Source organism: Streptomyces sp. NPDC005955 (genome assembly GCF_042871255.1).
Lineage (GTDB): Bacteria > Actinomycetota > Actinomycetes > Streptomycetales > Streptomycetaceae > Streptomyces.
Window position 1 is genome coordinate 56,498 of sequence record NZ_JBIAIF010000003.1, and the last position, 115,343, is coordinate 171,840.

The following is a 115,343-nucleotide window of genomic DNA, read 5'->3' on the forward strand; positions in this document are numbered from 1 at the left end:
GCGGGCGGCCTACTGGTTGTGGCCCTTCATCCCGTCGTTGTCGTCCAGGGAGTTGGTCACCTCGCTGGCCGCGGCGATGGTGGTCTGCGCGGCGACGGCGGCGGCCTGCACGGCCACGGTCGCCCCGGCGGTGGCGGCACCGCCAGCCGCACTGCCCGCTGCACCCGCCGCACCTGACGCGCCCGAGCCGCTGGCTCCGGCGGCACCCGAGCCACCTGCTCCGCCGGCCGAGGGGGCCGAGGCGCCGCCGCCGGACGGAGCCGATTCGCCGGCTCCGGCGGACGGCGAGCCCTTGGGGCCGGACTCACCCTTGGCGCCAGATCCGCTCCCGCCTCCTCCACCGCTGCTGCTCCCGCCTCCACCGCCGCCTCCGCCCATGCTGCCGGAGGCGATGCTGACCGCGCCGCTGGCCATGTTGCCGGCGGCGTTGAGCGCGACGGTGCCGCCGGAGGTGCCGCCCAGTGCGGCGGTGGCCGGGACGATCAGTTTCAACAGGGCGGGCAGCGCGAAGACCGCCAGGATGAGCATGCCCATACCGGCGATGGTCGTGTCCAACTTGTCTTTGTTGCCGGGGTTGTTCGTCATGGCGGTGGCCGAGTAGATGATCAGTGCCGCCGCGGGTTTGTACAGCAGCCAGGCCCCCAGCCAGCCGATGTGCTTCTTCCACCAGCCCTCGCCCCATCCGGTCATGGAGGAGACGGCGGCGAGCGGAAGGGTGCCTATCAGCATGATCAGTACGCCGATGCGGATGTACATCAGACAGATCTGGACGACGGACGACAGCATCACCAACAGGCCGAAGACGATGATGAGGCCGGGCTGCGTCAGGCCGATCACGCCGAGGATGTCATTCGCCGTTTCGCCGAGTTCGGACTTCTTGTAGATGTCCCTCGCGTAGGCGTCGGAGGCCGCGTTGAGCGCCGTCACCACCGGAACGGCCAGTCCGCCGACCAGAAGTACCTTCCACATGCCCAGGAACGCCTGCTTCATGGGCTCGCCCCGTCGGTCCAGGGCCATCTTGATCGCCGCTATGAGCAGGCTCGCCACGGCGACGTATCCGACGAGCCAACTGGTCGCGCCGTGGATGCTTTCGGCCGGGGTGCCCGGTTCCTCGACGTTGATGTTCAGCCAGACTCCGTTGAGGGCCTTCAACGTTGCCTCGGTCGCTGCGCCGATCGCGTCGGAGAACGCCTTCACGGCGCCCCCGGCCACCAACTCACCGCCCTTTTCGATGGGCGTCTTGATGATGTCCTTGATGGGATCGGTGATGCAGCCGAGGATGTCCTTCTTGCCGCAGGCCATGTCAGGTCCCCCAGGTGACGAAGCCGTCGGTGCCGTCTACGCGTGACCCGCCGCCGTAGACCTCACCATCCGGGTCGGGGACCAGCTTCCAGTCGCCGTCCTGCCAGCGCAGGTTGACCGACACGGACAGGTGCTGACTGCTCTGGGGGATGCGGGCCAAGACCATGACCGTTGCCTCCTCCTTGCTGTAGGAGAGGACGGAGAAGCCGGAGTAAACCGCCCCGGACGGTTGGTCCGAGACCGGTGTGTCCTTCTCCTTGGCTCGGTCGGCGACGAAAGCATCGCGCCCGGGCCCGGGCACCATCTGACGCTCCGCGACCTCGCGCCATCCTGCGAAGCCGAAGTGGTCCGTGATGGAGTGAGCGGCAAGCGCGGCGCCCATCTGGGTGCGCGCGAAGCAGTACCAGACGGGTCCGTCGAACTTCAGGGGGCCGGCGGTCTTGGAGACCGGCACGAGGTTGATGCCGTTGGCCTTCCAGTACAGATCCTTCGGCGGTGCCGTCGGCTTCTTCTGGTCGCTGTCGTCGGTCCGGCAACCCGCGGGCCGGTCGTCGCCGTCGCCACCGCCGGAGGGTACGGTGCGGCTGGGCGAGGGGCGGTCGGCGCCGGTGCTCGGCGCCGGTTCGTCCTCACCCGTCATCAGGGCGTAGCCGCCGAGGATGACCAGGACCAACAGGAAGCCGGCCGACAGGATCCAACCCCGCTGCTGCCAGAACGGCTGCTCCCACTCCCCGCTGCCCCCGCGTGAGCGGCCGGTCTTCACCATGTCGAGCCTTTCCTTGCGTCGAGGACCTGGACTGATCAGCCGAAGACGAAGGTGACGACGGGTCCGGCCGTGGCCACCAACACGCAGCCGCCGAGGACCATACCGAGCCGACCCATGTGCTCCGAGCCCTCGCCGCGGCGCATCGAGATCGCCATCATCGCGCCGGTGATCAACACGCCGGCGACGCCCGCCGCGGTACCGCCCCAGGCCAGGATGCCGAGCACCGTGTCGACCTTGTCGGTGAGGGCGTCGGGGGCGTTCCGGTTGGGGTCGGGCACCCCGCCGTCCGCCAGTACGGTGTGCGAGTGGGCCTTGGCTGCGAGCGCCTGGATCATGGATGTCTCCCCGATTTGATTCGGCCCGGGGGCCGAGGATGTGCCTGTGACGGAAGTCGGTTGTTGTCTAGCCGGCCCCAAGGGGCCTGACGAGCCAAGCGGATGACGGACGGTGTCCGGAAGTGATTTTCTCCTGTCGAACGACGTGCTCGCGACAAAGAGGTGCATCAGCACCGCAACGGTGTCGTGCCGTGGTCATTTGCTGGTGTTCCAGAAGTCCAGACCCACGAACTCCACGAGGGGCCCGGCGCAGGCCGCGATGACGCACGCACCCAGCACGATGAGGTACGCGCGCAGGTGTTCCTCGGCGTCACCCGTCTTCAGGGCGAGTGCCATGCGCGTCCCGACGATCATCAGCCCCGCCACGCCCGCCGCGGTGACCAACCAGGCCAGGTAGCCGAGGACCTGGTTCAGTGGGCCGGTGACGTTCGACGGGGGAGTGTAGGCCAGTTCGACCATCATCGGTCCCACGTTCATCGGTCGCTCCTCGTGCGTGCGTCGTCTTCCGGCGGGGCGGCGGCCAGGGCCGCCAGTGCGGACGTCTCCCGCGGCGGGGGAACGCTGAGGTCCCCGGTGCGCCAGGCGGGAACCCAGGGCACCCGGTGGATCCGCACCGCCGAGCCGATGACCTTGATCCGCTGTTGGAGCTGACGGGGCAGTCGCCCGGGGGCGTCCGCGACCAGGGCGACGGCGACCAACTCCACTCCCGGCGGCTGCTCGCCGCGGCGGAAGGCGTCGAGCGTACGGGACACCGCTTGGAGTCCGGCGGCATGGGTGCGGGCCACCAGGACGACGGTGTGCGGTTCGCCGCGGTCGGGCCGGGGCATGGCGCGGCCCGCGTCGATCCCGCCGAAGACCGTCGTCAGGGTGGAGGCGCCCGCGCCTCCGTGTGCGGCCACCCACACCAATTGCCCCTGCACAGGTGACGGTTCGGCGACCTCGGCCGGACGCGCCGGTGGCGATGGTGCGGTGACGGGCCCGCGGATCCAGATCTCCGGGCCGCTTGGCGGGCTCTTTTGCACCGGCAACTCATCTCCCTTCGAGGTGCGACAGGCGGTCGTACCGTGTGATCCTCGCTGACGAAACACTGAGGAATAGCACCGTGCGACGGTCTGGGACAAGTTCGTGACCGGGCGGTGACGCAGGTAGCGTCCGTCGCCGGCGAGACTCAACGTGCCGTACGGCAGGACCATCTGACGCTGAGGGAGCGGATGTCGAAGAACGGGGGAGGGCCCGCCGCCTGGATCGTCGGTGGCGTGGTCGCCATGGTCATGCTTCCCATGATCATGATGGTGTCCGTCAGCGGGAGCGACGACGACCAGGAGGACGGCGCGGGGGGCGGGGGCGGGGGCCTCAAGAACGGGACGGTGAAACCGGAGTACGTCCCGTGGATCCTGAAGGCCGGCGCCCTGTGCGACGCCGTCAAGCCGGCGGTCATCGCGGCCCAGATCGAGGCCGAGTCGGGGTGGAACCCCAACGCCCGGTCCCCGGTGGGCGCCCAGGGGCTGTCCCAGTTCATGCCCGGGACCTGGGCGACCTGGGGCAAGGACGCGGACGGCAACGGGCGGGCGTCGCCCTTCGACCCGGCCGACGCGATCATGGCGCAGGGGAACTACGACTGCGACCTCGCCAAGATAGTCGAGGGGTACAAGAAGCGGGGGAGGGCCACGGGCCCGACGCTCGACCTGATGCTGGCCTCCTACAACGCGGGGCCCGGCGCCGTCCAGAGGTACGGCGGCATACCCCCGTACACCGAGACCCGGAACTACGTCGTCCGGATCAAGGCGCTCATCCCCAAGTACGAGTCGGTCGACGATCCTCCGGGCCAGGTTCCGGCGGGGCAGCGGATGGCCATGCCGTTGCGCGGCAACGCCCCGATCACCTCGCCGTACGGGATGCGGCTGCACCCGATCCTGAAGGTCTACAAGCTGCACACCGGCATCGACTTCGGCGCCCCGGCCGGTACGCCGTTCCGCGCGGCCCGGGACGGCAAGGTGACGTTCGCCGGGTGGAACAACGGCTACGGAAACCGCGTGATCATCTCCCACGGCACCATCAACGGCAAGGAGGTCTCCTCGACGTACAACCACATGGGGGCCATCAACGTCGCGGTCGGACAGGAGGTCAAGGTGGGACAGCAGGTCGGACCGGTCGGCTCGACCGGATACTCCACCGGCCCGCACGCCCACTTCGAGGTCATGCAGGACGGTGCGTACGTGGACCCCGGGCCTTGGCTGGGGTTGAGATGATGGAACCCGACGGGACTGACAGGGGGGACGGGATGAGGACACGCTCCGTACGGGCCGGGCGCCGGTGCGCGACCGTGCTGCTCGCGGCGGTCACCGGCTCGGCCCTGCTCGCGGGGTGCGCACTGCCCGACCAGCGGGTGGACGGCGAGCAGCGGGACGGCAAGCAGGCGGACGGATCGGCGTCGGCGGAAGCCTCCTTCACGCCCAAGGTCCCCGTGCCGTCGGGCAAGCCGTTGGGGGCCGACGCGCGCGTTCCCCGCCCCACGAAGGTGGACGAGGGCGACGCCGGTGCGGTGTCCAAGGCCTGGGCGGAGACCGCCTACGGCTACGACACCGCGTACGACGCGAGTCCGTACGACGCGAAGCTGCGTGCCGCCCGCTGGCTCACGGACCGCAGGAGGGCCACCGAGCGGGAGTACCGGCCGGCCGGCGCACCCGGGCCCGAGTGGACCACCTGGGCCGGGCACCGGGCCTGGACCACGGTGGACGTCAGCAGCGAACTGGAGGACGACGCCCCGCGGGACAGCCGGTCGCTCGCCTACCGTTCCCTCGTCGTGAAGGGCACGGCGCACGGGAGGGACGGCTGGAAGGGCACCGGACCACGCCTCAACGCCTATGTCAAGCTGGTACGTTCGGCCAACGGCAAGCAGTGGCGGGTGGACGACGTGACGGTCGTCGAGGCCGCGACCGCGCCCCCACCGAGCAGCGACGCTCCGTAAGTGCCCGCTCCATTCTCCGCCGACACTTCCGCCCAGTGAGGGAACCGATGTCCAGATTCAGTCGCGGCGGACGCAAGCGACAGCAGAGCCCGCCGCCCGGCCGGGAGGGTTCCTCCGCGTCCGGGCTGCGGCCCATCGAGGTGCACGTCTTCGCCGACGGGACCGCCGTGGTGGGCGGGCTGCCGGTCGCCGCCGCTCCGGGGGAGAGTCCCCAGGACGCGGTGCTGAACTACCTGCACCGTCTGGTGCTCGCCACCGGTCACCCCGTCGCGGCCGTGGTCCACGACGAACGGATCGGCTACAGCACGCCCCTCCAGGTCGGCTCGGACGGAGCGAGCGCCTTCGCCGGACCGCCCGTCCCGCTGCCGGGGAACGCGGCGGGAGCGCCCGTCGCCCCCGCTGCGGCTCCGGGCGCCCTGCCGGCCGTGCCTCCGCCCGCCGCGGCGGCGCCCCCGCAGGACGGGGTGACGACGGTGCTGCGGGCGGTACCGGACCCGGCGCCCCGGCCGCCGGCCACGGCGCCCACCCCCGTACCGGAGCCCGCCCCGGCCGCCCCGGCCGTTCCGCCCGCGCACTCCGCGGCGCCGACGCCCGAGCCGGTGCCCGCGGGAGCCACCGTCCCCTCCCTGCTCGCGGAGCCGGTCCGGCGCATCAACGAGGCGATGAGCATGGGGCGGATCGAGTCCGCCGCGGCGATGGCGGAGCAGAGCATCGCCACGGCGTCCCAGGCCCTGGGCGCGGACCACCCGGAGGTGCTCCAGCTACGGGAGCTCGCCGCGTACATCGCGTACCTGGCGGGTGACCTGCCGCGCTCCTTCGCCCTGTCGATGGCGCTCGCCCGGGCCCGTCGGCGCCGCGACGACGACCGCGCCTTCGCGAGCGTGCAGAGCGCCGCGGCCGCCTGGCGGGCCCTGCGGGACCCCGCTCAGGGGCTGGCGCTGGGCCATGAACTGATCGCCCTCTGGTCGGACCTGGCGGCCGAGGGCGGTCCCGCCGCCGCCGACACCGCGCAACTCGACGCGGTCCGGGCCCGGATGGACCGGCTCTTCCAGCGTGCCGGCGCGTCCGCCGACCGACACGAGACCACGGGACGCTCCCATGCCCAAGGCCAGTGACCTGCCCGGTGACCGTGGTGCCGGTCCGACCCGCCGCCGCGCGGCGGCTGAGCTCCACCGTCGACGTGCGCCGCGTCCCCGGGTCGAGGTGACCGTCAACCCGCTGAACGGCACGGCGAGTTGGCGCACGGTGAGTCCGGGCGGGCCGGGCTCGGAGAGGGGCGGCCGAGGCCGGGACGACGGTCGGGAACGCCCGGCCGGGACGTCCGCCGGGCGCCCGACGGCCGCCGCGTTGCGTGCCGCGGGCCTCGACCCGAGCCGGGTGTCCGACCGGGGTGCCGCCCCGGTTCCCGCACCGCCCGCCGCTGTCCGTGCGGTCGTCGCCCGCAGCGTCGAGGGGCTCCCGCCCGAGCAGCGGCAGGCGGAACTGGCCCGGGTCGGACTGCTCCGCTCCCAACTCGTCGGCGACCTCTCCCGCGGCGCCCGCATGCCGTCGTCCGTGGCGGCCCGGCTGCGCTCCACCGCCTCACCCGCCGGTGTGCACCGACTGTCCGCGCACGCGACGGCCCTGCGGACCGTGCCGCGGACGGGCGGACCGGGTGCGTCGAACCCCGCGCTCCCGTCCAACGGACCGTCGGCCGCCGGTCCCCGGAGGTAGCCGGGGGCGACCGGGCGGCCACCCCGCCACCGATCGCCCCCGCGGCCCCCTCACCCACCCTTGAGCAATGGCGCGAAACCGCTTGCGCGCCGGGGTCGCTACGCCGTCGCGTCCGCCCGGCGCGTCCGTGCCGGACCGGGTGAAGTCCCAGGTCAGAGCCTTGCGTCGAAGTCACACCTGGGCAGCGAAGGACTGCCAGAACCGGCCGGCGTAGGGGTGGGCCACAGGGGGTGTGCAGGGGTTTCGGCTGCCAAACGCCGATGTTAATTTCGCGTGGTCTGCTGCATGCATATTCGGTATGCCGGATGTTCTGCTCCACACGCCGACGGGGGAGACGAGGACCTTGACATACACGCGAATCGAGAACCAGACGCTGGACGGGGGTCTGCCTTGCTAGGGACGGAAGCGGTGGAAGAGCACACCGGGGTGCTCATCAGGAGATGAACGCCTGACCACGAGTTCTTGAGGAGCTGGGGTGGCGCCCGAGATAGCGGGAATCGATCAACAGCCCGTCGTGCAGGTGGAGTTGGGGTCCCTGACCATATCCGACTCACCCAGGCTCGACGGCGAGAGACCGGAACACATCCACGCCTTGGCGGACGCCGAGGCCGAGCTTCCACCGATCACCGTGCACCGGACGACCATGCGGGTCATCGACGGGGCACACCGACTCCACGCGGCCAGACTCCGGGGCCGCCACACGATAGCGGTACGGTTCTTCGACGGCGACGAGGCAGAAGCGTTCGTACTCGCCGTCCAGTTGAACGTCGCCCACGGTCTGCCCCTGACCCTGGCCGACCGCAAGCGCGCCGCGGAGCGCATCATCGCCTGGCACGCCCAGTGGTCCGACCGCAGGGTCGCCATGGTCACCGGCATCTCGCCGGGCACCGTGGCCGACATCCGGCGCAGGGTCCTGCGGGAACCGGAGCGGGCGGGCAAGCGCATCGGGCAGGACGGCAGGTTCCGTCCGGTGGACGGCAGCGCGGGACGCATCATGGCGGGCCGTCTGCTCACCGAGAACCCGGGGTTGTCCCTGCGTCAGGTGGCCCGTGCGGCGGGGATCTCCCCGGAGACCGCCCGGGACGTGCGCAGCCGCCTCAACAAGGGGGAGGACCTGTTGCCCAGGCAACGGGGGCGCAGGCCCGGCGTCACCGCCCCGCGTGCCGTACCGGAACCGCGCGGGGAGTTCGTTCCCCTGGCGCCCGTGCAGTCGGCGGGCCGGCCCCGGGCGGCACCCGATCCCGATCGGGCCGGACTCGTCAAGCGGCTGAAGGCCGATCCGGCACTGCGCTTCAGCGACACCGGGCGGAACCTGTTGCGCCTGTTCACGCTGCACGCCCTCCAGAACGAGGAGTGGGACGCCCTCATCGACAACGTCCCGCCGCACTGCCGGGACCTGGTCGCCGACCTCGCCCGGCAGTTCGCCGACCTCTGGTCGGACTTCGCGGTCCGGGTCCAGGAGGACGTCGTGCAGACGGGGTGACCGGTCCCGGACCGCCCGACCTCCCCGCCGTCCGGTGGGGACGAGGTGTCCAAGCGTGAAATCCGCACACTCGGACGAAGGTCGGGCGAGGAGCGCTCCCCACCGAAAAGGCCCCGGCCCCCCGCCGTTCGGCGGGGGGCCGGGGCCTCGGTACGGGGACGAACGGTCACCGCTCCCGCAGGGGGCCGCACACGGTGCGCAGGTGCCGGGCCTCCGCCACGTCGTGGCACCCCGACAACCCCAGGGCGTCCCGGAGTTCCACGGCCAGCAGGTCGAGGACCCGGGCCGCGCCGGCCTCCCCCGCGACCGCCAGCCCCCAGAGCAACGGCCGGCCCACCAGCACCCCGCGGGCGCCGAGCGCCAGGGCCCTGAGCACGTCCGTCCCGCTGCGCACGCCGCTGTCGAACAGGACCTCGCAGTGGTCCGGCACGGCCCGGACGATCTCCGGTAGCGCGTCGACGCTGGGCAGGGCGCCGTCGAGTTGCCGGCCCCCGTGGTTCGACACCACGACCGCGTCGACCCCCGACTCGGCGGCGCGCAACGCGTCCTCGGGTGCCAGCACCCCCTTGAGCACCAGCGGCAGTCGGGTCCGGCGGCGCAGTTCGTCCAGGGTCGACCAGGTCACCGAGGCGGAGAACGTCCGACCGGTGTGGACGGCCACGGCGGACCCGTCGCGGGTCCGCTCGTGCGCGGTGGGGCCCGTGGTGAGGTGGGCCGCCCGCACCTCGTCCGGCAGGGCGAACCGGTTGCGGACGTCCCGCAGCCTGCGGCCCATCCACGGGACGTCGACGGTGAGCACGAGGGCTTCGCAGCCGGCGTCCTCCGCCCTGCGCACCAGGTCCCAGGAGCGCACCTCGTCCCGCTGCCAGTACAACTGGAACCAGACGCTGCCGCCGAGCGCGGTCAACTCCTCCACGGGCACGCTGCTGAGGGTGCTCGCGGTGAACGGCACCCCGGCCGACTTCGCGGCCCGTGCGGCGGCGGCTTCGCCCTCCGGGTGGACCAGCCGTTGGTACGCCACCGGGGCGACCGCCACCGGCATCCGCACCGGACGGCCCAACAGCGTGGCGTCCGTTTCGCACCCCGCCACGTCCCGGAGCACCCGGGGCACCAGGAAGATCCGGTCCAGGGCGCTCCGGTTGGCGTCCAGCGTGGTCTCGGCGCCGCTGCCCCCGGCCAGGAAGTCCCACACCTCCGGGGACAGCACGGAAGCGGCGGCGCGCGCGAAGTCGTCGAGGCGGTGCGCCTCGACGGCCTCAGGGTTGCTTCGGGAACCCACGCTGCCCGGTCCTCTCCAACTCCACGGCCTCGTAGAGCGCCTTGATGTTGGAGCTGCCGAAGGTCTGGGCGCCCTGGCGCTCGATGACCTCGAAGAAGAGGGTGCGCCGCGGGTGCGTCGAGGCGGTGAAGATCTGGAAGAGCTGGCCGCCGTGGTCCTCGTCGGCGAGGACGTTGGTGGCGCGCAGGTCGTCGAGCCGCCCTTCGTCGAGCTCGATCCGCCGGCCCAACAGGTCGTAGTAGGCCGGGGGCGTGGTGAGGAAGGTGACCCCGCGACCCCGCAGCGCCCGTACCGCGCGGACCGCGTCGGAGGAGGAGAACGCGAGGTGCTGGACGCCCGACCCCTGGTGGTCCTTGAGGAACTCGTCGATCTGTCCGGCCTCGGCGGTGAGGTCGGGCTGGATGAGGGTCAGCGTCACCGAACCGGAGCGGCTCTGGACGACCTTGGACTCCATCGCCTGGGCGCCGACGACGATGCGCTCCTCGAAGATGTGCCGGAAGCCCAACGCCTCGCGGTAGAAGTCGACGGTCGGCTGGAGCTCGCCGCTGTTCAGGCACACGGCGACGTGGTCGAGTTCGAGGAGTTCGACGAGGTCGTCGGCGGCGTCGGTGCCGGCGGACCGCTCGACGGGCTCCTCGGACGGCGCCACCGCGGTGAATCCGGCGGGCAGTCCCGGCCCCTCCTCGGTCGCGCGCTGGACCAGGGTGTGGGAGACGTCGCCGAACCCCTGGAGCGTCGCGGTGACCCGGGGCCCGCCGGCCGGGTGGTGGGTGGGCGGTCGGCGCACCTCGGCGCCCCCCGCGACCGCCGCCGCGAACGCGGCCTCCACGTCGGGCGTCCGCAGGGCGATGTCGGCGACCCCGTCACCGTGCGCCAGGACGTACAGCGACGCCGGGTGGCGCTCCGAGACGCCCTCGGTGAGGACCAGGACGATCCCGCCGTGGCGCAGGGCCACACTGCGCCGCTCGGCCGACTCGCTGGTGCCCACGACGGTGAAGGCGTACTTGTCGGTCCAGTCGTTGACTGACGCGTCGAGGTGCTCGACGTAGATCTCGACGTAGTCGAGGGAGAGTTCGCCGAGCGCGCTCGCCGTCTCCGGTGCGTCCCGCATACGTGCCCCCTTCCGGGATATGGAAAGAATTCTGTCGAACTTTAAGTTCCTTGCCGTGTGTCTGGCTATCGCGCAATTGTCTGGTGAATGGACGGTTGGACAGTTCGGGGGCGTGCGTCATCGAATGGGGAATCGTGGTGGGTGCGGGGCTCGCGCGATGATAGAGGTGACCTTTGAGTACAGCCACTGCGGCGACGCGTGGAGTTCCGGGTGTCCACGACCCTGGTAACTGATCGGACACATTGCTTAACTGGTCGGCGGTTTTCATTTCGGGTGGAGCGCTTTCATACTGGGAGATGCCTTGTGATCCGGACCATGGCTGTCGTCGGCACGGGACTGATCGGCACTTCGGTGGCGCTCGCCGCCAGTTGGCAGGGCGTGACGGTGTTCCTGTCCGACCGGAACCCGGTGGCCGCCCGGACGGCCGCCGCGCTGGGGGCCGGGGTGGCGGAGTCACCACCGGGGCCGGTCGACCTCGCGGTGCTGGCGATGCCGCCCAGTCAGGTGGGCGACTCCCTCGTGGAACTCCAGGACCGGAAGCTGGCCCACTGCTACACCGACGTGGCGAGCGTGAAGTCCGGCGCGGAGCGGGTGGTGCTGAGCGACGCGCCGGAGCCGTTCCGCTTCGTCGGCGGGCATCCGATGGCCGGACGGGAGTGGTCGGGGCCGCTGGCGGCCCGCGGTGACCTGCTGCGCGGTCGCACCTGGGCGTTGACGCCCTCCCCGCTCACCTCCGCCCCCGCCCTGGAACGGGCGCTGGAACTGGTGTCGCTGTGCGGGGCGGTTCCGGTGGTGACCCGGAGCGCGACCCATGACGGCGCGGTGGCGCTGACCTCCCACGTGCCGCACCTGGTGGCGAGCCTGATGGCGGCCCGGTTGCGGGACAGCACGGCGGGCATGCGGCGGTTCGCCGGGCCCGGGGTGCGCGACGTGACGCGGATCGCCCGGGGCGACTCGCGGTTGTGGGGGGACATCCTCCAGTCGAACGCGGGCTCGGTCGTGGGGGTGGTGCGGGAGTTGCAGGCGGACCTGGGCCGCTTGGTCACCGCCCTGGACGCGTTGGCCGAGGACGGAGCGGACCGGGCGGAGGGCATGCAGGTCCTCGTGGACGTACTGGACCGGGGCATCGCCGGGGTGGAGCAGATATCCGGCGGCCCCGCCGGCGCCGCTCCGCTCGGTGACGGCGCCCCCGGGGAGCGGGCCCGGGCGTGGGTGGCGGTCAAGGAGCGGCCGGGTGAACTGGCGCGACTGCTGGAAGCACTGGGGGACCAGGTGGTGGCGGAGACGATGGGGATCGACGCGGACGGTGCCAGTGGGCTCGTCGCGCGGTTCGACGTGGCGGCGGAGGCGGTCGACCCGCTGCTGCGCCAGCTCCGCGCCGGCGGCTGGGAGTCGGGGCGCGAGTGATCCGGTGGGCGGACGGAACCGAGGGGGTGGAGGGTGCCGGGTGAGCAGGTGGGGGAGGGAGGAGCCCCAAGGGCCGGCTGGTGCGGGAGGGGCGGGGAGCGGAAGTGCCGAGGATGACTTTTGTGTGACGTCCGGAGGGACCGTCCGCACGGTTCTGCCCCGGGTGAATATGCCAAGTGTTCCTGACGGCCCGGACGGTAATTGACCATTCAAACTGTGAGTTTTCTATGAATTTTTGGGGGAAGGGGTCGGCGGCGGCCGTGCTACTTCGGGCAGAATCCGAACGAACGGGCACGACTGGGTGCGTTGACTTGTGTGCGGGCAGCGGGAGCATTCCAGCCGCAGTGGCGAAATCTGAGGCTGGGTCAGTTCACCCGTGAGTCAGCGTGTGACGGCGCCGTGCGGACACCGGGATCATCTCGGAGTTCGGGACGAGGCGCTTTTTTCGGGCATGGTGGTTACCCTGTGAGTGAGCTGGGAAGGTTCCTGCGCACCACTGGGTCAGCCACCCCCACACAGGCCCATTGTTCTGGGCGGATGCGGATCTCTGGTTCTTGTTTCTGAGTCGATCACTCTGTAGGAATCACGGACGCCGAAGCCCACAGCATCGTAGGAGCGCACGGATACGGTACGGGGGGTACCTGTGAACCTCGCAGAACGGAATGCCGACCTTCAGTTACTCAACAGACTCTACTTGCGGTGTGCCGCTGACCGGGGATCCGTCGTCTTCGTCAACGGCCCCGTGGGATCGGGAAAGACCGCGATGTTGTCGGCATTCGCGGAAAGGGCCGTGGAAAACGGCGCGCTGTTCGTTTCCATCACCGCTTCGGCCAGCGAACAGCACCACCGGTTCGGACTCGCCGACCAGTTGGTGACCGCACTGCGGGCCGCCGGAATGAAGGCGGACCCCTTCGTCGCCGGTGACATCGGCGGCCCCGCCCCGGGAGACGGGGCGCTCGGCACCGGCCCCGTTCCCCTGGGGCTGCTCCAACGGATCTGCCGTTCCGTGTGCGAGTTCGCCGAACAGCACAGCCCCCTGGTCCTCGGCATCGACGACGTGCACTTCGCGGACGCCGCCTCCCTGGAGGTCCTCAGCTACCTCGTCCGCCGCATCGACTCCTCCGCCGTCATGATCGTGATGAACGAGTGCACCGGACACGACCGGGAACTCGTCACCCTCCACGCGGAGACCCTGCACCTCCCCTACTGCCACGGCATCCGACTGACCCGGCTCACCGTGATGGGCGTCGCCGCGCAACTGCGGGACCGCCTGGGCTCCGCACCCTCCTACCACGAGGTCGAACTGTGGACCCGGGTCAGCGGCGGCAACCCGCTGCTCCTGCACGCCCTCATCGACGACCGCACGACGGACGGCACCGAACCCGGCGAACCCGAACCGGGCGAGTCCTACCGCTACGCCGTCGTGCGGTGCCTCCACCGCTGCCCACCGGACATGCTGGTGGCCGCCCGTGCCCTCGCCGTCCTCGGCGACGCGGCCACCAAGTCGCTCATCGGGGAACTCGTCGGCGGTGACGGCATCCTCGTCAACGGCAGCCTCGGCGCCCTGCACGCCGCCGGACTGCTCACGGCCACCCGCTTCCGTCACGAACAGGCCCAACTGGCGGTGCTCGCCGACGTCCCGGCCGGCGAACTCTCCGAGATGCACGGACGGGCCGCCGAACTCCTCCACGAGGGCGGCGCCTCCGCGGTCGCGGTGGCCCGGCAACTGATGGCCGCCCACGACTCCGTACGGACCCCCTGGCGGGTGGAGATCCTCCGTGAGGCGGCGCACGAGGCCATGGTGTCCGGCGAGGTCGCCGCCGCCGTGGGATACCTCCGCCACGCCTCCGGCATCTGCACCGACCCCGCCCAGGAAGCACAGGTCACCGCCGAACTCGCCGACGCCCAGTGGCACATCGACCCCGCCAAGGCGACCCGACACCTCGACCAACTGATCCGCATGGTCCGGTTCGGCCTGCTCACCGGGCCGGAGGCGTTGGTCCCGGTGAAGCACCTCATCTGGTGGGGCGAGTTCACCCGCGCCGACGACCTCCTGAAGCGCATCGAGAACCAGCAGGACCACGAACCCGCCCCCGTGACCACCGGACCCGGGCGCGCGGGCGTGCGACTGGTGCGGCTGGCGCTCTCCTTCTGCGCCCCCGACCTGGCCCGGGACCCGCGGGACGTCACCGGTGACCCGCTCGACGCCATGGCCGCCGGCGCGGGCGCGGGACCACTGACCGCACTGACCTTCCTCAACCTCTCCACCGACGGGGGCGGCGACGGCGAGGAGGTCCAGGGAGCCGACCAGGTGCTGCGCGCCACCCGCGCCGGCAGCCCCCTCGCCGCAACGATCCTCGCGCTCATCCTGCTCATCCAGACGGACCGCCTCGACGACGCCGTCTCCTGGTCCGACCGACTGCTCGAACAGCGGTGGATCGAGCGGGTGCCCATGCGCCGGGCCATGCTGGAGACCGTCCGCTCGGCCGCGGCCCTGCGCCGGGGGGAGGCCCTGGAAGCGGGCGCGTCCGCGCGGACCGTACTGCAACTCGTCGCGCCCGCCTCCTGGGGGGTGGCGGTCGGGCTGCCGCTCGCCCTGGCCATCCGGTCCGGCACCGAACTGGGCGCCTTCGACTCCGTCCTGTCGGTGCTCAACGTCCCCGTACCGGCCGGCATGTTCGACACCCCCTTCGCCTTGCCGTACCTCCAGGCGCTCGGCCGTTACCACCTGGCCGTCGGACGCCCGCACACCGCCCTGACGCACTTCCGCTCCTGCGGGGACCTCATGCGCAAGTGGCGGATCGACGCCCCGCACCTGGTGGACTGGCGGGACGACGCCGCCGCCGCGCTGGTCGCCATGGGCCGGGTCCAGGAGGCCAGGAGCCTGATGGAGGAACAACTCCTGCGCCGCAACGGGAGCCGGGTCCCGGACCACTTCAGGGACCGGGCGGCCCGTTCCCACGGCACCCGCCCGCCTGCCGCCCACACCCGCCCCCACCGGTGGGAGGCCCCGGGGCTGGGCTCCGGTCCGGGGTCCTCCCTCGGCGGGGCCGGCGCGCAGACCACGGCCACCGTCGACCACGGCGGCGAGGAGTCGTTCCCCGTACTCGTCGAACTCACCGAAGCGGAACGCAGGGTGGCCGCCCTCGCGGCCTCTGGTTGCACCAATCGGGAGATCGCCGGCAGATTGTTCATCACCATGAGCACGGTGGAACAACACCTCACCAAAATCTATCGGAAGCTACGGGTGCGGGGCCGCAACGACCTCCCCTCGGCACTCCAGGTCCACGGCCGTCCCTCGTGCCTGCCCAATGGCCGTTGAGGGCGGAGAAGGACCGTACTCCTCCACGCACGAACTTCTCACCCCCTGACTTCCACCCCCTTCACTTCCCACCCCCTGATTTCCCCCTCCCGTGCGCCACGCACCCGGGTGTTCACCGCCCGGGTGTTCCGCATGCGTGCCACAATGCGTCCAACCGGCAGGTCCCTTTCGGTTGGACGAAGGTTGTCGCGACGCCGCAATTCATGTGAGCCTGACCGTCGAAATCGAAATCAGACGTTCTTCGAGTGATCCTGAGCGATCTCGAATGGTCCCAGTGATCTCGATTCATGGCGCATGGGAGAATTCATGACCGGACGGGACGTCGACGAGGAGCAGCGGGCCGTGACCACCCCGGATTCCGGAACACCGGACGGCGCACCGGCGGCCGCCGGACCCCCCGCGGACGCCGGCCGCCCCGCCCCGCACCAGCTGTCGAGGGCCGCCCTGCACGCGAGCCTCGCCGACCCGGTGCTGGACACGATGAACTTCCTGAACGAGGTGACCCACCGCTACCCCGGGGCGATCTCCTTCGGCCCCGGGCGGCCGTACGACGGGTTCTTCGACAACGAGCAGATCACCGACCACCTGCGCCGCTACCTCGACCACCTCACCGCCCACGGCGGCACCCCCGGCGACCTGCGGACCGCGCTCTTCCAGTACGGGCCCACCGCCGGCATGATCCGCGGCGTCATCGCGGACTCCCTGCGCACCGACGAGGACGTCGACGTGCCCCCGGAGTCCATCGTGGTGACCGTCGGAGCCCAGGAGGCCATGCTGCTGGTGCTGCGCGCCCTGATGCGCGACCCCGCGGACGTCCTCCTCGTCGCCACCCCCTGCTACGTGGGGATCAGCGGCGCGGCACGCCTCCTCGACGTACCCGTCGTCCCCGTCGACGAACGCGAGGAAGGACTCGTCTGCGCCGACCTCGACGCCGTGGTCCGACGCGAGAAGGCCCGCGGGCGCCGGCCGCGCGCCTTCTACGTGGTCCCCGACCACTCCAACCCGTCCGGCACCACCCTGGGCCCCGCCGCCCGCGCCGAACTGCTGGAGCTGGCGACCCGCCACGACTTCCTCGTCATCGAGGACAGCCCCTACCGCCGGGTGAGCCCCGGGACCCCGCAGCCGACCCTGAAGTCCCTCGACCGGGACCGGCGCGTCATCCACCTGGGGTCCTACTCCAAGACGCTCTTCCCCGGCGCGCGGGTCGGGTTCGCCGTCGCCGACCAAGAGGTCGTGGACGAGGCGGGCCGCACCGGGCTGCTCGCCGACGAACTCGCCAAGATCAAGAGCATGGTGACGGTCAACACCCCGTCGCTGAGCCAGGCCGTCGTCGCCGGAGCGCTGCTCGCCGCGGAGGGCCGGATCTCCCGGCACAGCGCGGACACGGCCGCCTACTACGGCGAGGCCATGGCCACCACCCTCCGCTGTCTCGACGAGAGCCTGCCCGCCGAACGCAGGGCCGCCCTCGGGGTGCGGTGGAACGAACCCACCGGAGGGTTCTTCCTCCGCGTCCAGGTGCCCTTCCCGGCGGACAACGCGGCACTCGGTCGCTCGGCACAGGACCACGGCGTCATCTGGACGCCCATGCGGTACTTCTATCCGCAGGGCGGCGGACAGTGCGCCCTGCGCCTGTCCACCAGCTATCTGACCCCCGCGGAAATCAAGGAGGGAACCGCACGGCTCGCCCGTTTCATCGAGGCGGAGAGCGCGGAATTCCCAGCGGGGGGCGCGGGGGCGGACCGTACCCGCGACTGACGGACGAACCGTCGGGCAGCACAATCCCTCCGCACATCGAAACCCGCGCGAAAGACCCCGCGGGGCGGTGATCCGTAGATCCGCAGAGACCCGCAGAGATCCGCAGACCCGTAGTACCGGAGAAGTGCGAAACCGAGAAGCATCGAAATTCGTGGGGCGTATCCAGAATCCGCCGGGCGTCACCGGACGCCCCCACCCGGAAAGGGACGGGAATGACCGGCACGACCACACAACGACCGCGCAGCAAACCGCGCATGTGGGGATGGACCTTCCGATGACCACAGACACCGCAGCACCGGAGCTCCTGACCGAGGAGCACGTGCCCGCCGCACGCCACGCCGGCGCCCCCGGCTTCCTGACGCCCTTCGCCCCGCGCATCGTGGGCGTGGGCACCGCCGCCGCCGGAACCGTGTACAGCCAGCCGGACGTGCTCGACGCCTTCGGGATCACCGACCCCAAGATCCGGTCCGTGTTCCTCAACAGCGCCATCGACACGCGCCACCTCACCGTGCCCGACCCCGACGAGGACGGCGTCCGGGTCCCCGAACCGCAGGGCGACCTCCTCGACAAGCACAAGAGGCTGACCATCGAGATGGGCACCGAGGCGCTGCGGGCCTGCCTCAAGCGGGCCGGCGCCGAACTCTCGGACCTGCGCCACCTCTGCTGCGTGACGACCACCGGGTTCCTCACCCCCGGACTCAGCGCACGCCTCATCCGCGAACTGGGCATCGACCGGCACTGCAGCCGCTCCGACATCGTCGGCATGGGCTGCAACGCCGGACTCAACGCCCTCAACGTGGTGTCCGGTTGGTCCGCCGCGCATCCCGGCGAACTCGCCGTGGTGCTGTGCGCGGAAGCCTGCTCCGCCGCGTACGCCTTCGACTCCACCATGCGCACCGCGGTCGTCAACAGCCTCTTCGGGGACGGCGCCGGCGCCGTCGCGCTGATGTCCGGACCGGACGCCGGCCCGCCCGGCGCCGTCGAAGGACCCCACGTCCTGAAGTTCGCGAGCTGCATCATCCCCGAAGCCCTCGACGCCATGCGCTACGACTGGGACCGGGACCTCGACCGGTTCAGCTTCTTCCTCGACCCCCAGGTCCCCTACGTGGTCGGCGCGCACGCGGAGATCGTCATCGACCGTCTGCTCACCGGCACGGGACTGCGCCGCAGCGACATCAAGCACTGGCTGGTCCACTCCGGCGGCAAGAAGGTCATCGACTCGGTGATCGTCAACCTCGGGCTGACCCGCCACGACCTCCGGCACACCGTCGGAGTGCTCCGCGACTACGGCAACGTGTCGAGCGGGTCCTTCCTCTTCTCCTACGAGCGACTGCTCGACGAACACGTCACCCGTCCCGGCGAGTACGGGGTCCTCATGACCATGGGGCCGGGTTCAACGATCGAGACGGCGCTGGTCCAGTGGTGACCGCCCGGGAAGCGAGCGACACCGTGACCACCGTGAAGATCGACGGCACCGCGCCCCTGACGCTCGCCTCGGTGAAGGCCCTGGCCGACGTCTGCGACCAGGCCGAGGACCGGTCGTCCGGCGACGTGGGCGGTCGCGTCATCACCGCCCGGGTCACCGGCCGCCCCGGCCCCGGCTGGACCGAGGGGCTGAACGTCGCGCTGGTCACCAAGTGGGAACGCGCACTGCGCCGGCTGGAGCGCCTGCCCGCCGCCACCGTCGCGGTGGCCACGGGGGAGACCGGGGGCCCGGCCCTCGACGTGTTCCTCGCCGCCGACATCCGGCTGGCCACCCCCGACGCCCGGCTGCTGGTCGCCACCGACGGCGAGGCCACCTGGCCGGGCATGGCCGCCTACCGACTCGTCCAACAGGCCGGGACCGCCCGGGTCCGGCGCGCCGTGCTGTTCGGCGTGCCGATACCCGCCGACGAGGCGCACGAACTGGGGATCGTCGACGAACTCACCGAGGACCCGGACGCCGCACTCACCTCGGTGGCCCGACTCGCCGGGGAACTGTCCGGCAAGGAACTCGCCATCCGCCGCCAACTGCTGTTCGACGCCACCTCCACCAGCTTCGAGGACGCCATCGGCTCCCACCTCGCGGCCTGTGACCGCGCCCTGCGCCGCACCGCTGCCGTGGTGGACGCCCGGTGACGGCGTCCCTCCCGCCCCGCGAGGCGGCCCCGACCGGCTGGACGGCGCTCGCCGAAGCCGCCCGGCGGGTCGAGGAGTTGCTCGCCGCGCTCCCCGAGCCCGGGGCGCGCACACCGCAGCAGCGGGCCGCGGTGGCGGCGGCCCAGGACACCGCGCGGTCCCACCGCGTCCGCTTCCTGGACGAGCACGTCGACACCGTGTACGACCGGCTCACCGAGGGCCGCACGGCGAACCTGCGGATCGGGGAACTGGTCGAGGCGGCGGCCAAGGAGTACCCCGGCCTGGTGCCCTCCGAGGACCAACTCGCCGTCGAACGCGGCCGACCGCAGGCCGCCAAGGAGGGCCACGAGATCGACCAGGGCGTGTTCCTGCGGGCCGTCCTGCGTTCGTCCACCGCAGGACCGCACCTCGTCGACGCCATGCTCCGGCCCACCGCCCGGGCCCGGGACCTGCTGCCCGAGTTCCTCCGCGACGGCGTCGTCCAACTGGAGGCCGTGCGCCTGGAACGCGTCGACGGCGTCGCCCACGTCACCCTGTGCCGGGGCGACCGGCTGAATGCCGAGGACGGCCGCCAGGTCGACGACATGGAGACCGCCGTCGACCTCGCCCTGCTGGACCCCGGGGTCCGGGTCGGCCTGCTGCGCGGCGGAGTGATGACCCACCCGCGCTACCAGGGCAGACGGGTCTTCAGCGCGGGCATCAACCTGAAGGAGCTCAGCTCCGGGGGGATCTCCCTGGTCGGCTTCCTCCTCCGCCGCGAACTGGGCTACATCAACAAGATGGTGCGCGGCGTCCACACCGGGACCGACCCGGACACCGGCTCCGACGCGCCCGGCCGTTGGCACACCCCGCTGGTCGAGAAGCCCTGGGTCGCCGCCGTGGACGGGTTCGCCATCGGCGGCGGCGCCCAACTGCTGCTGGTGTGCGACCACGTGCTCGCCGCGTCCGACGCGTACCTCAGCCTGCCCGCCGCCCAGGAGGGCATCATCCCGGGCGCCGCGAACTTCCGGCTGGGCCGCCAGGTCGGCCCGCGGCTGTCCCGGCAGGTCGTCCTCGGCGGACGCCGGCTCTGGGCGACCGAACCGGAGGCGCGGCTCCTCATCGACGAGGTCGCCGAACCGCGGGACATGGACGCGGCGATCGACCGGGCCGTGTCCCGGCTCGACGGCGACGCGGTCCTCGCCAACCGCAGGATGCTGAACCTCGCCGAGGAACCCCCGGACGCGTTCCGCGCCTACCTGGCCGAGTTCGCGCTCCAGCAGTCCCTACGGATCTACGGCGAGGACGTCATCCGCAAGGTCGGCCGGTTCGCCGCGGGCGCCGCACGAACAGCGGGGGCCCCGTGAGCGGGGACCGCGCCCGGGTGCGCTACGAGAAGAAGGACCACGTCGCGTACGTCACCCTGGACCGGCCCGAGGTCCTCAACGCGATGGACCTGCGCACCCACGAGGAACTCGCCGGGATCTGGGACGACGTCGAGGCCGACGACACGATCCGGGTCACGGTGCTGACCGGTGCGGGCGACCGCGCCTTCTCGGTGGGGCAGGACCTGGGGGAACGGGCCCGTCTCGACGCCGAGGGCGCCGCCCCGACCACGTTCGGCAGCCGGGGACAACCGGGCTGGCCCCGGCTCACCGACCGCTTCACCCGGTCGAAGCCGGTACTCGCCCGGGTCCACGGCTACGCCCTGGGCGGCGGTTTCGAACTGGCCCTCGCCTGCGACCTGGTCATCGCCTCCGAGGAAGCGGTCTTCGGGCTCCCCGAGGTGCGCCTGGGCCTGGTGCCGGGGGCCGGCGGCGTGTTCCGGCTGGCCCGGCAACTGCCCGAGCGGGTCGCCCTCGGGTACCTGCTCACCGGCCGTCGGATGGACGCCGCCACCGCCGCGGGCTTCGGGCTCGTCAACGAGGTCGCCCCGGTCGACCGGCTCGACGAGGCGGTCGACCGGTGGACGGACGACCTGGTGCGCGCCGCCCCCCTGTCGGTGCGCGCCATCCGGGAGGCGGCCCTCAGATCGGTGGACCTCCCGCTGGAGGAGGCGTTCACCACCTCCTACGTCTGGGAGGAGCGCCGCCGGCGGGGCGACGACGCCGCGGAGGGGGTCCGTGCCTTCCGCGAGAAGCGGGACCCCGTGTGGACCGACGGCTGACCCGCCGGGTGCCGCGGTGCCGCCCCGTGCGGCCCCGGCCCCGCACGGGTGTAGGGGCCGCACGGTACGGGTAGCCGCCGGCGGACGGGAGCCGCCAGACAGGAGAAGACGATGCCACGAGCGCGGATCAACGGGATCGACCTCAGCTTCGACGTCCACGGTGCGGGGGAACCCGTCGTGCTGGTGGCCGGCACCGGGAGCCCCGGCCGGATCTGGCGGACCCACCAGGTGCCCGCCCTGAAGGCCGCGGGCCACCAGGTGATCACCCTCGACAACCGGGGGCTCGCCCCCGACGGACCCGGCCACCGGGACTTCACCCTCGACGACATGGTGGCGGACGTCGCCGGGCTGATCGAGCACCTCGGCGCCGGCCCCTGCCGGGTGCTGGGCCACTCCCTGGGCGGGATCGTCGTCCAGGAACTCCTGGTGGCCCGACCCGAACTCGTCCGCCAGGCCGTGCTGGTCGCGTCGAGCGGGCGGACCGACGAGGTGATCCGCGCCATGGCCGCCGCCGATCTCGCGCTGGCCGACAGCGGCATCACCCTGCCCCCCGCCTACGCGGCCTTCGTGGCGGCCCTCCAGAACCTCTCCCCGCGCACCCTCAACGACCAGGAGCAAGTACGGGACTGGCTGGGCGTCTTCGAGCTGTCCTCCGTCGACCCGTCGGCCGCGCGGGGTCAGTTGGCGGTGGACCAGATCCCCGACCGGCTCTCCGCCTACCGGTCGATCCGCCGCCCCTGCCTGGTCGTCGCCTTCCAGGACGACCTGGTCATCCGCCCCCATCTGTCCCGGGAGGTCGCGGACGCCGTCCCCGGCGCCCTCTACCGGGAACTGCCCGGCTGCGGACACTACGGATACCTGGAACAGCCCGACGCCCTGAACTCCGTCGTGATCGACTTCTTCGCCGGACGCCTCCCGGCCGGCCCGCGGCCCTCGTGACCGCGCGGCGCGGACCGGGCGCCCCTGACCCTCACCGGCTGCCGGCGGTCGCCCTCCCGTGCCGGGGGACGGCGGCCTTCGGGCCGGCCGGCACCACGGGGACCACGGGGAACGAGACCGTGATGCTCAGCCCGCCCTCCGGCCGCGGCACGGTGGCGATGGTCGCGTCATGGGCGACGGCGATGGCCTGCACGATGGACAGCCCCAGACCGAGCCCGTCGCTGCGCCGCCCGGTGCGGGTGCCGCCGAGCCGCTGGAACGGCTGGAACAGCGTTTCGACCTTCTCCGGCGGAACCACCGGTCCGGTGTTGGCGACGGTGAGGACCGCCCGACCGTCCACGGTCCGCGCGCTCACCTCCACCTCGCCCCCGGGCGCGTTGTGCTTGAGCGCGTTGTCCACCAGATTGACCACCAGGCGCTCCGCGAGCGGCCGGTGGCCGGTCGCCACCGCTTCCGTCACCGACGAGCGCAGCGCCACCGCCCGCAGCTGGGCCCCCGAGGACTGGGCGTCCACCACCTCCTCGGTCAGCCGGGCGAGGTCGAACGGCTGCCGCGCCTCGATCCCCGCATGGCTGCGGGTGAGGGTGAGCAGCGCTTCGAGCAGCCGTTCCTGTTGGGCCCCCGCGGCGAGGATGCGTTCGTGGGCCTGGCGCAGGGACTCGACGCTCGCTTCCGGATCGGACAGGGCGACCTGACCGATGGTCCGTTGTCGGGCGAGGGGCGTGCGCAACTCGTGGGAGGCGTTGGCCACGAACTGGCGCTGGGCCTGGAAGGACCGCTCCAGCCGGACCAGCAACGCGTCGAAGGTGTCGCCCAGGTCCTTCAGTTCGTCGCCGGGCCCCTCCAGGGCGAGCCGACGGTGCAGACTGGTCGCCGAGATGTCCCGGGCGGCGGCCGTGATCGTCCGTAGCGGTCGCAGGATGCGCCCCGCCACGATCCAACCGAGCGCGATCGAGAGCAGCGACATCAGGGCCAGCGCGATGACGGAGTTGCTGAGCAACTGCTGCATCAGCCCGGAACGTTGGGTGGCGAGCAACTCCCGCGCCCTCTTCGACGCCTCTTCCCGGTTGATCGCCCGGGGGCCCTCGGGGCTGACGGAGCTCGGGGCTGCGTCCTGGGGCGGGAGCGGAGCGGTGATGTCGGGTTGCTCGGCGAAGGTGATGTTGGAGTCCCGGGGCGGGTCGAACAGGATCGAGTACCGCACCAGTACGTAGGTGATCGCCAGCAGGGTCGCACCGGAGATCAGGAACAGCCCCCCGTACAACAGCGTCAGTTTCGCCCGCACGGTACGACGGGAACCGCCGGAGAGCACGGCGCGACGGGTGATGGTGGCGACGACCGACATAGGCATCCTCACGTCCGGTGTTCCTCGCGTCCACGATGATCCGTCCCCGGTTTCCGCGGGGTTTCACCGGCCGCGCGTCGATTTCGGCCGGTACCCGTGGCGCGGCGACCGGCGGGCGGCGCCATGGTAGGCGCCGCGTCCCCTCGCCGTCCCCGGAACGATCAGCCGTCACCCGACCGGTAGCGGTGCCCCGACCGGTCGCGGTGGTACCGGGCGCGGGTGCGAACGGCGCGTGCACCAGGCGTGCACGAAGGCCGCGCGCCCCCATGAGAAGGGGGCGGGAACTCGGTTCCGTGGAGCGAAACCTTGGTGAAACCGGGGGTCTCGTAGAAAGGGTCCACGCAGAAAACTCAGCACGCGGTCGACAGCGGTACACGAAGTACCGGGAGGGTCGCGTCGGAGGTAGCGCGGGCGGTGAAAGTCGACCCGGACCACACCGGCGCGGACTTCGCCCCATCGACCGCCCCGAGGGCCCCTGCACCGTTCCGCCGCCTGGAATTCAGACGCACGGGACCGTGGCGGGGCATTCACCGGCCGCGTGCCGAATTCCCCTTACCCGACCCCGACAAGGACGGCGGCTTCAGCCTCATGCAGGACAGTCCCTTCGACCTCGCGTCGTCACACTCCCGCCGGGTCGCCCCCCGGCAGCTTGGGGGCGGATCGTGAGCACCACGCAGCTTCCCACCGACGACGGCACCGCGGACGCGGCCCCGCCGGACGACGGCAAGGGCCGTCGTGCCCGCCGCAAGGGCTCCGGGCGCCGCCGCTGGATCATCACGGCCGTCGTGGTGGTCCTGGCGGCGGCGGGCGCCGGGGTCGTCGTCCTCGACCCGTTCGCGAAGTCGTCGGACGACAGCTCCTCCGAAGGCACCACCCGCACCGGGGTGGCCGAGGTGACCAAGGGAACGCTCGCCGCGCGGACCCAGACGAACGGAACGCTCGGATACGCCGGCTCCTACAAGGTCGTCAACAAATCCAACGGAACCCTCACGAAGCTCCCCCGGGTGGGCGAGGTGATCCGCCAGGGGAAAGTGCTCTACCGGGTCGACGGAAAGCCGGTGGTGTTCCTCCAGGGCGCCTACGTCCCCGCATACCGGAAACTCGCCTGGAACATGGAGGGCGTCGACGTACAGCAGTTGAATTCCGCGCTGCTCGATATGGGTTACGCGGACAAGGGCGATATCGACCCCGACTCCGACTACTACGGCTGGCAGACCTATTACGCCGTCAAGGAACTCCAGGACGACCTCGGGTTGAAGGTGACCGGGGAACTGGAACTGGGGCAGGCGGTCTTCCTCTCGGCGAAGGAGATCCGGATCACCAAGGTCGGTGCGGTCAGCGGTTCCTCCGCCGCTCCGGGTTCCGTGGTGGTCGAGGGCTCCTCCACCCAGCGCCAGGTGTCGGTGGCGCTCCGCGCCAGCCAGCAGGCCGACGTGAAGAAGGGCGACAAGGTCACGATCTCCCTGCCGAGCGGGCAGTCCACACCCGGTGTGGTCTCGTCGGTCGGCAAGGTGGCCACCAAGTCCGGCGACGGCATGACGGTGGAGGTGCTGATCAAGCCGTCCAAGCCGAAGGACACCGGCCAGCTGGACCAGGCGCCCGTCCAGGTGTCCATCGTCAGCGGCTCCGTCAAGGACGTGCTGTCCGTGCCGGTGAACGCCCTGCTCGCGCAGGCCGGCGGCGGCTACGCCGTCGAGGTCGTGGACGCCGCGGGCGAACGCCGCCTGGTGAAGGTGGAGACGGGCCTCTTCGACGACAGCGCGGGCCGGGTCCAGGTCACCGGGGACGGGCTGAGCGCCGGCCAGAACGTCGTGGTGCCGGGATCATGAGCGAGACGGCGACGGACGTCGCGGCGGCCCCCCGGCAACGCCTGGGCGAACCGGTCCTCGAACTGGAGGACGTCAGCAAGGTCTACCCCGGGGTCTCCCCGGTGGTGGCCATGGACAAGGCCAGCTTCACCATCCGCCGGGGCGAACTCGTCGCGATCGTGGGCCCGTCCGGCTCCGGGAAGTCGACCCTGCTCCAGGTCATGGGAAGCCTGGACCGCCCCAGCTCCGGCAAGGTCAAGATCGTGGGCGACGACGTCGCGCGGATGTCGGACAAGGCCCTCGCGGGGCTGCGGGCCACCCGCATCGGCTTCATCTTCCAGCAGTTCTTCCTCGCCAACAATTCCACCGCCCTGGAGAACGTGGCGGACGGACTCCTCTACTCGGGCGTCCGGCACCGGGAGCGGCTGCAGGCCGGCGCCACCGCGCTGGCCCGGGTCGGCCTCGCCCACCGGGCGAACCACCGTCCGCCGGAGCTGTCCGGCGGTGAACGCCAGCGCGTCGCCATCGCCCGGGCGCTGGCGGGCAACCCGGCGATCGTGCTGGCCGACGAACCCACCGGCAACCTCGACAGCGTCACCAGCGCCTCGATCTTCGACCTGCTCAAGCAACTCAACTCCGAGGGCACCACGATCGTCGTCATCACCCATGACCGCGACCTCGCGTTCCGGATGCCCCGTCGGATCGAGGTGCTCGACGGTCGCATCGTCCACGACGTCATGGTGCCGGACGGCTCCGGACCCGCCGTGGACGGCCCGCCCGCCACCCCGGACGGCTCCGTCCCCTCCGAAAGGGTCCAGTCATGACCACCACGGCCCCGCCCTCCGGCCGGATGCACCCCGCCGACCTGGCCAGGACCGCCAGCGTCGGCCTGCGCACCCGGCGGATGCGGGCCGCGCTGTCCGCGCTGGGCATCGCGATCGGCGTGGCGGCGATGGTCGCGGTGATGGGGCTGTCCCGTTCGTCCCAGGCGGGCCTGTTGGCCGAGATCGACAAACTGGGCACCAACCTGCTCACCGTCACCCCCGGCCGGGTCGTCGCCGGTGGCACCGCCAAACTCCCCGTCGACGCCCCGGCGATGATCAACCGGATCGGCCAGGTCGAAGCGGTCCAGAGCACCGGCAAGACCGACGCCAACGCCTACCGCAGTCCGCACATCCCCAGCATCAACACCAACGGCCTCAGCGTCACCGCCACCAGCCTCGGCCTGCCCGCCACCGTGCGGACCTCCGTCGCCGAGGGCCGGTTCCTCAACGCGGCGACCGCCGAACAGCCCGTCGCGGTCCTCGGCTCGGACGCCGCCAGCCGGCTCGGCATCGACCGCATCCACCAGGGCGTACGGATCTGGGTCGGCGGCAAGTGGTTCTACGTCGCCGGCATCCTCAAGCCCGCCAAACTCACCCCGGAGATCAACTCCGCGGTGATGGTGGGGTACGGGGCGGCCAAGAAGTACCTCAACTTCGACGGCCACCCCTCCATCATCTACGTGCGCGCCGAGACCGACCACGTCAACGAGGTGCAGCAGCTCCTCGCGGCCACGGCCAACCCGGAGCGCTCCGACGAGGTCGCCGTCAGCCAGCCTTCGGCCGCGCTGGAGGCCCGCGCCGCCACCCAGTCCGCACTCAACGGACTCTTCCTCGGGCTGGGCGCCGTCGCCCTCCTCGTCGGGGGCATCGGCGTGGCCAACACCATGGTCATCTCCGTACTGGAACGCCGCTCCGAGATCGGCCTACGGCGCGCCCTGGGCGCCACCAAGGGCAACATCCGCGTGCAGTTCCTCTCCGAGGCGGTGCTCCTCGCCGCCCTGGGCGGCGCGGTCGGGGTCGGATTGGGGGTGATCGCCACCATGGTGTACGCCCAGATCAAGGGCTGGACCACGGTCGTCCCGGTGATCGCCTGGGCGGGCGGACTCGCCGCAGCCGGCGCCATCGGCGCCATCGCCGGACTGCTGCCGGCGCTGCGGGCCGCCCGCATGCAACCCACCGAGGCCCTCCGCACCACCTGACACACCGACGCCCGGCACCGTGGACCGCCACCCCCACGGTGCCGGGTCCCGTCATGTCGGCGGCCGGACGCCCACGTGCCGCACTCGCCGGGCCGCGCGCGCCGGGCCGGGGCATGCTTGATCCGAGTGAACCCGCTTCCCGGGACGCGGTGCCGATGCGGTCCGCGTCGCCTCCACCGTCGAACGGAGGGCTGACGGACCATGGGCGCCACCGCGGACGCGCCACGCGGCAGCCGGTTCGACGCCGTGTGGGACAGCCCCCTCCTGGGCATGACGCCCTGGATCGTCTTCTCGCTCCTCGTCGGCCCCTCCCGGTTCGAGCTGTCGGTGGGGCTCGCCCTGGCCCTCACCGCCGTCATCGTGATCACCGGGCGGCTGCGGCGCCCCGGTGGTTCGTGGAAGCTGCTGGAACTCGCGGACGTCGCCTTCTTCGCCCTGATGGCCGTCGTCGGGGCCCTCGCCTCGCCCGGGACGCTCCGGTGGCTGGAGACCTACGCGGGGGAGGTGTCCAACATCGCCCTCTTCGTCATCGCCGCCGGATCGATGGCGGCCCGCGTCCCCTTCACCCTCCCGTACGCGCGCGAACAGGTCGGCCGGGAGGTGTGGGACTCGCCCGTCTTCCTGCGCACCAACTACGTCATCACGGGCGTCTGGGGCCTGGCGTTCCTCGTCGCGGCGGTCGTCGGGGCCTACGGAGACCTCGTCCTGCACGATCCGAACAACCTGTGGACCGGGTGGATCATCCAGATCCTGGCCATCCTCGCCGCACTGCGCTTCACCCGCTGGTACCCCGAGGTGGTCCGCGGGCGGAACCGGCCCGGCCGGACCCCGCCGCCCCTGAGCCGACTGCTGGTCCCGCTCGGCGGCCTCGCCCTCCCCGTCGGGGTCGTCATGCTCCTCTTCGACGGGGGACCCGTGTGGCTCGCCGTCCTGCTGATCGCCGCGGGGCTGCTGCTGATCGGGGTCCGGCGGAGGCCGGCACGGAGACCGGCCTCCGCGACCGACCGACCCGGACCGCCTCCCGACGCGCCGACCGAGTGACGGATGCGGGTCCGAGAATCCCGCGCGTCCAACTGTCATTTCCTTGTCCAACTGCCTGAATTAGCTGGTTGGACGCCGTTGGCCATTGCTTGTCCGGTGACTTGGCGGCAACTACCATCGCTCGGAGCAGAAGGCGAAAGAGTACGTATTCTCGGCTCGGTTCCGCTTCCTGGGAGGGGCGAAATGGCGAACCCATTCGACAATGAAGACGGGTCCTTTTACGCGCTCATCAACGACGAAGGCCAGTACTCGCTCTGGCCGACCTTCGCGGACGTCCCCGCGGGCTGGGAGATCGCCTTCGGCGAGGACACCCGGCAGGCCTGCCTCGACCACATCGAGGAACAGTGGACGGACATGCGTCCGAAGAGCCTGATCGAGGAGATGCAGCAGTACGAGCGCGCCCAGTAGGGCCCTCTCCGCACTGCGTCTTCCCACGGTGACGGGCCCGGAGCGCGATGAGCCTCCGAGGCCGTGCCGCGTCGGCCACCGCACGGGAGTCCCCGGGCCCGGCCCGGACCGCGCACCACGCGCCGTCCGCCCGCCCCGGAACAGGCACAGAAACGGTTCCCCCCGTCGGACCCGACTCCGTACAGGGAAAAGCGAACCGTACTGAATTCCCGGCCGGCCTCGAAAAGCGTCGGGCTTTCCGATCAATCGACGGACAAGGAGGTTCCGGAGTCATGATGGCAGGCGCGGGGCCGCAGATGATGGTTCGCGGATTCGGCTCGGATTCCGGGCTGACCCGCCAGAAGATAAAACCCGGCACCGTGCCGCGGATCTTCCCCTACCTCAGACCGTACCGGCGGATAGTCACCTTCCTGCTGTTCATCACGGTCCTTGAGGCCGGGATCACGGTGGCCAGTCCGCTGCTCTTCAAGTACCTCATCGACGACGGCATCCTCCCCCGGAACCAGGCGGTCGTCGTCACCGTCGCCCTGGTGGTCCTGGGGTTGGCGCTCCTGGAGGCGGTGGCGGCCTACCTCCAGAGCCTGCTGTCCGCCCGGGTCAGCGAAGGGCTCATCTACGACCTGCGGACCGAAGTGTTCCAGCACGTCCAGAAGCAGCCCCTCGCCTTCTTCACCCGGGCGCAGACCGGCGCCCTCGTCAGCCGCCTCAACACCGACGTGGTCGCCGCCCAACAGGCCCTCACCACCCTGCTGTCCACGGTCGTCTCCGGTGTGCTGGCGCTGTTCCTCGTCCTCGGCACCATGTTCTACCTCTCCTGGGCCATCACCCTGATCGCCCTGGCGGTCCTCCCCGTCTTCGTCCTCCCCGGCAAGATCATCGGCCGGCGGATGCAGCGACTCATGCGGGAGTCCATGGAGCAGAACGCCGAAATGGGCTCGCTCATGCACGAGCGGTTCAACGTGGCCGGCGCGCTGCTCACCAAGCTGTACGGCCGCCCCGCCCACGAGACCTCGCTGTTCAGCAAGCGGGCCGGCCGGGTCCGCGACATCGGCGTGACGACCTTCGTCTACAGCCAGATGCTGCTCCTGTCGGTCACCCTGCTCGCCACCTTCGCCACCGCACTCGTCTACGGCATCGGCGGCATCCTCGCCATCCGCGGGACCTTCGAGATCGGCACCCTGGTCGCCCTCGCGGCCCTCCTCACCCGACTGTTCGGGCCGATCAACCAGCTCTCCAGCCTCCAGGCCAACGTGATGACGGCCCTCGTCAGCTTCGACCGGCTCTTCGAACTCCTCGACCTCAAGCCGCTCATCGAGGAGCGCCCGGACGCCCACGCCCTGCACACCAAGGATCCCGGCGCCCCGCAGATCACGTTCGAGGACGTCAGCTTCCGCTACCCGGTCGCCGCGGACGTCTCCCTCGCCTCCCTGGAGTCCATCGCCCTGCCCGCCCAGGTCCGCAAGGACAACCCGCTGACCCTCAAGAACCTCAGCTTCACCGCGCCCGCCGGGAAGCTCACCGCCCTGGTCGGCCCCTCCGGCGCCGGCAAGACCACCCTCACGCACCTGATCCCGCGCCTGTACGACCCGGGCACCGGAACCGTGCGCATCGGGGACACCGACGTCCGCGACCTCACCATGGAATCCCTGCGGGACACCATCGGCATGGTCACCCAGGACGCCCACCTCTTCCACGACACGCTGCGGGCCAACCTCCTCTACGCCCGGCCCGAAGCCACCGAGGACGACCTGACCGAGGCGTGCCGGTCCGCGCAGATCCTGGACCTCGTCAACTCCCTCGCCGACGGCCTGGACACCATCGTCGGCGAACGCGGCTACCGGCTGTCCGGCGGCGAGAAGCAGCGCATCGCCCTCGCCCGCCTGTTCCTCAAGGCGCCCTCCGTCGTCGTCCTCGACGAGGCCACCGCCCACCTCGACTCGGAGTCCGAGGCCGCCGTCCAACGGGCCCTGAGCACCGCCCTCGAAGGCCGCACCTCCGTGGTCATCGCCCACCGGCTGTCCACGGTCCGCGAAGCCGACCAGATCCTCGTCATCGACGACGGCCAGGTCCGCGAACAGGGCCGGCACGAGGAACTCCTGCTCCAGGGCGGACTGTACGCGGAGCTCTACCGCACCCAGTTCGCCACCGGACCCTCCCGGGCCGACATCCCCGAGCCCGAACCCGAGGCGGAGTCCGTACCGCAGTTCGCCGGCGGCCCCCAGTTCTTCGGGCCCATGGCACCCGGCGGCGGCGACGGCGGCCCCGGCGCCCTCCCGCCGCCCCCCGGCGGCCCCTTCGACGGCGGCCCGCCCCCGCTCCAGGTCCTCGGCGGCGGCGGAGGCGCACCCCCGCCGCCCCCGCCCGGCGCGGACGGGGCAGGGAGGTAACCATGCCCGACGACGCCCCGGCCGCGCTGCGCGCGCTGGCCGAAGCGGGCCGTCTGGCAGCCGAGTTCCCGGAGGCGGGCCGCCTGGTGGCCCGCCTCCGGGGCCCGGAGCTGCCCAGCATCGGACGGCTCCTCGCCCGGCTCGACCCCGAGGAGGTCGCCCGGGCCCACCCCGACGTGCCGCAGGTCACCATCGGCGTCACCGGACACGGCACCCTGGGCGCCCTGCCCCCGGCCCTGCACGCCCAACTCGCCCGGCACGGACTGCTCGCCCGGGTGACGCTCGCCGACTTCGACCACTACGTCCTCGACCTGCTCGACCCGGACAGCGCCCTCAACCGGGCCCGCCCCGACCTCACCCTCTGCGTCCTCGACCCGATGGTCGTGTTCGACGAGGTCCCCGTGCCCTGGCGGCCCGAGGACGTCGCCCGGGTCGCCACCGAGAAGGTCGAGCTGCTGCACGAACTCGCCTCCCGGTTCGCCGAGACCCCCGGCACCCTCGTCCTCAACACCCTCCCCCTGCCCCGCGCCCACAGCGCCCAACTGGTCGACCACCGCTCCCGCGCCAAGCTCGGCGCCCTGTGGCGGGACGCCAACAGCCGGCTCCTCGCCCTCGCCGAGGACAACCCCTCGGTCGTCGTCATCGACCTGGACCCCCTCGTCGCCGAGGGCGTGCCCGCCGTCGACGAACGCCTCAGCACCTACGCCAAGGCCCACCTCACCGAGGAACTCCTCGCCGCCTACGCCGTCGAGGTCGGCCACCTCGCCCGGCAACTCACCGGACGGGTCAAGAAGTGCCTGGTCCTCGACCTCGACAACACCCTGTGGGGCGGCGTCCTCGGCGACGACGGCCCCGAAGGCATCGAGATCGGCGACGGCTACCGCGGCGAAGCGTTCCACGCCTTCCAACAGGTCGTCCGACAACTCGGCTCCCAGGGCGTCCTGCTCGCCGCCGTCAGCAAGAACGAACCCGACGCCGTCGCCCGGACCCTGCGCGAACACCCCCGCATGGCCCTGCGCGAGGACGACTTCGTCCACGTCATCGCCAACTGGCGACCCAAACACGACAACCTGCGCGAACTCGCCGACACCCTCAACCTGTCCACCGACGCCTTCGTGTTCGCCGACGACAGCACCTTCGAACGCGAACTCGTCCGCCGGGAACTCCCCGGGGTCACCGTCATCGACATCGACGGCGAACCCGCCCGCCACCGCAGCGCCGTCCTGCGCGACGGCTGGTTCGACGTCCGGGACGTCACCGCCGACGACCGGGTCCGCGCCGCGCGCTACCGCGAAGAAACCGCCCGCAAGGGCTTCCTCGACGGATTCGACTCCACCGACGACTACCTCCGGGAACTCGGCACCCGCGTCCGCATCGCCCCCGCCACCCCCGAGCAAACCCCCCGCATCTCCCAACTCACCCTGCGCACCAACCAGTTCAACCTCACCGCCGAACGCCTCCAACCCGCCGACGTACGGGCCAGGACCGAGGACCCCGCCACCCTCACCCTCACCGTCCACGCCCACGACCGGTTCGGCGACCACGGCCTCGTCGGCGCCCTCCTCACCCACCGCGACGGCGACACCCTCCACCTCGACAACTTCCTCCTCAGCTGCCGGGTCTTCTCCCGCGGCATCGAAGAAGCCTGCCTCTCCCACGTCCTGCACCTGGCCCGCGACACCGGCGCCACCTCCGTACGGGCCCGCTACCGCCGCACGGAACGCAACCACCGGGTCGCCGACCTCTACCCCCGCTACGGATTCACCCGCACCCCGACCGGCGAGGACGACGACACCCTGACCTTCGCCCACCCGCTCACCGCGATACCCCCCGTCCCCCCGCACCTCCACCTCGACGCCCCGCGGAGGGACGAACCATGAACGACCTCGACGAGTTCCTCACCCTCCTGAACGACGAACTCGGCCTGCGGATCGCCCCCGAGGACACCGACCGCGCCCTGACCGACCTCCCCGGCTGGGACTCCCTGTACCTGCTGCGCCTCGTCACCGCGCTGGAGGGCAGGACCGGCCGCAGCATCAGCGTCATCGACGTCTTCGAGGCGCCCGACCTGCGCCACATCTACCACCTCACGACGGCCTGACGACGCCCCGTCCGTGACCCGGCGGCCCGCCCGCCGCGCCCCCCGCCCGCGGCCGCCCGCGCCTCGAACGCGGCCCGCGGCGCGCGCCGTCGTCGCCCCGACCCGTCGCACCGCACCGAACTCCGAGTGAGGGACTCGCATGTCTCAGGACGACCGCCGGCTGCCCCTGTCCGCCGCCCAGTACGACATCTGGCTCGCCCAACGCATCGGGGACCCCAGCCCCGTCTACAACTCGGGCGAGTACGTGGAGATCGACGGGCCGGTGGACGCGCCGCAGTTCGAGGCGGCGGTGCGGCAGGCGGTCGCGGAGTCCGAAGGGCTGGGCGTCCGCATCGTGGAGGACGCCGAGGGCCCCCACCAGGTCCCCGCCACCACCGACTGGACGTTCACCGTCCGTGACCTGACCGACTCCCCGGACCCCGAGGCCGAGGCGCACGCCTGGATGCGGGACGAACTGGCCCGCCCGGCCGACCCGACCGCCAGCCCCCTGTTCGCCCAGGCCCTGTTCCGGCTCTCCGACACCCGTTCCCTCTGGTACCAGCGGTACAACCACGTCGTCATGGACGCCTACGGCTGGTCCCTCTTCGGCCGCCGGGTCGCCGAGCTCTACACCGCCCACGTCACCGGAGCCCCGTGCGCACCGCCCCGGTTCGGCACCCTCGGTGACGTCCTCGCCGAGGAGGAGCGGTACCGGGGTTCCACCGACCGGGACCGCGACCGTGCCCACTGGACGACCCGGTTCGCCGACCGGCCCACCCCGGTGAGCCTCCCCCTGGGGGGCGCCGCAGCTCCCGGCGCCCGACGGGAGACCGCCCACCTCGACGCCGACGCCGCGGACCGACTGCGCAGCCTGGCCCGCCGGGCCGGCGTCAACTGGTCGAACGTCGTCATCGCCGCCGCCGCTGCCTACTTCGCCCGCGTCACCGGCAGCGCCGACGTCGTCTTCAGCGTCGTCGTCACGGGCCGGGTCACCCCGCTGTCCGGACGCACCCCGGCGACCACGGCCAACATCCTCCCGATCCGCCTGGCCGTGGACCCCGGCGACGACCTGCTGACCCTCGCCCACCGGGTCCGCGACGAACTGCGCCGCATCCTCGTCCACCAACGCTTCCGCGGTGAGGAACTGCGCCGCGAACTGGAGTGGCCGGCGGCCGGCAAGGGACACTTCGGGCCGCTCGTCAACGTCGTCACCTTCGACCACGAACTGGACTTCGCGGGCGCCCCCGGCCGGCCGCACGACGTGTCGATCCCCCCGGGCGAAGACCTGGTGATCACCGTTCGCGCCGGGGCGGCGGACGGACGGATCAGGGTCGACTTCGACGGCGCCGACTCCGCCCCCGGCCTCGACGACCTCACCGCCCACCAACGCGCCTTCCTCGCCCACCTCGCGGCGACCACCGAAGCCCCGGACGTCCGGGTGGGCCGGACCGACGCCGTGCCGGCGGGCGAACGGGACGTGGTCGTGGGCGCGTGGAACGACACCGCCCGACCGGTCCCGTCGACGAGCCTGCCCGAACTGTTCGCCGCACACGCACGCCGCAACGCCGAACGCACCGCCGTCCTCGACGAGCGGTCCGCCCTGTCCTACGCCGAGTTGGACGCACGCTCCCGTCGGGTCGCCGGCTGGCTGCGGCAGCGGGGCGTGCGCCCCGGCGACCGGGTCGGCGTACTGATGGAACGCTCGGTGGACCTCCTCGTGGTGCTCTGGGGCGTACTGCGGGCCGGCGCCGCCTACGTCCCGGTGGACCCCGGCCATCCGCGCGAGCGGGTCGCGTACGTCCTCGGTGACGCGGGCGTCGCCCTGCTGATCCGCGGTGACGGCACCCACGACCCGCTGCCCGACGGCACGGGTGCGGTGGTGCCCTCCGTGGTGTGGGACGCCCCGCGCACGCGCGCCGAAGTGGCGTCGGCCCCCGACACGGGCGTCGCCGCGACGGTGCCGCCCGGCGCCGCGGCCTACGTGATCTACACCTCGGGCTCGACGGGCCGACCGAAGGGCGTGGTGGTCGGCCACGGCGCACTGGTCAACCGGCTTCTGTGGATGGCGGACCGGTTCGCCCTGTCACCGGACGACCGGGTGCTCCAGAAGACACCGATCGGGTTCGACGTATCGGTGTGGGAACTGTTCGTGCCGCTGTTGTCGGGCGCCGCGCTGGTGATGGCCCGCCCGGACGGCCACCGGGACCCCGCGTACCTCGTGGACACGATCCAACGCTTCGACGTCACCGTCACCCACTTCGTCCCGTCCATGCTCGCCGTGTTCCTCCCGGCGGTGGACCCCGGGGCCTGCGCCACCCTGCGGTGGGTGGTGTGCAGCGGCGAGGCGCTCTCGGCGGAACTGCTGGCCGAGTTCCGCGAACGGTTCGGCCCCCGGGTCGGGGTGCAGAACCTGTACGGACCCACCGAGGCCGCCGTGGACGTCACGGCATGGGACGGCGCACGCGAGGACGCCCCCTCGGCGGTGGTGCCGATCGGGTCACCCGTCTGGAACACCCGCACGTACGTACTCGACGCCTTCCTCCGACCCGTCCCGGCCGGAGTGACCGGTGAACTCCACCTGGCCGGGGTGCAGTTGGCCCGCGGATACGCCGGCCGACCCGCCCTCACCGGGGAACGCTTCATCGCCTCGCCCTTCGACCACGGCACCCGGATGTACCGGACCGGCGACCTGGCCCGCTGGACGTCCGACGGCGAACTGATCTACCTGGGACGCGCGGACGACCAGGTCAAGATCAGGGGCCTGCGGATCGAGCCCGGCGAAGTGGAAGCCGTGCTCGCCGCGCACGAGGACGTCGCACAGACCGCCGTGATCGTGCGCGAGGACCGCCCCGGCGCCAGACAACTGGTCGCCTACGTCGTCCCCGGCGACGACGAGCACCACCGGGTGGACCCCGCGGCCCTCCTGGAACACGCCGCCGAGCACCTGCCCGAGTACATGGTGCCCTCGGCGGTCGTGGTGCTGGACGCCCTGCCCGTCACGGTCAACGGCAAGCTCGACCGGGCCGCCCTGCCCGCCCCCGCGGTGACGCGCACGCCCGGACGGGCGCCGGCCACTGCCACGGAGGAAGTGCTCTGCGGACTGTTCGCCCGGGTCCTGGGCGTGGAGCGGGTCGGCGCGGAGGAGTCGTTCCTCGCGCTCGGCGGGGACTCCATCACGGCCATGCGGCTGATCGGCCTGGTCCGGTCGGTGCTCGACGCCGGCATCGGAGTGCGGGACGTGTTCCAGCACCCGACCGTCGCGCAACTCGCCCGACTGGTGACGGGAGACCGGGCGTCCGCGCGACCCCCCCTGGTCGCGGGCGAGCGCCCTGACATCCTCCCGCTGTCGTTCGGACAGCAGCGGATGTGGTTCCTCAACCAGCTCAAGGAGGCGGGCGCGGGCGCCGCGTACAACGTCCCGCTCGTCCTGAGGCTGTCGGGCGCCCTGGACGTGACGGCGCTGGAGGGCGCACTGGGTGACCTCGCCGATCGCCACGAATCCCTGCGCACGCGATTCCCCGAGACGGACGGAGTGCCGCGGCAACACCTGCTGACCGGAGCCGGGGCTCACCCGGAACTACGCCGCCGGACGGTCACCGAGGCCGAGGTGCCGGCCGCCCTGGCCGCCGAACTCACCGGGGGCTTCGACCTGGTGGGCGACCTGCCTTGGCGCACCCTCCTGGTGGAGGTCTCCCCGACCGAACACGTGCTGGTCGCGGTCGCCCACCACATCGCGGTGGACGGCTGGTCGACGGGAGTCCTCGCGGACGACCTGCGGACCGCGTACGCGGCACGCCTCGCGGGTACGGCACCCGACTGGTCCCCGCTGCCGGTCCAGTACGCCGACTACGCCCTGTGGCAGCGCTCGGTGCTCGGGTCCGCCGACGACCCGGACAGCGAGATGAGCCGCCAGCTGGACCACTGGCGCGCAGCCCTGGCCGATCTGCCCGATCAACTGGAGCTGCCGGCCGACCGCTCGCGCCCCGCGGTCTCCTCGTTCAAGGGCGGTTCCGTGCCGATCGAGATCGGGCCGGAGGTGCACGCCGGCCTGGTGGAGGCGGCCGGCCGGGGTTCGGCGACGGTTTTCATGGTGATGCAGGCGGCGTTGGTGATGTTGTTGGCGCGGTTGGGTGCGGGGCGTGACGTGCCGGTGGGTACGGCGGTGGCGGGGCGTGGGGATGCGGCGTTGGAGGGGTTGGCGGGGTTCTTCGTCAATACGTTGGTGTTGCGGACGGTGTTGGAGGGTGATCCGTCGTTCGAGGAGGTGTTGGCGCAGGTCCGGGAGACGGACCTCGCCGCCTACGCACACCCCGATGTCCCGTTCGAGCGCCTGGTCGAGGAGCTGAACCCGGAGCGTTCCCTCTCCCGGCACCCGCTGTTCCAGATCATGTTGGTGCTCCAGAACGTTCCCCCCGCTCAGTGGGAGCTGCCCGGCCTGAGCGTCCGCGCCCACGGAGAGCGGGAGCTCCCCGCCGAGGCGGTCCCCGCACGCGTCGACCTGACCTTCGCCCTCGCGGAGCGGCGTGATGGGCGGGGTGTGCCGGTGGGGATCAGTGGTGATGTGCAGTTTGCGTTGGATTTGTTCGATGAGGTGTCGGTGCGGTCGTTGGTGGGTCGGTTGGTGGGGGTGTTGGGGCAGGTTGCGGTGGATTCTGGGGTGCGGGTGGGTGGGTTGGATGTGGTGGTGGAGGGTGATCCGGTGCCGGTGAGTGCTGGTGGGGCGCCGGTGGTGTTGTGGTCGGAGGGGTTTGAGGCGCAGGTGGCGCGGACTCCGGGTGCGGTGGCTGTGGTGGGTGTGGACGGTTCGTTGTCGTACGAGGAGTTGGATGGTCGGGCGAATCGGGTGGCGCGTGCGTTGATTGCGCGGGGGGTGGGTGCGGAGGATCGGGTGGCGGTGGTGATGGATCGCTCGATCGATCAAGTCACCGTGATGATTGGTGTGTTGAAGGCTGGTGGTGTCTACGTGCCGGTGGATCCGGGTTATCCGGCGGGTCGGGTGGGGTTGATTCTTGAGGGTGCGGGTGTGGGGTTGGTGGTGTGTGAGGCGGGGACTGTGGGGTTGGTTCCTGGGGGTGTGGAGCGGTGGGTGTGGGGTGTTGAGGAGTCGGTGGTGGAGCTGGCGGCGTTGTCGTCGTCTGGTGTGTTGGATGGGGATCGGGTGCGGCGTTTGGTGCCGGGTAATGGGGCGTATGTGGTGTTTACGTCGGGGTCTTCGGGTGTGCCGAAGGGGGTGGTGGTGTCGCATGTGGGGTTGGGGGGTTTGGTGGGTGCGCAGGTGGAGCGGTTGGGGTTGGGGGTGGGTTCGCGAGTCTTGCAGTTCGCGGCGTTGGGCTTCGACGCGGTGGTGTCTGAGGTGGGGATGGCGTTGTGGTCGGGTGCTGCGTTGGTGGTGGTGCCGGGCGGGCAGATGCCGCCGTTTGTGGATGTGGAGGTGGTGTTGGGGGAGTTTGGGGTGACGCATGTGACGTTGCCGCCGTCGGTGTTGGGTGGGGTGGGGTCGTTGCCGGGTTCGGTGGTGTCGGTGGTGGTGGCGGGTGAGGTGTGCCCGCCGGGGCTGGTGGAGCGTTGGGCTGGTGGATTGTCGGGCGGTTTGGTCAATGCGTACGGGCCGACTGAGGTGACGGTGTGCGCGACGATGTCGCACGCGTTGACGCCTACCGCGACTACCGGTGCTGCTGGTGTGGGTGTGGGTGTGGGTGTGGGTGGGCCCGTGTGGGGTGCGGGCGTGGCGGTGTTGGATGAGTGGCTGCGTCCGGTGGGGCGTGGTGTGGTGGGTGAGCTGTACGTGTGGGGTGGAGGAGTCGCGCGGGGGTACGTGGGCCGCTCGGGCCTGACGTCGGAGCGGTTCGTGGCGTGCCCGTTCGGTGGTGTGGGTGAGCGGATGTATCGGACGGGGGACCTGGTCCGCTGGGCCAACGACGGTGATGGTGGGCTGGTCGTGGTGGGGCGGGTGGACGATCAGGTGAAGCTGCGGGGGTTCCGTATCGAGCCGGGTGAGGTCGAGGCGACCCTGGCCTCCCACGAATCCGTGGGCCAGGCAGTGGTGGTCGTACGTGAGGACCAACCGGACGTGAAACGCCTCGTCGCGTACGTCGTCCCCCGTGACGGCGAGGTGGACGCGGACGCCCTGCTCGCGCACGCGGCCCGTACCCTCCCGTCCCACATGGTGCCCTCCGCGGTGGTGGCGTTGGACGCCCTGCCCGTCACGTCGCACGGGAAGCTGGACAAGGCGGCCCTGCCCGCGCCCGACACGGGTCGGGACACCGGCCGTGCACCGTCGACCCCCGTCGAGGAGGTGCTCTGCGGGCTCTTCGCCGAAGCGCTGAACCTTTCGCACCTGGGTGCGGAGGACTCGTTCTTCGCCCGCGGCGGCGATTCCCTGCTCGCCATGCGCCTCATCGTTCGGGTCCGGCGGGTCCTCGGCGCGGAGATCACCGTCCGGGACCTGTTCACCGCCCCCTCGCCGGCCGGGATCGCCCGGCTGGTCGCGGACGGCCGTGGGACCGCCCGCGCCGCGGTGGTCGCGGGGGACCGCCCCGACCCCCTGCCGCTGTCGTCCGGACAGCAACGCATGTGGTTCCTCAACGGACTTGAGGAGTCGGGCGGCGGCGCCGCCTACAACGTGCCGTTCGCCCTGTGGATGTCCGGCGAACTCGACCCCGACGCCCTGCGGGCGGCCCTGGGCGACCTCGCCGACCGGCACGAGACCCTGCGCACCCGCTTCCCCGCCACCGACGGAGTGCCCCGGCAGCACATCGTCCACGGCCGTGAGGCGCGTCCACCGATGCCCGTACGGGAGCTCACCGAGAACGAAGTGCCGTCCGTGCTGGCGGAGCTGGCCGCCCACCGCTTCGACCTCGCCCACGAACTGCCTTGGCGGGCCGAGCTGTTGTCCCTGAGCGGGACCGAGCACGTGTTGATGCTGGTCGCCCATCACATCGCGGTGGACGGTTGGTCGATGGGGGTCCTCGCGGGGGACCTGCGGACCGCGTACGCGGCGCGCAGCCGGGGTTCCGTTCCCGACTGGTCCCCGCTGCCGGTCCAGTACGCGGACTACGCCCTGTGGCAGCACGACACCCTGGGCGATCCCGCCGACCCGGACAGCCTGGTGAGCACCCAACTCGCGCACTGGCGGACCGCGCTCGCCGGCATGCCGGAGGAGGTGGCCCTCCCGGCGGACCGTCCGCGGCCGGCCGTGCCGACCTTCACCCCGGGATCGGTACCCGTACGGCTGGACCCCAGGACGCACGCCGAGTTGGCCACCGTTGCCCGTGAGGGTTCGGCGACGGTGTTCATGGTGGTGCAGGCGGCGTTGGTGATGTTGTTGGCGCGGTTGGGTGCGGGGCGTGACGTGCCGGTGGGTACGGCGGTGGCGGGGCGTGGGGATGCGGCGTTGGAGGGGTTGGCGGGGTTCTTCGTCAATACGTTGGTGTTGCGGACGGTGTTGGAGGGTGATCCGTCGTTCGAGGAGGTGTTGGCGCAGGTCCGGGAGACGGACCTCGCCGCCTACGCACACCAGGACGTGCCGTTCGAGCGTCTGGTGGACGACCTCAACCCCACCCGTTCCCTCTCCCGCAACGCGCTCTTCCAGGTCATGTTGTTGCTCCAGAACCTCCCGGCCCCGTCCTGGGAGCTGCCGGGCCTGACCGTCCGGGCCCGGGAGGCCGTCGCCCCGCCGGCCCGCTTCGACCTGTCCTTCACCCTCACCGAGCGTCGCGACTCGGCGGGTGGTGCGGCCGGGATCGACGGGGACCTCGCGTACCAGGTCGACCTGTTCGACGAGTCGACCGCCCGGGGGCTCGTGGACCGGTTGACCCGCGTCCTCACCCAGGTCGCCACCGACCCCGGTACCCGGCTGGGACGGCTCGACGTCCTGGACGGTCCCGAGCAGCGGGCCGTGGTCGAGGAGTGGAACGACACCGGGCGCGCCCTCCCCGCCGCCCCCCTGCACCAGTTGCTGCGAGACCGTGCCGCCCGCACCCCGGACGCTCCCGCGGTGATCGGCGACGCCACCGGCTGGACCCACGCCGAGCTGGACCGCCGCGCCAACCGGATCGCCCACGGGCTGATCGCGCGGGGAGTGCGCCCCGAGGACCGGGTGGGCGTGGTGACGGGCCGCTCCGCGGAGCTCGTCGCCGTCCTGCTCGGTGTCCTCAAGGCGGGCGCGGCCTACGTGCCCTTGGACGCCGCGCACCCCGCCGAACGGTTGCGCACGATCGCTGCCGAGGCCGGTCTGTCGCTGACGCTGGCCGACCGCACCGTGGACGGCCTGAGCACCGTCCCCCACCCGGACCTCCTGGCGGACGACCTCCCGGACACGGACCCCGAAGTGCCGCTGTCGCCCGACGCCCTCGCCTACGTGATGTACACCTCCGGCTCCACCGGGGTGCCCAAGGGCGTCGCCGTCACCCATCGCAACGTCGTGGCGTTCGCCCTCGACCGGGCGTGGGACGGCGACCTCAGCGAACGGGTGCTCTTCCAGGCCAACCACGCCTTCGACGCCTCCACCTACGAACTGTGGGTGCCCCTGGTGCGCGGCGGCGCCCTCGTCGTCGTGCCGTCCGGTCAGGTGGACGCCGCCGAGCGGGGACGCCTGATCGCCGCACACCGGGTCACCAACGTGCACGCGACCGCCGGACTGTTCGCCGCGCTCGCCGAAGAGGCACCGCACATCTTCGCGGGCGTGCGCGAGGTGTCCACCGGCGGCGACGTGGTGTCCCCGTCGGCGGTGCGCGCCCTGCTGACGGCCCACCCCGGGCTCACGGTGCGGACCACGTACGGACCGACCGAGGCCACGGCCTTCACCACCCACCTGCCCTACACCTCACCCGACGACGTCCCCGAGACCGTGCCGATCGGCCGCCCGATGGACAACAGCCGGGCCTACGTCCTCGACGAGTTCCTGCACCCGGTCCCGCCCGGGGTCGTCGGGGAGCTCTACCTCGCGGGCGCCGGGCTCGCCCGCGGATACACCGGCCGGGCCGCCCTGACCTCGGAACGGTTCGTGGCCGCCCCCTTCGGCGCCGCCGGCGAGCGGATGTACCGCACGGGGGACCTGGCGCGCTGGACCGCGGACGGGGAGCTGTCGTTCGCGGGGCGGGCCGACGAACAGGTGAAGATCCGGGGGTTCCGGATCGAACCCCGGGAGATCGAAGCGGTACTCGCCGCGCAGCCCGGCGCGGGTCGGGTCGCGGTGATCGCCCGGGAGGACCAGCCGGGCACGAAACGCCTGGTCGCCTACGTCGTCCCGGCCGCGGTGGACACCGCCGCCCCGACGGCGGACCAGGCGGGGACCGCCGCCCGGCATCCGCTGGACGCCGAGGTGCTGCGGGCCGCCGCAGCCGCAGTGCTGCCCGACTACATGGTGCCGTCCGCGGTCCTCGTCCTCGACTCCCTCCCGGTCACCGTCAACGGCAAGCTCGACCGGGACGCCCTGCCCGCGCCCGAGTTCACGCGCACGCAGGGCCGGGCCCCCGCGACGCCGGTCGAGGCGACCCTGTGCGCCCTGTTCGCCCAGGCCCTGGGCGTGGACCGGGTCGGCGCCGACGACTCGTTCTTCGCCCTGGGCGGCGACTCGATCATGTCGATGCTGGTGGTCGCCCGGGCCCGGCGCGCCGGAGTGCTGATCACCGCCCGGCAGGTCTTCGAACACCGCTCCCCGGCCGGACTGGCCCGGGTCGCGACCGCCCTCGCCGTCGACCTGCCCACCACCGGCGCCCCGCTCACCGGGCCCGTTCCGCTCACCCCCGCCATGCGGGAACTCGCCGAACGCGCCGGGCCGGTGGCACTCAGCGGGACCCTCGCCCAGTCCATGCTGCTGTGGGCACCCGACGGACTCGACCCCGAGCGGCTGACTGCCGCGGTGCAGACCCTCCTCGACCGCCACGGCCTGCTGCGGGCGCGCCTGGAGCCCACGGCCGACGGGCCCCGGCTCGTCATCCCGGAACACGGCGGGGGAGCGACCGCCGCGGACTGCGTGACCCGGGCCGCGACGGACGACGCGGAGGCCGAGGCGGAGTCGGCCGCCCGCAGCCTCGACCCCGCGCAGGGCCGGATGCTGCGGGTGGTCCTGTTCGACGCGGGCGCCGACCGGCCCGGCCGGGTGCTCCTCGTCGCCCACCACCTCGTGGTCGACGTCGTCTCCTGGCGCACCCTCGTACCCGAACTGGTCGCCGCCCACGACGGGGACCGGTCCGCCGAACCCTCCACCGGCACCCCCTTCCCGCACTGGGCGCGCACCCTCGCCACCCAGGCGACCAGCGGCGCCCGACGGGGCGAACTCCCCTACTGGCGCGACCTGGTGAGCGTCGAAGAGGCACCGCTCGCGGAACGCGCCCTCGATCCGACCGTGGACACCGAGGGCGCCGGAACCCACCGCGTCGAACTCACCCTGCCGGCGGCGACGACCACGGACCTGCTGACCCGGGTACCCACCGCCTTCCACGCCGGGATCGACGACGTCCTCCTGACCGGACTGGCCGCGGCCGTCGAGCAGTGGCGGCGCGACCGGGGCCGCGCCGTCACCGCCGGCCCTCTCCTGGTCGACGTCGAGGGCCACGGCCGGGTGCCGCTCACCGAGGACATGGACCTCACCGGCACGCTCGGCTGGTTCACCAGCACCTCACCGCGCCGCCTCGACACGGGCACCGTCGACCTCGCACGGGTGCGCGCCGGGGGCCCGGAGGCCGGGCGCCTCCTCAAGGCCGTGAAGGAACAGCTCCGGTCCGTTCCCGGCGACGGACTCGGCTACGGAATGTTGCGGTACCTGGACCCGGAAGCGGCCCCCGCCTTCGCCGGACTGCCCTCGGCGCAGATCGGCTTCAACTACCTCGGACGGTTCCGGGAAACCGCCACCACCTCCGCGCCGGCAACCGCCTGGACCCCCGTCGACGGGACCGGCCTCGGGGTCCGCCCCGACCCCCGGATGGCCCTCGCCCACGCCCTGGAGGCCGGCGGACTGGTCAACGACCTACCGGACGGCCCCCGGCTGACCCTCTCCCTGGTCGCCCCGGCCGGACTGTTCACCGAAGACGCCCTGCGCGACCTGGTCACCGCCTGGTCGGAGCTCCTGACCGGCATCGCCCGCCACACCACCCTCGGCGACGGCGGCGGCCACACCCCCTCCGACTTCCCCCTCGTCACCCTGGGCCAGGACGACGTCCGGGAACTCGAAGCGGACGTCCCCGGCCTGACCGACGTCTGGCCCCTGTCGCCCCTCCAGGACGGGCTGCTGTTCCACGCCTCGTACGACGAGGGCTCCCGCGACGTGTACGTGGAACAGACCGTCGTCGACCTGGACGGCCCCCTCGACCCGGCACGACTGCGCACCGCCTGGCAGGCGCTGGTCGACCGTCACGCCAACCTCCGCACCGGCTTCCGTCAGCCGCCCGGACTGGACCGCCCCGTGCAGGTGGTCACCGCGGCGGCCACCGTCCCCTGGCGCGAGGCCGATCTGAGCGACAGCACCGACACCGAGGGCGAGGCCCGCCGGCTCGCCGCCGAGGACCACGTCCGGTTCGACCTCACGGCCCCGCCCCTGCTGCGCCTGCTGCTGGTCAAGCTGGCCGAGCACCGGTACCGGCTCCATGTGACGCTGCACCACATCGTCCTGGACGGCTGGTCGCTCCCGGTCCTCTTCGGTGAACTGTCGGAGCTCTACGCCACGGACGGCGACGCGCGTGCGCTGCCGCCCGTCACCCCGTACCGCGACTACCTGGCCTGGCTGGACCGCCAGGACACCGAAGCCTCCGCCGAGGCGTGGCGGGCCGCCCTGTCCGGCACCACCGAACCCACCCTCGTCGCCCCCGGTGACCCGGACGGCGAGCCCGTCACCCCGCACACCGTCACCACCTTCGCCGACGTCCGCCTCACCGGCGCCCTCCGCGAGACCGCGGGCGCCGCGGGGCTCACCGTCAACACCCTCGTCCAGGGTGCTTGGGGCGTCCTCGTGGGCATGCTCACCGGCCGCACCGATGTGGTGTTCGGCGCGACCGTGGCCGGCCGCCCCGCCGAACTCCCCGGCGCGGACCGCATGGTGGGCCTCCTGATGAACACGGTGCCCGTCCGGGTGCGCCTGGACCCCGCCCGGACCGTCGTGCAGTTCCTCACCGAACTCCAGTGCCGGCAGAGCGGTTTGATCGACCATCAGCACCTGGGTCTGAGCGAGATCCAACGCGTCACGGGCGCGGGTGCCACCTTCGACACGTTCCTCGCCTACGAGAACTATCCGCGCCACCCCGAGGGCCCGGTACGCCTCGAAGGAGTGACCGCGGGTCCGCTGGGCGGCGAGGACGCGGCCCACTACCCGCTCGCCCTCGGTGTCATCCCCGGCGACCGCCTCGAAATCCGGCTGGACTACCGCGCCGACCTCCTGGACGAGGACACCGCCCGTGCGCTGCCGGACCGGCTGATCCGCGTACTGGAGCAGATCACCGACGACCCCGGCGGGCTGCTGGGCGGGGTCCAGGTCCTCGGGTCGGCCGAGCGCGGTGTGGTGGTCGAACAGTGGAACGCCACGGACCGTGACGTTCCGGCCGGGACGGTTCCCGAGTGGATCACCGCACGGGCCGCCCGGACCCCGTCGGCCGTCGCGGTGGTCGCGGGTGACGCGGTCTGGTCGTACGCCGAGTTGGACGAGCGGTCCGACCGGGTGGCGGGCTGGTTGGCGGGTCGCGGCGTGCGGCCGGGCGGTCGGGTGGGCGTGGTGATGGACCGCTCCCCGGAACTGGTGGCGGTCCTCCTCGGCGTGTGGAAGTCGGGCGCCGCGTACGTCCCGCTGGACGCGGCGCACCCGGTGGACCGGTTGCGCGGTGTGGTGTCCGAGGCCGGCGTGTCGGTGGTCGTCGCGGACCGGGTGCTGGAGGGGCTGGAGACGGTCCCGGTGGCCGATCTGCTGGCAGCGGACCCCCTCGCTTCGCCGCCCGTGATGCCGCCGGGCGCCCTCGCCTATGTGATGTACACCTCCGGTTCGACCGGTCGGCCCAAGGGCGTGGCCGTCACCCACCACAACGTGGCGGCCTTCGTCGCGGACGGGGACTGGCACGACGAGCTGGTGGAACGGGTGTTGGTGCAGGCGAACCACGCCTTCGACGCGTCGACCTACGAGCTGTGGGTGCCCCTGGCGCGCGGCGGGCGGTTGGTGTTGGTGCCGTCGGGCGAGGTGGACGCGGCCGAACGGGGACGGTTGATCGCCGAGCACGCGGTGACCAACGTCCATGTGACCGCCGGTCTGTTCCGGGTGCTGGCGGAGGAGTCGCCGGAGATCTTCGCGGGCGTACGGGAGCTGGCGACGGGCGGGGACGTGGTGTCCTCGTCGGCGATCCGCACGGTGCTCGCGGCCCATCCGGAGCTGCGGGTGGTCGCGAACTACGGCCCGACGGAGACCACCGCGTTCATCACGCGCCAGGCGTACACGGCGCAGGACCCGGTTCCGGCGGCCGTGCCGATCGGTCGGCCCATGGACAACAGCCGGGTGTACGTCCTGGACGAGTTCCTGCGCCCGGTGCCGCCCGGTGTGACGGGTGAGCTCTATCTGTCGGGTGCCGGTCTCGCCCGTGGTTACGACAACCGCCCGGGTCTCACCGCCGAACGCTTCGTGGCCTCGCCCTTCGGCGGGCGCATGTACCGCACGGGTGACCTGGCCCGTTGGACGGCGAACGGTGAGCTGTTGTTCGGGGGCCGTGCCGATGACCAGGTGAAGATCCGGGGCTTCCGGATCGAGCCGGGCGAGGTGGAGTCGGTCCTCGCCGCCCACGCGTCGGTGGGCCAGGTGGCCGTGGTGGTGCGGGAGGACCAGCCGGGCACCAAACAACTCGTCGCCTACGTCGTCGCCGCCCGCGACCGGGTGGACGCGGCAGCGCTGCGTGCGCACGCGGCGGACGTCCTCCCCGACTACATGGTGCCCTCCGCGGTCCTCGTGCTGGACGCCCTGCCGGTGACGGTGAACGGCAAGCTCGACCGGGCCGCCCTGCCCGCGCCCGAGGTGACCGAGTCGACCGGCCGGGGTCCACGGACACCCCGCGAAGAGCTGTTCTGCACCCTGTTCGCCGAGGTGTTGGGACGGGCGCGGGTGGGCGCGGAGGACTCGTTCTTCGAGCTCGGTGGCGATTCGATCATGTCGATGTTGGTGGTGGCGCGGGCGCGGCGGGCTGGTGTGGTGATCACGGCGCGTGAGGTGTTCGAGCGGAAGTCTGTGGCTGGGTTGGCTTTGGTGGCGCGGGAGTTGTCGGGTGCTGGGGTGCCGGCTGGGGGTGGGGTTTCGGCGGTGGGTGCGGTGCCGTTGACGCCGGTGATGCGGGAGTTGGTGGAGCGTGCGGGTTCGGTGGCGCTGACGGGTGCCTTCTCCCAGTCCTTGACGGTGGAGGTCCCGGCGGGCTTGAACCTCGCCCGGTTGGAGGCGGCGGTGCGGGCGGTCGTGGACCGCCATGACGTCCTGCGCGCCCGACTGGAGCTGACGGAGGGCCGACCGACCGGGCTCGTGGTTCCCGAGGAGGGGGCCACCGACCGGACCGTGCTGCGGGTGGATGCGCGGGGTCTGGTGGGTGGTGGTTTGGGCGAGGTGGTGCGGGCTCGGGTGGAGGAGGAGGCGGGGCTCCTGGATCCGGTCGGGGGTCGGATGGTGCGGGTGGTGTGGTTCGACCGTGGTCCCGACGAGACGGGGCGGCTGCTGTTCGTGGTGCACCACCTGGTGGCCGACGGGGTGTCCTGGCGGGTACTGGTGCCCGAGGTGTCCGCGGCCTACGGGAGCGCGGACCCTTCGGCAGCGGAGTTCGGACCGGCGGGGACGTCCTTCCGCGCGTGGGCCACGGCGTTGGTGGCGGAGGCGTCGACACCCGAGCGGGTCGCCGAACTGCCCGCCTGGACCGCCCTGTTGGAGGGCGCCGACGTCGTGATCGGTGATCGGGCGTTGGATCCGGTGGTGGACACGGTGGCTGCGGGGACGCGTCGGGTGGAGGTGCGGGTGCCGACGGAGGTGACGTCGGAGCTGCTGACCCGGGTGCCCGCGGCGTTCCACGCGGGCGTCGATGACGTGTTGCTGGCCGGGTTCGTGGCCGCGCTGGGTGAGGTGCGGGGGGTGTCCGGTGCCCTGTTGGTGGATGTGGAGGGGCATGGGCGGGTGTCGTTGGGGGAGGGGGTGGATCTGTCGGGGACGGTGGGTTGGTTCACGTCTTCGTATCCGGTGCGGGTGGATGTGGGTGGTGTGGATGTGGGTGGTGTGCCGGGTGGTGGTGTGGGGTTGTTGGTGAAGCGGGTGAAGGAGCAGGTGCGGGGTGTGCCGGGTGATGGGTTGGGTTATGGGTTGTTGCGTTTTGTGGGTGGTGAGTTGGGTGGTTTGGCGCATGCTCGGGTTGGTTTCAACTATATGGGTAGGTTTGGTGTGGGTGGTGGGGGTGTGTGGGAGCCGGATGGTGAGGTGGGTTTGGGTGGTACGGCTCCGGAGGGGATGGGGTTGGTGCATGAGGTGGAGGCGGGGGGTGTGGTGCGTGATGTGGAGGGTGTGGGTCCGGTGTTGACGGTGTCGTTGGTGTGCCCGGTGGGGGTGTTGGGTGAGGTGGAGTTGGAGGCGTTGGGTGAGGCGTGGGTGGCGGCGTTGCGGGGTGTGGTGGTGCATGTGGTGGAGGAGTCGGGTGGGGGTCATACGCCGTCGGACTTCCCGTTGGTGGCTGGCCTGGGGCAGGGTGCGGTGGAGGAGTTGGAGGCTGCGGTTCCCGATCTGGTGGACGTGTGGTCGCTCTCCCCGTTGCAGGAAGGACTCCTCTTCCACGCCCGCTACGAGGACACCGGCCAGGACGTCTACGTCGGTCAGTGGCACCTCGACCTCGAAGGGCCCGTCGACCCCGCCGTCCTGCACGCCTCCTGGCAGGCCCTGCTGGACCGACACGCCAGCCTGCGCACCGGATTCCGGCAACCGGCCGGCCTGGAGAACCCGGTGCAGGTGGTCTCGGCCGGGGTGGTGCTGCCCTGGCGGGAGGTGGACCTCTCCGGGCTGCCCGACCCGGACGCCGAGGTCCGCAGGCTCGCGCAGGAGGAGAAGGCGGCCCGGTTCGACCTGAGCCGTCCCCCCGCCCTGCGGCTGCTCCTCGCCAAGCTGGCCGACGGACGGCACCGGCTGCTGGTGACCTCGCACCACATCGTCATGGACGGCTGGTCGCTGCCCGTCCTCTTCGGCGAACTGTCACGGACGTACGCGGCCGGCGGCGACCCTCGCGCCCTGCCGCCCGTCACTCCGTACCGCGACTACCTCGCCTGGCTCGACCGACAGGACAAGGAGGCCGCCCGCGAGAGTTGGCGCGCACTCCTGGACGGCGCCGACGAGCCCACGCTCCTGGGGGTCCAGGACGGCGGCGCCGCGCGGATCGCGCACGTCACCTCCCACACCGGCGAACCGCTCACCCGTGCGCTGGCGGCCACCGCCCGCGGGCACGGACTGACCCTGAACACCGTGGTCCAGGGCGCTTGGTCGGTCCTCCTGGGCAGCCTCACCGACCGCGACGACGTCGTCTTCGGCACGACGGTCGCCGGCCGCCCCGTCGAACTGCCCGGCGTGGAACAGATGCTGGGGCTGTTCATCAACACCGTCCCCGTCCGGGTCCGCCTCCGCCCCGAACAGAGCGTCGCGGAACTGCTCGCCGAACTCCAGACACAACAGACCCGACTCCTGGAACACCACCACCTCGGCCTCGCGGAGATCCAACGCATCGCCGGCGCCGGAGCGGCGTTCGACACCCTCGTCGTCTACCAGAGCTACCCGCAGGACGCCGATCCCGCCGACGTGCCCGGCGGACTGCCGGTCACCGGGGTCGGCAACGAGGAGGCGACGCACTACCCGCTCACCCTGATCGCGACGCCCGGCCGCGACCTGGAACTGCGGCTGGAGTACCGCACCGACGTGCTCGACGAACCGGCCGCCCGCACCCTGGTCGCCCGACTCGCCCGACTGCTGGAACAGTTCACCGCGCACCCCGAGACCCGCATCAGCAGCGTCGACCTCCTGGAGCCGGGCGAACGACACCGGGTCCTGACCCACTGGAACGACACCGGCCGCCCCGTCCCGCAGCCGCTGGTCACCGAACTGTTCACCGCCCAGGCCGCCCGCACCCCCGACCTGCCCGCGGTCGTCACCGCCCGCGCCGGCTTCACCTACGCGGAGCTGGACGCCCGGGCCAACCAGGTGGCCCACCGACTCATCGCCCTCGGCATCGGCCCCGAAGACCTCGTCGGCGTCCTCATGGAACGCTCGGTCGACCTGATCGCGGTCATGCTCGGCGTCCTCAAGGCCGGCGCCGCCTACGTACCCATCGACCCGGGCTACCCCGCCGAACGCATCACGTTCATGCTGGCCGACGCCCGACCCGCCCTCCTGGTGTGCACCCGGGACGGCCAGCGGTACGCCGAAGACTTCGCACACCTGCTCCTGGACGACCCGGACGTCGCCGCCGAACTCGCGTCCGCGCCGACCCGCACCCCCACCGACACCGACCGGGTGGCACCGCTACGCCCCCGACACCCCGCCTACGTGATCTACACCTCCGGCTCGACCGGCACCCCCAAGGGCGTCGCCGTCCCGCACCTCGGCTTCGCCAACTACGTGACCTGGCGCATCGGCGCCTACGGCTGGGGCCCCGGGGACCGGGTCCTCCAGTTCGCCTCGGTGTCCTTCGACACCTCCGTCTCCGAGATCTACCCCACCCTGACCAGCGGGGCCACCCTCTGTCTGGCCCGCCGCGACGGGGACGTCCTGCGCGAACTGGAGACCCTCGACGTCAACGCCGTCACCTTCACCCCGAGCGTCCTGGAGACCCTCGCCGCGGAGGACCACGGCCCCGACGGCGTCCTCGCCCGGATCGAGCACGTCGTCACCGCCGGCGAGGAGTGCAGCCCCGACGTGGTGCGCCGCTGGGCCCCCGGCCGGGCGTTCCACAACGAGTACGGGCCGACCGAAGCCACCGTCGACGTCACCAGTTGGACCGCGCCCGACCCGCTCCCGGACAGCGTGCCGCTCGGCCCGCCGATCGCCAACGTCCACGCCTACGTCCTCGACCGGCACCTGCGGCCGGTGCCCCCCGGCGTCACCGGAGAACTCCACGTCGCCGGCACCGGACTGACCCGGGGCTACGTACGCCGCCCGGGACTCACCGCACAGCGCTTCGTCGCCAACCCGTTCGGCGCCCCCGGCGAGCGGATGTACCGCACCGGCGACCTGGCACGCTGGTCCGCGGACGGCCACCTGGTCTTCGCCGGACGGACCGACGACCAGGTCAAGATCCGCGGCTTCCGCATCGAACCCGGCGAGATCGAAGCCGTCCTCACGGCCCACCCCGCCGTCGCCCGGGCCGCCGTCATCGCCCGCACCGACCAGCAGGCCGGGCGGACCGTCAAACGCCTCGTCGCCTACGTCGTGCCGGAGGCCGACGCACCGACGGCCGTCGACCCCGAGGCACTGCGCGAACACGTGGCCGCCCGGATGCCCGAACACATGGTCCCCGCCGCCGTCGTACCCCTCGACGACCTCCCGGTCACCGTCAACGGCAAGCTCGACCGGGCCGCCCTCCCCGCCCCCGAGTTCCGCGGACGCGGCGGAAGGGTCCCGACGACAGCGGCCGAAGAGGTCCTGTGCGCCCTGTTCGACGAGGTGCTCGGCCTCACCGAAGCCGGCGCCGACGACTCCTTCTTCGAACTCGGCGGCGACTCGATCATGTCGATGCTGCTCGTCACCCGGGCCCGGCGCGCCGGACTGGTGATCACCGCCCGACAGGTCTTCGAACACAAGACCCCGGCGGCCCTCGCCCGCAACGCCACCCCGGTCGACGACGGAGCACCCCCCGCCGCCACCGAACCCGACGTCGCGGTCGGCAGGGTCCCGCTGACCCCCGTCATGCACGAACTGGTCGAACGGGCCGGCCCCTGGGCACTCACCGGCGCCTTCGCCCAGTCCATGCTGGTACGGGTGCCCGCCGCACTGGACCTGCCCCGGCTGACCGCAGCCGTCGACGCCCTCCTCGACCACCACGACATCCTCCGCGCCCGCCTCCACCTCACCTCGGGCGTACCGCAGTTCCTCACCGTCGCGCAGAAGGGTTCGGGGCCCGGCGCCGCAGACCTCGTCCACCGGGCCGGCACGCCGGACGTGGAGACCGTGTTCCGCAGGACGGTGGACGACCTCGACCCCGAGGCCGGGGCGATGATCCGGTTCGTCTGGTTCGACGCCGGCCCGACCACCCCCGGCAAGCTGCTCGTCGTCGCCCACCACCTCGTGGTCGACGGGGTCTCCTGGCGGGTCCTGCTCCCCGACCTGGCGGCGGCCTACGAAGCACTGGAAGCCGGCCGCACCGTCACGCTCCCGCCCGTCGGCACCTCCTTCCGTACGTTCTCCCGCTTCCTGGAGGCGGAGGCCACCGACCGCGAAGCGGAACTCCCCCAGTGGACCGCGATGTTGGACGGCCCCGACCCGCTCATCGGAGACCGGGCACTGGACCCGGCCGTCGACACCGTGGCCGCGGGCGTCCACGGGGCCTCCCTGACCCTGCCCGTCCCGGTCACCTCGGACCTGCTCACCCGGGCCCCCGGCGCCTACTACGCCACCGTCGTCGACGTCCTCCTGTCCGGACTGGTCGCCGCGGTCACCGAACGGCAGCGGGCCCGGGGGCTCGACGTCGACTCCGGGATGCTCGTGGACATCGAAGGACACGGCCGGGCACCGAGCGCACAGGGCGCCCGTACCCGGGAACTCGACCTGACCCGCACGGTCGGCTGGTTCACCAGCGGCCACCCCGTACGACTGGGCCCGGGCACCGAGGACCACCGCGGCGTCCGCTCCGGCGAAGCCGCCGCGGGCCTCCTCATCAAGCAGGTCAAGGAGCAGCTCAGGGCCGTACCCGGGGACGGCCTCGGCTTCGGGTTGCTGCGCTACCTGAACCCGCGCACGGGCCCCCTGCTCGCCGGGTCGTCGACCCCGCAGATCGGCTTCAACTACCTGGGACGCTTCGCCGCCGGAGATCGTCAGTTGGACGGTGACCATGACATCGCCGGGGCGAACTGGCAGCCTGATGGAGACGTGGTCCTGGGCGGCTCGGCGGACGCCCGGATGTCCGCGTCCCACACCCTCGAAGCCGGTGGGCTCGTCCGTGACCTGCCCGAGGGGCCGCAGCTGACGCTCACCCTGACCTCCCCGGCCGGACTGCTCGACCAGGACGCCCTTGAAGAACTGGTCGCCGGCTGGGCCGCGATGCTCACCGGGCTGGCAGCCCACACCGCCGGCCCGCACCCCGTCCTCAGCGGTCACACCCCGTCCGACTTCACGATGGTGGACCTTGCCCAGGACGAGATCGACGAGTTCCAGATCCAGCTCTCCGGCGAGAAGGAGTGAGTGACGCAGTGAGCCAGGTGCGGATCGAAGATGTGTGGCCGCTGTCGCCGCTTCAGGAAGGGCTCCTGTTCCACGCCGGGTACGACGAGGAGAGCCCCGACGTCTACGTGCTCCAGGGCGCCATGGAGATCCGCGGCGATCTGGACACTGCGGTGCTGCGCGCGTCCTGGCAGGCGCTCCTCGACCGCCACGCCGCCCTGCGCGCCAGCTTCCAGCGGCGGGCTTCCGGCGACCCGGTGCAGCTGATCGCCTCGGGTGTGGAGTTGCCGTGGCGTGAGGTGGATCTGTCGGGGTTGTCGGTGGGGGAGGTGGGGGTTGAGGCTGCGCGGTTGAAGGCGGAGGAGGGTGGTCGGCGGTTTGATGTGGGTGTGCCGCCTTTGTTGCGGGTGTTGTTGTTGCGGTTGGATGAGTCGCGGTTTGAGTTGGTTTTGACGTTGCATCATATTTTGATGGATGGTTGGTCGTTGCCGGTGTTGTTTGGTGAGTTGTCTGAGGTGTATGGGGCGGGGGGTGATGTTTCGGTTTTGCCGGTGGTGACGTCGTATCGGGAGTATTTGGCGTGGTTGGGGCGTCAGGATCGTGGTGCGGCGCGGTTGGCGTGGGGTGGGTTGTTGGAGGGTGTGGTGGAGCCGACGTTGGTGGGGTCGGTGGGTGTGGGTGGTGTGGTTTCTGCGGGGGGTGATGTTGAGGGTGGTGTGGGTGCTGGTGCTGGTGCTGGTGGTGTGGGTCATGTGGTGGTGCGGGTGGGTGGTGGGTTGGTGGGTGTGTTGCGTGGGGTGGCGCGTGAGCGTGGGTTGACGTTGAACTCGGTGGTGCAGGGTGTGTGGGGTGTGTTGGTGGGGGTGTTGACGGGTCGGTCGGATGTGGTGTTTGGGGCGGTGGTTGCGGGTCGTCCGGCTGAGTTGGTGGGTGTGGAGCGGATGTTGGGGTTGTTCATCAATACGGTTCCGGTGCGGGTGGTGGTGGATCCGTATCGGTCGGTGGAGGGGTTCTTGGGGGAGTTGCAGGAGCGGCAGGCTGGGGTGTTGGAGCATCAGCATTTGGGGTTGGCGGAGATTCAGCGGGTGGTGGGTCAGGGGGAGTTGTTCGACACGCTCCTCGTCTACCAGAACTATCCGCGCAACCCGAACGGGCCGCTGGAGCTGACCGGGCTGAGCATCGAGGGCGCGGCGGGCGACGACTCCGCCCACTATCCGCTCGCGCTCGCCGTCGCCCCCACGGACGAGATGGAACTCCGGTTCGACTTCCACTTGGACAAGTTCGACGCCGAGACGGTGCGGGCGCTGGGTGACCGGATGGTCCGGCTCCTGGAGCAGATAGCCGAGGACCCCGCCCAACCGCTCGGCCGTCTGGACGTCCTCATAGCCGGGGAACGCCCGCGGGTGGTCGAGCAGTGGAACGCCACGGAGCGGGAGCTGTCCGCCTCGACGGTCCCGGAGCTGTTCGCGGCGCAGGTGGCGCGGACCCCGGACGCGGTGGCGGTGGTCGGGGGCGAGGTGGCTTGGTCCTACGCAGAGCTGGACGCCCGGTCGGACCGGGTGGCGGGGTGGCTGAACGCCCGTGAGCTGGGTGCGTCCGGCGGCCGGGTGGGTGTGGTGATGGACCGTTCGCCGGAGTTGGTGGCGGTGTTGCTCGGCGTGTTGAAGTCGGGTGCGGCGTACGTTCCGTTGGACGCGGCGCATCCGGTGGAGCGGTTGCGGGGTGTGGTGTCCGAGGCCGGCGTGTCGGTGGTCGTCGCTGATCGGGTGCTGGAGGGGCTGGAGACGGTCCCGGTGACCGATGTGCTGGCGACTGCTCCGCTAGCTTCGGCGCCCGTGGTGTCGCCGGACGGGCTGGCGTACGTGATGTACACGTCGGGTTCGACGGGTCGCCCGAAGGGTGTTGCGGTCACGCATCGCAATGTCGCGGCGTTCGTTGCGGATCGGGCGTGGCGTGATGATGTGGTGGAGCGGGTGTTGGTGCAGGCCAACCATGCCTTCGACGCGTCGACGTACGAGTTGTGGGTGCCGTTGGCGCGTGGTGGTCAGCTGGTCGTGGCGCCCTCCGGTGACTTGGACGCGGCTGAACGCGGTCGGCTGATCGCCGAGCACAAGGTCACCAACGTTCACGCGACGGCCGGCCTGTTCCGGGTGTTGGCGGAGGAGTCGCCGGAGATCTTCGCCGGTGTGCGTGAGGTGTCAACAGGCGGTGACGTCGTCTCCGCGTCCGCGATCCGCACCCTCCTCGATGCGCACCCCGATCTGACCGTGCGGACGACGTACGGTCCGACGGAGACGACGGCGTTCACGACGCAGGTCCCGTACCGTGCGGGTGATGAGGTGCCGGCGAATGTGCCGATCGGTCGGCCGATGGACAACAGTCGGGCGTACGTCCTGGACGAGTTCCTGCGCCCGGTCCCGCCCGGTGTGACGGGTGAGCTGTACCTGTCGGGTGCCGGTCTGGCCCGTGGTTACGACAGCCGCCCGGGTCTCACCGCCGAACGTTTCGTGGCCTCGCCCCATGGTGGTGGGCGGATGTACCGGACGGGTGACCTGGCCCGTTGGACGGCCGACGGTGAGTTGCTGTTCGCGGGCCGTGCCGATGACCAGGTGAAGATCCGGGGCTTCCGGATCGAACCGGGCGAGGTGGAGTCGGTCCTCGCCGCCCACGCGTCGGTGGGTCAGGCTGCGGTGATCGTGCGGGAGGACCAGCCGGGTGCCAAGCGGCTCGTCGCGTACGTGGTCGCGGCGGGCGACCCGCTCGACACGGAGACGCTGAGCGAACACGTCGCGGGCAAGCTGCCGGAGTACATGGTCCCGTCCGCGGTCATCGCACTCGACGCCCTCCCCGTCACCGTGAACGGCAAGCTCGACCGCGCCGCCCTCCCCGCACCCGAGGTGACCGAGTCGACGGGGCGGGGTCCGCAGACGCCGACCGAGGAACTGCTGTGCGGGCTGTTCCGCGACGTCCTGGGCCTGGAGTGGGTGGGCGCGGAGGACTCGTTCTTCGAGCTCGGTGGCGATTCGATCATGTCGATGTTGGTGGTGGCGCGGGCGCGGCGGGCTGGTGTGGTGATCACGGCGCGTGAGGTGTTCGAGCGGAAGTCTGTGGCTGGGTTGGCTTTGGTGGCGCGGGAGTTGTCGGGTGCTGGGGTGCCGGCTGGGGGTGGGGTGTCGGCGGTGGGTGCGGTGCCGTTGACGCCGGTGATGCGGGAGTTGGTGGAGCGCGCGGGTTCGGTGGCGCTGACGGGCGCCTTCTCCCAGTCGATGGCCGTGGAGGTTCCGGCCGGGTTGGAGCTCCCCCGTTTGGAGGCGGCGGTGCGGGCGGTCGTGGACCACCATGACGTCCTGCGCGCCCGACTGGAGCTGGTGGACGGCGTACCGGACCGACTGACCATCCCGAAGAAGGGGTCAGGGGCGACGCCCGGTGTGCTGCGGGTGGATGCTCGGGGTCTGGTGGGTGGTGGTTTGGGTGAGGTGGTGCGGGCTCGGGTGGAGGAGGAGGCGGGGCTCCTGGATCCGGTCGGGGGTCGGATGGTGCGGGTGGTGTGGTTCGACCGTGGTCCCGACGAGACGGGACGGCTGCTGTTCGTGGTGCACCACCTGGCAGTCGACGGGGTGTCCTGGCGGGTGTTGGTGCCGGATGTGGCCACGGCGTACGCGCAGGGCTCCGGAGCGGGTCTGGAGCCGGTGGGCACTTCGTTCCGCGCATGGATGGAGGCGCTGTCGGCCGAGGCGGCGAGCGCTGGACGGAGGTCCGAACTGCCCGCGTGGAAGCAACTCCTGCAAGGGGTGGACGCGACCCCGTTCGGTGACCGGGCGTTGGATCCGGTGGTGGACACGGTGGCTGCGGGGACGCGTCGGGTGGAGGTGCGGGTGCCGACGGAGGTGACGTCGGAGCTGCTGACCCGGGTGCCCGCGGCGTTCCACGCGGGCGTCGATGACGTGTTGTTGGCCGGGCTGATGGTCGCGCTCAAGGAGCAGCGTGGCGTGACGGGACCCGTGTTGGTGGATGTGGAGGGGCATGGGCGGGTGTCGTTGGGTGAGGGGGTGGATCTGTCGGGGACGGTGGGTTGGTTCACGTCTTCGTATCCGGTGCGGGTGGATGTGGGTGGTGTGGATGTGGGTGGTGTGCCGGGTGGTGGTGTGGGGTTGTTGGTGAAGCGGGTGAAGGAGCAGGTGCGGGGTGTGCCTGGGGATGGGTTGGGTTATGGGTTGTTGCGTTTTGTGGGTGGTGAGTTGGGTGGTTTAGCGCATGCTCGGGTTGGTTTCAACTATATGGGTAGGTTTGGTGTGGGTGGTGGGGGTGTGTGGGAGCCGGATGGTGAGGTGGGTTTGGGTGGTACGGCTCCGGAGGGGATGGGGTTGGTGCATGAGGTGGAGGCGGGGGGTGTGGTGCGTGATGTGGAGGGTGTGGGTCCGGTGTTGACGGTGTCGTTGGTGTGCCCGGTGGGGGTGTTGGGTGAGGCGGAGTTGGAGGCGTTGGGTGAGGCGTGGGTGGCGGCGTTGCGGGGTGTGGTGGTGCATGTGGTGGAGGAGTCGGGTGGGGGTCATACGCCGTCGGACTTCCCGTTGGTGGCTGGCCTGGGGCAGGCTGCGGTGGAGGAGTTGGAGGCTGCGGTTCCCGATCTGGTGGACGTGTGGTCGCTCTCCCCGTTGCAGGAAGGACTCCTCTTCCACGCCCGCTACGACGAGACGGGCGATGACGCGTACGTGGGTCAGCGCTTCGTCGACCTCGAAGGCCAGTTGGTCGGCCGGTTGCTGCGCCGGTCCTGGCAGGTGTTGCTCGATCGACACGCCAGTCTGCGCACCGCGTTCCCGCAGCCGGCGGGCCTGGAAGATCCGGTGCAGGTGGTCTCGGCCGGGGTGGTGCTGCCCTGGCGGGAGGTGGACCTCTCCGGGCTGCCCGACCCTGACGCCGAGATCAGCAGGATCACCGACGAGGAGCACCAGCGCTTCGACCTCGCGAAGCCCCCGTTGCTGCGGCTGCTCCTGCTGAAGCTGGGCGACACCAGGCACCGCCTGGTCATCACGATGCACCACATCGTCATGGACGGCTGGTCGCTCCCCGTGCTCTTCGAGGAGCTTTCCCACATCCACGCGGCCGGCGGCGACGCGTCCGCCCTGCCGCCCGTCACCCCGTACCGCGACTACCTCGCCTGGCTCGACCGCCAGGACGCACAGGCCGCCCGGACCGCTTGGCGCGAGTTGCTCGCGGACGTCACCGAGCCCACCGTGTTGGCCCCGCTGGACCGGGACGCCGAGTCGGTGCAGCCCCGACACGTCGTCCTCCGACTGGAAGAACCGCTGACCCGAGCGCTGCGCGAGACGGCGCGGGTGCGCGGACTGACGCTCAACACCGTGGTGCAGGGGGTCTGGGGCGCCCTGCTCGGCGTGCTCACCGGTAGGAGCGACGTGGTCTTCGGCGCCACGGTCGCGGGACGCCCCGCCGAACTCCCGGGGGTCGAGCGGATGCTCGGCCTGCTGATGAACACCATCCCGGTCAGGGTCACCCTCGACGCCCGGCTGACGATCGCCCAGCTGCTCACCGGACTCCAGGCGCAGCAGGCCGAGCTCATGGGGCACCAGCACATCGGTCTGGCCGAGATCCAGCGCACCGCCGGCCCCGGCTCGGCGTTCGACACCCTGGTCGTGTACGAGAACTATCCGCACGATCCCGACGCCGGACGCGACCTCGGCGGACTGCACATCGTCGGCGGGGGCGGCGAGGAAGCCGCTCACTACCCCCTGACCCTGGTCGTCTCGCCCTCCGAGCGTCTTGAGCTCCAGCTCGACTACCGGCCGGACGTCCTCGACGAGGAGACCGTCCGCGCCCTCGGGGAGCGGGTGTGCCGCCTACTGGAACAGGTGGCCGCCGACCCGGACCTGCCGGTGCCGCTGCTCGACGTTCTCGACGGATCCGAACACGACCGGGTGACCCGGCGCTGGAACGACACGGACCATGAGGTCCCCGTCGAAACGCTTCCCGAGCTGTTCGCGGCGCAGGTGGCGCGCACGCCCGACGCGGTTGCGGTGACCGGCGCCGAGACGTCCTGGTCGTACGCCGACCTGGACGCCCGGTCGGACCGGGTGGCGGGCTGGCTGTCGAAGCGCGGCACGGGAACCGGTGGGCGCATCGGCGTGCTGATGGACCGGTCGCCGGAGCTGGTGGCGGTGTTGCTCGGTGTGTTGAAGTCGGGTGCGGCGTACGTTCCGTTGGACGCGGGGCACCCGGTGGAGCGGTTGCGGGGTGTGGTGTCCGAGGCCGGGGTTTCGGTGGTGGTTGCTGATCGGGTGCTGGAGGGGTTGGAGACGGTCCCGGTGGCCGATGTGCTGGCGGCGGCCCCGCTCGCCACGGCTCCCGTGGTGTCGCCGGAATCCCTCGCGTATGTGATGTACACGTCGGGTTCGACGGGTCGCCCGAAGGGTGTTGCGGTCACGCATCGCAACGTGGCGGCGTTCGTTGCGGATCGGGCGTGGCGTGATGACGTGGTGGAGCGGGTGTTGGTGCAGGCCAACCATGCCTTCGACGCGTCAACCTACGAGTTGTGGGTGCCGTTGGCGCGCGGTGGTCAGCTGGTCGTGGCGCCCTCCGGTGACTTGGATGCGGCTGAACGCGGTCGGTTGATTGCCGAGCACAAGGTCACCAATGTCCACGCGACGGCCGGCCTGTTCCGGGTGCTGGCGGAGGAGTCGCCGGAGATCTTCGCCGGTGTGCGTGAGGTCTCGACGGGTGGTGACGTCGTCTCCGCGTCCGCGATCCGCGCCCTGCTCGAAGCGCACCCTGATCTGGTCGTGCGGACGACGTACGGCCCGACCGAGACGACCGCGTTCACCACGGAGATTCCGTACACGGTGTCCGATGTCGTGCCGGATGCCGTGCCGATCGGTCGGCCGATGGACAACAGCCGGGCGTACGTCCTGGACGAGTTCCTGCGCCCCGTCCCGCCCGGTGTGACGGGCGAGCTGTACCTGTCGGGCGCCGGGTTGGCCCGGGGCTACGACAGCCGCCCGGGTCTCACCGCCGAACGTTTCGTGGCCTCGCCCCATGGTGGTGGGCGGATGTACCGCACGGGCGACCTGGCCCGCTGGACGGCCGACGGTGAGCTGCTGTTCGCGGGGCGTGCCGATGACCAGGTGAAGATCCGGGGCTTCCGGATCGAACCGGGCGAGGTGGAGTCGGTGCTCGCCGCGCACGAGTCGGTGGGCCAAGCCGCGGTGATCGTCCGGGAGGACCAGCCGGGCGCCAAGCAACTCGTTGCGTACGTGGTGGCCGCAGGGGCGGACGTGGACACGGCAGCCCTGCTCGCCCGGGTGGCCGAGCGGTTGCCGGAGTACATGGTGCCGTCCGCGGTCCTCGTACTCGACACCCTCCCCGTCACCGTGAACGGCAAGCTCGACCGGGCCGCCCTCCCCGCACCGGACCTGGGCGACGGAGGCGGCCGGGCCGCGTCGACCCCGCTGGAAGAACTGCTCTGCGGGCTCTTCGGCGAGGTACTGGGACGGGACCGGGTCGGCGCCGAGGAGTCCTTCTTCGACCTCGGCGGTGACTCCCTGCTCGCCATGCGACTCACGGCCCGGGTCCGTGCGGCCCTGGACGCCGAGGTCGGCATCCGTGAACTGTTCGGCACGCCCACCGTCGCCGGACTCGCCCGGCTGATCGAAGGCGCTCGGCAGAGCGGCCGGAGCGGGATCGTCGTACGCGAGCGTCCCGAGGTGCTGCCGCTGTCGTTCGGACAGCAGCGGATGTGGTTCCTCAACCGGATGGAAGAAGCGGGCGTCGGCGCGGCGTACAACATGCCGTTGGCGCTGCGACTGTCCGGCGTGATGGACGTGACGGCTCTGGAGGGCGCGCTGGGTGACCTCGCCGACCGGCACGAGACCCTGCGTACGCTCTTCCCCGACACGGAGGGCGTGCCCAGGCAACACGTCCTGACCGGCGCGGCGGGTCGCCCCGTGCTGGAGGTGCGTCCGATCGGCGAGGCCGACCTCCCCGCGGTGTTGGTGGCCGAAGCCGCGCGGGGCTTCGACCTGGCCGGGGAGCTGCCCTGGCGGGTCACCCTGCTGGTGCTGTCCGACACGGAGTCCGTGCTGCTGTTGGTGGCCCACCACATCGCCGTCGACGGCTGGTCGATGGGCGTCCTCTCCCGTGACCTGCGGACCGCGTACGAGGCACGCCGTTCCGGTACCCCGGCCGACTGGTCGCCCCTGCCCGTTCAGTACGCGGACTATGCGCTGTGGCAGCACGACACGCTGGGCGACCCCAGTGACCCCGACAGCCTGATCAGCGGGCAACTCGACTACTGGCGTGCGGCACTGGCCGACCTTCCGGAGGAGCTGGCGCTCCCCGTGGACCGGCCCCGGAAGGCCGTCGCCTCGTACGAGGGCGGGTCCGTGCCGGTCGACATCGACGGTGCGACCCATGCCGCGCTCGTGGACCTCGCCCGACAGCACTCGGCGACGGTGTTCATGGTGGTCCAGGCGGCCCTCGCGATGCTGTTGGCCCGACTCGGCGCCGGTACCGACATTCCCGTCGGCACTGCGGTCGCCGGGCGCGCCGATCGTGAGCTGGACGACCTCGCCGGCTTCTTCGTCAACACCCTGGTCCTGCGCACCGACGTCAGCGGTGACCCGTCGTTCGAGGAGCTGCTCACCCGGGTCCGGGACGCCGACCTCGCCGCCTACACCCACCAGGACGTGCCGTTCGAGCGGCTGGTGGACGAGCTGAACCCGGCGCGTTCCCTCTCCCGGCACCCGCTGTTCCAGATCATGTTGGTGCTCCAGAACGCCCCCGCCGAGCCCTGGGACCTGCCGGGCCTGACCGTGCTTCCGCTGAGTGCCGAAGCGCTGCCCGACGAGGTGCTGCCCGCCCGGTTCGATCTGTCGCTCAGCCTCGCGGAGCGGCGTGACGGGCGGGGTGTTCCGGTGGGGATCAGTGGTGATGTGCAGTTTGCGTTGGATTTGTTCGATGAGGTGTCGGTGCGGTCGTTGGTGGATCGGTTGGTGGGGGTGTTGGGGCAGGTTGCGGTGGATGCTGGGGTGCGGGTGGGTGGGTTGGATGTAGTGGTGGAGGGCGATCCGGTTCCGGTGGTGGGTGAGGGTGGGGCGCCGGTGGTGTTGTGGTCGGAGGGGTTTGAGGCGCAGGTGGCGCGGACTCCGGGTGCGGTGGCTGTGGTGGGTGTGGACGGTTCGTTGTCGTACGAGGAGTTGGATGGTCGGGCGAATCGGGTGGCGCGTGCGTTGATTGCGCGGGGGGTGGGTGCGGAGGATCGGGTGGCGGTGGTGATGGATCGCTCGATCGATCAAGTCACGGTGATGATTGGTGTGTTGAAGGCTGGTGGGGTGTATGTGCCGGTGGATCCGGGTTATCCGGCGGGTCGGGTGGGGTTGATTCTTGAGGGTGCGGGTGTGGGGTTGGTGGTGTGTGAGCCGGGGACTGCGGGTTTGGTTCCTGGGGGTGTGGAGCGGTGGGTGTGGGGGGCTGCGGGTGCTGAGGAGTTGGCTGGGGTGTCGTCGTCTCGTGTGTTGGATGGGGATCGGGTGCGGCGTTTGGTGCCGGGTAATGGGGCGTATGTGGTGTTTACGTCGGGGTCTTCGGGTGTGCCGAAGGGGGTGGTGGTGTCGCATGTGGGGTTGGGGGGTTTGGTGGGTGCGCAGGTGGAGCGGTTGGGGTTGGGGGTGGGTTCGCGAGTCTTGCAGTTCGCGGCGTTGGGTTTTGATGCGGTGGTGTCTGAGGTGGGGATGGCGTTGTGGTCGGGTGCTGCGTTGGTGGTGGTGCCGGGCGGGCAGATGCCGCCGTTTGTGGATGTGGAGGTGGTGTTGGGGGAGTTTGGGGTGACGCATGTGACGTTGCCGCCGTCGGTGTTGGGTGGGGTGGGGTCGTTGCCGGGTTCGGTGGTGTCGGTGGTGGTGGCGGGTGAGGTGTGCCCGCCGGGGCTGGTGGAGCGTTGGGGTCCCGGATTGTCGGGCGGTTTGGTCAATGCGTACGGGCCGACTGAGGTGACGGTGTGCGCGACGATGTCGCACGCGTTGACGCCTACCGGTGCTGCTGGTGTGGGTGTGGGTGGGCCGGTGTGGGGTGCGGGCGTGGCGGTGTTGGACGAGTGGCTGCGCCCGGTGGGGCGTGGTGTGGTGGGTGAGCTGTATGTGTGGGGTGGCGGAGTCGCACGGGGGTACGTGGGCCGCTCGGGTTTGACGTCGGAGCGGTTCGTGGCGTGCCCGTTCGGTGGTGCAGGCGAGCGGATGTACCGGACGGGGGACCTGGTCCGCTGGGCCAACGACCGTGACGGCGACGGCGACGGTCCTGCCGGGTTGGTCGTGGTGGGGCGGGTGGACGATCAGGTGAAGGTGCGGGGGTTCCGTATCGAGCCGGGTGAGGTCGAGGCGACCCTGGCCTCCCACGAATCCGTGGGCCAGGCGGCCGTGATCGTGCGCGAGGACCAACCGGACGTAAAACGCCTCGTCGCCTACGTGGTGCCCGCGGCCTCCGCTCCCGCACCGTTGGACGGCAAGGCGTTGCGGGACTTCGCGGCGCTGACCCTGCCCGACCACATGGTGCCGTCGACGGTCGTGGTCCTGGACGCCGTGCCGCTGACGCCCAACGGCAAGCTGGACCGGGCCGCCCTGCCCGCTCCGGCCCAGGAGCCGACCTCCGGCCGGACGCCCACCACCCCCCTGGAGGAGATCCTCGCCGGACTGTTCGCCGAGGTCCTCGGAGCGGACCTGGTCGGCGTCGAGGACTCCTTCTTCGAACTCGGCGGTGACTCGCTGCTCGCCATGCGGCTGGTCGCGTCGATCCGCGCGGCGCTGGACACCGAGGTCGGCATCCGTGAACTGTTCACGGCCCCGACCGTGGCCGGCCTCGCCGCGCGGATCACCGAGGTCCCGGGGCGCCCGGCGCGGCCCGGGATCGTCGCCCGGGAGCAGCGCCCCGCCGAGTTGCCGCTGTCGTTCGGACAGCAGCGGATGTGGTTCCTCAACCGGCTGGAGGAGTCGGGTGCCGCCGCGGCCTACAACATGCCGTTGGCGCTGCGGCTGACCGGTGCGCTGGACACGGCCGCGCTGGAAGCGGCCCTGGGGGACGTGGCCGACCGGCACGAGACCCTGCGCACCGTCTTCCCCGCGGCGGAGGGCGTCGCCCGGCAACTCGTCGTCGACGGACCCGACGGGCGCCCCACCTTACGTACCCGGGCGGTCACGGAAGTCGAACTAGCACGTGTCATGGCGGAGTTGGCGAACGAGCCGTTCGATCTGACCCGGGACCTGCCGTGGCGGGCCGAGTTGCTGACGGTCTCCGAGTCGGAGTCCGTCCTGCTCCTCCTCGCCCACCACATCGCCGTCGACGGCTGGTCGATGGGCGTCCTGTCCGAGGACCTGCGGACCGCGTACGCGGCGCGTCTCGACGGTGCGGCACCCGACCGGCCCCCGCTGCCGGTCCAGTACGCGGACTACGCCCTGTGGCAGCGCGAGACGCTCGGCGAACTGACCGACCCGGACAGCCTGTTGAACGCCCAGCTGGGCTACTGGCGGACGGCGCTCGCCGGACTGCCCGACGAGTTGAACCTCCCCGCGGACCGGCCCCGGCCCGCCGTGGGAACGTTCGGCGGCGGCTGGGTCCCGATGGCGGTCGGCCCGGACACCCACGCCGGACTCGCGGCCGTCGCCCGTCGCGGTTCGGCGACGGTGTTCATGGTGGTGCAGGCGGCACTGGCCCTGCTGCTCAGCCGGCTCGGCGCGGGCACGGACATTCCCGTCGGCACACCCGTCGCGGGGCGCCCCGACCCGGTGCTCGACGACCTCGCCGGGTTCTTCGTGAACACCCTGGTGCTGCGCACGGACACGGCGGGGAACCCGAGCTTCGAGGAGTTGCTGGCCCGGGTCCGGGAGGCGGACCTCGCCGCCTTCGCCCATCAGGACGTGCCGTTCGAGAGGCTGGTGGACGACCTCAGCCCGGCCAGGTCGCTGTCCCGACACCCCCTGTTCCAGGTGCTGCTCACCGTGGACAACACGCCCGGCGCCGAAGCCTCCTGGGACCTCGACGGTCTGGACGTCCGTCCCGTGCTGGCCGACGAGACGTTCTCGGCCCGCTTCGACCTCTCCCTCGGGCTGGTGGAACGCCGCGACGAGCAGGGTGCGCCCATCGGCATCGAGGGCGGCTTCCAGTACGCGGTCGACCTGTTCGACGAGGACACCGCCCGCACCCTCGCCGTGCGGCTGGAACGGCTCCTCGACCAGGTGGCCCGGGCCCCGGGCCGGCACGCCGACGAGTTCGAGGTCATGAGCGCCGACGAGCGTGACCTCGTCGTCCGGACCTGGAACGACACCGGGCGGCCCGTCGGACCCACCACGCTGCCCGAACTGTTCGTGGCCCAGGCCCGGCGGACCCCCGATGCGGTGGCGGTCACCGACGAGGGGTCCACCCTGTCGTACCGGGAGCTGGACGAGCGTGCCAATCAGGTCGCGCACTGGCTGGGCGCCCGCGGGGTGCGCCCCGGGAGCCGGGTCGCGCTGCTGCTGGAGCGGTCCGTCGACCTGTCGGTGGTGCTGTGGGGCGTGCTGAAGGCCGGGGCCGCGTACGTTCCGGTGGACCCCGACCATCCGGCGGAGCGCATCGCCTACGTCCTGGACGACGCGGCGCCCACCGTGGTCCTGTGCACCGCCTCCACCGGCGGCGAGCGGGCGGGCGTCGACGGCTGGACGGTGTGGGACGCGCCCGACACCGTCCGGGACGTGGCCGCCCACCCCACCACGGCGCCGCCCACCCCGCCCACCCCGGGCACCGCGGCGTACGTCATCTACACCTCGGGTTCCACCGGCCGTCCCAAGGGAGTGGTGGTCAGCCACCGGTCCATCGCCAACAAACTGCTGTGGATGCAGGACACCTACGGCCTCACCGCCGAGGACCGGGTGCTCCAGAAGACGCCGACGGGTTTCGACGTCTCCGTGTGGGAGCTGTTCTGGCCGCTGCTCACGGGCGCCGCACTGGTGATGGCGCGGCCGGGCGGGCACCGGGACCCGGCCTACCTGGTCGACGTCGTGCAGCGCCGCGCGGTGACGGTGATCCACTTCGTGCCGTCGATGCTGGGGGCGTTCCTCCAGGAGGTCGGCCCGGGGGACTGCCCCGGACTGCGTCGCGTCTTCGCCAGCGGCGAGGCCCTCACGGGCGAGCTGGTGGCGGAGTTCCGCGAGCGGATCGGGGTGCGCCTGCACAACCTGTACGGACCGACGGAGGCGGCGGTCGAGGTGACCGCGTGGGACGGCACCGACGGGGCGCCCGTCGGCCCCGTGCCGATCGGCCGCCCGGTGTGGAACACGCAGACGTACGTACTGGACGACTCCCTGCGGCCGGTGCCCCCGGGAGTGTCGGGTGAGCTCCACCTCGCGGGCGTGCAACTCGCCCGCGGCTATGCGGGACGCCCGGGGCTGACGGCCGAACGTTTCGTCGCCTCCCCGTTCGGTGCCCCCGGCGAGCGGATGTACCGGACGGGCGACCTGGCGCGCTGGACCAAGGACGGCGAGCTGGTCTACCTGGGCCGGGCCGACGACCAGGTGAAGATCCGCGGCTTCCGCATCGAGCTGGGCGAGGTGGAGTCCGTCCTCGCCGCGCACGCGTCGGTCGGCCAGGTGGCGGTGGTGGTCCGGGAGGACCAGCCGGGCGTGAAGCGCCTGGTGGCGTACGTCGTCCCGGCGGGCGAGGGCGTCGACACGGAGGCGCTGCGGGAGCACGGTTCGCTGACCCTGCCGGAGTACATGGTGCCGGCGGCGTTCGTCGTCCTGGACGCCCTGCCGGTGACGGTCAACGGGAAGCTGGACCGGGCCGCCCTGCCCGCCCCGGAGGTCCGGGTGTCCGCGGGCCGGGGCCCGCGCACCCCGGTGGAGGAACTGTTCTGCGGCCTGTTCGGGGAGGTACTGGGCCTGGACCGGGTCGGCGCGGAGGACTCGTTCTTCGAACTCGGCGGCGACTCGATCATGTCGATGCTGGTGGTGGCGCGGGCGCGCCGGGCCGGTGTGGTGATCACGGCGCGCGAGGTCTTCGAACGGAAGACCCCGGCCGGGCTCGCCGTGGTCGCCCGGGAACTGTCGGGCGCCGGGGCGCCGGACGGCGCCGCGGTGCCGGCGGTCGGCGCGGTGCCGTTGACCCCGGTGATGCGCGAACTGGTCGAGCGCGCCGGGCCGGTGGCGTTGACGGGCACCTTCTCCCAGTCGACGGCCGTGGAGGTGCCGGCGGACCTGGACCTCCCCCGACTGGAGGCGGCACTCCGCGCGGTCGTGGACCTCCACGACGTGCTGCGCGCCCGACTGGAACTGGTGGACGGCGCACCGGACCGACTGACCGTCCCCGACGCGGGAACCGTCACCGTGCCGGTGGACCGGGTCGACGCGACCGACGGGGACCTCACCGCACTGATCCGCGGCGCCGAACGCACCGCCGTGCAGCAACTCGACCCGGTCGCCGGCCCGATGGTGCGCGCGGTCTGGTTCGACCGGGGACCCGGAGCGACCGGCCGACTGCTGCTCGTGGTGCACCACCTCGCCGTCGACGGAGTGTCCTGGCGGGTCCTCGTACCGGACCTCGCCGCGGCCTACGACGCCGCGGGCGAACCGTCGGCGGACCACCACCCGGACCCGGTGGGCACGTCGTTCCGCCAGTGGGCCCTGGCGCTCGCCCGGGAGGCCACCAGTACCGAACGGCTGGCCGAACTCCCGCAGTGGACGGCGGTCCTGGAGGGTTCCGACACCCCGCTCGGCGGCCGGGCGCTCGACCCCGACGTCGACACGGCCGCCGCGGGCACCCACCAGGTCGAGGTGCGGGTCCCGGCGTCGGTCACCGCCGACCTGCTGACCCGGGTGCCCGCCGCCTTCCACGCCGGGATCGAGGACGTCCTGCTGGCCGGCCTGGTCGCCGCCGTGCAGGAGTGGCGCGGCACCCCCGGCCCCGTACTCGTCGACGTGGAGGGCCACGGCCGGGAGCCGCTCGCCGAGTTCATGGACCTCACCCGCACGGTCGGCTGGTTCACCAGCTCCCACCCGCTGCGCCTGGACGCCGAGGGCGTCGACGGCGCCGGGGTCCGGGCGGGCGGCCCGGAGGCGGCCCGACTGCTGAAGACGGTCAAGGAACAGATCAGGGCCGTCCCCGGGGACGGCCTCGGCTACGGCCTGCTCCGGTACGCCAACCCGGCGACGGCAGCCGCCTTCGACGCCCTGCCCAGCGCGCAGATCGGCTTCAACTACCTGGGCCGCTTCACCACGAACAGCGGTGACACGGGCGGTAGTTGGAGTCCCGACTCCAGTACGGTCCTCGGTGGCGCCGCCGACCCCCGGATGGTCCTCCTGCACGCACTCGAAGCCGGTGGCCTGGTCCGTGACCTGGTGGACGGCCCCGAGATGACCCTCAGCCTGGGCAGCCCCGCCGGACTCTTCGCGCAGCAGGCGCTCCAAGAGCTCACCTCCCGCTGGGTCGCGATGCTGACCGGTCTCGCCACCCGCGCCGCCGACCCGGCCGGCGGCGGACACACCGCCTCCGACTTCCCGCTCGTCGACCTCGACCAGCACGAGGTGGAGGAGCTGGAGGAAGCGGTCCCCGACCTCACCGACATCTGGCCGCTGTCCCCGCTCCAGGAGGGAATGCTCTTCCACGCCCGGTACGACGAGGGCACCAAGGACGTGTACGTCGGCCAGCGGACCCTCGACCTCGAAGGCGACCTCGACCCGGCGACCCTCCGCGACTCCTGGCAGGCCCTGCTGGACCGCCACGCCAGCCTGCGCACCGGAATCCGCCAGCGGACCGGGGCGGGCACCCCGGTCCAGGTGGTCGCCACCGGCGTCCGACCGCCCTGGCGGGAGGTGGACCTGTCGTCGCTGCCCCCGGCCGAAGCGGAGACCGAGGCACTGCGGCTCGCCGCGGAGGAACACACCAGGTTCGACCTCACCACCCCGCCCCTGCTGCGCTTCCTGCTCCTGCGGACCGGGCCGTCCCGCCACCGCCTCGTCATGACGATGCACCACATCGTCCTGGACGGCTGGTCGATGCCGCTGCTGTTCGGCGAACTGTCCGAGGTCTACGCGGCCGGCGGCGACGCCTCCGCACTGCCGCCCGTCACCCCGTACCGCGACTACCTGGCCTGGCTGGACCGCCAGGACCGTGAGGTCTCCGCCGAGGCGTGGCGGACCGCCCTGTCCGGCGTCACCGAACCCACCCTGGTCACCCGGATGGACCGGGACGCCGAACCCCTGCGCTCCCAGCACGTCACCGCCCTGCTCGACGCCCGGGTCACCACCGCACTGCGGGAAACGGCGAGGGCCCACGGCCTCACCCTGAACACCGTGGTCCAGGGCGCTTGGGCGGTGCTCGTCGCCCTGCTCACCGGCCGCGACGACGTCGTCTTCGGGACCACCGTCGCCGGGCGGCCGGCGGAGATACCCGGGGTCGAGCGGATGCTCGGGCTGTTCATCAACACCGTCCCCGTCCGGGTCCGCATCGACCCCGGGCGGAGCGTCCTCGACCTGCTCACCGCCCTCCAGGCCGAGCAGGCCGGACTCATCGCCCACCAGTACACCGGCCTCACCGAGATCCAACGCCTGGCCGGCCCCGGGGCGACCTTCGACACCCTCGTCGTCTACGAGAACTACCCCCACGACCCGGACTCCGGCGAACAACTCGGCGGACTGCGGATCACCGGGGGCAGCGGCGACGAGGCCAGCCACTACCCGCTCACCCTGATCGCGTCCCCGGCCGACCGACTCGAACTGCGCCTCGACTACCGGCCCGACGTCTTCGACGAGGCGACCGTGCAGACCCTGGTGGACCGCACCCGGCGCATCCTCACCGAGATGGCCGCCGCCCCCGACGCCCCGACCAGCCGCATCCGCTTCCTCCCCGCAGCCGAACACGAGCGGCTGGTCACCCGGTGGAACGACACCGCGCACCCGCTGCCCGACGCGACCCTGCCGGAACTCTTCGAAGAGCGCGTGCGCCGCACCCCGGACGCCGTCGCCGTCGACCACGACGGCACCCCCACCACCTACGCCGAACTCAACCGCCGCGCCAACCGACTGGCCCACCGGCTGATCGCCCACGGCGTGGGCCCCGAACACCGGGTCGGCGTACTGCACCGCAGGTCCCCCGAACTGATCGTGTCGATCCTCGCCGTGCTGAAGGCCGGCGGAACCTACGTGCCCCTGGACGCCGACGCCCCGGCCGACCGACTCCGGCGCATCGTCGGCGACGCCTCGGCGACCGTCCTGCTGACCGACCGCGCCCTGCGCACCTCCGCGGCGGCCGAGCGCGCCGACACCGTCGTCCTCGTCGACGCCGAACCGTCCGACACGGCCCGGGAACCGGCGACCACCGCCACCGACCCCACCGCCGACCCGGTCCGACCCGGCCACCCCGACCAGCTCGCGTACGTGATGTTCACCTCCGGCTCCACCGGCGTCCCCAAGGGCGTCGCGGTCACCCACCGCGCGGTCATCGCACTGGCCCTGGACCCCCGCTGGGACGGCAGCGGCAGCCGGGAACGCGTCCTGCTGCACTCGCCGCAGTTCTTCGACGCCTCCACCTACGAACTGTGGGTCCCCCTCCTCGGCGGCGGCACCCTCGTCGTGGCACCCCCCGACGTGGACGCCCGCGCCCTGGAACGCCTCGTCCCCGACCGCGGGATCACCGCACTGTGGCTGACCGCCGGACTGTTCCGGCTCCTCGCCGAAGAAGCGCCCGGCTGCTTCCACGGCGTCCGCGAGGTGTGGACCGGCGGCGAAGCGGTGCCCGCCGCAGCGGTCCGCCGGGTCCTCGAAGCGTCCCCCGGCACCACCGTCGTCGACGGCTACGGCCCCACCGAAACCACCACCTTCGCCACCGCCCACCCCCTCACCCGGGCCGACGGGGTACCCGACTCCGTCCCCATCGGCCGCCCGATGGCGAACATGCGGGTCTACGTGCTCGACGGCGCCCTGCGGCCCGTGCCCGAAGCGGTGCCCGGCGAGCTGTACATCGCCGGCACCGGCCTCGCCCGCGGCTACCTCGACCGCTCCGTCCTGACCTCGGAACGGTTCCTCGCCGACCCCTTCGCGCCCGCCGCCACCGGCACCCGCATGTACCGCACCGGCGACGTCGTACGGTGGCTGCCCGACGGCACGCTGGAGTTCGTGGGGCGCGCCGACGACCAGGTGAAGGTCCGCGGCTTCCGCATCGAGCCCGCCGAGATCGAGGCCGTCCTCACCCGGCACCCCGCCGTCGCCCAGGTCGGCGTGCTCGCCCGGGAGGACAGCCCGGGCGTCAAGCGCCTCGTCGCCTACGCCGTGCCCAGGGCGGACGCCGACCTCACCGGACTACGGGAGTTCGCCGCCGAGCACCTGCCCGAGTACATGGTCCCCACCGTGGTGGAACTGGACGCCCTGCCGCTCACCGTGAACGGCAAGCTCGACCGCGCCGCCCTGCCCGCCCCCGAGTACGCCGCCACCGCCGGACGGGCACCCGCCACCGCGGCGGAAGAAGCGCTCTGCGCGCTCTACGCCGAGGTACTGGACCTGGACCGGGTCGGCCCCGACGACTCCTTCTTCGACCTCGGCGGGGACTCCCTGCTGGCGATGCGGCTCGTCGTCCGCGTCCGCGCGGTCCTGGACACCGAGATCACCGTACGGGAGCTGTTCGGCAGCCCGACCGTCGCCGCACTCGCCCGACTGGTCGAGGCCAACGAGGACGGCACCCGCACCGGCCTCGTCGCCCGCGAACGCCCCGAAGTCCTCCCGCTGTCGTTCGGACAGCAACGCATGTGGTTCCTCAACCAACTCCAGGAGAGCGGCGCCCAGTCGGCCGACAACGTGCCGCTGGCCCTCTGGTTCTCCGGCCCGCTGGACGTCGAAGCCCTCGAAGCGGCCCTGCGGGACGTCGCCGACCGGCACGAGACCCTGCGCACCGTGTTCCCCGCCACCGGCGGCAGCCCGCGCCCCCGACTGCTCGACGCGGCGCCGCCGCTGCGCGTCCGCCACGTCACCGGAGCCGAACTGTCCGACGCACTGGCCGACGCCGCCACCCGCGGCTTCGACCTCGCCCGCGACCTGCCCTGGCGAACGGAACTCCTGGTCCGCACGGACCTCACCACCACGAACGCCGACGGAACCACCACGGACACACCGTCCGGAACCGCCGCCGAGTACGTCCTGATGCTGGTCGCCCACCACATCGCCGTCGACGGCTGGTCCATGGGCGTACTCGCCCGTGACCTGCGCACCGCCTACGGGGCCCGCCGCGACGGCTCCGCCCCCGACTGGCAGCCGCTGCCCGTCCAGTACGCCGACTACGCCATCTGGCAGCGCGAGGTCCTCGGCGACCTCGACGACCCGGACAGCCTGATCAGCGCCCAACTCGCCCACTGGCGCGACGCCCTCGCCGGAATCCCCGAGGAACTGGCCCTCCCCACCGACCGGACCCGTCCCGCCATCCCCACGTTCCGGGGCGGCTCCGTACCGCTCGACCTCGGCCCGGCCACCCACGCGGGCCTGCTGGACGCGGCCCGACGAGGCTCCGCCACCCTGTTCATGGTCGTGCAGACCGCCCTCGCGATGCTGCTGACCCGACTCGGCGCCGGCACCGACATCCCCGTCGGCACCGCCGTCGCCGGCCGCGGCGACTCCGCACTCGAAGACCTCGCCGGGTTCTTCGTCAACACCCTGGTACTGCGCGCCGACACCACCGGCAACCCGACGTTCGAGGAGCTCCTGACCCGGGTCCGGGAGGCGGACCTCGCCGCCTACGCCCACCAGGACGTGCCCTTCGAACGGCTCGTCGACGACATCGGCGTCGAACGCTCCCTCGCCCGCCACCCCCTGTTCCAGATCATGCTGGTGCTCCAGAACATCCCCACCGCCGAATGGGGACTGCCCGGGCTGACCATGCACCAGCAGGAATCCGAAACCCTCCCGGACGCCGCCCTCCCGTCCCGCTTCGACCTCTCGGTCAACCTCACCGAACACCACGACGACCACGGCGCACCGGCGGGCCTCGGCGGCGGCGTCCAGTACTCCGCCGACCTGTTCGACGGAGCGACGGTCAAGACCCTGGCCGAACGGCTCGCACGGGTCCTGGACCAGGTCAGCGCCGACCCGCGACTGCGCCTCGCCGACCTCGACGTACTGGAACCCCGCGAGGAACGCACGGTCGTCCAGGACTGGAACGCCACGGAACGGGAACTGCCCGCCTCGACGGTCCCGGCCCTGTTCGCGGCGCAGGTCGCGCGCACGCCCGACGCAGCGGCCGTGGTGGGAGGCGGAGCGCACTGGTCCTACGCCGAGTTGGACGTCCTCTCCGACCGCGTGGCCGGATGGCTGGCGAGCCGCGGCGTGGGCCCGGGCGGCCGGCTGGGCGTGCTGATGGACCGCTCGCCGGAACTGGTGGCGGTGCTCCTCGGCGTGCTGAAGTCGGGTGCGGCGTACGTGCCGCTGGACGCGGCGCATCCGGTCGCCCGCCTCAAGGGTGTGGTGTCCGAGGCCGGCGTGTCGGTGGTGATCGCGGACCGGGTGCTGGAGGGCTTGGAAACGGTCCCGGTGGCCGACGTGCTGGCCGCCGCCCCGCTCACCACGGCTCCTGTGGTGTCGCCGGAGTCGCTGGCGTACGTGATGTACACGTCGGGTTCGACGGGTCGGCCCAAGGGCGTGGCCGTGACTCATCGCAATGTCGCGGCGTTCGTTGCGGATCGGGCGTGGCGTGATGACGTGGTGGAGCGGGTGTTGGTGCAGGCCAACCATGCCTTCGACGCGTCGACCTACGAGTTGTGGGTGCCGTTGGCGCGCGGTGGTCAGCTGGTCGTGGCGCCCTCCGGAGACTTGGACGCGGCTCAGCGCGGTCGGTTGATCGCCGATTACGGGGTCACGAACGTCCATGCGACGGCGGGTCTGTTCCGGGTGTTGGCGGAGGAGTCGCCGGAGATCTTCGCGGGTGTGCGTGAGGTCTCGACGGGTGGTGACGTCGTCTCCGCGTCCGCGATCCGTGCCCTGCTCGAAGCGCACCCCGATCTGGTCGTGCGGACGACGTACGGCCCGACCGAGACGACCGCGTTCACCACGGAGATTCCGTACACGGTGTCCGATGTCGTGCCGGATGCCGTGCCGATCGGTCGGCCGATGGACAACAGCCGGGCGTACGTCCTGGACGAGTTCCTGCGCCCGGTCCCGCCCGGTGTGACGGGCGAGCTGTACCTGTCGGGCGCCGGGCTGGCCCGGGGCTACGACAGCCGCCCGGGACTGACCGCCGAGCGTTTCGTCGCCTCGCCGTTCGGCGGGCGGATGTACCGCACGGGTGACCTCGCACGGTGGACCGAGCGGGGCGAGCTGCTGTTCGGCGGGCGGGCGGACGACCAGGTGAAGATCCGGGGCTTCCGGATCGAACCGGGTGAGGTGGAGTCCGTCCTCGCCGCGCACGAGTCGGTGGGCCAAGCCGCGGTGATCGTGCGGGAGGACCAGCCGGGCGCCAAGCGGCTCGTCGCGTACGTGGTCGCGGCGGGCGACTCGCTCGACACCAACGCGCTCCGCGAACTCGTCGCGAGCAGGTTGCCGGAGTACATGGTGCCGTCCGCGGTCATGGCGCTCGACACCCTGCCCGTCACGGTGAACGGCAAGCTCGACCGGGCGGCCCTGCCCGCGCCCGAGGTGACGGTGTTGGCCGGTCGGGGTCCGCAGACCCCGGTCGAGGAACTGCTGTGCGGGCTGTTCCGCGACGTCCTGGGCCTGGAGTGGGTCGGCGCGGAGGACTCGTTCTTCGAACTCGGCGGCGACTCGATCATGTCGATGCTGATGGTGGCCCGGGCCCGCCGCGCCGGTGTGGTGATCACCGCTCGCCAGGTGTTCGAACGGAAGACCCCGGCCGCGCTCGCCGCGGTCGCCGTGACCACCGATGCCCACGAGGCGGGCGCGGGCCCCCGAGAGGACGACATCGGCACGGGGCGGGCCCCGCTCACCCCGGTGATGCTGGACCTGGTGGAGCGGTCCGGCCCCGCGGCACTGACCGGGGTGCTGTCCCAGTCGATGCTGATCGAAACTCCCGCCGGTCTCGACCTGCCCCTGCTGGAATCAGCCCTCCAAGCGGTGTTGGACCACCACGAGATCCTGCGCGCCCGGCTCGTCACCGACGACTCCACCTACCTGGAGGTACCCGGACCGGTCCCGGCGGCCGAACGCCTACTGCGGGTGGACACCGCGGGGCTGGACGTCGACACGGCTGCCGAACTGCTTCAGGTGGAGGGGCGCCGCGCGGTGGACCGGCTGGACCCACGGGCCGGCGCGATGCTCCAAGCGGTCTGGTTCGACGCGGGACCCGACGCCCCCGGACGCCTGCTGCTGGTGGCCCACCACTTGGTGATCGACGGAGTCTCCTGGCGCGTGCTCGTGCCCGACCTCGCCGCCGCAGCCGCGGCCCTGGCCGACGGCGGGACTCCGGACCTGGTGCGCGGAACGTCCTACCGCCGCTGGGCCAGGACCCTGGAGAACGAGGCGTTGAGCTCGGAGCGGACCGCCGAACTGTCCACCTGGACGCGCTCCCTGCGCGGACCCAACCCCCTGCTCGGCAGGCGTGCACTCGACCCCGCGGTGGACACCGTCGCCGCCGGGGTGCGGCTGATCGAAGCCAGGCTCCCGGTTCCGGTCACGAACGACCTCCTCACCCGCGTCCCGGCGGCCTTCGACGCCGGAGTCGACGACGTGCTGCTCGCCGGCCTGGTGGCAGCCGTCGGCGAATGGCGGCGCCGCAAGGGGCGCAACCTCGCGGGCGGTGTACTGGTCGACATCGAGAGTCACGGCCGTGAGCCGCTCTCCGACGACATGGACCTCACCCGTACGGTCGGCTGGTTCACGAGCAGCCACCCCGTGCGTCTCGACCCGGGGACCACCGAGTACGCAGCGATCCGCTCCGGGGGGCCCGCGGTGGCCCGACTGGTCCGCCGGGTCAGGGAACAGTTGCGGGCCGTGCCCGGCGACGGACTGGGCTTCGGGCTGCTGCGCCACCTCAACCCCAAGACCTCCGAGGCGCTGGCCGGGCTACCGAGTCCCCAGATCGGCTTCAACTACCTGGGCCGGTTCGGCGCCGGCCAGGCGGACCCGCAGGGGGACACCGCCTGGCAGCCGGCCGGGGACTCGGTGCTCGGCGGCACGGCCGATGCGGACACTCCGGCCGCCCATCTGCTGGAGGCGGGCGGCATCGTTCGGGACCTGCCGGAAGGCCCCGAACTGACGGTCTCCCTGGTCTGCCCGGTCGGACCCCTCGACCAAGCGGCCCTCCAGGACCTGATCGACGGGTGGGTGGCGATGCTCACGGGGCTCGCGGCCCACCATCCGGAAACGCACCAAGACAAGCAGGCACCTTCGGACTTTCCGCTCGTCGCCCTGGCACAGAGCCAGATCGATGCGCTTCAGAGCAAGCTCTCAGGCGAGAAGGAGTGAGTGACGCAGTGAGCGAGTTGCGTATCGAGGACGTGTGGCCCTTGTCCTCCCTTCAGGAAGGGCTACTGTTCCACTCCCAGTACGACGAGCAGGCCGAGGACGTCTACGTCGAGCAGTTCGTGACCGGTCTCGCCGCTCCGCTGGACCCCGCGGTCCTGCGGGCGTCCCTCCAAGCACTCCTCGACCGCCACGCCAGCCTCCGGGTGGGGTTCCAGCAGCCCGCCGGAATGCAGCAGTTCGTGCAGGTCGTGGCCCAGGGTGTGGAGTTGCCGTGGCGTGAGGTGGATCTGTCTGGGTTGTCGGTGGGGGAGGTGGGGGTTGAGGCTGCGCGGTTGAAGGCGGAGGAGGGTGGTCGGCGGTTTGATGTGGGTGTGCCGCCTTTGTTGCGGGTGTTGTTGTTGCGGTTGGATGAGTCGCGGTTTGAGTTGGTTTTGACGTTGCATCATATTTTGATGGATGGTTGGTCGTTGCCGGTGTTGTTTGGTGAGTTGTCTGAGGTGTATGGGGCGGGGGGTGATGTTTCGGTTTTGCCGGTGGTGACGTCGTATCGGGAGTATTTGGCGTGGTTGGGGCGTCAGGATCGTGGTGCGGCGCGGTTGGCGTGGGGTGGGTTGTTGGAGGGTGTGGTGGAGCCGACGTTGGTGGGGTCGGTGGGTGTGGGTGGTTCTGTGGGTGATGTTGAGGGTGGTGTGGGTGCTGGTGGTGTGGGTCATGTGGTGGTGCGGGTGGGTGGTGGGTTGGTGGGTGTGTTGCGTGGGGTGGCGCGTGAGCGTGGGTTGACGTTGAACTCGGTGGTGCAGGGTGTGTGGGGTGTGTTGGTGGGGGTGTTGACGGGTCGGTCGGATGTGGTGTTTGGGGCGGTGGTTGCGGGTCGTCCGGCTGAGTTGGTGGGTGTGGAGCGGATGTTGGGGTTGTTCATCAATACGGTTCCGGTGCGGGTGGTGGTGGATCCGTATCGGTCGGTGGAGGGGTTCTTGGGGGAGTTGCAGGAGCGGCAGGCTGGGGTGTTGGAGCATCAGCATTTGGGGTTGGCGGAGATTCAGCGGGTGGTGGGTCAGGGGGAGTTGTTCGACACGCTCCTCGTCTACCAGAACTACCCCGTGCCCGCGCAGGGCGACCTCGCGCCCTCCGGTGACGGCCTCCAGATCACGGGCTCGTCCAGCTCGGACACCGCGCACTACCCCCTGATCCTCGGTGTCGTCCCGGGCGAGCACATGGAACTCCGCCTCGACTACCACCGCGACCGCTTCGACGCCGAGACCGTGCAGGCGTTGGGTGACCGGATGGTCCGGCTCCTGGAACAGATAGCCGAGGACCCCACCCGACCCCTCGCCCAACTGGACGTACTCGACCCGATCGAGCGGGCCCGGCTGACCGAGTGGAACGACACCCTCGACGAGGACCCGAGCGTCACCGTGCCCGAGCTGTTCGCGGCCCAGGCCGCGCGGACTCCGTACGCGGTCGCCGTGACCGGGGCCGACGGGGACGGCCTCAGCTACGCCGAGTTGGACGCCCTCTCCGATCGTGTGGCGGGCGGGTTGGCGGGCCGTGGTGTGGGCTCGGACGGTCGGGTCGGTGTGGTGATGGACCGTTCGCCGGAGTTGGTGGCGGTGTTGCTCGGCGTGCTGAAGTCGGGTGCGGCGTACGTTCCGCTGGACGCGGCGCATCCGGTCGCCCGCCTCAAGGGCGTGGTGTCCGAGGCCGGCGTGTCGGTGGTGGTCGCCGACCGGGTGCTGGAGGGTCTGGAAACCGTCTCCGTGACGGAACTCCTCGACGCTGCTCCCCTGGCTTCGGCGCCCGTGGTGTCGCCGGAATCCCTCGCGTACGTGATGTACACGTCCGGTTCGACGGGTCGCCCGAAGGGCGTCGCCGTGACCCATCGCAACGTCGCGGCGTTCGTTGCGGATCGGGCGTGGCGTGATGATGTGGTGGAGCGGGTCTTGGTGCAGGCCAACCACGCCTTCGACGCGTCGACGTACGAGTTGTGGGTGCCGTTGGCGCGTGGTGGTCAGCTGGTCGTGGCGCCCTCGGGTGACTTGGACGCGGCTGAACGCGGTCGGCTGATCGCCGAGCACAAGGTCACCAACGTCCACGCGACGGCCGGCCTGTTCCGGGTGTTGGCGGAGGAGTCGCCGGAGATCTTCGCCGGTGTGCGTGAGGTGTCGACCGGTGGTGATGTCGTGTCGGCGTCCGCGATCCGTGCCCTTCTCGATGCGCACCCCGATCTGACCGTGCGGACGACGTACGGTCCGACGGAGACGACGGCGTTCACGACGCAGGTCCCGTACCGTGCGGGTGATGAGGTGCCGGCGAATGTGCCGATCGGTCGGCCGATGGACAACAGTCGGGCGTACGTCCTGGACGAGTTCCTGCGCCCGGTGCCGCCCGGTGTGACGGGTGAGCTCTATCTGTCGGGTGCCGGTCTGGCCCGTGGTTACGACAGCCGCCCGGGTCTCACCGCCGAACGTTTCGTGGCCTCGCCCCATGGTGGTGGGCGGATGTACCGGACGGGTGACCTGGCCCGTTGGACGGCCGACGGTGAGTTGCTGTTCGCGGGGCGTGCCGATGATCAGGTGAAGATCCGGGGCTTCCGGATCGAGCCGGGTGAGGTGGAGTCGGTGCTCGCCGCGCACGAGTCGGTGGGTCAGGCTGCGGTGATCGTGCGGGAGGATCAGCCGGGTGCCAAGCGGCTCGTCGCGTACGTGGTCGCGGCGGGCGACTCGCTCGACACGGAGGCGCTGAGCGAACACGTCGCGGGCAAGCTGCCGGAGTACATGGTCCCGTCCGCGGTCATCGCACTCGACGCCCTCCCCGTCACCGTGAACGGCAAGCTCGACCGCGCTGCCCTCCCCGCACCCGAAGCCAGGGCCTCGGTCAGCCGGGGTCCCGCGACCCCGCTGGAAGAGGTCCTGTGCGGGCTGTACGGCGAGGTGCTGGGCCTGGATTGGGTCGGTGCGGAGGACTCGTTCTTCGACATCGGCGGTGACTCGCTCCTCGCCATGCGGCTGATCCCCCGCATCCGTGCGGTGCTCAACGCCGAGGTCAGCATCCGTGAACTGTTCGGAGCCGCTTCGCCGGCCGAGATGGCACGGTTGGTGGCCGAACACCAGGGGCAGGTGCGGGCACCGCTCGCCGCCCGGGAACGCCCCGAGGTGCTGCCGCTGTCGTACGGGCAGCAGCGGATGTGGTTCCTCAACCAGTTGGAGGAGGCGGGCGCGGGGGCCGGGTACAACATCTCGCTGGTGCTCCGGCTGGTCGGGGACCTCGACCTGCCGGCCCTGACGGCCGCGCTCGCCGACGTGGCCGATCGGCACGAGTCGCTGCGGACGCTCTACACGGAGACCGAGGGCGTCCCCAGACAGGTCATCGTCGACGGTCGCGACGGGCACCCCCCGGTCGCGGTCCGTGAGATCGCCGAGGAGGAGCTGCCCCGGGCCCTGGAGGCCGGCACCGTACGGGGCTTCGACCTGGCACGCGAACTGCCGTGGCGCGTGGAACTGCTCGCCCTGTCGCCCACCGACCACACCCTGCTGCTGGTGGCCCACCACATCGCCGTGGACGGCTGGTCCATGGGTGTGCTGGCCAGGGACGTCCAGGCCGCGTACGCGGCTCGACACGCGGGATCGGCCGTCAACTGGTCCCCGTTGCCCGTGCAGTACGCCGACTACGCGTTGTGGCAGCGGGAGACGCTGGGCGAGCTGGCCGACCCGGACAGCCTGATCAGCGCCCAGCTCGGCTACTGGCGGGACAACCTCGCCGGCATCCCCGAGGAACTGTCCCTCCCGGTCGACCGGCTCCGGCCCCCGGTGTCGTCCTTCGAAGGCGGCGCCCTGCCCCTCCGGATCGACGGGCACACGCACGCCCAGCTGGTGGAGGTGGCCCAGCAGGGCTCGGCGACCATGTTCATGGTGGCCCAGGCGGCCCTGGCGATGCTGCTCGTCCGCCTCGGCACCGGGACCGACATCCCGTTGGGCACCACGGTCGCCGGACGCGGCGACAGCGCGCTGGACGAGATGGCCGGGTTCTTCGTGAACACCCTGGTCCTGCGGACGGACGCCAGCGGTGACCCCACCTTCACCGAGTTGCTCTCCCGGGTCCGTGACGTCGACCTCGCCGCCTACAGCCACCAGGACCTGCCGTTCGAACGGCTCGTGGACGATCTCAACCCCGTGCGGTCGCTGTCCCGGAACCCGCTCTTCCAGATCATGCTGGTGCTCCAGAACATCCCCCGGACGGCCGCTCCCTGGGTACTGCCGGGCCTGACCGTCACTCCGATGCAGGCGCGCGACACGGTCGACGCCCGGGTCGACCTCACCGTCAGCCTCACCGAGCACCGCGACGAGGAGGGCACCCCCGCCGGAATGGGCGGGGAGATCCACTACGCGAGGGACCTGTTCGACCACTCCACGGCCGAGGCGCTGGCCAACCGTCTGATGCGGGTCCTGGAGCAGGTCGCAGCCGACCCCGGGCTGCGGATCAGCGCGCTCGACGTGCTGGACGCCGACGAGGAGTGGAAGGTCGTCCAGGACTGGAACGACACCGACCACGAGATCCCCGACGACACGGTTCCCGGGCTGTTCACGGCGCAGGTGGCGCGGACCCCGGACGCCTTGGCCGTGGTGGGCGACGGCGTACGGCTGACCTATGCCGAGCTGGACACCCGGTCGGACCGGGTCGCGGGGTGGCTGGCGGGCCGTGGTGTGGGCGCGGGCGGCCGGGTGGGCGTGGTGATGGACCGTTCGCCGGAGTTGGTGGCGGTGTTGCTCGGCGTGCTGAAGTCGGGTGCGGCGTACGTTCCGCTGGACGCGGCGCATCCGATTGCTCGGCTGAACGGCGTGGTGTCCGAGGCCGGGGTGTCGGTCGTCGTCGCGGATCGGGTGCGGGAGGGGCTGGACACGGTCCCGGTGGCCGATGTGCTGGCGGCGGCCCCGCTCACCACGGCTCCCGTGGTGTCTCCGGACGGGCTGGCGTACGTGATGTACACGTCGGGTTCGACGGGTCGCCCGAAGGGCGTGGCCGTGACCCATCGCAACGTCGCGGCGTTCGTTGCGGACCGCGCATGGCGTGATGACGTGGTGGAGCGGGTGTTGGTGCAGGCCAACCATGCCTTCGACGCGTCGACGTACGAGCTGTGGGTGCCGCTCGTGCGCGGCGGACGCCTGGTACTGGTCCCGCCGGGCGAGGCCGATGCGGCGGAGCAGGCCCGGTTGATCGCCGAGCACGCGGTGACGAACGTGCACGTGACGGCCGGCCTGTTCCGGGTGTTGGCGGAGGAGTCCCCGGAGATCTTCGCGGGCGTGCGGGAGCTGGCGACGGGCGGTGACGTGGTGTCCTCGTCGGCGGTCCGCGCGGTCCTGGCGGCCCACCCGGACATGACGGTGGTGGCGAACTACGGCCCGACCGAGACGACGGCGTTCATCACGCGACAGGTGTTCACCGCCCAGGACGCGGTCCCGGCGACCGTGCCGATCGGTCGGCCGATGGACAACAGCCAGGCGTACGTCCTGGACGAGTTCCTGCGCCCGGTCCCGCCCGGTGTGACGGGCGAGCTGTACCTCGCGGGCACCGGACTCGCCCGCGGCTACGACAGCCGCCCGGGACTGACCGCTGAGCGGTTCATCGCCCACCCCTTCGCCGATACCGGCGGCCGGATGTACCGCACGGGCGACCTGGCCCGGTGGTCGGCGGGCGGTGAGCTGCTGTTCGGCGGGCGTGCGGACGACCAGGTGAAGATCCGGGGCTTCCGGATCGAGCCGGGCGAGGTGGAGGCGGCGCTGTCCGACCACGAGTCGGTGGGGCAGGTCGCGGTGATCGTCCGGGAGGACCAGCCGGGGACCAAGCGCTTGGTCGCCTACGTCGTCCCGGCCGGAGACCCGGTGGACCCGGCTGACCAGGCGGACCCGGTCGACTCCGAGGCTCTGCGGGAGCACGCGGCGGGGCGGTTGCCGGAGTACATGGTGCCGTCGGTGTTCGTGACGCTGGACGCCCTGCCGGTCACGGTGAACGGGAAGTTGGACCGCGCAGCCCTGCCCGTGCCCGGAGTGGTGGTGTCGGCCGGTCGGGGCCCGGAGACTCCGGTGGAGGAGTCGCTGTGCGGGTTGTTCGGTGAGGTGTTGGGGTTGGAGCGGGTGGGGGCGGAGGACTCGTTCTTCGAGTTGGGTGGGGATTCGTTGTTGGCGATGCGGTTGATCGCCCGTGTGCGTTCGGTGTTGGAGGCGGAGGTGAGTATCGCGGCGTTGTTCGGTGCGCCGTCGGTGGCGGGGTTGGCGCGGTTGGTGGAGGCGGACCGCGGTGTGGTGCGGGCGCGGTTGGTGGCGGGGGAGCGCCCTGATGTGGTGCCGTTGTCGTTCGGGCAGCAGCGGATGTGGTTCCTCAACCGGTTGGAGGAGGCCGGCGCCGGCGCCGCGTACAACATCTCCCTGGCGCTGGGCCTGACCGGTGAAATCGACACCGCTGCTCTCCGAGCGGCGCTGCACGACGTCGCGGACCGGCACGAGACCCTGCGCACGGTGTACCCCGCCACCGGCGGAGTGCCCAGGCAGCAGATCCTGGACGGTGCCGACGGCCGGACCGAGCTGATCACCCGGACCACGCCCCGCGATGAACTCCGCGCGGTGCTAGGGGACTTGTCGCAACGGTCCTTCAACCTGAGCAGCGACCTCCCCTGGCGCACGGACCTACTGATCCTGACGGACGCGGACGCGGACGCGGGTACGAGTACCGGCGCAGGTTCAGGAACCGGAGACGAGCGGTCGGATTCGGCCACCGGGCCCGTCGGCCCCGAGTCCGACTTCGATGCCGTCCTGCTGCTGACGGTGCATCACATAGCCGTGGACGGCGCGTCCATGGGCGTGTTGGCCCGCGACTTCCAGGACGCCTACGCCGCGCGCCGCGTCACCGACGCCCCGTCCGAGCGACCTGCCCTGCCGGTGCAGTACGCCGACTACGCGTTGTGGCAGCGTGAAGTGCTGGGCGAGCTGGACGACCCGGACAGCCTGATCAGCGCCCAACTCGCCCACTGGCGGGAAGCGCTCGCGGAACTGCCCGAGGAACTGGCCCTCCCCGTCGACCGCACCAGGCCCCCGGCGCCGTCGTTCATCGGGGGCGAGGTGCCCGTGGACGTGAGCGCCGACACGCACGCCCGACTGATCGCGGCGGCCCAGCGGGCTTCGGCGACGACCTTCATGGCGGTCCAGGCGGCGCTGGCGATGTTGTTGGTGCGGCTGGGCGCCGGGACGGACATCCCGGTCGGCACGGCGGTCGCGGGCCGTCCCGACAGCGTGCTGGAAGAGTTGGCGGGGTTCTTCGTGAACACCCTGGTCCTGCGGACGGACGCCAGCGGTGACCCGACGTTCCAGGAACTCCTGGCCAGGGTCCGCGATGCCGACCTCGCCGCCTACTCCCGCCAGGACGTGCCGTTCGAGCGGCTGGTGGAGGACCTGAATCCCGTCCGTTCGCTGTCCCGGCACCCGCTCTTCCAGATCATGCTCGCCGTGCAGAACGCCGGCGCCGGCGGCGACGCGGCCTGGGAGCTGCCGGGGCTGACGGCGCGGCCGATGCCCGCCGACGACCGGGTCGTCAGCCGGTTCGACCTGTCGATCGGACTGGACGAGATCCGCGACGAAGCCGGCGCGCCCGCCGGAATGCGCGGCACGGTCCAGTACGCGACGGACCTGTTCGACCCGTCCACGGCGCGCGCCCTGGCCGATCGGCTGCGCAAGGTGCTGGCACAGGTGGCGGCCGATCCCACACTCCGGGTCAGCGCTCTCGACGTGCTCGACGCCGACGAGGAGTGGAAGGTCGTCCAAGCCTGGAACGACACGGATCACGAGATCCCGGTGGAGACGGTCCCCGCGCTGTTCGCCGCCCAGGTGGCACGGACCCCCGACGCGGCGGCCGTCGTGGGCGGGGACACCGCACTGACCTATCGCGAGCTGGACGCCCGGTCGGACCGGGTGGCGGGCTGGCTGGCCGCCCGTGAGCCGGGCGGGTCCGCCGACCGGGTCGGCGTGGTGATGGACCGGTCGCCGGAGCTGGTGGCGGTGCTGCTGGGTGTGTTGAAGTCGGGTGCGGCGTACGTTCCGTTGGACGCGGGGCACCCGGTGGAGCGGTTGCGGGGTGTGGTGTCCGAGGCCGGGGTTTCGGTGGTGGTTGCCGACCGGGTGCTGGAGGGGCTGGAGACGGTCCCGGTGGCCGATCTGCTCGATGCCGCCCCGCTCGCCACGGCTCCCGTGGTGTCGCCGGAATCCCTCGCGTACGTGATGTACACGTCGGGTTCGACGGGTCGCCCGAAGGGTGTGGCCGTGACCCATCGCAACGTCGCGGCGTTCGTTGCGGATCGGGCGTGGCGTGATGACGTGGTGGAGCGGGTGTTGGTGCAGGCCAACCACGCCTTCGACGCGTCGACGTACGAGTTGTGGGTGCCGTTGGCGCGCGGTGGTCAGCTGGTCGTGGCGCCCTCCGGAGACTTGGACGCGGCTCAGCGCGGTCGGTTGATCGCCGATTACGGAGTCACCAACGTCCACGCGACGGCGGGTCTGTTCCGGGTGTTGGCGGAGGAGTCGCCGGAGATCTTCGCGGGCGTACGCGAGGTCTCTACGGGTGGTGACGTAGTCTCCGCGTCCGCGATCCGCGCCCTGCTCGACGCGCACCCCGATCTGGTCGTGCGGACGACGTACGGCCCGACCGAGACGACGGCGTTCACGACGCAGATCCCGTACCGCGCGGGTGACGAGGTCCCGGCCAACGTGCCGATCGGTCGGCCGATGGACAACACCCGGATCCTCGTCCTGGACGAGTTCCTGCGCCCGGTCCCGCCCGGTGTGACGGGCGAGCTGTACCTGTCGGGCGCCGGACTGGCCCGCGGTTACGACGACCGTCCCGCACTCACCGCCGAACGTTTCGTCGCCTCGCCCTACGGCGGGCGGATGTACCGCACGGGTGACCTGGCCCGCTGGACGGCCGGCGGTGAGCTGCTGTTCGCGGGGCGCGCCGACGACCAGGTGAAGGTGCGCGGGTTCCGGGTCGAGCCGGGCGAGGTGGAGGCGGTGCTCGCCCGCCACGCGTCGGTGGCGCAGGTGGCGGTGGTCGTCCGGGAGGACCAGCCGGGCACCCAGCGGCTGGTGGCGTACGTGGTGGCGGCGGGCGGCACGCTGGACGCCGAGGCGCTGCGGGAGCTGGTGGCGGGCGAGCTGCCGGAGTACATGGTGCCGTCCGCGGTGATGGCGCTGGACGCCCTGCCGGTCACGGTGAACGGGAAGTTGGACCGGGCGGCCCTGCCCGTGCCCGAAGCCAGGGCCTCGGCCGGTCGGGGGCCCGCGACCCCGTTGGAAGAGGTGCTGTGCGGGTTGTTCGGTGAGGTGTTGGGGTTGGAGCGGGTGGGGGCGGAGGACTCGTTCTTCGAGTTGGGTGGGGATTCGTTGTTGGCGATGCGGTTGATCGCCCGTGTGCGTTCGGTGTTGGAGGCGGAGGTGAGTATCGCGGCGTTGTTCGGTGCGCCGTCGGTGGCGGGGTTGGCGCGGTTGGTGGAGGCGGACCGTGGTGTGGTGCGGGCGCGGTTGGTGGCGGGGGAGCGCCCGGAGGTGCTGCCGCTGTCGTACGGGCAGCAGCGGATGTGGTTCCTCAACCGGTTGGAGGAGGCCGGCGCCGGCGCCGCGTACAGCATTTCGCTGCCGGTCCGGCTGGTGGGTGACCTGGACCTCGGGGCGTTCGAGGCGGCGCTCGGCGATGTCGCCGAGCGGCACGAGACGCTGCGCACGGTCTTCCCCGACACGGAGGGCGTGCCCAGGCAACACGTCCTGGAGGGCCCGGCGGCCCGGCCGGTGCCGATCGTCCGGGCGGCGACCTCGGCGCAGGTGCCGGAGCTGCTCGCCGCGGCGACGGGCCGCCCCTTCGACCTGGCCTCCGACCTGCCCTGGCGGATCGAGCTCCTGGAGATCTCCCCGACCGAACGCGTCCTGGTGGTGGTGGCGCACCACATCGCGGTCGACGGCTGGTCCATGAGCGTGCTCGCCCGCGACCTGTGGACCGCGTACGCGGCCCGCGCCGGCGGTGCCGCCCCTGACTGGGTGCCGTTGCCGGTGCAGTACGCCGACTACGCCCTGTGGCAGCGCGAGGTGCTGGGCGAGCTGGACGACTCGGACAGTCTGATCAGCGCCCAACTCGCCCACTGGCGTGAGGCGTTGGCGGATCTGCCGGCCGAGCTGGCGCTGCCGACGGACCGGCCGCGGCCGGCGGCTGCCTCCTTCGAGGGCCGGGCGGTCCGGGTGCAGGTCGGTGCCGAGACGCACGCGGCGCTGGTCAAGGCCGCCGAGCGGGGTTCCGCCACGGTGTTCATGGTGGTGCAGGCCGCCCTCGCGGTGTTGCTGAGCCGGGTCGGCGCGGGCACGGACATCCCCGTCGGCACGGCGGTCGCCGGGCGGGGGGACACCTCGCTGGACGACCTGGCCGGGTTCTTCGTCAATACGTTGGTGCTGCGCACGGACGTCAGCGGTGATCCGACGTTCGAGGAACTGTTGGCGCGGGTGCGCAACGCGGACCTGTCGGCCTACGGGCACCAGGACGTGCCGTTCGAGCGGCTGGTGGACGAGCTGAACCCGGCCAGGTCGCTGGCCCGGCACCCGCTGTTCCAGGTGATGCTGGTCCTCCAGAACGTGCCGCGTTCCCAGTCGTCGCCCTGGGAGGTGCCGGGGCTGGCGGTGGAGCCGGTGCCCGTGGACGAGAACGTGGCCGCCCGGTTCGACCTGTCGGTCAGCCTCTCCGAGCAGCGGGACGAACAGGGCACCCCGCTCGGTCTCGTCGGCAGCCTCCAGTACGCGACGGACCTGTTCGACGAGTCCACCGTGCAGGCCCTCGCGGGACGGCTGGTCCGGGTGCTGGAACAGTTCGCCGCCGACCCGGGGGTGCGCCTCAGCCGGATCGAGGTCCTGGAGGACGCCGAGCGGGCGCAGGTCGTCACCGACTGGAACGACTCCGCACGCAGCGCGCCCCCCGCGACGCTGCCGGAGCTGTTCCGGGCGCAGGTCGCACGGACCCCCGACGCGCCCGCAGTGATCGGGGAGACCGAGCTCAGCTACGCGGAGTTGGACCGGCGGACCAACCGGATCGCGCACTGGCTGATCGCCCGGGGCATCGGCCCGGAGCACCGGGTCGGCGTGCTGATGGAACGCTCCCCGGACCTGGTCACCGTGCTGCTGGGCGTACTGAAGTCGGGTGCGGCGTACCTGCCGATGGACCCGGCGTACCCGGCCGAACGCATCGGCTTCGTCCTCGCCGACGCCTCGCCCGCCCTGGTGCTGTGCACCAGCGGCACCGCGGGATTGCTGGCCGAGGACGTGAACCGCGTGGTGTGGGACGAGGACGCGACGTTCGCGCAGGTCGCCGGGGCCCCGGCGAGCGCTCCGCAGGTCGGACTGCGCCCCGGGCACCCCGCGTACGTGATCCACACCTCCGGATCGACGGGCACCCCCAAGGGCGTGGAGGTCACCCACCAGGGGGTCGCCAGCCTCTCCGGGAGCCAGATCGAACGCTTCGGGGTGGGCCCGGGCTCCCGGGTGCTCCAGTTCGCGGCGCTCGGCTTCGACGCCTCCGTCTGGGAACTCGTCATGGCGTTGACGTCGGGTGCGGCCCTGGTGACCGCCCCCGCCGACCGGATGCCGCCGCTCGGACCGCTCGCCGACCTGCTCGACGACTACGGGATCACCCACGTCACGCTGCCGCCCTCGGTGCTGGCCTCCGCGGACCGGCTGCCCGCGTCGCTGCGGACCGTCGTCGTCGCCGGTGAGGCGTGCCCGCCGGCCCTGGTCGACGCCTGGGCCCCGCAGGTGGACTTCATCAATGCGTACGGGCCGACCGAGACCACCGTCTGCGCCACCATGTCCGCCCCCCTGACCCCCGACCCGGACCGCACCTCGGTGCCCATCGGCACCCCGGTGTGGAACAGCAACTCCTACGTGCTGGACGACTTCCTGCGCCCGGTGCCGCCCGGTGTGACGGGCGAGCTGTACGTCACCGGGTCCGGTCTGGCGCGTGGTTATGCGGGTCGGGCGGGGGTGACGGCGGAGCGTTTCGTGGCGTCGCCGTTCGGTGGTGGGCGGATGTACCGGACGGGTGACCTGGCGCGGTGGACCCGGGACGGGGAGTTGGTGTTCGGGGGTCGCGCGGACGATCAGGTGAAGGTGCGCGGGTTCCGGATCGAGCCGGGCGAGGTGGAGGCGGCGCTCGCCGGACACGCGGGCGTCGGTCAGGTGGCGGTGGTGGTGCGGGAGGACCAGCCGGAGGTGAAGCGGTTGGTGGCGTACGTGGTGCCGGCCGGGGAGCCGCTGGCCGACGGGGCGCTGCGGGAGCACGCGGCGGCGCGGCTGCCGGACCACATGGTGCCGTCGGCGTTCGTGGTGCTGGACGCGCTGCCGATGACGGTGAACGGGAAGCTGGACAAGGCGGCCCTGCCCGCCCCCGAGTTCGACGGAGGTGAGGGGCGCGAGCCGCGTACCCCGCTGGAGGAGGCGCTGTGCGGGCTGTTCGCCGGGGTCCTCGGACATGAACGGGTCAGTGCGGACCGTTCGTTCTTCGAACTGGGCGGTGACTCGCTGCTGGCGATGCGGCTGATCGCCAGCATCCGTTCCGAGCTGGCCGCGGAGGTGAGCGTACGCGACCTGTTCGGTGCGCCGACGGTGGAGGGGCTCGCCCGGCTGGTGGAGGAGGGGCAGGGCGTCGTCCGGGCGCAGTTGGTTGCCGGGGAGCGTCCCGAGGTGCTGCCGCTGTCCTACGGTCAGCAGCGCATGTGGTTCCTCAACCGGATGGAGCAGTCCGGGGCCGGCGCCGGCTACAACGTGCCGCTCGCCCTGGAACTCACCGGCGCACTCGACATCGAGGCCCTGCGGTCCGCGCTGCACGACGTCGCCGAGCGGCACGAGACCCTGCGCACCGTCTTCCCCGAGACGGACGGCGTGCCCGCACAGCGCATCCTGCCCGCCGGCGGCACCGACCTGCCCGTGCGCAACGTCGTCCCCGACGAACTGCACGCGACCGTGGACGGGGTGGCGCGCCACACCTTCGACCTCACCCGGGACCTGCCCTGGCGCACCGAACTGCTGTCGCTGTCGGCGACCGAACACGTCCTGGTGCTGGTGGCGCACCACATCGCCGTCGACGGCTGGTCCATGGGCGTCCTCGCCGGTGACCTACGGGCCGCGTACGGGGCCCGCCTCGGTGGCGCGGCCCCCGACTGGGCGCCGCTGCCGGTGCAGTACGCCGACTACGCCCTGTGGCAGCGCGAGGTGCTGGGCGAGCTGGACGACCCGGACAGCATGATCAGCGCCCAGGTCGGCTACTGGCGCGAGGCGCTGGCCGGGCTCCCCGAGGAACTGACGCTGCCGGCGGACCGCACCCGGCCCGCGACCTCCTCGCACCGGGGCGCCTCGGTGCCGGTGGAGGTTCCGGCAGCCGTGCACGCCCGGCTGGTGGAGGTGGCGCGGCAGAGCTCGTCGACCATGTTCATGGTGGTCCAGGCCGCGCTGGCGATGCTGCTCGCCCGGCTGGGCGCCGGCAACGACATCCCGGTCGGCACGGCCGTCGCCGGTCGCGCGGACCGGGCGCTCGACCAACTGGCCGGCTTCTTCATCAACACGCTGGTGCTGCGCACCGACGTGAGCGGCGACCCGACGTTCGACGAGGTCCTGGCACGGGTGCGCAACGCGGACCTGTCGGCCTACGGGCACCAGGACGTGCCGTTCGAGCGGCTGGTGGACGAGGTGAGCCCGGTGCGGTCGCTGGCCCGGCACCCGCTGTTCCAGGTCATGCTGGTCCTCCAGAACCTGCCGCAGGAGGGCTCGGGTTGGGACCTGCCCGACCTCGACGTGCGGCCCGTGCCGGCGGAGGAGTCCGTCGCCGCCCGGTTCGACCTGTCCTTCACCCTGGCGGAGGCCAGGGACGAGCAGGGCGCTCCGGCCGGGATCGCCGGAGGGCTCCTCTACGCCACCGACCTGTTCGACCCGGCCACGGCCGAGGCGATCGCCGCCCGGCTGGTCCGGGTGCTGGAACAGGTGGCCGCCGACCGGGGTCGGACCCTGAGCGGGCTGGAGGTCCTGGAGGACACCGAGCGGGAACGGGTCCTCACGGACTGGAACGACACCGACCGCCCCGAGACGGGGACCACCCTCGGTGCGCTCTTCGCGGAGCAGGTCGCCCGGACCCCCGGGGCCACCGCCCTGGTCGACGCCGCCGGCGGCCCCGCGCTGACCTACGCCGAACTGGACGCCCGCGCGGACCGGGTGGCGCGGTGGCTGCGGGACCGCGGCGTGAGCGCGGAGCACCGGGTCGCCGTGCTGCTGGACCGGTCGGTGGAACTGCTGGTGGTGCTGCTCGGCGTGGTGAAGGCGGGCGCGGCCTACGTACCGCTCGACCCGGCGCATCCGGCCGAGCGGATCGCCCGCGTCCTCGCCGGTGCCGCCCCCGAACTCGTCCTCAGCGAAACGGGGTTGACGGACCGCCTCGCTGACGCGGACGTCGTCCCCGTGCTCTGGGACGACCCCGAGGTCACCGCGGAGGTCGCCCGGGCCACCGGGCCGGTCCCGGTGTCCGCCGCGGGCCCCGAATCGCCGGTGTACGTGATGTTCACCTCCGGCTCCACGGGCGAACCCAAGGGGATCGTCACCACCCACCGCGGGGTCACCGACCTGGTGCGCGACCGGAGTTGGGCGGTGGAGCCGGGCGACCGGGTGCTGCTGCACGCACCGCACGCCTTCGACGCGTCCACCTTCGAGATCTGGGTGCCCCTGGTGTCCGGCGCCGCGGTCGTCGTCGCTCCGCCCGGAGTGGTCGACGGTCAGGCCCTGGGCCGGCTGGTCGGCGAGCACGCACTGACCACCGTCCATGTCACCGCGGGGCTGTTCGGGGTGCTGGCCGATGCGTCGCCCGAAGCGCTGACGGGCCTCACCGAGGTACTGACCGGTGGCGACACCGTTCCCGCCGGCTCGGTGGCCCGCATCCGGGAGACCCTGCCCGACCTGCGGATACGGCATCTGTACGGGCCCACCGAGGCGACCCTGTGCGCGACCGCGTTCCTCATCGAGCCCGGCGCGGACGCCCCCGCCGTACTGCCCATCGGCAAGCCGCTGGACAACACCCGCGCCTACGTACTGGACGAGTTCCTGAGCCCGGTCGCGCCGGGCGTCCTCGGCGAGCTGTACTTGGCCGGGTCCGGTCTGGCGCGTGGTTATGCGGGTCGGGCGGGGGTGACGGCGGAGCGTTTCGTGGCGTCGCCGTTCGGTGGTGGGCGGATGTACCGGACGGGTGACCTGGCGCGGTGGACCCGGGACGGGGAGTTGGTGTTCGGGGGTCGCGCGGACGACCAGGTGAAGGTGCGCGGGTTCCGGATCGAGCCGGGCGAGGTGGAGGCGGCGCTCGCCGGACACGCGGGCGTCGGTCAGGTGGCGGTGGTGGTGCGGGAGGACCAGCCGGAGGTGAAGCGGTTGGTGGCGTACGTGGTGCCGGCCGGGGAGCCGCTGGCCGACGGGGCGCTGCGGGAGCACGCCACGGAACGGTTGCCCGACTACATGGTGCCGTCGGCGTTCGTGGTGCTGGACGCGTTGCCGATGACGGTGAACGGGAAGCTGGACCGGGCCGCCCTGCCCGCCCCCGAGTTCGACACCGAAGGGGGCCGCGAACCGCGGACCCCGCTGGAGGAGGCGCTGTGCGCACTGTTCGCCGGCATCCTCGGGCACGAACGGGTCAGTGCGGACCGTTCGTTCTTCGAACTGGGCGGTGACTCGCTGCTGGCGATGCGACTGATCTCCGGCATCCGCTCCGAACTGGGCGCCGAAGTGAACATCCGTGACGTCTTCGGTGCGCCGACGGTGGAGGGGCTCGCCCGGCTGGTGGAGGAGGGCCAGGGCGTCGTCCGGGCGCAGTTGGTTGCCGGGGAGCGTCCCGAGGTGCTGCCGCTGTCCTACGGGCAGCAGCGCATGTGGTTCCTCAACCGGATCGAACAGTCGGGCGCCGGCGCCGGCTACAACGTGCCGCTCGCGCTCGGCATCACCGGCGCACTCGACGTGGAAGCCCTCGAAGCGGCGCTCGGTGACCTCGCCGAGCGGCACGAGACCCTGCGCACCGTCTTCCCCTCCACGGACGGGGTGCCCCGACAGGAGGTCCGCGGGGACCGACCGCCGCTCGACCGCCGGGAGAGCACCCCGGACGAGGTCGACGGCGTGGTGGGCGAACTGATGGGCAAGGGCTTCGACCTCGGGGCCGAACTGCCGTGGCGCACCGAGCTGGTGACCCTCTCGCCCACCGAACACGCCCTGGTCGTCGTCGCCCACCACGTCGCCGTGGACGGGGTGTCCATGGGCATCCTGGAACGCGACCTCCGAACGGCCTACCTGGCCCGGTCCGGCGGTGCGGCCCCCGACTGGGCGCCGCTGCCGGTGCAGTACGCCGACTACGCCCTGTGGCAGCGCGAGGTGCTGGGCGAGCTGACCGACCCGGACAGCCTGATCAGCGCCCAACTCGGCTACTGGCGCGAAGCGCTCGCCGGGCTCCCCGAGGAACTGGTCCTCCCGACCGACCGGCCCCGACCCGCGACCGCCTCCTTCCGCGGGGGACACGTTCCGTTCCGGCTCGACGCCGAGGCGCACGCCCGCCTGGTGGAGCTGGCCCGGCGCGGTTCGGCCACGATGTTCATGGTGATCCAGACCGCGCTGGCGGCCCTGCTGTCGCGGCTCGGCGCCGGTACCGACATCCCGCTGGGCACCGCCGTCGCCGGCCGCGGCGACAGTTCCCTGGACGATCTGGCCGGGTTCTTCGTCAACACGCTGGTGCTGCGCACCGATGTGAGCGGCGACCCGACGTTCGAGGACCTGCTGGCCCGGGTGCGCGACGCGGACCTGTCGGCCTACGCCCATCAGGACCTGCCGTTCGAGCGGCTCGTCGACGACCTCGACCACGCCCGCTCGCTCGCCCGGCAGCCGCTGTTCCAGATCATGCTGGCCGTGCACTCCGGTGGCCGCCCGGCCGTCGACGCCGGCGACGCCTGGAACGTGCCCGGAATCTCGGTCCGGCAGCTGAGCCCGGACCACGAGGTCGCCGCCCGCTTCGACCTGTCGGTCACCCTCGGCGAACAGCGCGACGGGTCCGGGGCGCCCGACGGCATCGGCGGGGCCATCCAGTACGCCGCCGACCTGTTCGACGAGGAGACGGCGCGGACCCTGTCCGAGCGGTTCTCCGCGGTGCTGCGGCAGATCGCCGACGACCCGCGGGTCCACCTCCGCGACCTGGACGTCATCGCGCCCGAGGAACGGCACACGGTGCTGGAACGGTGGAACGACACCACCGCACCGCTGCCCGTCGCCACCCTGCCCGAGCTCTTCGAACGGCGGGCCGCTGACACCCCCGGGGCCCCGGCCGTCGTCTCCCACGACCTCACCCTCGACTACGGCCAGGTCGACGCGCTGTCCAACCGGGTCGCGCACTGGCTGATCGGGCGGGGCGTGGGCCCCGACGACCGGGTCGCCGTGGTGATGGACCGGTCGCCCGACCTGCTGGTGGTGCTCCTGGGCGTGGTGAAGGCGGGCGCCGCGTACGTGCCGGTCGACCCGTCCCACCCCGCCGACCGCAACGCCTTCGTCCTCGCCGACGCGGCGCCCGCCCTGGTGCTCCGCACCCGGGCCACCGCGGCGGCGACGGCCCCCGGCACCGATACGGATACCGGCACGGATACCGGCACCGTCGCCGGTGGACCCGAGCAGGTGGTGTGGGAGGACACCGTCGCGGACATGGCGGGTTACCCGGCGACCGCGCCGGGGGACCAGGACCGGACGGCCCCGCTGCGGCCGGAACACCTCGCCTACGTGATGTACACCTCCGGTTCGACGGGCCGGCCCAAGGGCGTCGCGGTGACCCACCGCAACGTCGTCGGGTTCGCCACCGACCGCAGTTGGCGCGGGGACGTCCTCGAACGGGTCCTGGTGCACGCCAACCACGCCTTCGACGCGTCGACCTACGAGATCTGGGCGACCCTCGCGCACGGCGGGCGGCTGGTGCTGCTGCCGCCGGGCGACGCGGGCGCCGCCGAACGGGGCCGACTGATCGCCGAGCACGGCATCACCAACGTGCACGCCACCGCCGGGCTGTTCCGGCTCCTCGCCGAGGAGTCCCCGCAGATCTTCGCCGGGGTCCGCGAGGTGTCCACGGGAGGCGACCTGGTGTCGTCCGCCGCGATCCGCACCCTCCTCGATGCGCATCCCGATCTGGTCGTCCGCACCACCTACGGGCCGACCGAGACCACCGCGTTCACCACCCAGACGGCGTACACCGGTGCCGGTGCCGTCCCGGCGAACGTGCCCATCGGGCGCCCCATGGACAACAGCCGGACCTACGTCCTGGACGAGTTCCTGCGCCCGGCGCCGCCCGGGGTGACCGGCGAACTGTACGTGGCCGGAACCGGGTTGGCCCGCGGTTACGCCGGCCACTCGGGCCGTACGGCCGAACGGTTCGTCGCCTCTCCGTACGCCGGCGACGGCGCCCGGATGTACCGCACCGGTGACCTCGCGCGCTGGTCGGGCGAAGGCGAACTGGTCTTCGCGGGCCGCGCCGACGACCAGGTGAAGATCCGGGGCTTCAGGATCGAGCCGGGCGAGGTGGAGGCGGTGCTCGCCGAACACGCCTCGGTCGGGCAGGTCGCGGTGGTGGTCCGCCCCGACCGGCAGGGCTCCCCGCAGCTGATCGCCTACGCCGTGCCCGCCGGCCCCGAACTGGACGGCGGAGCACTGCGGGAGTACGCCGCGAGCAAGCTGCCGGACTACATGGTGCCCTCGGCCGTGGTCGCCCTGGACGCCCTGCCCGTCACCGCCAACGGGAAGCTCGACCGCTTGGCCCTGCCCGACCCGGCGGCGGAGGAGACCGGCACCGGACGGGAGCCGCAGACCCTCGCGGAGGTGACGCTGAGCGGGCTGTTCGCCGCGACGCTGGGCCTGGACCGCGGGGTCGGCGCGGAGGAGTCGTTCTTCGACCTCGGCGGTGACTCCCTGCTGGCGATGCGGCTGGTGGAACGCGTCCGACAGGCCTTCGGCACCGAGCTCGGCGTCCGGGAACTGTTCGCCGGGCCCACCGTGGCCCAGCTCGCCCTGGCGCTCCAGGCGGACACCGCCGCCGTCGACGACTACGCGGGGGTGCTGCCGCTGCGGACGGACGGGGACCGGCCCCCGCTGTTCTGCCTGCATTCCGGAGGCGGCCTCGGCTGGCAATACGCGGCCCTGGCCGCCCACCTTCCCGCCGACCAGCCGGTCTACGCCGTACAGGCACGGGGCCTCACCACGACGGAAAACCTGCCGGAAAGCCTGGAGGAAATGGCCGCCGACTACGTCGGACGGATTCGTTCCGTCCAACCGGACGGGCCCTATCATCTGATCGGATGGTCATTCGGCGGAGTGCTGGCGCACGCCGTCGCCACGGAACTCCAACGGCAGGGCGAATCCGTCGCCACCCTCGCCGTTCTCGATGGATATCCGCATCGGGAGATCGCCCGGACACAGGCGCCGGGAACGGAATTCGAGGCATTCGGGGAGCTGCGTCCCGATGAGGGTCCCACGCAGCTCATCGACGGTGGCAAGGTGCCCGACGGGCGTGCTCCGGCCGCTACGGAGCTGGTCGACGGGGCGCACCCCGACGATTCGCTGCCGGCCGCGCAACGGGTCGCGAACAACAACCTCCAGTTGCTGCGGGCCTTTGTCCCGCAATCGTTCCGCGGGGACGTCCTCCTATTCGTGGCCGCCCTGGGGCGCCCGGAAATGATGACCGCCGAGGCCGCCCCGGAAGCCTGGCACCCCTATGCGGACGGCGTCGAGGTGCACACCCTTGAGTGCGATCACCGGCAGCTCGTCACGGGCGAACCGGTGGCGGAGATCGCCCGGGTCATTTCGGTGCGGCTGGAGGACGGTCGATAGTGATACCTCGCCGAAACCCTCTCGTCCCTAACCTCGTATCAAGCGTCCTGGCTACGACAGCGCCCGGTCGCTGACGAAGCCGTAGGAACTCCCACGAGAGATGGAGAATGACATGCAAGGTGCCTCTGGCTATGGTCGCCTGGACGGCAACCGTACGGGCCGGCCGCGGCGGGCCCGGCTGTTCGCCTCCATGGTCGGAGTGACGGCCGTCGTACTGCTCGCGGGCGCTTGCTCCACCGACAAGGAAACTCCTGCCAAGGACTCGCCGAAATCCTCCGCGGCGGGGAAGGCGAAGGGCGAGCCGGGCGAGAAGAGCACCCTCGCCTACGCCAAGTGCATGCGGGAGAAGGGGGTCAGCAACTTCCCGGACCCCAACGAGCAGGGCCGGTTGGACATCGACGGCACCAAGGTCGACATGAAGTCCGCCGTGGCGCAGGCCGCCGACAAGGCGTGCAAGCCGCTGCTGCCGCCGATGGACGCCAAGCCGCCCGCCGAGGTGCAGGAGGCGTCCGTGAAGTACGCCAAGTGCATGCGGACCAACGGGGTGCCCAAGTTCCCGGACCCCAACTCCGAGGGCGGCATCGACATCAACGGCGACTCGCTGGGTGTCGACCCGAACAGCCAGGCGTACAAGGACGCCGACAAGAAGTGCAAGCCGATCCTGGACAAGGTCGCGAGCGGCCCGCGGGAGTTCCAGACGGGCGGTCCCAAGTAACGTCCTCGGCGCTGCCGACGTCGCACCGCCCCGCCGTCCGGTCGGGGGGTGCGACGTCGCCCATGTGGGGTGGGAGCGGCGGCGCCGGGGTCGTACCGCCGGGCACCTGGGGGTGCCCGGCGGTCGGGCGTTCGGACGCGGTGTCAGATCCGGTAGCCGCGCTTGGCCACCGTCTCGATGACCTGGGGGTCCCCCAGTTTGGCCCGCAATCGGCTGATGGTGATCTTCACGGCGCTGGTGAAGGGGTCGGCGGCCTCGTCCCAGACCCGCTGGAGCAGCTCCTCCGCGGAGACCGCACGGCCCCGGGAGGCCAGCAGCAGTTCCAGCACCCCGAACTCCTTGGGCGCCAGTTCCAGCGGACGGCCGCCCCGGCTGGCGGTGCGGCGGGCGGTGTCGACCACCAGGTCGCCGTGGCGGACCACGGGCGGTACCGCCGGGTGCGCACGGCGGGCCAGCGCACCGATCCGGGCGACCAGCACCGGGAAGTCGAAGGGCTTGGCCAGGTAGTCGTCGGCGCCCAGGTTGAGCCCGTCGACCAGGTCCTCGGCGGACGCCTCGGCGGTCAGCATCAGGACCCGGCTGCGGCACCCGGAGGCCACCAGCTCGGCGCACACCTCGTCCCCGTGCAGCCCCGGTAGGTCGCGGTCGAGCACGATCACGTCGTACTCGCTGAACAGCGCCCGGTCGAGGCCGTCCTGCCCGTCGAACGCGACGTCGACGGCCATCTGCGCCCGACGCAGACCGATGGCCACGGTCTGGGCCATCTCCTCGTCGTCCTCCACCACGAGCACTCGCACGCTGTAAGCCCCTTCGCCGCCGTACGCGTCGGACACGGGCATCCTGACGGGCCCGCACGGGATGTTTCTACCCCATGGCGGGGCCCGGGGTTCAATCAAGACATCCATCAACTCCCGTTCCCCCGGATGGGCGTGGCCGCGCGACGGCTCGTTCCGGTCGGTGAAACCCTGCCGAAACCGCCGTCCGCGTACAAAGGAGGGGTGACACAGTCCGGCGAGCTGTGGAGAGGTCCATGACAGTCATCGCGAACCCCGGGACCGACCGACACCAAGCCCCCCGGGGCCGGTGGTGACCGCCGACGGCGCGGCCCCGGACCCGGTCGAGCAACCAGACCCGGACGGGCGGACCGCGGAGCGGGCCGTCGAACCGGTGGAGCCGCAGCCGGCGGCGGAGGAGACGAAGGGGCGCCCACGGGGCCGGCGCGGACGGCGGGTGGCCACGGCGATCACCCTGGCGCTGGCGGTGGCCGGTGGCGCGGGATTCGTGTTCGCCGACCCCCTCGACAGCGGCGCGCAGGACACCGGCGCGACCGCCCGCGTCGACGCGTCGACGGCGGTGGCGAAGGTGACCCGGGGGGCGCTGGCCGTACGCACCCTCCAGAAGGGCACCCTCGGCTACGCCGGTGAGCACAAGGTGGTCAACAACCTCAGCGGTACCCTCACCGACCTGCCCTCGGTGGGACAGGTCGTCCGCCAGGGCCAGCGGCTCTACTCGGTGGACGACGAACCCGTGATCATGCTGAAGGGGTCCGTGCCCGTCCACCGGGACCTGTCCTGGGGAGCGGAGGGCCCCGACGTGCGGCAGCTGAACTCCGCGCTGGTCGCCCTCGGGCACGCCGACCGGGACGACTTCGAGGACGACCCCGACTACTTCGGCTGGTCGACGTACCGCGCCCTCAAGAAGCTCCAGGACGACGTGGGCGTCGAGGAGAACGGCGAACTCAAGCGCGGCCAGGCCGTGTTCGTGCCCGAGCGGGAGATACGCGTGACCGGTCTCGGCGGTTCCGCGGGCAGCGCCGCCGGAAAGGGCTCCGTGGTGGTGGAGGGCTCCTCGACCCGCCGTCAGGTGACCGTGGACCTCGGCGCGAGCCAGCAGTCGGACGTACGGGTCGGCGACAAGGTGAGCATCGCGCTGCCCAACGGCAAGTCCACCCCCGGGGTGGTCGCGTCCGTCGGGAAGGTGGCCGAGCGGTCGGGCGACGGCATGGCGGTCAAGGTGCTGATCGAGCCCACCGAGGCCAAGGCGACCCGACGGTTCGACCGTGCCCCCGTCGAGGTGTCGATCACCAACACCGAGGTGAAGGACGTGCTGTCGGTGCCGGTGCGGGCGCTGTTGGCCCAGCAGGGCGGCGGCTACGCGGTCGAGCGGGTCGACGCGGGCGGTGAACGCCGGCTCGTCCCCGTGGAGACGGGACTGTTCGACTCCGTCGCCGGGCGGGTCCAGATCACCGGTGAGGGGCTGGACGCGGGCCAGCGGGTCGTGGTCGCGGAAGCCTGAGCGGTCGCGGACGCCCGGCGGAAGTCCGAGCCGGGCGCCGATACCCTCCCGAAACCCTCGCTCCGGTAGAAAGTTCACGAGACCTGTCCGGCCCGCCGAAAGGGCGGTGGGCCAGGCGGTGGACCGGGGAACCGTCGAGCGCGCCCCGGTTCGGCGGTGCGGACCGGCCGGGCTGACATCCCCCGCAGCCCGGCCGGTCCGGCCGCCCTCCGTATCTCGGCGCGCCGACGCCGCCCCTGCCGCCGCTGAGGCCGCGGCCCCGCCGAGGCGCTACGGCCCCGCTCCCGGCGCGTTGACCGGGCGAAACGGGCGCACAATACACTGACGCCATGCGTATCGGAGAGTTGGCGCAGCGCACCGGAGTGCCGATCCCCACGATCAAGTACTACACCCGTGAGGGCCTGCTGCCGCCCGGTGAACGCATCGGCCCCAACCAGGTGCGCTACGCCGATCCGCACGTGTCCAGGCTGAAGTTGATCCGCGCGATGCTGGAGGTCGGCGGGATGTCCGTGGCCGCGGCCCGCGAGGTGCTGGCGCGGGTGGACGTTCCCGGGCGCACCGTGCACGGGGTCCTCGGGGTCGCCCAGTCGGCGGTCAGCGGCTCCGGCGTCGAACGCGGTACCGAGGCGCAGCGGGAGCGGGCCGAGCGGGTCGCGGACGCATTGGCCCGGCGGCACGGTTGGGCCGTCAAACCGGGGAACCCGGGCCGCGCCGCACTGGTCCAACTCATCGTCACCTACCACGACCTGGAACGGGACGACCTGCTGGCGCTGCTGGACGCGTACGCCACGGCGGCCGAGGGCCTGGCCCGGGCCGAACTGTCCGCGGTGGCCGCCGTGCCCACCGCGGACGGCAAGGTCGAGAGCGTGGTGCTGGGTACGGTGCTGGGCGACGCGGCGATGGCGGCCCTGCGCCGGATGGCCCAGGAGAGTGCGTCGGCGCGGCTCGCTCACCCCGGGTAGCCGGGGCGGTCGTCGGCCGGCGGGCCCACCGGGACCAGGTGGTGCACCAGGGCCGGGGGGAGGTTGCGGAACACCGGCTCGGTGCGGAAGCGGTGCCGTTCCAGGGTGCGGGCGATGACCGACTGGGTGCGCAGCGTGCGCCCCCGGGTGCCGGGGCCGGCGAGGGCGCGACGCAGGGCGGAGAGCCCCGCGTAGGCGAAGAAGGAGAGGGTCCCGCCGGGGCGCAGCGCACCGAGCAGCCGGTCGAAGAGGTCGGTGACGGTCGGGGCGTCGAAGTTGGCGAAGGGCAGTCCGCACACGATCGTGTCGTACGTGCCGAGTTCGTGTTCCTGGACGAACCCGGTGAACAGGCGGACCCGGGGGTCGTCCGCGTACCTGCGGCGCAGCAGGTCGGTGAAGCGGGGGTTGGCCTCGATCAGGTCGAGGGTGTCCCGCGGGCCCATGGCGGCCCGGACGCGCCGGGTCACGGCGCCGGTGCCCGGGCCGACCTCCAGCACCCGGCGCGGCAGGTCGGGGCTGGGGATCACGAAGCGGGTCAGGGCGCTGCTCAGGGAAGGGCTGCTGGGTGCGATGGCTCCGGTTTCCCGCCGGGCCCGGGTGAACTCCTGGAAGAACAGCGTCACTTCGGTCATGACCCCCACCTGGAAGCTAGTGATAGTGAAACTATCGATAGTTTAGGTTACTGCTCGGGGTCGTGTTCTGATGGCCGGATGGCGAAGATCGAACCAGAGCTGATGCGACGCTGGGTGAACGGCTGGAGCGTGGCCCGCTCCCTGCCCGCGCCCGAGCCGGTCGAGTCCGCTGGGGACGGCCTGCGGTCCAGGTGCGAGCAACCCGGCCGCGAGGTCGAGGTGTTCGCGCTGCGCGCGGACGAGGCACCCGAGTCCTTGGCGCGGCTGGCGGCCTCCGTCGCCGCCGCGCAGCAGCCCACGTGGCTCACGGTGCCCACCCGGCGCCCGGACGCCGTCGCCGCCGTCGTCGGCGCCGCCGGACTGGAGTTGGTCCACCGGTCCGAGTGGCTCATGACGACCGACCTGACCGAGCACGCCCAGCACCCGCCCGCCGCCCCCTACGCACGCGAGGTCCGCACCGAGGGGCCGGTCACGGTCGTCTCCCTCCACGGCCCCTCCGAAGAGGTGGCGGCGCGCGGCACCGTCGCCGTGGTCGGCGCCGATGCGATCGTCGATCGCATCGAGACGGACCCGGCGCACCGCCGACGCGGCCTGGGCCGCGCCGTGATGGGCGCTCTGGTCGAGGCCGCCGTGGCCCGGGGCGCCCGTACCGGCCTTCTCATCGCCAGCGAGGAAGGCCAGCGCCTCTACACCTCCCTCGGCTGGCGCCACGAAGCCGACGTCCTGATCGCCCGGCGGCCGGTGGTTCCCCCCGAGGAGTAGGACCGGCCAACGCCCCCCGATCCACCGTTGCGCACGGCGCACCCGCCGCGGAACACCTGCGCCGCCGGCTCCCGGACGACCCGGGAGCCGCACCCCGGGGCCTGTGCCGTTCGGGGTCGCGCACGTACGTGGTCCGAGTTGAATTCCCGCGCGCCCCGGCACGGCCCGCGGGGCGCGGGAACCGGTGGGGCCTATGTTCCGGTGGTGATCGAAACCATCCTGCTGGACGTGGACGAGACCCTGCTGCGCCGGGGCCGGTACTGGGACGGGTGGGCCGACTGGCTCCAGGTTCCCCGGCACACCGTGTCGGCGCTGGTGGGCGCGGTGGTCGCACAGGGGCGGGCCGCCGACGACGCGCTCCGAGTGATCAACCCCGACATGGACGTGGAATCCGCGGCCCGCGCCCGGGAGGCCGCCGGCCGCGGCGAGTACCTGGACGAACGGGACCTGTACCCCGACGTGCGGCCCGCGCTGGGCGCGCTACGGGAACGCGGCGTACGGATCATCGTCGCGGGCACGGCCAGCGTCCGGTGCGCCGAACTGCTGCGCGGGCTCGACCTGCCCGTCAACCTCGTGGCGGACACCGCCGAGTGGGGCGTCGCCAAACCGAAGGGCGAGTTCTTCGAACGGGCGCTCGCCCTCGCCGGGACGCCCGGCGCGAGCACCCTCTACGTCGGTGACCACCCGGGCGACGACGTGTTCCCCGCCAAGGCCGCCGGGTTGCGGGTCGCGCACCTGCGGCGCGGACCCTGGGGACACCTCTGGTCCGACGACCCCGACGTGATCGCCGCCGCCGACTGGCAGATCGACAGCCTGATGCAACTCGGCGCCCTGGTCGGCGACTAGCCAGCAGCACGCGGCCGGGGCGGGGCCGGCCACCAGGCCCCGCTGACCCCGAACCGACAACAACAAAGGCAAGGAGAGCGCTCTCCTTGCCGTGTTCAACATATAGCGCACCGGGGGGCTTGCCACAAGGCCCCGGTCTCGGCGGAGGATCGTCGACCGACGCCACCACCAGGTGGTGCGACGGACGGGGAGGCACCGGTCGCGATGACGGAGACGTACGTACTCGATCTTCACGAGGTCGACGGGACGCTGTCCGCTGCCCAGCGCGTCGGCGGCAAGGGCGCGCACCTGGGCGGCCTGTCGCGGATCGACGGCATCCGGGTGCCGGACGGCTTCTGCGTGACGACGGACGCCTTCCGACGGGTGATGGCGGACGTCCCGTCGATCGGCGACCGGCTCGACCGGTTGTCGCGGGTGGACCCGGACGACCGGGAGGCGGTCCGCACGCTCAGCGCACAGATCCGCCGGGCCGTCGAAGGGACCCCCGTCCCGGACGAGGTCGCGCGGGCGGTCACCGGCGCGCTCTCCCGGCACGGCGACCCGGCCGCCGCCCGTGCCGTACGGTCCAGCGCGACGGCGGAGGACCTGCCGACGGCCTCCTTCGCCGGGCAGCAGGACACGTACCTGAACGTGCGGGGCCCGGACGCGGTGCTCCGTCACCTCAGCCGCTGCTGGGCCTCGCTGTTCACCGAACGGGCCGTGGTCTACCGGCAGCGCAACGGCATCGACCACCGCACGGTCCACATGGCGGTGGTCGTGCAGCGGATGGTGTTCCCGGACGCGTCCGGGATCCTGTTCACGGCCGACCCCGTCACCGGCGACCGGAAGCTCGCCACCGTCGACGCCGGCTTCGGCCTCGGCGAGGCGTTGGTCTCCGGCCTGGTCAACCCGGACGTCTTCGCCGTGCGGGACGGCGAGGTCGTCGCCAGGACCATCGCCGCCAAACAGCGGGCCGTCCACGCCCTGCCCACCGGCGGCACCCGGGAGGTGGCGGTCGACCCGCAGCAGCAACGGCAGCCGGCGCTGACCGATGCGCAGGTCCTACGCCTCGTACGGCTCGGGCGGCGGATCGAGGCGCACTTCGGGTGCCCGCAGGACATCGAGTGGTGCCTGGTCGAGGACGGTTTCCGGATCGTCCAGAGCCGGCCGATCACCACCCTGTTCCCCGTACCCGTCGCCGAGGCCGGCGAGCCGGAGAACCGGGTCTACGTCTCGGTCGGCCATCAGCAGATGATGACCGACCCCATGAAGCCCCTGGGCCTGTCCGTGTGGCAGCTGACGGCCATGGTGCCGATGCGGGAGGCCGGCGGGCGGCTGTTCGTCGACGCCACCGCGCGGCTCGCCTCGCCCACCAGCCGGGCCGGCCTCCTGGACCTCATCGGCAGGGGCGACCCGCTGGTCAGGGACGCGCTGGAGACCGTCCTGGACCGCGACGGCTTCCTCCCCCTGCTCCCGGACCCGGACCCGAGCGGGCCGCCCGCCGCGAACGGCGCTCCGCCCGCCCCGCTCGCCACGGACCCGGCCGTCGTCACCGAACTGGTCGCCCGTAGCCGGGCCTCCGTCGCGGCCCTGGAACGCGAGGTCCGGACGAAGAGCGGACCCGCGCTGTTCGCCTTCCTGCTGGAGGCGTTCGAGGAGCACAAACGGGTGCTCGCCGATCCGCTGAGCCTTCAGGTGATCACGGCGGGGATGGAGGCCACCTGGTGGCTCAACGACCGCTTGCAGGAATGGTTGGGCGAGAAGAACGCGGCGGACACGCTCACCCTGTCCGCCCCCGGCAACATCACCTCCGAGCTGGGACGGGACCTGCTCGACGTCGCGGACGTGATCCGCCCGCACCCGGACGTGGTGGAGTACCTGCGGGGCCTCGGGGACGACGCCTTCCCCCGGGGGCTGGACGGACCGGACGGGTTGGCGGAGCTGCCGGGCGGAGCGGAGGCGCGCGAGGCCCTGGCGGGCTACCTCGACCGGTACGGCATGCGCTGCGTCGGCGAGATCGACCTCACGCGACCGCGCTGGTGCGAGCGGCCCGCCACACTCGTCCCGGCGATCCTCGACAACGTCAGGAACTTCGACCCGGGCGCCGCCGACCGGCGCTTCGAACAGGGGCGGCAGCAGGCACGGGAGAAGGAACTCGACGTGCTGTCACGGCTGCGGGCCCTGCCGGACGGCGACCGGAAGGCCGACGAGACCGAGCGGATGATCGACCGGGTGCGGACCTTCATCGGCTACCGCGAGTACCCGAAGTACGACATCGTCAGCCGCCTCCTCGTCTACCGGCGGGCCCTGTTGGCGGAGGCCGGGCGCCTGGTGCGCGCCGGCGTGCTGAGCGAACGGGAGGACGTCTACTTCCTCACCTTCCCGGAGTTCCACGAGGTGGCGCGCACCCAACGGGTGGACGACGGGCTGCTCCGGCGGCGCAAGGAGGAGTTCCGGTCGTACGCCGCGCTCACCCCGCCCCGGGTGCTCACCTCGGACGGCGAGGCCGTCACCGGGGCGTACCGGCGCACGGACGTGCCGGCCGGGGCCCTGGTCGGCCTGCCGGTCTCCGCCGGGACCGTCGAGGGCAGGGCACGGGTCGTCCTCGACATCGCGGAGGCCGATCTCGAAGCGGGCGACATCCTCGTCACGACCTTCACCGACCCCAGCTGGTCACCGCTGTTCGTCGGCATCGCGGGCCTGGTGACGGAGGTGGGCGGCCTGATGACGCACGGCGCGGTGATCGCCCGGGAGTACGGCCTGCCGGCCGTGGTGGGCGTCGACGGCGCCACCCGGCTGATCCGGGACGGCCAGCGCATCCGCGTGCACGGAACCGACGGCCACGTCGAGTTCCTGCCCTCCGCTGCGGGTGCGTGATGCACCGGCCGCCCGTAGGCTCGCAGCGCCGGGACGCCGCACCCGGCGATCAGCGCGCAATCGTACGGACGGGGCGAGGAACGGAGCGATTCCGATGTCGGAGGACCAGGTCAGCCGCAATCTCAAGGGCATGGACGATCTCGATTTCGACGGCTGGAACAGGGCCGACTGGGACGGTGTCTTCGCCCACCACCACACCGATGACGTCCTGGTGGACTGGAAGGGCCAGCCGCCGACCCGTGGGGTCCAGGAGCACATCGACGCCATGAAGGCCTACGTCGATTCGGCGGGTGGCACGCCCCCGCAGATCGCTGCGCATCCCATCGCCTTCGGGTCGGGCGAGTGGACCTGCGTCATCGGCGAGTTCGAGGGCGGCGGTCGCATGGTCACCGTCGCGAAGTGGCGCGACGGGGCGATCGCCGAGGAGTACATCTGGGCCTAGCCGGGCGACGGACCCGCCGCACGGATCAGACGGCGTCCGTCACCGGCACCCGGAGCCGGTACTGGTGGAACGCCCGGGCCGTGTACGCCACGAAGGGCACCACGGCGGCGGGCACCAGCCACCAGGGGAACTCCCACCAGAGGGTCAGCAACCCCACGACGGCACAGAGCACCACCACCGTGTAGAACAGCGGCCCGCCGTACCCGCGCCAGACGAACGGCTCGGGGCGGTCGGGGCGGGCCAGCCGCACGGCACCGAACCAGAGACCGAGTGCCGCCAGGAGACCCGCGAAGGTACCGATCGCGGCCGTCATCTGGAGTTCGTCGCGCGGCTCGACGGAGGTGCCCTGCCGCACACCGTCCCGGTCGAGGGCGATGACGTCCCCGCGCCAGACCGTGGCGGTGACCCGGTCGCCCGGCCGCAGCCGCTCCAACAGGGGGCCCGGGTCACCGAACGCCACGACCTCGCTCCCGGAGCGACCGTCGCCGCGCAGGGTCGCCTCGTACACGCTGCCCTTGCCCTGCGTCGTGACCTCGGTGTCCGTCACCGTGCGGGCGAGCGTGCGCAGGCAGTCCTGTGACCCCCGGGCCGCCGCGGCGCCCGGGCACGGCTCGGCCGCCGTGAAGTCCCGGTACCGTGCGTCGTCGGAGGGCAACCAGAGGGCGAAGGCGGCGTAGCAGGCCAGCGCCGCGGCGAGGCCCCCCGCGACCAACAGGGCACCGAGCAGCCGCGTCCGACCGGGGGAGCGCCCGGCGGACGACCGCGCGGACCGGGCGAACCGGTCGGGGTCGGGTCCGCTCGGCGGCCGGTCCGCCCCGCCCACCGCACCCGCTCTCGTCGCTGTCATCGATCACCCCTCCGCTCCGTCCGGGAACCCGGGCTTGCCGCGCCGGGCCCGCCGGCCCAGTTTCCCCCGGGCCCGGGTTCCCGAACGACGGGTCGAACGGGCAAGTGACCTGCGCTTTCGCCTGCCGTACTCCGGCAGTTCGACGTGCCCGGGCGCGCTCCGAGCCCGCCGGAGCCCTCAGAAGCCGGCCACCGGACCCGCGGCGTGGCTCACCGCGACGGTGTGCGTGATCCAGGTGGCACCGCTGAGCCGGTGCAGGAGGAAGGACGTCGGCTCCGGGAAGTGGTGGGGGACCCCACCGGTCAGCGCCAGCCCGCTCTGGAGGTGCGTACTGGGGGCGAGGGCCAGGAGCGTGCCCGCGAAGCCCGCGGTGACGGACCGGTGCACATGGCCCGCCAGGACCCGCGCGACATTGCGGTGTTCGGCGAGGACGTCCGCCAGGGCCTCGCCGTCCGCCAACCGCATCCCGTCCAGGAACGGGATGCCGACCGCGAGCGGCGGATGGTGCAGACAGACGAACGCCGGTACGTGCGGTCTGCGGGCGAGGACCCCGTCCAACCAGGCCAGTTGATCCGGCCCCAGCCGGCCGTCGGGGCGGCCGGGCACCGACGAGTCGAGGGCCACCAGGGTGAACTCCGGGTGGTCCACGGCGTAGTGGCTCGCGGCCCCCTCGCCCAGGAAACGCGTACCGCCGAACTCCGCCAGCAGCGCCCCGCGTTCGTCGTGGTTGCCGGCGACCAGGTGCAGCGGCAGCGGGAAGCCGTCGACCAGCCGGCGCAGCGCCGTGTACTCGGCCGGCTCGCCCCGGTCCACCAGGTCCCCGGTGATGACCACCGCGTCGGGCGGCGGATCGAGGGCGAGGACCCGACCGAGCGCCCGGCCCAGTGCTTCGGCGGGCGCGCCGGCGAGCGGGCCGGTGGTGAGGTGCGGATCGCTGAGGTGCGCGAGGGACACGGTCATCTTCGAACGGTGCGGTGCCGCTCCCGCACCGCGCAAGCGCGCACGCTCAGGGCGAACCCCCGGCCCGGGCGGTCGAGGGGCGGAAGTCCCGTACGTAGCGCCGTTGCCAGGGCGTCTCCACGGCCCGCCGGTCGTAGCCCGCGCGGACGAAGGCCACCGCCTCCTGCGGCGGGACCCCGTCGAGCACGGCCAGGCAGGCCAGCGCGGTGCCGGTGCGCCCCCGGCCGCCTTCGCAGGCCAGCTCGACGCGTTCGTCCGCGCACCGCTCCCAGGCCCGGGTGAGGACGGTGAGCGCCGCGCCGCGGTCCTTGGGCAGCCGGAAGTCGGGCCACCGGATCCAGTCCGCCGGCCAGTCGGTCGCGGGCGGCTGCTTCCCCAGCAGGTACACCCCGTACTCCGGAGCCGTGCCCTGCGGTGTGCCGTTCCGCAGTCCGCGCCCGCGCACCAGTCGCCCCGAGGGCAACCGCAGCACGCCCGGGGCGCCTTCGTCCCAAGTCTCGGTCATGGCCCGACCCTACGCACGGGGTACGGGTCCGGGCGCGCGGTTCCGGGAAAGCCGCGGTCATCCGCCCTCGGGCGGCGCCGACCGTGCCGTGCCCGTGCGGTCCACCTCGAACACCCGCCGGGACGGACGGTCGCCCCGTCGTTCGGTGTTCTGCGGGGGCTGCGGGTCCTTCGTCTCCTCGGCCTCCGAATCCCGGGGAGCCCGGGCGCCCCGGGGCGGCTGCCTGCGCGGTGCGTCTCGTTCGTTCGCGTTCACCTGGGACCTCCCTGGACGGTGGTGGTGCGGGCTTGCCCCCGCACGGGTCAGCCTCGTTCCCCCGTCGCCGTGACCTCCACACCGGTTACGCCGTACGGGTGGCGCGCGCCGTGCGGCTCACTCGGCGGCCGGACCGGAAGTCTCCGCGGCCGGACCGGAAGTCTCCGCGGCCGGACCGGAAGTCTCCGCGGCCGGACCGGAGGGTTCCTCGGCGCCGTTGCGCAGTCGACGCTGTCGGGAGCCCACCACGCACACCGCCGCCGTCGCGGTCGCCGCCAACGCCAACGGGACCATCCAGTCGCGGTCGAGGACGTGGTAGGTCGCGTGGTCGAGCGAGTAGCGTCCGGCACCGGTGAGGGCGAGCGCCGCGCCCACCAGCCCGAAGGTGACCGGGAGTTCGAAGCCGCCGTCGGCCGCGAAGAACCCGTGGGGCGCGTGCACGGCGGCGGCGCCCGCCATGCCGCCGGCCGCCGCCGCGCCCGCGAACGGCGTCGCCAGCCCCACCGCCAGCAGCGTGCCGCCGCCGGCTTCGGCGAGCCCGGAGGCGATCGCACTGGGTTTGCCCGGTGCGTACCCCATGGACTCCATGGCGTTGCCGGTGCCCTCGATGCCGTGGCCGCCGAACCAGCCGAACAACTTCTGGGTGCCGTGGGCCGCGAGTGCGCCGCCGACGCCGAGCCGGAGCAGCAGCAGCCCCAGGTCACGGCGGTGTACGTGGAAACAGCCGGACATGGCCTTCCTCCTCAGGGGTGCCTGACCTCCGTCTCCCCACGGTGGCACCTCCGGGGCCGCTCCGCAGCCCGCGGCAGCGTTCGGGTGTCCGGACGTGGCGCAGGGCGGGGACCTCCGGGGCGGACCCGGTGTCCCCGCCCTGCGCGGGATGCGGAGGAGGGCCGTTCGCACGGTGCGGTGATCGTCCCGCGGCACGGGTCGTTCCCGTAGTCCGCACGGTTCCGGTCGCACGGGGACGGAGTTCCCCCGACCCGCCCCGGAACGATCGCCCTACCCCCTCCGGGGTGGCTCAGTGGCAGCTCACGGTGCCGCTGCCGATCCGGTTCCAGGAGCAGGAGTCCAGCCGCGAACCGTTGGGCTTGAGCAGTCGGGCCCGGTCGCCGTCGTTGTTCCAGACGTAGTTGCCGCGGCCCCAGTAGCGGACGCCGGAGGCGTTGGTGCCCTTGCCGGTGCGGACCTTGACGGTCTTGCCGGCCCCGATCTTGTAGCTGCCGAACGTGTAGGTGTAGCCCGTGTCGTCCTTGAGCTTGTACCCCTTGAGCTGGATCGCCGAGCGCGAGCTGTTGTGGATGTTCACCCACTCGGCGTTCAGCTTGGACCTCGTCGTGGGCCGGTCCGAACCCGGGCTGTCGTACTGGATGGTGCCCAGGTGCAGCCCTCCCTGGTGGGGAGCCGCGGCGGCCGGCGTGGCGGCGAGCAGCGGAGCCGCGAGGGCGAGGGCAGCGACGACGGGTATGACAGAGCGAATACGCAACACGAACCCCGGTTGTGAAGATGTGATGAACAGGCTTATGAAGGGATGTTGAGCATATGAGGGCTACTGGGCGGTACCGCACGGAAGTGCTCATTCCGCTTGTGTAGATCCCGTGAGGGGCCGCCGCTCGACCGCTCAGCGGCGCTCGCCGGGGTAACGGACCCCGATCCGGTCGCGCACCGCGTCCAACGTCCGCATCACGGCGAGCGAACCGTCGAGCGGAACGAGCGGCGATTCGGTGGCCTTCTCCCGCAGGCACCGCATCACCTCGGCGGCCTCGTGCCGCAGCGTGTCCCGGGGCCCGTCCTCCGTGGCGGCGGTGAACGTCTCGGGCTCACGGCCGTCGCGGTGGAGCACGAACCGGTCCGGGTAGAAGAACCCGGCGGGGACCTCCACCCGGCCCTTGCTGCCGGTGATCGAGGCGATGACCGGCGTGTGGGCGTTCACCGCGCAGTGCAGCACCGCCAGCGCACCGCTGTCGTACGACAGGACCATGCCCGTCTGGAGGTCCACGCCCTCCGGCGACAGCGTCGCCCGTGCCGTCACCCCGGACGGCTCCCCGAGGATCAGGTGCGCGAACGACACCGGGTAGACCCCGAGGTCCAGCAGCGCGCCGCCGCCCTGTCGGGGGTCGCGCAGCCGGTGCGTCGCCGGGAACGAACCGTCGATGCCGAAGTCCGCGTGCACCGCCCGGACCTCACCGATCGCCCCGTCGTCGACCAGGGCCTTGAGCCGGCGCACCAGCGGATTGCAGTACATCCACATGGCCTCCATCAGGAACAGGCCGCGGGCCCGGGCCAGGGCCACCAACTCCGCCGCCTCGGCCGTGTTCAGCGTGAACGCCTTCTCGCACAGCACCGAGCGGCCCGCCTCCAGACAGAGCCCGGCGGCCGTGCGGTGCGCGGAGTGCGGGGTGGCCACGTACACCACGTCCACGTCCTCGTCCGCCGCGAGCGAGGACCAGTCGCCGTACGCGCGCGGTATCCCGAACCGTTCGGCGAACGCCCGCGCCCCCGCCTCGGTGCGCGAGGCCACCGCGACGACCTCCGCGTCCGGCATGTCCAGCAGGTCCGCCGTGAACGACGCGGCTATCCCGCCCGTCGCCAGGATTCCCCATCGCACCCGTTCCTCGGCCATGCGACCCCTTCCGTCCGTGCGTGGCGCACCACCACGCCCCGCCCTGTCGGACCGGCGACCCCGAGCGCGAACCGCCCGGCGCAGCCCGGCACGGACGCACGGCAGGCACGGAGACGGGGCGGACGGGGATAAATGGTCTCAACCATCCGATCCGGACTGCGAGCATAGAGAACGGAATCGACGAACTCCATGGGCGGCCGGGAAACGGTGCCACGGACAGGGGAGGGACACATGCCCGAGCGCGGCGCCGTACCCGACGGGGAAACCGGACCGGACCACATAGGCACCGGTGCGCGGGGGAGCGAGGAGCGGGCCGCCGTGACCGCGGCCACCGCACCCCAGGTCGTCCCACCGGTCGTGGTGCCCCCGCCCGCCCCGCCCGGCGCCGGGCGCCGCACCGCGTTCCTGGTGATCCTGGTGCTCGGCGGCCTCACCGCCCTGCCGCCGCTGTCCATGGACATGTACCTGCCGGCCCTGCCGGAGGTCACCGGGGTGCTCGGCGCCTCCGCCGCCACCGTGCAACTCACGCTCACCGCCTGCCTCGCCGGCATGGCGCTCGGCCAACTCGTCGTCGGACCGATGAGCGACAAGTGGGGCCGCCGCCGTCCGCTGATGATCGGCATGCTGCTCTACGTCCTGGCGACCGTCGCCTGCGCGGTCGCGCCGACCGTCGAACTCCTCATCGGCTTCCGGCTCGTGCAGGGCCTCGCGGGCGCCGCGGGCATCGTCATCGCCCGCGCGGTCGTCCGGGACCTCTACGAGGGCGTGGCGATGGCCCGCTTCTTCTCCACGCTCATGCTGATCTCGGGGGTCGCGCCGATCATCGGCCCGGTGATCGGCGCCCAGGTCCTCCGGTTCACCGACTGGCGGGGCGTCTTCTGGGTGCTCGCCCTCGTCGGGGTGCTGCTCACCCTGCTCGTCCGGTTCCGACTGCCCGAGACCCTGGAACCCGAACGGCGCCACGCGGGCGGGGTCCTCGCCGCGCTGCGCACCATGCGCGGGCTGCTCGGCGACGCCCCGTTCACCGGGTACACCCTCGCGGGCGGCTTCAGCTTCGCGGCGCTGTTCGCCTACGTGTCGGCCTCGCCGTTCGTCATCCAGGAGATCTACGGGGCGTCCCCGAACACCTTCGCGATGCTGTTCGGGCTCAACTCCATCGGCCTGGTGATCATCGGCCAGGTCAACGGGCGGCTCCTGGTGGGCCGCGTCAGCCTCGACCGGGTCCTCGGCCTCGGGCTCGCGGTGATCGTGCTGGCCGCGGTGGCGCTGCTGTTGATCACCTCCGGTGCCTTCGGCGAGACGGGACTCGTGCCGGTGGCCGCCGCGCTGTTCGTGCTGATGTCGGCGATGGGCCTGGTCATGCCCAACACCAACACGCTCGCCCTCCAGCGCGCGGGCCACGCCGCCGGCTCCGCCTCCGCCCTGCTCGGGACCTCGTCCTTCCTGATCGGCGCGATCGCGTCCCCGCTCGTGGGCATCGCCGGTGAGCACACCGCCGTCCCGATGGCGCTCGTCCAGCTCGTCGCCGGCCTGGCCGCGGCGGCGGCGTTCCTGACCCTCGCCCGAACCCGCGGCAAGGCGTCCGACCAGCCGGTCTGACGGGGCGGCGTCCCCCGACGGACCGCCGTTAGTCTCAGCGGATGACCGACGAACCCCCGAGCGCGCACGTGCAACTGGACGGCACCGGCCTGGTCCTGGTCCGGCACGACGACGAGGACGCGACGTACTCCTTCCCCCGCCGGGGGCGGACGCCCGACGGCACGCCCCGCGTCCTGCCCCTGGCCGAGGCGCTGCACGCCCGCATCCGGCCCCTCGGCACCGCCGAGGCCGTGCTACGGGACTGGGCGACGGGGGCCACGCCACCCGGGACGGTGCCCTGGGACGACCCGACCGCCGGCCCACCGGTACGGGTCCGGGCCGGCGGGATCGTGATCCGGGACGGGCGGATGCTGCTCATCGGCTTCGAGGAGGACGGGGAGCCGTACTACGAGATACCCGGCGGCGGGGTCGAGGACGGCGAGGAACCGCCCGCCGCGGTGGTCCGCGAACTGCGGGAGGAGACCGGTCTGACGGTACGCGTGCGCCGGGAGGTCGCACGGGTCTGGAAGGACGGCCGCCGCGAGCACTACTTCCTGCTGGACGCCGAGGGGCGGATCGGCCCCCGCGAGGAACTGGACAACCACGGCGGTACACCGACCTGGATCCCGCTGGACGAACTGCCCACCACCGCGCTCTGGCCCAAACGCCTGGGCTGGCGCATCGCGCACTGGCACGCCACGCACTGGCCCGCCCGCCCGGCGGAACTCGCCGACGGCATCCACGACCTCCGCGCCGACTGCACCTGGTAGCGGCCGCTGCCCCGTTGCCGGACACACCCGATGGCCGGCTGTACCGGATGGCGGGCCACCGGGTGGGCGCGGGGTGCGGGCGTACAGTGGGAAGGTCGGGGTCGGCGCCCGCACCGGCTGCGGGCGGGTGGCCTGCCTGGCCTGGAGGTGACCAGAATGGAGACCGTCATCCTCATCGCGGTGGTGGTCGCCCTGATCGGCGTCGGGATGCTCCTGATCCATCGGCTGAACGCACAGCACGAGGCGCGGATCACGACCCACCACTACAGCGCCCCCCTCCCGAGACCTCCCGGTCAGCCGGAAGCGCCCGGCGGCGGACCGTTCGCGCACGAACGGGCGAAGGCGTACCTTCCCCCGACCGGGAAGCCGCCCCGAAGGCCCCCTGCGAAGTGATGCACCACCGCCGGTTCACCACCGGCGGCTCAGCGTGCATCGATCCAGGTGCGGAGTAGCAGACGACGTTTCTCCGGGTCGTCGCTGTCGGTGAACTCGGTGCGACCGTGGACAAGCCTGCGATTGTTGATGATCATGAGTTGGCCGTCTGCGAGCCGTGCGAACCGGTGGAGCGACGTGTCAGCCAGCACCTCGTCCACCGCATCCAAGGCGGCAGTTTGCTCGGAGCTCAGGTCAGGCACATCCTGCGCCGAGTGGGCGCTGTCGATGTACTGCCGTAGGTAGTTGATGCGTGTGCCCGTGGATGTGTCCTCCAGCACCGGTCGTAGGACCGTGCGGGGTCCGACGCCACTGGTGTCACGTGAGTCGAAATGGAACTCCTGCGACAGGACGGCCAACACCCCGGGACTCGGCCGTAGTCGTTTGACGATGTCTTCTACGCGCACGAACACTGACTCG

At 72.0% G+C, this 115,343-nt stretch carries 52 protein-coding genes (1 of these 52 cut by a window edge); 34 read left to right on the forward strand and 18 right to left on the reverse strand.

Annotated features, from left to right (window positions below):
* Window positions 1-9: 9 nt before the first annotated feature.
* From ACFYOU_RS08905 to ACFYOU_RS08925, 5 genes are all read right to left on the reverse strand, one after another.
* Window positions 10-1,302, reverse strand: a complete 1,293-nt coding sequence (locus ACFYOU_RS08905) for a hypothetical protein (RefSeq protein WP_391304298.1) — start codon at window positions 1,300-1,302, stop codon at window positions 10-12.
* A gap of 1 nt (window position 1,303) precedes the next feature.
* On the reverse strand, window positions 1,304-2,068 hold the full coding sequence (locus ACFYOU_RS08910; RefSeq protein WP_391304300.1) for a hypothetical protein: 765 nt from the start codon (window positions 2,066-2,068) through the stop codon (window positions 1,304-1,306).
* Between the two features lie 35 nt (window positions 2,069-2,103).
* Window positions 2,104-2,403 (reverse strand): hypothetical protein, encoded by a 300-nt coding sequence (locus tag ACFYOU_RS08915; RefSeq protein WP_389770910.1) that lies wholly within the window; start codon window positions 2,401-2,403, stop codon window positions 2,104-2,106.
* A 195-nt stretch (window positions 2,404-2,598) separates the two neighbouring features.
* Entirely contained in the window at window positions 2,599-2,880 is a 282-nt protein-coding gene (locus ACFYOU_RS08920) for a hypothetical protein (RefSeq protein WP_391304303.1), read from the reverse strand.
* On the reverse strand, window positions 2,877-3,302 hold the full coding sequence (locus tag ACFYOU_RS08925; protein ID WP_391304305.1) for a hypothetical protein: 426 nt from the start codon (window positions 3,300-3,302) through the stop codon (window positions 2,877-2,879). The genes ACFYOU_RS08920 and ACFYOU_RS08925 overlap by 4 nt, the downstream gene beginning before the upstream one ends.
* A 312-nt stretch (window positions 3,303-3,614) precedes the next feature.
* On the opposite strand from ACFYOU_RS08925, the gene ACFYOU_RS08930 reads away from it, so the two are divergent.
* The 5 genes from ACFYOU_RS08930 (at window position 3,615) to ACFYOU_RS08950 (ending at window position 8,567) form a co-directional block, all read left to right on the forward strand.
* Window positions 3,615-4,652, forward strand: a complete 1,038-nt coding sequence (locus ACFYOU_RS08930) for a peptidoglycan DD-metalloendopeptidase family protein (protein ID WP_391304307.1) — start codon at window positions 3,615-3,617, stop codon at window positions 4,650-4,652.
* A gap of 32 nt (window positions 4,653-4,684) precedes the next feature.
* Window positions 4,685-5,371, forward strand: a complete 687-nt coding sequence (locus ACFYOU_RS08935) for a hypothetical protein (RefSeq protein WP_391304308.1) — start codon at window positions 4,685-4,687, stop codon at window positions 5,369-5,371.
* Window positions 5,372-5,418: 47 nt separating this feature from the next.
* The gene (locus ACFYOU_RS08940) at window positions 5,419-6,486 is read left to right on the forward strand and encodes a tetratricopeptide repeat protein (protein WP_391304309.1); all 1,068 of its coding nucleotides are present in this window, start codon (window positions 5,419-5,421) and stop codon (window positions 6,484-6,486) included.
* Window positions 6,470-7,084 carry a hypothetical protein gene (locus ACFYOU_RS08945; protein WP_391304311.1) on the forward strand — a complete coding sequence of 205 codons (615 nt, stop codon included), beginning with the start codon at window positions 6,470-6,472 and terminating at the stop codon, window positions 7,082-7,084. Before ACFYOU_RS08940 ends, ACFYOU_RS08945 begins: the two co-directional genes overlap by 17 nt.
* 475 nt (window positions 7,085-7,559) lie before the next feature.
* Window positions 7,560-8,567, forward strand: a complete 1,008-nt coding sequence (locus tag ACFYOU_RS08950) for a ParB N-terminal domain-containing protein (protein ID WP_391304313.1) — start codon at window positions 7,560-7,562, stop codon at window positions 8,565-8,567.
* 166 nt (window positions 8,568-8,733) lie between these two features.
* On the opposite strand, the gene ACFYOU_RS08955 is transcribed toward ACFYOU_RS08950, so the two are convergent.
* Entirely contained in the window at window positions 8,734-9,846 is a 1,113-nt protein-coding gene (locus tag ACFYOU_RS08955) for an alpha-hydroxy-acid oxidizing protein (protein WP_391304315.1), read from the reverse strand.
* Window positions 9,824-10,957 carry a 4-hydroxyphenylpyruvate dioxygenase gene (hppD, locus tag ACFYOU_RS08960; protein ID WP_391304317.1) on the reverse strand — a complete coding sequence of 378 codons (1,134 nt, stop codon included), beginning with the start codon at window positions 10,955-10,957 and terminating at the stop codon, window positions 9,824-9,826. The genes ACFYOU_RS08955 and hppD overlap by 23 nt, the downstream gene beginning before the upstream one ends.
* A 315-nt stretch (window positions 10,958-11,272) precedes the next feature.
* Between hppD and ACFYOU_RS08965 the strand changes: the two genes are divergently transcribed.
* The 8 genes from ACFYOU_RS08965 to ACFYOU_RS09000 all read left to right on the forward strand — a co-directional run bounded on the left by ACFYOU_RS08965 (window position 11,273) and on the right by ACFYOU_RS09000 (window position 22,644).
* Window positions 11,273-12,364, forward strand: a complete 1,092-nt coding sequence (locus ACFYOU_RS08965; protein WP_389770934.1) for a prephenate dehydrogenase — start codon at window positions 11,273-11,275, stop codon at window positions 12,362-12,364.
* Between the two features lie 643 nt (window positions 12,365-13,007).
* Window positions 13,008-15,686 (forward strand): AAA family ATPase, encoded by a 2,679-nt coding sequence (locus ACFYOU_RS08970; protein WP_391304318.1) that lies wholly within the window; start codon window positions 13,008-13,010, stop codon window positions 15,684-15,686.
* Window positions 15,687-15,992: 306 nt separating this feature from the next.
* Window positions 15,993-17,441, forward strand: coding sequence for an aminotransferase class I/II-fold pyridoxal phosphate-dependent enzyme (locus ACFYOU_RS08975; RefSeq protein ID WP_391304319.1), 1,449 nt, complete (start codon window positions 15,993-15,995; stop codon window positions 17,439-17,441).
* A gap of 274 nt (window positions 17,442-17,715) precedes the next feature.
* Window positions 17,716-18,867 (forward strand): 3,5-dihydroxyphenylacetyl-CoA synthase DpgA, encoded by a 1,152-nt coding sequence (gene dpgA / locus ACFYOU_RS08980; protein WP_391304321.1) that lies wholly within the window; start codon window positions 17,716-17,718, stop codon window positions 18,865-18,867.
* 23 nt (window positions 18,868-18,890) lie between these two features.
* Entirely contained in the window at window positions 18,891-19,559 is a 669-nt protein-coding gene (gene dpgB / locus ACFYOU_RS08985) for an enoyl-CoA-hydratase DpgB (protein ID WP_389770943.1), read from the forward strand.
* Window positions 19,556-20,905, forward strand: a complete 1,350-nt coding sequence (dpgC, locus tag ACFYOU_RS08990; RefSeq protein ID WP_391304323.1) for a (3,5-dihydroxyphenyl)acetyl-CoA 1,2-dioxygenase DpgC — start codon at window positions 19,556-19,558, stop codon at window positions 20,903-20,905. Before dpgB ends, dpgC begins: the two co-directional genes overlap by 4 nt.
* Window positions 20,902-21,705: an enoyl-CoA-hydratase DpgD gene (gene dpgD, locus ACFYOU_RS08995; protein WP_389770948.1), complete on the forward strand. Its 804-nt coding sequence runs from the start codon at window positions 20,902-20,904 to the stop codon at window positions 21,703-21,705. Before dpgC ends, dpgD begins: the two co-directional genes overlap by 4 nt.
* A gap of 111 nt (window positions 21,706-21,816) precedes the next feature.
* Window positions 21,817-22,644: an alpha/beta fold hydrolase gene (locus ACFYOU_RS09000; RefSeq protein WP_391304325.1), complete on the forward strand. Its 828-nt coding sequence runs from the start codon at window positions 21,817-21,819 to the stop codon at window positions 22,642-22,644.
* 31 nt (window positions 22,645-22,675) lie between these two features.
* On the opposite strand, the gene ACFYOU_RS09005 is transcribed toward ACFYOU_RS09000, so the two are convergent.
* Window positions 22,676-23,995, reverse strand: a complete 1,320-nt coding sequence (locus ACFYOU_RS09005) for an ATP-binding protein (RefSeq protein ID WP_391304952.1) — start codon at window positions 23,993-23,995, stop codon at window positions 22,676-22,678.
* Window positions 23,996-24,651: 656 nt separating this feature from the next.
* On the opposite strand from ACFYOU_RS09005, the gene ACFYOU_RS09010 reads away from it, so the two are divergent.
* From ACFYOU_RS09010 to ACFYOU_RS09065, 12 genes are all read left to right on the forward strand, one after another.
* Window positions 24,652-25,818, forward strand: a complete 1,167-nt coding sequence (locus ACFYOU_RS09010) for an efflux RND transporter periplasmic adaptor subunit (protein WP_389770957.1) — start codon at window positions 24,652-24,654, stop codon at window positions 25,816-25,818.
* The gene (locus ACFYOU_RS09015; RefSeq protein WP_389770960.1) at window positions 25,815-26,621 is read left to right on the forward strand and encodes an ABC transporter ATP-binding protein; all 807 of its coding nucleotides are present in this window, start codon (window positions 25,815-25,817) and stop codon (window positions 26,619-26,621) included. The genes ACFYOU_RS09010 and ACFYOU_RS09015 overlap by 4 nt, the downstream gene beginning before the upstream one ends.
* A complete protein-coding gene (locus tag ACFYOU_RS09020; RefSeq protein WP_387011043.1) occupies window positions 26,618-27,820 on the forward strand; it encodes an ABC transporter permease in 1,203 nt (400 codons plus the stop codon). Before ACFYOU_RS09015 ends, ACFYOU_RS09020 begins: the two co-directional genes overlap by 4 nt.
* 201 nt (window positions 27,821-28,021) lie before the next feature.
* A complete protein-coding gene (locus ACFYOU_RS09025; protein WP_391304328.1) occupies window positions 28,022-28,861 on the forward strand; it encodes a hypothetical protein in 840 nt (279 codons plus the stop codon).
* 183 nt (window positions 28,862-29,044) lie between these two features.
* Entirely contained in the window at window positions 29,045-29,269 is a 225-nt protein-coding gene (locus ACFYOU_RS09030; protein WP_385495244.1) for an MbtH family protein, read from the forward strand.
* 272 nt (window positions 29,270-29,541) lie between these two features.
* A complete protein-coding gene (locus ACFYOU_RS09035; RefSeq protein WP_391304330.1) occupies window positions 29,542-31,656 on the forward strand; it encodes an ABC transporter transmembrane domain-containing protein in 2,115 nt (704 codons plus the stop codon).
* 2 nt (window positions 31,657-31,658) lie between these two features.
* Window positions 31,659-33,536, forward strand: coding sequence for an HAD-IIIC family phosphatase (locus tag ACFYOU_RS09040; protein WP_391304332.1), 1,878 nt, complete (start codon window positions 31,659-31,661; stop codon window positions 33,534-33,536).
* Window positions 33,533-33,757 carry a phosphopantetheine-binding protein gene (locus tag ACFYOU_RS09045; protein WP_391304334.1) on the forward strand — a complete coding sequence of 75 codons (225 nt, stop codon included), beginning with the start codon at window positions 33,533-33,535 and terminating at the stop codon, window positions 33,755-33,757. The genes ACFYOU_RS09040 and ACFYOU_RS09045 overlap by 4 nt, the downstream gene beginning before the upstream one ends.
* A 139-nt stretch (window positions 33,758-33,896) precedes the next feature.
* The gene (locus ACFYOU_RS09050) at window positions 33,897-54,101 is read left to right on the forward strand and encodes a non-ribosomal peptide synthase/polyketide synthase (protein ID WP_391304336.1); all 20,205 of its coding nucleotides are present in this window, start codon (window positions 33,897-33,899) and stop codon (window positions 54,099-54,101) included.
* A gap of 17 nt (window positions 54,102-54,118) precedes the next feature.
* Complete coding sequence (locus ACFYOU_RS09055; protein ID WP_391304953.1) at window positions 54,119-77,506, forward strand: non-ribosomal peptide synthase/polyketide synthase; 23,388 nt, start codon at window positions 54,119-54,121, stop codon at window positions 77,504-77,506.
* Window positions 77,507-77,538: 32 nt separating this feature from the next.
* Window positions 77,539-97,443 (forward strand): non-ribosomal peptide synthase/polyketide synthase, encoded by a 19,905-nt coding sequence (locus ACFYOU_RS09060; protein ID WP_391304955.1) that lies wholly within the window; start codon window positions 77,539-77,541, stop codon window positions 97,441-97,443.
* Between the two features lie 112 nt (window positions 97,444-97,555).
* A complete protein-coding gene (locus tag ACFYOU_RS09065; RefSeq protein WP_389769668.1) occupies window positions 97,556-98,158 on the forward strand; it encodes a hypothetical protein in 603 nt (200 codons plus the stop codon).
* A 143-nt stretch (window positions 98,159-98,301) separates the two neighbouring features.
* On the opposite strand, the gene ACFYOU_RS09070 is transcribed toward ACFYOU_RS09065, so the two are convergent.
* The gene (locus tag ACFYOU_RS09070) at window positions 98,302-98,955 is read right to left on the reverse strand and encodes a response regulator transcription factor (RefSeq protein ID WP_385485984.1); all 654 of its coding nucleotides are present in this window, start codon (window positions 98,953-98,955) and stop codon (window positions 98,302-98,304) included.
* A 289-nt stretch (window positions 98,956-99,244) separates the two neighbouring features.
* Here ACFYOU_RS09070 and ACFYOU_RS09075 point away from each other — a divergent pair, with 289 nt between their 5' ends.
* Both ACFYOU_RS09075 and ACFYOU_RS09080 read left to right on the forward strand, forming a co-directional pair.
* Complete coding sequence (locus ACFYOU_RS09075) at window positions 99,245-100,453, forward strand: hypothetical protein (protein ID WP_389769665.1); 1,209 nt, start codon at window positions 99,245-99,247, stop codon at window positions 100,451-100,453.
* 329 nt (window positions 100,454-100,782) lie between these two features.
* Window positions 100,783-101,415: a MerR family transcriptional regulator gene (locus ACFYOU_RS09080; RefSeq protein WP_391304339.1), complete on the forward strand. Its 633-nt coding sequence runs from the start codon at window positions 100,783-100,785 to the stop codon at window positions 101,413-101,415.
* Here the strand turns inward: ACFYOU_RS09080 and ACFYOU_RS09085 are convergent.
* Window positions 101,403-102,047 (reverse strand): methyltransferase domain-containing protein, encoded by a 645-nt coding sequence (locus ACFYOU_RS09085; RefSeq protein WP_391304341.1) that lies wholly within the window; start codon window positions 102,045-102,047, stop codon window positions 101,403-101,405. The genes ACFYOU_RS09080 and ACFYOU_RS09085 overlap by 13 nt on opposite strands.
* A gap of 78 nt (window positions 102,048-102,125) precedes the next feature.
* Between ACFYOU_RS09085 and ACFYOU_RS09090 the strand changes: the two genes are divergently transcribed.
* The 4 genes from ACFYOU_RS09090 (at window position 102,126) to ACFYOU_RS09105 (ending at window position 106,953) form a co-directional block, all read left to right on the forward strand.
* A complete protein-coding gene (locus ACFYOU_RS09090) occupies window positions 102,126-102,809 on the forward strand; it encodes a GNAT family N-acetyltransferase (protein WP_391304343.1) in 684 nt (227 codons plus the stop codon).
* Window positions 102,810-103,016: 207 nt separating this feature from the next.
* Window positions 103,017-103,655 carry an HAD family hydrolase gene (locus tag ACFYOU_RS09095; RefSeq protein ID WP_389769691.1) on the forward strand — a complete coding sequence of 213 codons (639 nt, stop codon included), beginning with the start codon at window positions 103,017-103,019 and terminating at the stop codon, window positions 103,653-103,655.
* A gap of 204 nt (window positions 103,656-103,859) precedes the next feature.
* Window positions 103,860-106,511, forward strand: coding sequence for a rifamycin-inactivating phosphotransferase (rph, locus tag ACFYOU_RS09100; protein WP_391304345.1), 2,652 nt, complete (start codon window positions 103,860-103,862; stop codon window positions 106,509-106,511).
* A gap of 94 nt (window positions 106,512-106,605) precedes the next feature.
* Window positions 106,606-106,953, forward strand: coding sequence for a hypothetical protein (locus ACFYOU_RS09105; RefSeq protein ID WP_391304346.1), 348 nt, complete (start codon window positions 106,606-106,608; stop codon window positions 106,951-106,953).
* Between the two features lie 25 nt (window positions 106,954-106,978).
* On the opposite strand, the gene ACFYOU_RS09110 is transcribed toward ACFYOU_RS09105, so the two are convergent.
* From ACFYOU_RS09110 to ACFYOU_RS09140, 7 genes are all read right to left on the reverse strand, one after another.
* Window positions 106,979-107,800, reverse strand: coding sequence for a hypothetical protein (locus tag ACFYOU_RS09110; RefSeq protein WP_391304348.1), 822 nt, complete (start codon window positions 107,798-107,800; stop codon window positions 106,979-106,981).
* A 177-nt stretch (window positions 107,801-107,977) separates the two neighbouring features.
* Entirely contained in the window at window positions 107,978-108,760 is a 783-nt protein-coding gene (locus ACFYOU_RS09115; protein ID WP_391304350.1) for a metallophosphoesterase, read from the reverse strand.
* Window positions 108,761-108,806: 46 nt separating this feature from the next.
* Window positions 108,807-109,265, reverse strand: a complete 459-nt coding sequence (locus ACFYOU_RS09120; RefSeq protein ID WP_389769647.1) for a protein-tyrosine phosphatase family protein — start codon at window positions 109,263-109,265, stop codon at window positions 108,807-108,809.
* A 57-nt stretch (window positions 109,266-109,322) separates the two neighbouring features.
* Window positions 109,323-109,520, reverse strand: a complete 198-nt coding sequence (locus tag ACFYOU_RS09125) for a hypothetical protein (RefSeq protein WP_391304352.1) — start codon at window positions 109,518-109,520, stop codon at window positions 109,323-109,325.
* Between the two features lie 117 nt (window positions 109,521-109,637).
* Window positions 109,638-110,252: a DoxX family membrane protein gene (locus ACFYOU_RS09130; RefSeq protein WP_391304354.1), complete on the reverse strand. Its 615-nt coding sequence runs from the start codon at window positions 110,250-110,252 to the stop codon at window positions 109,638-109,640.
* 289 nt (window positions 110,253-110,541) lie between these two features.
* Window positions 110,542-111,006 carry a lamin tail domain-containing protein gene (locus tag ACFYOU_RS09135; protein WP_391304356.1) on the reverse strand — a complete coding sequence of 155 codons (465 nt, stop codon included), beginning with the start codon at window positions 111,004-111,006 and terminating at the stop codon, window positions 110,542-110,544.
* A 135-nt stretch (window positions 111,007-111,141) separates the two neighbouring features.
* Window positions 111,142-112,143: a Gfo/Idh/MocA family oxidoreductase gene (locus tag ACFYOU_RS09140; RefSeq protein WP_391304358.1), complete on the reverse strand. Its 1,002-nt coding sequence runs from the start codon at window positions 112,141-112,143 to the stop codon at window positions 111,142-111,144.
* Between the two features lie 231 nt (window positions 112,144-112,374).
* Here ACFYOU_RS09140 and ACFYOU_RS09145 point away from each other — a divergent pair, with 231 nt between their 5' ends.
* The 3 genes from ACFYOU_RS09145 (at window position 112,375) to ACFYOU_RS09155 (ending at window position 114,884) form a co-directional block, all read left to right on the forward strand.
* A complete protein-coding gene (locus ACFYOU_RS09145; protein WP_391304360.1) occupies window positions 112,375-113,742 on the forward strand; it encodes a Bcr/CflA family efflux MFS transporter in 1,368 nt (455 codons plus the stop codon).
* Between the two features lie 41 nt (window positions 113,743-113,783).
* On the forward strand, window positions 113,784-114,491 hold the full coding sequence (locus tag ACFYOU_RS09150) for an NUDIX domain-containing protein (RefSeq protein ID WP_391304361.1): 708 nt from the start codon (window positions 113,784-113,786) through the stop codon (window positions 114,489-114,491).
* A gap of 156 nt (window positions 114,492-114,647) precedes the next feature.
* The gene (locus tag ACFYOU_RS09155; protein WP_391304363.1) at window positions 114,648-114,884 is read left to right on the forward strand and encodes a hypothetical protein; all 237 of its coding nucleotides are present in this window, start codon (window positions 114,648-114,650) and stop codon (window positions 114,882-114,884) included.
* Window positions 114,885-114,913: 29 nt separating this feature from the next.
* On the opposite strand, the gene ACFYOU_RS09160 is transcribed toward ACFYOU_RS09155, so the two are convergent.
* Window positions 114,914-115,343: the 3' portion of a TauD/TfdA family dioxygenase gene (locus ACFYOU_RS09160; RefSeq protein ID WP_391304365.1), read on the reverse strand. 407 nt of this gene lie beyond the right edge of the window; the window shows 430 of its 837 coding nt (coding positions 408-837); the start codon falls outside the window, past its right edge; the stop codon is at window positions 114,914-114,916.

Coding starts and splice junctions, on each gene's coding strand:
- ACFYOU_RS08905 (WP_391304298.1), bottom strand. CDS start 1,302: ATGGCCTGCGGCAAGAAGGACATCCTCGGCTGCATCACCGATCCCATC.
- ACFYOU_RS08910 (WP_391304300.1), bottom strand. CDS start 2,068: ATGGTGAAGACCGGCCGCTCACGCGGGGGCAGCGGGGAGTGGGAGCAG.
- ACFYOU_RS08915 (WP_389770910.1), bottom strand. CDS start 2,403: ATGATCCAGGCGCTCGCAGCCAAGGCCCACTCGCACACCGTACTGGCG.
- ACFYOU_RS08920 (WP_391304303.1), bottom strand. CDS start 2,880: ATGAACGTGGGACCGATGATGGTCGAACTGGCCTACACTCCCCCGTCG.
- ACFYOU_RS08930 (WP_391304307.1), top strand. CDS start 3,615: ATGTCGAAGAACGGGGGAGGGCCCGCCGCCTGGATCGTCGGTGGCGTG.
- ACFYOU_RS08935 (WP_391304308.1), top strand. CDS start 4,685: ATGAGGACACGCTCCGTACGGGCCGGGCGCCGGTGCGCGACCGTGCTG.
- ACFYOU_RS08940 (WP_391304309.1), top strand. CDS start 5,419: ATGTCCAGATTCAGTCGCGGCGGACGCAAGCGACAGCAGAGCCCGCCG.
- ACFYOU_RS08945 (WP_391304311.1), top strand. CDS start 6,470: ATGCCCAAGGCCAGTGACCTGCCCGGTGACCGTGGTGCCGGTCCGACC.
- hppD (WP_391304317.1), bottom strand. CDS start 10,957: ATGCGGGACGCACCGGAGACGGCGAGCGCGCTCGGCGAACTCTCCCTC.
- ACFYOU_RS08965 (WP_389770934.1), top strand. CDS start 11,273: ATGGCTGTCGTCGGCACGGGACTGATCGGCACTTCGGTGGCGCTCGCC.
- ACFYOU_RS08975 (WP_391304319.1), top strand. CDS start 15,993: ATGACCGGACGGGACGTCGACGAGGAGCAGCGGGCCGTGACCACCCCG.
- dpgA (WP_391304321.1), top strand. CDS start 17,716: ATGACCACAGACACCGCAGCACCGGAGCTCCTGACCGAGGAGCACGTG.
- ACFYOU_RS09000 (WP_391304325.1), top strand. CDS start 21,817: ATGCCACGAGCGCGGATCAACGGGATCGACCTCAGCTTCGACGTCCAC.
- ACFYOU_RS09005 (WP_391304952.1), bottom strand. CDS start 23,995: ATGCCTATGTCGGTCGTCGCCACCATCACCCGTCGCGCCGTGCTCTCC.
- ACFYOU_RS09015 (WP_389770960.1), top strand. CDS start 25,815: ATGAGCGAGACGGCGACGGACGTCGCGGCGGCCCCCCGGCAACGCCTG.
- ACFYOU_RS09020 (WP_387011043.1), top strand. CDS start 26,618: ATGACCACCACGGCCCCGCCCTCCGGCCGGATGCACCCCGCCGACCTG.
- ACFYOU_RS09025 (WP_391304328.1), top strand. CDS start 28,022: ATGGGCGCCACCGCGGACGCGCCACGCGGCAGCCGGTTCGACGCCGTG.
- ACFYOU_RS09030 (WP_385495244.1), top strand. CDS start 29,045: ATGGCGAACCCATTCGACAATGAAGACGGGTCCTTTTACGCGCTCATC.
- ACFYOU_RS09035 (WP_391304330.1), top strand. CDS start 29,542: ATGATGGCAGGCGCGGGGCCGCAGATGATGGTTCGCGGATTCGGCTCG.
- ACFYOU_RS09040 (WP_391304332.1), top strand. CDS start 31,659: ATGCCCGACGACGCCCCGGCCGCGCTGCGCGCGCTGGCCGAAGCGGGC.
- ACFYOU_RS09045 (WP_391304334.1), top strand. CDS start 33,533: ATGAACGACCTCGACGAGTTCCTCACCCTCCTGAACGACGAACTCGGC.
- ACFYOU_RS09050 (WP_391304336.1), top strand. CDS start 33,897: ATGTCTCAGGACGACCGCCGGCTGCCCCTGTCCGCCGCCCAGTACGAC.
- ACFYOU_RS09065 (WP_389769668.1), top strand. CDS start 97,556: ATGCAAGGTGCCTCTGGCTATGGTCGCCTGGACGGCAACCGTACGGGC.
- ACFYOU_RS09080 (WP_391304339.1), top strand. CDS start 100,783: ATGCGTATCGGAGAGTTGGCGCAGCGCACCGGAGTGCCGATCCCCACG.
- ACFYOU_RS09085 (WP_391304341.1), bottom strand. CDS start 102,047: ATGACCGAAGTGACGCTGTTCTTCCAGGAGTTCACCCGGGCCCGGCGG.
- ACFYOU_RS09090 (WP_391304343.1), top strand. CDS start 102,126: ATGGCGAAGATCGAACCAGAGCTGATGCGACGCTGGGTGAACGGCTGG.
- rph (WP_391304345.1), top strand. CDS start 103,860: ATGACGGAGACGTACGTACTCGATCTTCACGAGGTCGACGGGACGCTG.
- ACFYOU_RS09105 (WP_391304346.1), top strand. CDS start 106,606: ATGTCGGAGGACCAGGTCAGCCGCAATCTCAAGGGCATGGACGATCTC.
- ACFYOU_RS09110 (WP_391304348.1), bottom strand. CDS start 107,800: ATGACAGCGACGAGAGCGGGTGCGGTGGGCGGGGCGGACCGGCCGCCG.
- ACFYOU_RS09115 (WP_391304350.1), bottom strand. CDS start 108,760: ATGACCGTGTCCCTCGCGCACCTCAGCGATCCGCACCTCACCACCGGC.
- ACFYOU_RS09120 (WP_389769647.1), bottom strand. CDS start 109,265: ATGACCGAGACTTGGGACGAAGGCGCCCCGGGCGTGCTGCGGTTGCCC.
- ACFYOU_RS09130 (WP_391304354.1), bottom strand. CDS start 110,252: ATGTCCGGCTGTTTCCACGTACACCGCCGTGACCTGGGGCTGCTGCTG.
- ACFYOU_RS09140 (WP_391304358.1), bottom strand. CDS start 112,143: ATGGCCGAGGAACGGGTGCGATGGGGAATCCTGGCGACGGGCGGGATA.
- ACFYOU_RS09145 (WP_391304360.1), top strand. CDS start 112,375: ATGCCCGAGCGCGGCGCCGTACCCGACGGGGAAACCGGACCGGACCAC.
- ACFYOU_RS09150 (WP_391304361.1), top strand. CDS start 113,784: ATGACCGACGAACCCCCGAGCGCGCACGTGCAACTGGACGGCACCGGC.
- ACFYOU_RS09155 (WP_391304363.1), top strand. CDS start 114,648: ATGGAGACCGTCATCCTCATCGCGGTGGTGGTCGCCCTGATCGGCGTC.